Source organism: Yoonia sp. 208BN28-4 (genome assembly GCF_037543925.1).
GTDB lineage: Bacteria > Pseudomonadota > Alphaproteobacteria > Rhodobacterales > Rhodobacteraceae > Yoonia.
This window is the reverse complement of the sequence record NZ_JBBIFY010000001.1, coordinates 1-111433: the sequence shown is the minus strand read 5'-3', so window position 1 is coordinate 111433 and position 111433 is coordinate 1. Positions and strand designations below refer to the sequence as shown.

Annotated in this window: 115 protein-coding genes, 1 tRNA gene and 1 riboswitch (1 of these 117 cut by a window edge); of the genes, 63 read left to right on the top strand and 53 right to left on the bottom strand. The window is 58.2% G+C overall.

All coding sequences use genetic code 11. The features are described from left to right. The 11 genes from V8J84_RS00580 to V8J84_RS00530 form a co-directional block, all read left to right on the top strand. On the top strand, positions 1-298 hold the 3' end of the coding sequence (locus tag V8J84_RS00580; RefSeq protein WP_339927560.1) for a Gfo/Idh/MocA family protein. Its footprint begins 752 nt before the window's first position; 298 of the gene's 1050 nt are visible here — the last part of the coding sequence; the start codon falls outside the window, past its left edge; it ends in the stop codon at positions 296-298. Between the two features lie 57 nt (positions 299-355). Further along, a complete protein-coding gene (locus tag V8J84_RS00575) occupies positions 356-2026 on the top strand; it encodes a glycosyltransferase family 4 protein (RefSeq protein ID WP_339927558.1) in 1671 nt (556 codons plus the stop codon). Between the two features lie 83 nt (positions 2027-2109). After that, positions 2110-2892 (top strand): hypothetical protein, encoded by a 783-nt coding sequence (locus tag V8J84_RS00570; protein ID WP_339927556.1) that lies wholly within the window; start codon positions 2110-2112, stop codon positions 2890-2892. Between the two features lie 9 nt (positions 2893-2901). After that, the gene (locus V8J84_RS00565) at positions 2902-4260 is read left to right on the top strand and encodes a tetratricopeptide repeat-containing glycosyltransferase family protein (RefSeq protein WP_339927554.1); all 1359 of its coding nucleotides are present in this window, start codon (positions 2902-2904) and stop codon (positions 4258-4260) included. Next, positions 4257-4658, top strand: coding sequence for a DUF6165 family protein (locus V8J84_RS00560; RefSeq protein ID WP_339927552.1), 402 nt, complete (start codon positions 4257-4259; stop codon positions 4656-4658). Before V8J84_RS00565 ends, V8J84_RS00560 begins: the two co-directional genes overlap by 4 nt. Beyond that, a complete protein-coding gene (locus tag V8J84_RS00555) occupies positions 4655-5422 on the top strand; it encodes an FkbM family methyltransferase (protein ID WP_339927550.1) in 768 nt (255 codons plus the stop codon). The genes V8J84_RS00560 and V8J84_RS00555 overlap by 4 nt, the downstream gene beginning before the upstream one ends. An 85-nt stretch (positions 5423-5507) precedes the next feature. Continuing rightward, positions 5508-6338, top strand: coding sequence for a flagellar motor protein MotB (locus tag V8J84_RS00550; protein ID WP_339927548.1), 831 nt, complete (start codon positions 5508-5510; stop codon positions 6336-6338). 102 nt (positions 6339-6440) lie between these two features. Further along, the gene (locus tag V8J84_RS00545; protein ID WP_339927546.1) at positions 6441-7736 is read left to right on the top strand and encodes a flagellar hook protein FlgE; all 1296 of its coding nucleotides are present in this window, start codon (positions 6441-6443) and stop codon (positions 7734-7736) included. 24 nt (positions 7737-7760) lie between these two features. Further along, the gene (gene flgK, locus V8J84_RS00540) at positions 7761-9188 is read left to right on the top strand and encodes a flagellar hook-associated protein FlgK (protein WP_339927545.1); all 1428 of its coding nucleotides are present in this window, start codon (positions 7761-7763) and stop codon (positions 9186-9188) included. A gap of 1 nt (position 9189) precedes the next feature. Then, positions 9190-10191 (top strand): flagellin, encoded by a 1002-nt coding sequence (locus V8J84_RS00535; protein ID WP_339927543.1) that lies wholly within the window; start codon positions 9190-9192, stop codon positions 10189-10191. A 38-nt stretch (positions 10192-10229) separates the two neighbouring features. Further along, the gene (locus V8J84_RS00530; protein WP_339929026.1) at positions 10230-11297 is read left to right on the top strand and encodes a flagellar basal body P-ring protein FlgI; all 1068 of its coding nucleotides are present in this window, start codon (positions 10230-10232) and stop codon (positions 11295-11297) included. A gap of 66 nt (positions 11298-11363) precedes the next feature. Here the strand turns inward: V8J84_RS00530 and fliP are convergent, their stop codons facing one another. From fliP to fliF, 4 genes are read right to left on the bottom strand one after another with little or no spacing between them, the layout of a single operon-like run. Then, positions 11364-12095, bottom strand: coding sequence for a flagellar type III secretion system pore protein FliP (gene fliP, locus V8J84_RS00525; RefSeq protein ID WP_445285947.1), 732 nt, complete (start codon positions 12093-12095; stop codon positions 11364-11366). Continuing rightward, positions 12088-12384 (bottom strand): FliM/FliN family flagellar motor switch protein, encoded by a 297-nt coding sequence (locus tag V8J84_RS00520; RefSeq protein WP_339927541.1) that lies wholly within the window; start codon positions 12382-12384, stop codon positions 12088-12090. The genes fliP and V8J84_RS00520 overlap by 8 nt, the downstream gene beginning before the upstream one ends. Beyond that, on the bottom strand, positions 12381-12947 hold the full coding sequence (locus tag V8J84_RS00515; protein ID WP_339927540.1) for a FliH/SctL family protein: 567 nt from the start codon (positions 12945-12947) through the stop codon (positions 12381-12383). Before V8J84_RS00515 ends, V8J84_RS00520 begins: the two co-directional genes overlap by 4 nt. Next, the gene (gene fliF / locus V8J84_RS00510; protein WP_339927539.1) at positions 12947-14539 is read right to left on the bottom strand and encodes a flagellar basal-body MS-ring/collar protein FliF; all 1593 of its coding nucleotides are present in this window, start codon (positions 14537-14539) and stop codon (positions 12947-12949) included. The genes V8J84_RS00515 and fliF overlap by 1 nt, the downstream gene beginning before the upstream one ends. Positions 14540-14646: 107 nt before the next feature. On the opposite strand from fliF, the gene V8J84_RS00505 reads away from it, so the two are divergent. The 9 genes from V8J84_RS00505 (at position 14647) to V8J84_RS00465 (ending at position 23618) form a co-directional block, all read left to right on the top strand. Continuing rightward, entirely contained in the window at positions 14647-15162 is a 516-nt protein-coding gene (locus tag V8J84_RS00505) for a flagellar basal body-associated FliL family protein (protein ID WP_339927538.1), read from the top strand. Positions 15163-15171: 9 nt separating this feature from the next. Beyond that, positions 15172-15528: a hypothetical protein gene (locus V8J84_RS00500; protein WP_339927537.1), complete on the top strand. Its 357-nt coding sequence runs from the start codon at positions 15172-15174 to the stop codon at positions 15526-15528. After that, positions 15528-16091, top strand: a complete 564-nt coding sequence (locus tag V8J84_RS00495) for a MotE family protein (protein WP_339927536.1) — start codon at positions 15528-15530, stop codon at positions 16089-16091. Before V8J84_RS00500 ends, V8J84_RS00495 begins: the two co-directional genes overlap by 1 nt. 77 nt (positions 16092-16168) lie before the next feature. Continuing rightward, entirely contained in the window at positions 16169-17038 is an 870-nt protein-coding gene (gene motA, locus V8J84_RS00490; RefSeq protein WP_339927535.1) for a flagellar motor stator protein MotA, read from the top strand. Next, a complete protein-coding gene (locus V8J84_RS00485; protein ID WP_339927534.1) occupies positions 17035-19185 on the top strand; it encodes a hypothetical protein in 2151 nt (716 codons plus the stop codon). Before motA ends, V8J84_RS00485 begins: the two co-directional genes overlap by 4 nt. A 119-nt stretch (positions 19186-19304) precedes the next feature. Then, positions 19305-21392 carry a flagellar biosynthesis protein FlhA gene (gene flhA, locus V8J84_RS00480; protein WP_339927533.1) on the top strand — a complete coding sequence of 696 codons (2088 nt, stop codon included), beginning with the start codon at positions 19305-19307 and terminating at the stop codon, positions 21390-21392. Continuing rightward, on the top strand, positions 21389-22171 hold the full coding sequence (locus V8J84_RS00475) for a flagellar biosynthetic protein FliR (RefSeq protein WP_339927532.1): 783 nt from the start codon (positions 21389-21391) through the stop codon (positions 22169-22171). The genes flhA and V8J84_RS00475 overlap by 4 nt, the downstream gene beginning before the upstream one ends. Continuing rightward, complete coding sequence (locus V8J84_RS00470; protein ID WP_339927531.1) at positions 22168-23244, top strand: EscU/YscU/HrcU family type III secretion system export apparatus switch protein; 1077 nt, start codon at positions 22168-22170, stop codon at positions 23242-23244. Before V8J84_RS00475 ends, V8J84_RS00470 begins: the two co-directional genes overlap by 4 nt. A 47-nt stretch (positions 23245-23291) precedes the next feature. Further along, on the top strand, positions 23292-23618 hold the full coding sequence (locus tag V8J84_RS00465; RefSeq protein WP_339927530.1) for a hypothetical protein: 327 nt from the start codon (positions 23292-23294) through the stop codon (positions 23616-23618). Here V8J84_RS00465 and V8J84_RS00460 read toward each other — a convergent pair. From V8J84_RS00460 to V8J84_RS00420, 9 genes are read right to left on the bottom strand one after another with little or no spacing between them, the layout of a single operon-like run. Next, a complete protein-coding gene (locus V8J84_RS00460; RefSeq protein WP_339927529.1) occupies positions 23615-24127 on the bottom strand; it encodes a flagellar basal body-associated FliL family protein in 513 nt (170 codons plus the stop codon). The genes V8J84_RS00465 and V8J84_RS00460 overlap by 4 nt on opposite strands. A 21-nt stretch (positions 24128-24148) precedes the next feature. Then, positions 24149-24883 carry a flagellar basal body L-ring protein FlgH gene (gene flgH, locus V8J84_RS00455; protein WP_339927528.1) on the bottom strand — a complete coding sequence of 245 codons (735 nt, stop codon included), beginning with the start codon at positions 24881-24883 and terminating at the stop codon, positions 24149-24151. Then, positions 24870-25286, bottom strand: coding sequence for a flagellar basal body P-ring formation chaperone FlgA (gene flgA / locus V8J84_RS00450; protein WP_339927527.1), 417 nt, complete (start codon positions 25284-25286; stop codon positions 24870-24872). Before flgA ends, flgH begins: the two co-directional genes overlap by 14 nt. Continuing rightward, on the bottom strand, positions 25283-26068 hold the full coding sequence (flgG, locus tag V8J84_RS00445; RefSeq protein WP_339927526.1) for a flagellar basal-body rod protein FlgG: 786 nt from the start codon (positions 26066-26068) through the stop codon (positions 25283-25285). The genes flgA and flgG overlap by 4 nt, the downstream gene beginning before the upstream one ends. Positions 26069-26080: 12 nt before the next feature. Further along, positions 26081-26797: a flagellar hook-basal body complex protein gene (locus V8J84_RS00440; protein ID WP_339927525.1), complete on the bottom strand. Its 717-nt coding sequence runs from the start codon at positions 26795-26797 to the stop codon at positions 26081-26083. After that, positions 26797-27066 carry a flagellar biosynthetic protein FliQ gene (locus V8J84_RS00435; protein WP_339927524.1) on the bottom strand — a complete coding sequence of 90 codons (270 nt, stop codon included), beginning with the start codon at positions 27064-27066 and terminating at the stop codon, positions 26797-26799. Before V8J84_RS00435 ends, V8J84_RS00440 begins: the two co-directional genes overlap by 1 nt. Positions 27067-27069: 3 nt before the next feature. Continuing rightward, positions 27070-27351, bottom strand: coding sequence for a flagellar hook-basal body complex protein FliE (gene fliE, locus V8J84_RS00430; RefSeq protein ID WP_339927523.1), 282 nt, complete (start codon positions 27349-27351; stop codon positions 27070-27072). 12 nt (positions 27352-27363) lie between these two features. Then, entirely contained in the window at positions 27364-27738 is a 375-nt protein-coding gene (flgC, locus tag V8J84_RS00425) for a flagellar basal body rod protein FlgC (protein ID WP_339927522.1), read from the bottom strand. 9 nt (positions 27739-27747) lie between these two features. After that, positions 27748-28125 (bottom strand): FlgB family protein, encoded by a 378-nt coding sequence (locus tag V8J84_RS00420; RefSeq protein WP_339927521.1) that lies wholly within the window; start codon positions 28123-28125, stop codon positions 27748-27750. An 83-nt stretch (positions 28126-28208) separates the two neighbouring features. Between V8J84_RS00420 and V8J84_RS00415 the strand changes: the two genes are divergently transcribed. Further along, positions 28209-29540 (top strand): FliI/YscN family ATPase, encoded by a 1332-nt coding sequence (locus V8J84_RS00415; RefSeq protein ID WP_339927520.1) that lies wholly within the window; start codon positions 28209-28211, stop codon positions 29538-29540. A 3-nt stretch (positions 29541-29543) separates the two neighbouring features. Here V8J84_RS00415 and V8J84_RS00410 read toward each other — a convergent pair whose 3' ends face one another. From V8J84_RS00410 to V8J84_RS00385, 6 genes are all read right to left on the bottom strand, one after another. Beyond that, entirely contained in the window at positions 29544-30356 is an 813-nt protein-coding gene (locus V8J84_RS00410) for a DUF1217 domain-containing protein (RefSeq protein WP_339927519.1), read from the bottom strand. Continuing rightward, positions 30353-30757 (bottom strand): flagellar biosynthesis repressor FlbT, encoded by a 405-nt coding sequence (gene flbT / locus V8J84_RS00405; RefSeq protein ID WP_339927517.1) that lies wholly within the window; start codon positions 30755-30757, stop codon positions 30353-30355. The genes V8J84_RS00410 and flbT overlap by 4 nt, the downstream gene beginning before the upstream one ends. Beyond that, a complete protein-coding gene (gene flaF, locus V8J84_RS00400; protein WP_339927516.1) occupies positions 30757-31131 on the bottom strand; it encodes a flagellar biosynthesis regulator FlaF in 375 nt (124 codons plus the stop codon). Before flaF ends, flbT begins: the two co-directional genes overlap by 1 nt. Positions 31132-31223: 92 nt before the next feature. Then, positions 31224-32489 carry a flagellin gene (locus V8J84_RS00395; RefSeq protein WP_339927514.1) on the bottom strand — a complete coding sequence of 422 codons (1266 nt, stop codon included), beginning with the start codon at positions 32487-32489 and terminating at the stop codon, positions 31224-31226. A gap of 206 nt (positions 32490-32695) precedes the next feature. Continuing rightward, positions 32696-33037 (bottom strand): hypothetical protein, encoded by a 342-nt coding sequence (locus V8J84_RS00390; protein ID WP_339927513.1) that lies wholly within the window; start codon positions 33035-33037, stop codon positions 32696-32698. After that, positions 33030-33314, bottom strand: coding sequence for a rod-binding protein (locus tag V8J84_RS00385; protein ID WP_445285946.1), 285 nt, complete (start codon positions 33312-33314; stop codon positions 33030-33032). Before V8J84_RS00385 ends, V8J84_RS00390 begins: the two co-directional genes overlap by 8 nt. A gap of 109 nt (positions 33315-33423) precedes the next feature. Here V8J84_RS00385 and V8J84_RS00380 point away from each other — a divergent pair, with 109 nt between their 5' ends. Beyond that, on the top strand, positions 33424-35256 hold the full coding sequence (locus V8J84_RS00380) for a flagellar hook-length control protein FliK (protein ID WP_339927511.1): 1833 nt from the start codon (positions 33424-33426) through the stop codon (positions 35254-35256). Between the two features lie 9 nt (positions 35257-35265). Further along, positions 35266-35931: a flagellar hook capping FlgD N-terminal domain-containing protein gene (locus V8J84_RS00375; protein ID WP_339927510.1), complete on the top strand. Its 666-nt coding sequence runs from the start codon at positions 35266-35268 to the stop codon at positions 35929-35931. 7 nt (positions 35932-35938) lie between these two features. Here the strand turns inward: V8J84_RS00375 and ubiB are convergent, their stop codons facing one another. Next, positions 35939-37468 (bottom strand): 2-polyprenylphenol 6-hydroxylase, encoded by a 1530-nt coding sequence (gene ubiB / locus V8J84_RS00370; RefSeq protein ID WP_339927509.1) that lies wholly within the window; start codon positions 37466-37468, stop codon positions 35939-35941. 1 nt (position 37469) lies between these two features. Then, positions 37470-38222 carry a bifunctional demethylmenaquinone methyltransferase/2-methoxy-6-polyprenyl-1,4-benzoquinol methylase UbiE gene (ubiE, locus tag V8J84_RS00365; protein ID WP_339927507.1) on the bottom strand — a complete coding sequence of 251 codons (753 nt, stop codon included), beginning with the start codon at positions 38220-38222 and terminating at the stop codon, positions 37470-37472. Positions 38223-38345: 123 nt separating this feature from the next. Here ubiE and mutM point away from each other — a divergent pair, with 123 nt between their 5' ends. From mutM to gyrB, 9 genes are all read left to right on the top strand, one after another. Next, positions 38346-39197, top strand: a complete 852-nt coding sequence (mutM, locus tag V8J84_RS00360; protein ID WP_339927506.1) for a bifunctional DNA-formamidopyrimidine glycosylase/DNA-(apurinic or apyrimidinic site) lyase — start codon at positions 38346-38348, stop codon at positions 39195-39197. Positions 39198-39260: 63 nt separating this feature from the next. Further along, positions 39261-40037, top strand: a complete 777-nt coding sequence (locus tag V8J84_RS00355; protein ID WP_339927505.1) for an enoyl-CoA hydratase — start codon at positions 39261-39263, stop codon at positions 40035-40037. A 168-nt stretch (positions 40038-40205) separates the two neighbouring features. Beyond that, a complete protein-coding gene (rpsT, locus tag V8J84_RS00350; RefSeq protein WP_339927504.1) occupies positions 40206-40469 on the top strand; it encodes a 30S ribosomal protein S20 in 264 nt (87 codons plus the stop codon). 580 nt (positions 40470-41049) lie between these two features. Continuing rightward, positions 41050-42396: a chromosomal replication initiator protein DnaA gene (gene dnaA / locus V8J84_RS00345; RefSeq protein WP_339927503.1), complete on the top strand. Its 1347-nt coding sequence runs from the start codon at positions 41050-41052 to the stop codon at positions 42394-42396. Positions 42397-42501: 105 nt separating this feature from the next. Beyond that, complete coding sequence (dnaN, locus tag V8J84_RS00340) at positions 42502-43620, top strand: DNA polymerase III subunit beta (protein WP_339927502.1); 1119 nt, start codon at positions 42502-42504, stop codon at positions 43618-43620. A gap of 88 nt (positions 43621-43708) precedes the next feature. Continuing rightward, positions 43709-44827, top strand: a complete 1119-nt coding sequence (recF, locus tag V8J84_RS00335; protein ID WP_339927500.1) for a DNA replication/repair protein RecF — start codon at positions 43709-43711, stop codon at positions 44825-44827. Next, a complete protein-coding gene (locus tag V8J84_RS00330) occupies positions 44824-45276 on the top strand; it encodes a VOC family protein (protein WP_445285945.1) in 453 nt (150 codons plus the stop codon). Before recF ends, V8J84_RS00330 begins: the two co-directional genes overlap by 4 nt. A 15-nt stretch (positions 45277-45291) precedes the next feature. Continuing rightward, positions 45292-45912, top strand: coding sequence for a LysE family translocator (locus V8J84_RS00325; RefSeq protein ID WP_339927499.1), 621 nt, complete (start codon positions 45292-45294; stop codon positions 45910-45912). 79 nt (positions 45913-45991) lie between these two features. After that, positions 45992-48409: a DNA topoisomerase (ATP-hydrolyzing) subunit B gene (gyrB, locus tag V8J84_RS00320; RefSeq protein ID WP_339927498.1), complete on the top strand. Its 2418-nt coding sequence runs from the start codon at positions 45992-45994 to the stop codon at positions 48407-48409. Here gyrB and V8J84_RS00315 read toward each other — a convergent pair. The 7 genes from V8J84_RS00315 to V8J84_RS00285 form a co-directional block, all read right to left on the bottom strand. Next, positions 48406-49233 (bottom strand): metal ABC transporter permease, encoded by an 828-nt coding sequence (locus V8J84_RS00315; protein ID WP_339927497.1) that lies wholly within the window; start codon positions 49231-49233, stop codon positions 48406-48408. The two genes, gyrB and V8J84_RS00315, sit on opposite strands and share 4 nt — an antisense overlap. Then, complete coding sequence (locus V8J84_RS00310; protein ID WP_339927496.1) at positions 49233-50081, bottom strand: metal ABC transporter permease; 849 nt, start codon at positions 50079-50081, stop codon at positions 49233-49235. The genes V8J84_RS00315 and V8J84_RS00310 overlap by 1 nt, the downstream gene beginning before the upstream one ends. Continuing rightward, positions 50078-50914, bottom strand: a complete 837-nt coding sequence (locus V8J84_RS00305; protein ID WP_339927495.1) for a manganese/iron ABC transporter ATP-binding protein — start codon at positions 50912-50914, stop codon at positions 50078-50080. The genes V8J84_RS00310 and V8J84_RS00305 overlap by 4 nt, the downstream gene beginning before the upstream one ends. Beyond that, positions 50907-51788, bottom strand: coding sequence for a metal ABC transporter substrate-binding protein (locus V8J84_RS00300; protein WP_339929018.1), 882 nt, complete (start codon positions 51786-51788; stop codon positions 50907-50909). Before V8J84_RS00300 ends, V8J84_RS00305 begins: the two co-directional genes overlap by 8 nt. A 96-nt stretch (positions 51789-51884) precedes the next feature. Continuing rightward, complete coding sequence (locus V8J84_RS00295) at positions 51885-52922, bottom strand: AbrB family transcriptional regulator (protein WP_339927493.1); 1038 nt, start codon at positions 52920-52922, stop codon at positions 51885-51887. Positions 52923-52925: 3 nt separating this feature from the next. Next, entirely contained in the window at positions 52926-53831 is a 906-nt protein-coding gene (trhO, locus tag V8J84_RS00290; protein WP_339927491.1) for an oxygen-dependent tRNA uridine(34) hydroxylase TrhO, read from the bottom strand. Between the two features lie 91 nt (positions 53832-53922). Then, positions 53923-55179, bottom strand: coding sequence for an Hsp70 family protein (locus tag V8J84_RS00285; protein WP_339927490.1), 1257 nt, complete (start codon positions 55177-55179; stop codon positions 53923-53925). A gap of 119 nt (positions 55180-55298) precedes the next feature. Between V8J84_RS00285 and pncA the strand changes: the two genes are divergently transcribed. From pncA to V8J84_RS00260, 5 genes are read left to right on the top strand one after another with little or no spacing between them, the layout of a single operon-like run. After that, positions 55299-55889, top strand: a complete 591-nt coding sequence (gene pncA / locus V8J84_RS00280; RefSeq protein ID WP_339927488.1) for a bifunctional nicotinamidase/pyrazinamidase — start codon at positions 55299-55301, stop codon at positions 55887-55889. Positions 55890-55945: 56 nt separating this feature from the next. Further along, positions 55946-56395, top strand: coding sequence for a hypothetical protein (locus V8J84_RS00275; protein ID WP_339927486.1), 450 nt, complete (start codon positions 55946-55948; stop codon positions 56393-56395). Then, the gene (locus V8J84_RS00270) at positions 56395-56967 is read left to right on the top strand and encodes a hypothetical protein (RefSeq protein WP_339927484.1); all 573 of its coding nucleotides are present in this window, start codon (positions 56395-56397) and stop codon (positions 56965-56967) included. The genes V8J84_RS00275 and V8J84_RS00270 overlap by 1 nt, the downstream gene beginning before the upstream one ends. Then, positions 56964-57518 carry an SCO family protein gene (locus tag V8J84_RS00265; protein WP_339927482.1) on the top strand — a complete coding sequence of 185 codons (555 nt, stop codon included), beginning with the start codon at positions 56964-56966 and terminating at the stop codon, positions 57516-57518. Before V8J84_RS00270 ends, V8J84_RS00265 begins: the two co-directional genes overlap by 4 nt. Further along, positions 57518-57973 carry a rhodanese-like domain-containing protein gene (locus V8J84_RS00260; protein WP_339927480.1) on the top strand — a complete coding sequence of 152 codons (456 nt, stop codon included), beginning with the start codon at positions 57518-57520 and terminating at the stop codon, positions 57971-57973. The genes V8J84_RS00265 and V8J84_RS00260 overlap by 1 nt, the downstream gene beginning before the upstream one ends. Here the strand turns inward: V8J84_RS00260 and mdoH are convergent, their stop codons facing one another. The 8 genes from mdoH to V8J84_RS00220 all read right to left on the bottom strand — a co-directional run bounded on the left by mdoH (position 57974) and on the right by V8J84_RS00220 (position 68341). Next, a complete protein-coding gene (gene mdoH / locus V8J84_RS00255; RefSeq protein ID WP_339927478.1) occupies positions 57974-59875 on the bottom strand; it encodes a glucans biosynthesis glucosyltransferase MdoH in 1902 nt (633 codons plus the stop codon). Next, positions 59863-61374 (bottom strand): glucan biosynthesis protein, encoded by a 1512-nt coding sequence (locus V8J84_RS00250; RefSeq protein ID WP_339927476.1) that lies wholly within the window; start codon positions 61372-61374, stop codon positions 59863-59865. Before V8J84_RS00250 ends, mdoH begins: the two co-directional genes overlap by 13 nt. Beyond that, complete coding sequence (locus V8J84_RS00245; protein WP_339927474.1) at positions 61371-62564, bottom strand: OpgC family protein; 1194 nt, start codon at positions 62562-62564, stop codon at positions 61371-61373. Before V8J84_RS00245 ends, V8J84_RS00250 begins: the two co-directional genes overlap by 4 nt. Before the next feature lie 29 nt (positions 62565-62593). Continuing rightward, positions 62594-63967 (bottom strand): tetratricopeptide repeat protein, encoded by a 1374-nt coding sequence (locus V8J84_RS00240; protein ID WP_339927472.1) that lies wholly within the window; start codon positions 63965-63967, stop codon positions 62594-62596. 140 nt (positions 63968-64107) lie between these two features. Then, positions 64108-65307 carry a CaiB/BaiF CoA transferase family protein gene (locus tag V8J84_RS00235; RefSeq protein ID WP_339927470.1) on the bottom strand — a complete coding sequence of 400 codons (1200 nt, stop codon included), beginning with the start codon at positions 65305-65307 and terminating at the stop codon, positions 64108-64110. Continuing rightward, complete coding sequence (locus tag V8J84_RS00230; protein WP_339927469.1) at positions 65291-66901, bottom strand: thiamine pyrophosphate-binding protein; 1611 nt, start codon at positions 66899-66901, stop codon at positions 65291-65293. Before V8J84_RS00230 ends, V8J84_RS00235 begins: the two co-directional genes overlap by 17 nt. Positions 66902-66932: 31 nt before the next feature. Continuing rightward, the gene (locus V8J84_RS00225; RefSeq protein ID WP_339927468.1) at positions 66933-67397 is read right to left on the bottom strand and encodes a DUF302 domain-containing protein; all 465 of its coding nucleotides are present in this window, start codon (positions 67395-67397) and stop codon (positions 66933-66935) included. Positions 67398-67486: 89 nt separating this feature from the next. Next, on the bottom strand, positions 67487-68341 hold the full coding sequence (locus V8J84_RS00220) for a DMT family transporter (protein ID WP_339927466.1): 855 nt from the start codon (positions 68339-68341) through the stop codon (positions 67487-67489). Positions 68342-68443: 102 nt separating this feature from the next. On the opposite strand from V8J84_RS00220, the gene V8J84_RS00215 reads away from it, so the two are divergent. The 3 genes from V8J84_RS00215 (at position 68444) to V8J84_RS00205 (ending at position 71262) form a co-directional block, all read left to right on the top strand. Next, positions 68444-68905 (top strand): tellurite resistance TerB family protein, encoded by a 462-nt coding sequence (locus tag V8J84_RS00215; protein WP_339927464.1) that lies wholly within the window; start codon positions 68444-68446, stop codon positions 68903-68905. A 9-nt stretch (positions 68906-68914) separates the two neighbouring features. After that, positions 68915-70207 carry a nicotinate phosphoribosyltransferase gene (gene pncB, locus V8J84_RS00210; RefSeq protein ID WP_339927462.1) on the top strand — a complete coding sequence of 431 codons (1293 nt, stop codon included), beginning with the start codon at positions 68915-68917 and terminating at the stop codon, positions 70205-70207. Positions 70208-70500: 293 nt separating this feature from the next. Beyond that, positions 70501-71262 carry a hypothetical protein gene (locus V8J84_RS00205; protein WP_339927460.1) on the top strand — a complete coding sequence of 254 codons (762 nt, stop codon included), beginning with the start codon at positions 70501-70503 and terminating at the stop codon, positions 71260-71262. A 132-nt stretch (positions 71263-71394) separates the two neighbouring features. Here V8J84_RS00205 and V8J84_RS00200 read toward each other — a convergent pair whose 3' ends face one another. The 7 genes from V8J84_RS00200 to V8J84_RS00170 form a co-directional block, all read right to left on the bottom strand. Then, positions 71395-71565, bottom strand: coding sequence for a nicotinate phosphoribosyltransferase (locus tag V8J84_RS00200; RefSeq protein ID WP_339927458.1), 171 nt, complete (start codon positions 71563-71565; stop codon positions 71395-71397). A gap of 54 nt (positions 71566-71619) precedes the next feature. After that, positions 71620-72033, bottom strand: coding sequence for an alternative ribosome rescue aminoacyl-tRNA hydrolase ArfB (gene arfB, locus V8J84_RS00195; protein WP_339927457.1), 414 nt, complete (start codon positions 72031-72033; stop codon positions 71620-71622). 368 nt (positions 72034-72401) lie between these two features. Further along, a complete protein-coding gene (locus V8J84_RS00190; RefSeq protein WP_339927455.1) occupies positions 72402-73043 on the bottom strand; it encodes a queuosine precursor transporter in 642 nt (213 codons plus the stop codon). 88 nt (positions 73044-73131) lie between these two features. Further along, positions 73132-73986, bottom strand: coding sequence for an esterase-like activity of phytase family protein (locus V8J84_RS00185; RefSeq protein ID WP_339927453.1), 855 nt, complete (start codon positions 73984-73986; stop codon positions 73132-73134). Continuing rightward, the gene (gene mepA / locus V8J84_RS00180) at positions 73987-74901 is read right to left on the bottom strand and encodes a penicillin-insensitive murein endopeptidase (RefSeq protein WP_339927451.1); all 915 of its coding nucleotides are present in this window, start codon (positions 74899-74901) and stop codon (positions 73987-73989) included. After that, positions 74898-76268, bottom strand: coding sequence for an MFS transporter (locus V8J84_RS00175; protein ID WP_339927450.1), 1371 nt, complete (start codon positions 76266-76268; stop codon positions 74898-74900). The genes mepA and V8J84_RS00175 overlap by 4 nt, the downstream gene beginning before the upstream one ends. Before the next feature lie 71 nt (positions 76269-76339). Then, positions 76340-76891, bottom strand: a complete 552-nt coding sequence (locus tag V8J84_RS00170; RefSeq protein ID WP_339927448.1) for an acyl-CoA thioesterase — start codon at positions 76889-76891, stop codon at positions 76340-76342. 180 nt (positions 76892-77071) lie between these two features. Here V8J84_RS00170 and V8J84_RS00165 point away from each other — a divergent pair, with 180 nt between their 5' ends. The 3 genes from V8J84_RS00165 to fdhF all read left to right on the top strand — a co-directional run bounded on the left by V8J84_RS00165 (position 77072) and on the right by fdhF (position 80741). Further along, positions 77072-77497 carry a VOC family protein gene (locus V8J84_RS00165; RefSeq protein WP_339929016.1) on the top strand — a complete coding sequence of 142 codons (426 nt, stop codon included), beginning with the start codon at positions 77072-77074 and terminating at the stop codon, positions 77495-77497. A gap of 68 nt (positions 77498-77565) precedes the next feature. Further along, a complete protein-coding gene (locus V8J84_RS00160; RefSeq protein ID WP_339927446.1) occupies positions 77566-77853 on the top strand; it encodes a YggT family protein in 288 nt (95 codons plus the stop codon). A 125-nt stretch (positions 77854-77978) separates the two neighbouring features. Beyond that, a complete protein-coding gene (gene fdhF / locus V8J84_RS00155) occupies positions 77979-80741 on the top strand; it encodes a formate dehydrogenase subunit alpha (protein WP_339927445.1) in 2763 nt (920 codons plus the stop codon). A gap of 20 nt (positions 80742-80761) precedes the next feature. On the opposite strand, the gene V8J84_RS00150 is transcribed toward fdhF, so the two are convergent. After that, entirely contained in the window at positions 80762-80989 is a 228-nt protein-coding gene (locus V8J84_RS00150) for a hypothetical protein (RefSeq protein WP_339927444.1), read from the bottom strand. Between V8J84_RS00150 and V8J84_RS00145 the strand changes: the two genes are divergently transcribed. The 5 genes from V8J84_RS00145 to V8J84_RS00125 all read left to right on the top strand — a co-directional run bounded on the left by V8J84_RS00145 (position 80988) and on the right by V8J84_RS00125 (position 86420). Next, on the top strand, positions 80988-81824 hold the full coding sequence (locus V8J84_RS00145; RefSeq protein WP_339927443.1) for a DUF481 domain-containing protein: 837 nt from the start codon (positions 80988-80990) through the stop codon (positions 81822-81824). The genes V8J84_RS00150 and V8J84_RS00145 overlap by 2 nt on opposite strands. Positions 81825-82053: 229 nt before the next feature. Beyond that, entirely contained in the window at positions 82054-84006 is a 1953-nt protein-coding gene (locus tag V8J84_RS00140; protein ID WP_339927442.1) for an AMP-binding protein, read from the top strand. Between the two features lie 82 nt (positions 84007-84088). After that, positions 84089-84907 (top strand): ABC transporter ATP-binding protein, encoded by an 819-nt coding sequence (locus tag V8J84_RS00135; RefSeq protein WP_339927441.1) that lies wholly within the window; start codon positions 84089-84091, stop codon positions 84905-84907. Beyond that, positions 84900-85391: a hypothetical protein gene (locus tag V8J84_RS00130; protein WP_339927439.1), complete on the top strand. Its 492-nt coding sequence runs from the start codon at positions 84900-84902 to the stop codon at positions 85389-85391. Before V8J84_RS00135 ends, V8J84_RS00130 begins: the two co-directional genes overlap by 8 nt. Before the next feature lie 33 nt (positions 85392-85424). Further along, positions 85425-86420 (top strand): branched-chain amino acid ABC transporter permease, encoded by a 996-nt coding sequence (locus V8J84_RS00125; protein ID WP_339927437.1) that lies wholly within the window; start codon positions 85425-85427, stop codon positions 86418-86420. Positions 86421-86432: 12 nt separating this feature from the next. On the opposite strand, the gene V8J84_RS00120 is transcribed toward V8J84_RS00125, so the two are convergent. Next, positions 86433-87086: a hypothetical protein gene (locus V8J84_RS00120; RefSeq protein ID WP_339927435.1), complete on the bottom strand. Its 654-nt coding sequence runs from the start codon at positions 87084-87086 to the stop codon at positions 86433-86435. Positions 87087-87176: 90 nt separating this feature from the next. On the opposite strand from V8J84_RS00120, the gene V8J84_RS00115 reads away from it, so the two are divergent. The 5 genes from V8J84_RS00115 (at position 87177) to V8J84_RS00095 (ending at position 93474) form a co-directional block, all read left to right on the top strand. Next, positions 87177-88253, top strand: a complete 1077-nt coding sequence (locus V8J84_RS00115; RefSeq protein WP_339927433.1) for a branched-chain amino acid ABC transporter permease — start codon at positions 87177-87179, stop codon at positions 88251-88253. Between the two features lie 75 nt (positions 88254-88328). After that, a complete protein-coding gene (locus tag V8J84_RS00110) occupies positions 88329-89612 on the top strand; it encodes an ABC transporter substrate-binding protein (protein ID WP_339927431.1) in 1284 nt (427 codons plus the stop codon). A 75-nt stretch (positions 89613-89687) separates the two neighbouring features. Continuing rightward, a complete protein-coding gene (locus V8J84_RS00105; RefSeq protein ID WP_339927429.1) occupies positions 89688-90509 on the top strand; it encodes an ABC transporter ATP-binding protein in 822 nt (273 codons plus the stop codon). A 92-nt stretch (positions 90510-90601) separates the two neighbouring features. Next, positions 90602-91804 carry a phenylacetate--CoA ligase family protein gene (locus V8J84_RS00100; RefSeq protein WP_339927427.1) on the top strand — a complete coding sequence of 401 codons (1203 nt, stop codon included), beginning with the start codon at positions 90602-90604 and terminating at the stop codon, positions 91802-91804. 41 nt (positions 91805-91845) lie between these two features. Beyond that, positions 91846-93474, top strand: a complete 1629-nt coding sequence (locus V8J84_RS00095; protein ID WP_339927425.1) for a peptidoglycan-binding domain-containing protein — start codon at positions 91846-91848, stop codon at positions 93472-93474. A 74-nt stretch (positions 93475-93548) separates the two neighbouring features. Here V8J84_RS00095 and V8J84_RS00090 read toward each other — a convergent pair whose 3' ends face one another. Next, positions 93549-94808 carry an ABC transporter substrate-binding protein gene (locus V8J84_RS00090; protein ID WP_339927423.1) on the bottom strand — a complete coding sequence of 420 codons (1260 nt, stop codon included), beginning with the start codon at positions 94806-94808 and terminating at the stop codon, positions 93549-93551. A 301-nt stretch (positions 94809-95109) separates the two neighbouring features. Between V8J84_RS00090 and V8J84_RS00085 the strand changes: the two genes are divergently transcribed. After that, positions 95110-95913 carry a hypothetical protein gene (locus tag V8J84_RS00085; protein WP_339927421.1) on the top strand — a complete coding sequence of 268 codons (804 nt, stop codon included), beginning with the start codon at positions 95110-95112 and terminating at the stop codon, positions 95911-95913. Between the two features lie 75 nt (positions 95914-95988). Here the strand turns inward: V8J84_RS00085 and ykgO are convergent, their stop codons facing one another. Continuing rightward, a complete protein-coding gene (ykgO, locus tag V8J84_RS00080; RefSeq protein WP_010141322.1) occupies positions 95989-96114 on the bottom strand; it encodes a type B 50S ribosomal protein L36 in 126 nt (41 codons plus the stop codon). 78 nt (positions 96115-96192) lie between these two features. Then, positions 96193-96267 (bottom strand) — tRNA-Val (locus tag V8J84_RS00075). Between the two features lie 173 nt (positions 96268-96440). Here V8J84_RS00075 and V8J84_RS00070 point away from each other — a divergent pair. Next, positions 96441-97304: an N-formylglutamate amidohydrolase gene (locus V8J84_RS00070; RefSeq protein ID WP_339927420.1), complete on the top strand. Its 864-nt coding sequence runs from the start codon at positions 96441-96443 to the stop codon at positions 97302-97304. 1 nt (position 97305) lies between these two features. On the opposite strand, the gene V8J84_RS00065 is transcribed toward V8J84_RS00070, so the two are convergent. Beyond that, positions 97306-98826, bottom strand: a complete 1521-nt coding sequence (locus V8J84_RS00065; protein WP_339927418.1) for an ABC-F family ATP-binding cassette domain-containing protein — start codon at positions 98824-98826, stop codon at positions 97306-97308. Between the two features lie 210 nt (positions 98827-99036). Continuing rightward, complete coding sequence (locus V8J84_RS00060) at positions 99037-100290, bottom strand: DNA polymerase IV (RefSeq protein ID WP_339927417.1); 1254 nt, start codon at positions 100288-100290, stop codon at positions 99037-99039. A 52-nt stretch (positions 100291-100342) separates the two neighbouring features. Between V8J84_RS00060 and V8J84_RS00055 the strand changes: the two genes are divergently transcribed. From V8J84_RS00055 to V8J84_RS00040, 4 genes are all read left to right on the top strand, one after another. Next, on the top strand, positions 100343-100768 hold the full coding sequence (locus V8J84_RS00055) for an NUDIX hydrolase (protein WP_339927415.1): 426 nt from the start codon (positions 100343-100345) through the stop codon (positions 100766-100768). Positions 100769-100818: 50 nt separating this feature from the next. Further along, positions 100819-100904: riboswitch (glycine riboswitch) on the top strand. Positions 100905-101031: 127 nt separating this feature from the next. Beyond that, on the top strand, positions 101032-102282 hold the full coding sequence (locus V8J84_RS00050) for a D-amino acid dehydrogenase (protein WP_339927414.1): 1251 nt from the start codon (positions 101032-101034) through the stop codon (positions 102280-102282). 43 nt (positions 102283-102325) lie between these two features. After that, complete coding sequence (locus tag V8J84_RS00045; RefSeq protein ID WP_339927412.1) at positions 102326-103219, top strand: SPFH domain-containing protein; 894 nt, start codon at positions 102326-102328, stop codon at positions 103217-103219. Then, positions 103219-103494, top strand: coding sequence for an NfeD family protein (locus V8J84_RS00040; RefSeq protein WP_339927411.1), 276 nt, complete (start codon positions 103219-103221; stop codon positions 103492-103494). The genes V8J84_RS00045 and V8J84_RS00040 overlap by 1 nt, the downstream gene beginning before the upstream one ends. Before the next feature lie 131 nt (positions 103495-103625). Here the strand turns inward: V8J84_RS00040 and V8J84_RS00035 are convergent, their stop codons facing one another. Both V8J84_RS00035 and pyrF read right to left on the bottom strand, forming a co-directional pair. Beyond that, positions 103626-103838 carry an orotidine 5'-phosphate decarboxylase gene (locus V8J84_RS00035; RefSeq protein WP_339927409.1) on the bottom strand — a complete coding sequence of 71 codons (213 nt, stop codon included), beginning with the start codon at positions 103836-103838 and terminating at the stop codon, positions 103626-103628. 385 nt (positions 103839-104223) lie between these two features. Beyond that, the gene (gene pyrF / locus V8J84_RS00030; RefSeq protein ID WP_339927407.1) at positions 104224-104919 is read right to left on the bottom strand and encodes an orotidine-5'-phosphate decarboxylase; all 696 of its coding nucleotides are present in this window, start codon (positions 104917-104919) and stop codon (positions 104224-104226) included. A 144-nt stretch (positions 104920-105063) separates the two neighbouring features. On the opposite strand from pyrF, the gene V8J84_RS00025 reads away from it, so the two are divergent. Next, a complete protein-coding gene (locus tag V8J84_RS00025) occupies positions 105064-105360 on the top strand; it encodes a hypothetical protein (RefSeq protein ID WP_339927406.1) in 297 nt (98 codons plus the stop codon). A 494-nt stretch (positions 105361-105854) separates the two neighbouring features. Beyond that, positions 105855-108467 (top strand): ATP-dependent chaperone ClpB, encoded by a 2613-nt coding sequence (clpB, locus tag V8J84_RS00020; protein ID WP_339927405.1) that lies wholly within the window; start codon positions 105855-105857, stop codon positions 108465-108467. 75 nt (positions 108468-108542) lie between these two features. Here clpB and V8J84_RS00015 read toward each other — a convergent pair whose 3' ends face one another. Further along, complete coding sequence (locus V8J84_RS00015) at positions 108543-109016, bottom strand: fasciclin domain-containing protein (protein WP_339927404.1); 474 nt, start codon at positions 109014-109016, stop codon at positions 108543-108545. 384 nt (positions 109017-109400) lie between these two features. Between V8J84_RS00015 and msrP the strand changes: the two genes are divergently transcribed. Continuing rightward, the gene (msrP, locus tag V8J84_RS00010; RefSeq protein ID WP_339927403.1) at positions 109401-110312 is read left to right on the top strand and encodes a protein-methionine-sulfoxide reductase catalytic subunit MsrP; all 912 of its coding nucleotides are present in this window, start codon (positions 109401-109403) and stop codon (positions 110310-110312) included. Between the two features lie 27 nt (positions 110313-110339). Further along, positions 110340-110951, top strand: a complete 612-nt coding sequence (gene msrQ, locus V8J84_RS00005) for a protein-methionine-sulfoxide reductase heme-binding subunit MsrQ (protein WP_339927402.1) — start codon at positions 110340-110342, stop codon at positions 110949-110951. Positions 110952-111433 lie beyond the last annotated feature (482 nt).

The following is a 111433-nucleotide window of genomic DNA, read 5'->3' as shown; positions in this document are numbered from 1 at the left end:
GGCATCCGGGCATTTCAACGATTTGCATCTGCGAATCTACGGTGATCGCGGCGGGCTAGAGGTCAGTTCCGTGAATTTGGAAACACGGCTGCGGGCGTCTATCGGTGACGATATGCTGGTGCCGCGGTGGGTAGATGTGCCGACACCTGAGGTGCAGGATAATTTTGCGGCCTTCATCGCCGCGATCAAATCGGGGAGTGCCGCGAAACCGGATTTTGCCCGTGGCGCGATTTTGCAGCGTGTTCTTGATCTGGCTGTCGCCTCAGATGCGCAACAGGCACAGGATCTTTGCGTCTGACGCCTTGTGCGAAAGGGTTTTGCCCGCCACTCTGTCGCAAATATCCGTGGATGACAGATGACCTCGAAACTTGCGATTTTCTTTCACAGCGACGCGGTTGAAGGCGATGGCAAAGATCTTGTCGGGCGCAGATCGTCAGGGAAGTCGTTTCTAAAGGGGTTTCTGGAACATTCAACGCATGATCCGGTGCGGGCTTTTGTCAGCAGCCCCGATGCATCCGAAGGGTTTGAACAGGCGGCACGGGCCTGTGGTGAACGGCGCGGTTTGCAGGTGTCGTCGCTGCGCAGCGAAAAGGATTGGACCGATGCAGGCGCAATCGTTTTTCCCGGTCCCGGTTATCTGGATGCCACGTGGCGGCGTCAGCATTTTGACCCGACCGCCTGTTCGCTGATTGGTATTACGCACACCGTGTCCACGCGGCGTGTGATGACCGGATTGCACAACTTGCTGTTGGAACCGGTTGAGCCTTGGGACGCGATTATTTGCACATCCCGCGCCGTGCAAAGCGTGGTCGAGCGGCAGATGGGCCTGAGTGTGGAATTCATCAAACAGCGCTTTGGCGCGACACGGGTGACTGTCCCGCAACTGCCCGTAATACCGCTTGGGATTAACGCCGAGGATTTCCGCCACTCACCGCGTGCGCGTGCCGCGATGCGCAAGACGTACGATGCGCCTGACGATGCTGTTGTTGTCATGACAATGGGACGCCTGACCGTCGTGGAAAAGGCCAACCCCGTGCCGCTGTTCCTTGCACTGGAAGAGGTCGCGCAGAAAACAGGCAAGCCGGTGCATTTGTGGATGGTCGGTTGGGCATCGCGTCAATCCGAAATGACATTGCACAAAGACGGCAGCCGGTTGTGTCCATCGGTCAAGGTCAGCTTTATCGACGGGCGTGACCCGCAGGTCCGGCGCGATATCTGGTCTGGTGCGGATATCTTCACGCTTCCGGTGGATAACATTCAGGAAACATTCGGCCTTGTGCCGGTCGAGGCGATGGCGGCAGGTCTGCCGGTTGTTATGCCCGATTGGAACGGTTTTCGGGATACGGTGGTCGATGGCACCACCGGATTTTTGATCCCGACCGCGATGCCTGCACCTGGATCGGATGCGGGTGCACGGCTTGCAAGGCGCTTTGCGGCCGGAACGGATGGATACCTCAGTCATCTGTCGATTGTGCAGCAACAGACCCAAATCGACATGCGCCGCTATGTGGCAGCATTGGCCGATCTGGTCGCTAACCCAGATTTGCGCAAAACAATGGGACAAGCAGGTCATGACCATGTGTCGGCGAAATTTGATTGGTCAAAGATCATCCCGCAATATCAGGCGCTGGCCGATGATCTGGCCAAGATGCGTACATCCGCCAAGGTCACGTCGCCACGGTTTGCCAGCGGGCCAATAAATCCGCTCGAAGTTGATCCGTTTGATCTTTACGCAGGCTACCCGACAGGCACTGTGGATGCAGACACGCTTGTTACACCACGCGCGCAGCTTCACGCACCAAAGCTGGCGGAACTGGATCAGGTCAACGGCCGCAAGCTCTACAAACGCAAGATGATGCCGGATGCCAAGGTCATCGCGGTATCGGCATGGCTGGCCGAAAACGGGCCGGCAACGGTTGCAGATATCGGACAGGGGACCGGAATCAACAGCGCGGTTGTGACCGCATCCGTGCTTTTTCTAGCAAAATATGACTTTGTCGCGTTGACTGTGTTAAAGCCAAACTAACGCCGCATTTTTTACGTATGCGAAACAATTGAAGACATAGCCAAGAGAACCGCATCAGGCGGGCGGGGTAAAAAGGGATCAGGATGCAGCTTTCCGTTCATTTTGAAAACACGCAAGGCACAGACGCCACATCGGGTCCGGTCAAGGTGGGCTGGTTTTTGAACCAGCAAAAAGCGGGCATTGTCTATTACCCCCCCGAACGGGTGCGGTCCGCTGATATGAACAAAACCCACGCCAAATCCGCATCGCGGTGTCCGGCGGTGATCAATCTGGAAAGCCGCTATTTCGCCGTGCGCTGCCCGTTTGATCTGCACCTGCAATTTGGGCGCGACAAAGACGGCAAACCCGCCCTGCGCAATCTGAACGGTGAGGCAAGCGGTATCAGGGGCAACAAGCTGCGCGAAAAGCTCCATATCGCGAGCGAAAACGAATGGCGCTATCCCGGTGTGCCGACCATCCAACTAAGCCTGCCATACGTGTTTATCGCGGATGAGCCGGTTTACATGTCGCAAATCTCGCCCTTCATGCATCACCCCCGTGACCCGCTGCCCGGCACGATTTTTGGCGGGCGGTTCCCGATCAACGTGTGGCCGCGTCCGCTGATGTGGGCGTTTGAATGGCACGACACGGACAAGCCGCTGAAGGTGCGGCGCGGCGACCCGCTATTTTATGTGACGTTCGAGACGATGCCGCAGGACAGGTCTGTCGTCATGGTCGAGGCCGAGGTGACCAAGGATCTTGATGACTATATGGAGCTGATTTCGGGCGCGGTGAACTACGTCAACCAGACATTTTCACTGTTCGAAGCAGCAGAGGCGCGCCGCCCGCCCAAGCTATTGTCGCCGGTCAAGCGCGGTGCGGACTAGGGCGCGGCGATGCAACCATCCTTGAAAGACCTGCGCGCAACAGCGCTGCGGCTGCAACAGGCTGGCAAGCTGACCGAGGCGTTGCCAGCCTATTCGGGCTATCTGAATGCTGCGCCGCGCGATGCGACAATGTGGTCGAACCTTGGTGCCTTGCATCGTGCCGCAGGACGCCATCGGCAGGCGTTGCGTGCGCATCGGCGTGCGGTGGCCATCGCGCCGGATATCGTGTCCTATAAAAACAATCTGGCCAACGTGCTGTCCGATATCGGCCGCTATGACGAAAGCATCGCGGTGCGGCAGGATATTCTGTCGACCAATCCTGATGATTTGAACCACAAGGCGATGATTGGTCGCTGCCTGCGCGGAAAGGGCGATTATCATGCCGCGATAGACTACCTGCAGGCTGCAATCGCGGATCATCCCGAAGATACCGAACTGCGGATGCAACTGTCCTTCGCACAGCTTGGGGCAGGGGACTACGCAACCGCGTTTGAGACCTACCGCGTCAGATGGGAAGCGGGTGAGTTGAAACCCCGCGATGTCCCGTTTCCGGAATGGACGGGCGAACCGCTGGACGGCAAAACGGTGTTGGTCATGCCGGAGCAGGGGTTCGGGGACGCGGTTCTATTCTCACGGTTTGTCAAAACGCTGAAGACTACGGGCGCAACTGTACTGGTCATGGCCGAAAAGCCTTTGTTGCAGCTTTTCGAAGGTCTGGAGGGTGCCGATTGGGTCGGCTTACAGCTGTCCAAATCTGCGCCTGTCGATTTCTGGATCAATATGATGGATCTGGCGGCGCTGCATTTTGCAGATAGCAACGATGTGCCCGTGCCGACCAAACTGACAATCCCCGACGCGTCCCGCGACCGTGCGCGCGCGATCATCAAACCTTACCCTGATGTGTTCAAGATTGGCGTCATCTGGACCGGCTCGGCCACCTATAAGGGCAACGCCTTCAGATCCTTCAGCCACACCGATTTCCTGCCTCTGACCGACATCGCGGGCGTGCAGCTTTTCTCGCTTTATAAGGGACCGTTTCTGGACGCGTTCGAGGCTGACGGATCGTCGGCCTTTATGGTGGATGCAGGACGGACCGAAACCGGATTTGCCGATTGCGCCGCCATGATGGAGGAAATGGACCTGATCATCACCTCCGACACCGCAACAGCGCATATCGCCGGATCACTGGGCGTGCCGACATGGACCGTGCTGCACTGGGATGCGTTCTGGGTCTGGCGGCATGAAGGCGACACAACACAATGGTATCCGGGCATGCGTCTTTTCAGGCAAAAGACGCCGCTGATCTGGGACGGCGTGATGCAAGAGGTGCAAGACGCCCTGCTGACCAAGATGAAAGAACATGTATGAATGACATCCTGACACCCATCGCCCCCGGTGAGCTGATCGACAAGCTGACAATTCTGCGGCTCAAGACCGAAAACATCTCGGACCCCGCCAAGCTGGCCAATGTGCGCCATGAACAGGACGTGTTGCAAAAGGTCGCTGACGCTGCAATCCCGCCATCGGATGACCTGACACGCCTGTGGGCAGAGCTCTACCGGATCAATGGCGACCTTTGGGTGATCGAGGATGACATCCGTAAATGTGAAGGGCGCAACGACTTTGGCCCCGCGTTTATCGCACTTGCCCGCGCGGTCTACGTCACCAATGATGAACGCGCATCGGTCAAAAAGCAGATCAACCTGCTGCTTGGGTCCGATCTGATCGAAGAAAAATCCTACTACAGCCCGAAAGACACCGCATGAGCCAGGAATCACTGATCAACGCCGCACGGCAGGAACTGATTGCGGCGCATGATGCGCTGGTCAAGGAACTGGCAGGCGATAAAACCCGCAAGCGGGGCGCGCTGAACCGTCAGGTCCACGAGGTGCGCCAGATGCTGGACCGCCGCTATACCTATGCATCGCAAGCGGGACAGGACGTGGTGGTTGATCGCGTGTTCGATCGCAAGCGCGGTGGTACGTTTGTCGACGTGGGCGGCTATGACGGTGTGACCGGTTCAAACAGCATCTTCTTTGAACAATGGCGCGGGTGGACCGGGGTGTTGGTCGAACCTGTCGCCCAACATCTGGAGCACGCCATGACGGTCCGGCGCTGCCCGTGTCTGGGCTATGCCGTGGCCCCGACAGATGGCGAGGCCGAGTTTATCGCCGTTACCAAGGGTTTTACTCAAATGAGCGGTTTATCAGATAGCTACGATCCCAAGATGCTGGAACGCGTTCGCGCCGATCCGCGTCACGCGGAAACGGTTCTGAAAGTGCCGACAAAAACGCTTTCGTCAATTTTGAATGAAGCGGGGATCGTGCATCCCGATTTTGTATCGCTAGATATTGAAGGCGGTGAACTATCTGTTCTGGAAGGATTTAATTTCCTCGATCACCGCGTAGGCGCTTGGGCGATTGAAAACAATTCCGGCACACCCGACATTGCCAAGCTGATGAATAGCCAAGGATATGAATTGATCGAATTGTGCGGACCTGACGAGATTTACATCCGTAGAAATCACTGAAAACTCTCATCAATTTCCACCTTTAAGACCCTCTTCACGGGCTGCTTCATAAGCCTCGTGAAAAGGTTCAAAGAGGTGTCAGAACATGAGCGCGCAGACAAATGCCCCGATCATCATCAAACGCAAAAAGGTCATCGCTGGCGGTGGCCACCACGGCGGCGCGTGGAAGGTCGCTTATGCGGACTTTGTGACCGCGATGATGGCGTTCTTTATGCTGATGTGGCTTTTGAACGCGACAACTGAACAGCAGCGCAAAGGGATCGCCGACTACTTTTCCCCAACCGTTCCGGTGTTTCGTGTGTCAGGCGGCGGCGATGATATGTTTGGCGGCGATAGCGTGTTTACCCAACAGAACATGTCCCAGACAGGTCAGGGCGCCAGCGCGATGCAAGCGGGCCGCGCGGCTGGCATCGGCCAAAACCCCGAAGATGCCGCCGCCGAGGCAGCCTTTGTCGCAGCCGTCAATGATATCGAGGATGAACTGCTGGGGCGCGGCGGCGAAAGCGCGCTGTCCGAACAGGCCCTGCGTCACATCATCACCCGCGTGACCGACGAGGGTTTGATTATCGAGATTTTCGATCTCCCCGGCGCGACACTGTTCGAAGACGGCAGCGACACGCCAAATCCGGTCACCCAAGAGATCGCCACCATGCTGGCCGAGGTGCTGCAACTTGTCGAAAACCCACTCGCCGTTAGCGGCTATATCGCGGCGCTTCCCGTTGTTGTGCGTGAAAATACCGCATGGGACCTGTCGATGAGCCGCGCCATCCGGATGCGCATGATGCTCGAAAGCGGTGGGTATAATCCACAGGATATTCAGCGCATTACGGGATTTGCAGACCGCGTGCCTGCGGCCTCTGATCCAGCAGCAATCCGCAACAACCGCATCGAAATCACGGTTCTGCGCACGCCATAAAACAGTTTGCGAGGTTTCGTTGCGGCGTTAGCGGCACGTTAAGTCATCGGGTCTAAGGATGGGGCAAATGAATTGCCCTATCCCGTGCAGAAAGGCCCTAATATGACCATTTCCTCTTCGCTGAACGCCAGTGTGGCCGGCCTCGCGTCAAACGCGACCCGATTGGCCAGCATCTCTGACAACATCGCGAACTCAGCGACGTATGGCTATAAACGCGCCGTGACAGACTTTCATTCGATGGTCATTTCCTCGGGGCGCGGGACTTATTCAGCAGGGGGGGTGCGTACGACCAATACCCGCCTGATTGACCAGCGCGGGTCACTGGTCGCCACCGGAAATGCCACGGATTTGGCCGTGCGCGGGCGCGGCATGCTGCCCGTCACGCCAGAGGCATCGGTGGCCAATGGCGAAAATCCGATGTTACTGACAACCACCGGTTCTTTCCGCCCCGATGAACAGGGCTTCTTGCGCAGCCCCGCTGGCCTGATCCTGATGGGTTGGCCTGCAACGGTTGATGGTGCGGTGCCCACCTTCCCGCGCGACGCTGTCGATGGGCTGGAGCCGATCAAAATCAATTCCAACCAGTTCGCAGGAGAGGCAACAACCCGCGTTGATCTTGCCGTGAACCTGCCAGCCACTTCGACAGAGGCGGCATCGATCACAGGTGCCGAAACCCTGTCGATTGAATATTTCGACAACCTTGGCAAATCTGCCAATCTTGAGATTAATTTCACACCCACCGTTCCCGCAACCGGCGCGTCCAATGAATGGACAATGACAGTTGCAGACAGCGCATCAGGCGGTGCTGTGGTTGGTGAATACACGCTGACATTCGATGACACGCGCGGCGGTGGTGGAACGCTTCTTGCTGTGGCTGACGTGTCCGGCGGCCCCTATGACGCGGCAACGGGCACATTCTCGGTTAATGTGGCTGGCGGTCCGATGGATATCACCATCGGCACACCCGGGACATCTACGGGGCTGACCCAACTTTCGGATGCCTTCGCACCGGTTGCGATCTCCAAAAACGGCACGCCCGTTGGCAGCCTGACCTCCATCGAGGTTGATCCCAATGGGTTCGTCCGCGCCTCATTTGATATCGGGATCAATCGGGTGCTTTATCAAATTCCACTCGTAGATGTGTCACACGTCAACGGACTGGAGTCGCTCGATCAGCAGACCTATCGCGTAACCCCAAACAGCGGGTCGTTCTTCCTATGGGATGCCAGCGACGGCCCGACCGGTGACATCGTGGGCTTCGCCCGCGAGGAATCCACGACGGATGTGGCCGGTGAACTGACCCAGCTGATCCAGACCCAACGTGCCTATTCATCCAATGCCAAGGTCATTCAGACCGTCGATGAAATGCTGCAGGAAACCACCAATATCAAACGCTAACGCGCTATTGAAAGGGCCTGACAGATGAGCATCACAAGCGCGCTGAACAATGCTGCAAGTGGTTTGACCGCAAACGCGCGAATGGCCGAAACAGTGTCGTCAAACCTCGCGAATGCGCTGACAGACGGTTACGCCAAACGCAACGTAGCCCTGTCTGCACAGCAAGTAACAGGCGGCGTACGGATCGATGGCATCGTCCGCCAGACAGACCGTGGCTTGACTGGCGACAGACGACTTGCCGATGCGGCGCTTGGCGGCGGTCAGCGCAGTGCAAATGCGATGCAAGCCCTGAGCCGGGTCTTCGGGGACATTGGCGCCCCTGACAGCCTGCCGGGCCGATTAGCAGCATTGGAACAGTCTCTCCTCAGCGCATCGGCTGACCCCGCTTCCGAGACGCGGCTGACGGCCGTTATCAATCGACTGAAAGATGTGACAGGCACGATGAAGATCCAATCGGACGCCATCCAATCACAGCGCGTTCAGGCAGATGCGTCGATTGCCCGCGATGTAAACGACTTGAACACCGCGCTGGAACAGGTCGAAAAACTGAACGGTGATATCCTGCGTCTGCGCGGCTCCGGTTTGGATACATCCAACGCACAAGACGCGCGGCAACAGGCGATTGACCGCGTGGCGTCACTTGTTCCGATCCGCGAGCTGGACCGCGCTAATGGTCAAGTCGCCCTGATCACCACTTCGGGGCAAACCCTGATCGACGGCAAAGCTGCAAACTTTGATTTTCAGGCAACGCCTGTCATCACTGCTGACATGACACTGGCCTCTGGCGCATTGTCCGGCATATCGATGAACGGACGTCCGCTTGACCCTGCCGATGGCGTTGGCCGTTTGGCAGGTGGTGCTTTGGCCGCGTCATTTGCTCTACGGGACACGACCCTGACTGCGATGCAAACCGATCTTGACGCGATTGCTGCCGATTTGATCACACGGTTTGCCGATCCTGCGGTTGACCCGACATTAGTACCGGGAGCGCCGGGCCTGATCACAGATCGCGGCGCTGCGCTGGCCGCGACCCCGCTGGAAGGCCTCGCAGGCCGATTGCAGATCAACCCGAACGTTGATCCATCCAAAGGTGGCGACGTATCGCGCTTGCGCGACGGTGTGGATGCTGCTGCCGTCGGACCTGTTGGTCGCAACACGCAGATCAACGCATGGGTTGATGCATTGCGCCAGATCACCCCAATCGCTGGCACGTCAGCTGCGGGCCTTGCATCGCGGTTCGAAGAGGGATTTAGCCGCGCTCGACTAGACACTGAAGCTGACACTGCTTTCGCCACGGCCCGATGGGAAACCTTGCGTACTGCCGAACTCTCTCTCGGTGTCGATACCGATCAGGAATTGCAGCAACTCCTTGTGATCGAACAGGCCTATGCGGCGAATGCAAAAGTCATCCAGACGGTTGATTTCATGATCCAGCGATTGATGGAGATTTAAAATGATAACGACCGGTATTGGGGACGGCATGCGCCAGTTTCAACTGTCGCGGCAGACCACATCGCTCAAGTCTGATCTGGGCCGACTGAGCCAAGAGCTCAGCACCGGACAGGTCGCGGATCGCGCCGCCGCTGCCGATGGCAGAACCGCCCAAATCAGCGGAATCGAACACAGCTTGGCGATTCTGAAAAGCTTTGAGCAAACGACGCGCGAAACAGGCCAGTTGCTCGGAACGGTTCAAAGCACCCTTTCTTCTATTGATGACCAACGCGGCCAGCTTGCGCAGGACCTCATTGTCATGACCCGCGATAGCCCCGCTTTCCAGATTGATCAGGCCGCGGACAACGCAGCAGATACATTCGAGAGTATTCTTTCCCGCCTCAATATAAGAAGCGGGGACCGCAGCGTATTTTCCGGCGCTGCCGTCGATCAGCCAGCGGTGACGGATGCAGTCACGATTATCGCGGCACTGCAAACAGCGGTTGCGGGCGATACCACGGCGGCGGAAATGACCGCATCAATAGCCGCATGGTTTGATGATCCGGCAGGATATCAGTCCATCGGTTATACAGGCGATGATGGGCCATCGGTGACCAGAGACTTATCAGCGACCGACACGATAAATCTCGATTTTCGTGCAGATACCGTCGAGTTGAAACATCTTCTCAAAGCGGCAGCAACCGCTGCGATGGCGGATGCGCTACCCGGACTAAGCCGAACGGTGAAGGCGGAACTTCTGGCAGAGGGGGGTATCGCACTGCAAGGCGCGGCTTCCGACATCGCCCAGTTACAAGGGCGGGTTGGCTATGCCGAAGCGACGGTGGAAAGGGTCACGGTGACACAGACCGCAGAATTGACCACGCTGACAGCGGCAAAAAGTGATTATGTAACGGCCGACCCATTTGAAACCGCCACACGATTGCAAGCATTGCAGGTTCAGTTGGAAACGCATTACGCGCTTACATCACGCCTGTCGCGCCTCAATCTCACGGCTTACTTATGATCGGGCGTGGCATTCTGACAGCGGCGGCAATCGCGTTGATGGCTCCCTCAGGTTTATCAGCGGCGCCAATCCGTTTGAAGGATCTGGTGGAATTTGACGGCGTGCGCGCGAATGATCTGGTCGGCTACGGACTTGTTGTCGGATTGAACGGCACGGGCGACGGGTTGCGCAATGCGCCGTTTACAGAAGAAATAATGACCAACATACTTGAACGCCTCGGCGTCAATGTCACTGGAGAGCAGTTCCGCCCTAAAAACGTGGCTGCAGTCCTCGTGACAGCAAGCCTTCCTCCGTTCGCGCGGGCGGGCAGCCCGATGGATGTTACCGTGTCGGCAATTGGCGACGCCAGCAGTTTGCTTGGCGGCACCTTGATTATGACCCCGTTGAATGCTGCTGATGGTGATATTTACGCAGTTGCCCAAGGCACGATTATTGCCGGCGGTGTAACAGCTGCGGGCGATGCAGCAACTGTAACGCAAGGTGTTCCAACAGCAGGCGTTATCCCATCCGGTGCTACGATTGAGCGGGAAATAGACTTTGATTTTTCCAGTCTTACCACTCTTCGGCTTGCCTTGCGTACGCCGGACTTCACCACTGCCGGCCGGATCGAAAGTGCAATCAACAGCCATTTTGGTAGCCACGTTGCGCTGATGATGGATGCTGGCACCGTTGAGCTCGATATCGCGGCCACTCACATGCAATCGCCTGCGCACGCGCTTGGGCGGATCGAAAATATTATGGTAGAGCCTGAACGCCGCGCCCGTGTAGTCGTCGATCAGCGATCTGGAACGATTGTTATGGGTGATGATGTACGTATCAGTCGTGTCGCGGTCAGTCAGGGCAACCTGACACTTCGGATCGAAGAAGCACCGCTTGTTTCGCAAGCAAATCCGTTTGCACCGGGTGAAACAATCGTCGTGCCGCGCACAGCAGCGGCGATCACCGACGAGCCGGGGATTGGCCTTGCTGAAGTTCGGGAGGGAACCTCGCTAAGTGAGGTCATTGCTGGCCTGAATGCTCTGGGTGTCGCACCGCGTGATATGATCGATATTCTAAAAAGCATCAAAGCGAGCGGCGCGCTGCATGCCGAGTTTATCGTGCGCTAGACGGATAACGCCGTTTTCAAAAATTTTGTCAGCCAATGAGGCGGTAAAAATGCTGCAGATAACGGACTAGCCGTAGCTGCCTACAAGGCTTGCAGCGATTAGCGCCCAGCCATCGGCAACGACAAAAAAAGCCAGCTTGAAGGGCAACGATACAATTGCGGGCGGAACCATCATCATACCCATCGACATCAGGATCGCCGCAACCACCAGGTCAATTATCAGAAATGGAAGAAAGATCAGAAATCCGACCTGAAATGCCCGCTCCATTTCGCTAAGCATAAAAGACGGCACGATTGTCGAAAGCGGCGCATCAATAATTGCCGTTTGCTGGGGTATATCAGGGCGCAAGGTAGCCAAGGTTTCGAATGTATCGGGCGCGATTCGGCGTTCCATGAAGTCCCGCAAAGGGGCCATGACCGCATTGAAACCCTCTTCGATCTCCATCGTGCCCGCCATCAAGGGCTGTACGCCCGAAACCCAGCTTTCGGTGAAAACCGGCTCCATGACGAAGTAGGTCAGAAATAGTGCCAGACTGACCATCAGCATATTTGGTGGCGATTGCTGTAATCCAATCGCTTGCCGCAAGATTGCCAAGACCGTCACGATAAATGGAAAACAGGTGACCATAATTGCGATGCCGGGCACAAGACTTAGAACCGTGACAAGGATCAGCAGTTGCACCGTACGTGTGGCAAGCGTGCCATCGTCGCCAAGACTGAAATTCAGGTCTTGCGCAGTCGCAGGTCCCGCGAAAATTGCAAAGGCAAAGCCTAGGCTTGCGAGGACGATCTTAAACAAGATCAGCCTTTTGCAACATGACTTCGGTCAAACGCACGGCAAGGGCGCCGGATTCTCCGGTTTCGTCTTCCTCCAACTCGCCCCGCGCTATAAGTTTTTCACCGATGTAAATCTCAACGGGATCGGAGATCCTACGGTCGAGAGGTAAGACCGCATTTTCGCTCATCTCGAGCAAATCCCGTACCAGCGGCCGCGCCTTGCCAACAGTCACGGTAATTTCAATCGGGATATTCTCAAGCAAACTTGGACGCGATTGGGTCAATTGCGGATCTTGTGAGAGGTCGGTCATGATGACTGCCTTTTCTGATATGTGGTGAGGTTGTCGAAGACGGCCGAGATCTGCACCAGAGCCAGATCAAGATCAAGGTGCGTTTCCCTGTGCGGACCAGAGACCAAGGCCGCATGAGATGTCATCGTCGGATCGCCAACGAAAGTGATGAAATTCTCGGCATGATCGCCGAGCGAGGCCTTGATGGCATCCAATTGGTCCTTCGGAACACAGATCGTCATCGGTGCTTTTGCATCTTGCGCGATCGCGGCGTTGATCAAATCGAGCAGCTGGCTGCGTAGACTTGTGGTCAGCACAGCGGGCAAAATTCTGTGCATCAGGGTTTCGCAAAGCGACGTCATTTGCGCCGTCACATGCGCTTGCGCCTCTGCAAAACCAAATGACATATCGGCGATTTCTTGCACTAAGGTCGCCTTTAACAAGTCCTGTTCGTTTAGGATCTCTTGTTTGGCCGCAGCCTCTCCAGCCGCAAATCCATCCTTGTAGAGCGGTGTATTCGTTGGATCGCTGCGGTGACCCGGGGAAGGTGACCGCGTGTCAAAGTCTTCGAGATTGATCAGCATTATGTCCTCTCTTCTGTGACGGGGTCTTCAATCCAGTCTTGAAGAATTTGGATGGTTTCAGCTTCGCGCTCTGCAATTTTCTGACGCAGACGACCGACCGGATCAGCAGGTTCGGCGTCTTCGATGGCTGCGGCCGCAACACCGGGTTGCTGCGAAACTGGTCCCTGTAATGAAATGGGCGTGCTTGAGCCTGCGATTGCGCCTTCAATGACGTCAGGCGGCGGCAAGGCAACGCTGGCTTTCGGTGTCAAAATGGGTCGAACAACGAACAGGCCCAGTATCAGCGCAACAATCGCAAGGGCGGCAATTTGGGCGAGTTGCATCACATTGTAAGCGGGGGGCGCATCAAGAATTCCGGCCGCCGGCGCGCCTTCAACCGGCTCAAACGCCATAGATTGCAGTGTGATTTCATCACCGCGCGCCTCATCAATGCCGACGGCGGCGGCGACCAATGCGGTCAGTGCTTCCAGCTCTGGATCGTCGCGGGCGACGGTTGTCACTGTCCCGTCTGCGGCAGTTTCGGTCAATTCATTGACCAAAACGGCGACCGTCAAGCGTTTGACCGCGCCCGGATCGCGACGAATCTCGCGTTGTGTTTCAGAGATTTCGTAGTTCGTCAGGGACCGCGTTTCGCTGTTTTCGTTCTGGGCCGAACCTGCATCCGCACCCGCGTCACCATCAGGAAGGTTGGAGGCGACGGTGACATCGCCACCGCGGCTATCCTCCGATTTTCCAGTGCTTTCCTGAACATCCGTTGAAATCGCAACACGGCTGTCGGGATTAATGATTCGTTCCGAAATGATCTCGCTGTCAGTCACTGTATCGACTGAAACCTCGACCAATGCATTGCCAGCGCCAACCCGTGCGGCAAGAATTCTTTGGGCACGCAGGCGTAACACCTCGGCCAACTCCGAACCGCCAGGTTGGGCGGCAGCGCCTTGGTCGCCCGATAACAGATTTCCATCGTCGCCAATGATGGCAACATCACTGGGCGACAGGCCGGACACGGCACCGGCCACGAGATATTGCATCGCGTTGATTTGCTGGGCGGACAGGACGCCGCCACTGGCCTGAAGTGAGACGGACGCCGTTGTCGCCTGATCGCGCTGGAACGGGCGGCCAATGGGGGCCGAGATATGCACACGCGCTGACCTGATCTGCCGGCTGGCCATGATCGTGCGGGCCAATTCCCCTTCTTTTGCACGCCAATATGCCGCGTCGAACATTTGTGACGTCGTGCCGAATCCGGTCAGCGTATCGAGCAATTCATAACCCTGACCGCCACTTGCCGGTAATCCTTCACGCGCGAGTACAAGGCGCAGATTATCGCGTTGCGCCGAATCGACATATATCGCACCGCCGCGCACGTCATATGGAACGCCCTGCTGTTCCAGCGTGGCTATGACATCGCCTGCGGGTCCTGCCTCTAACCCACCGAAAAGAAGCGCATAATCAGGTTGGTTGATGCTCCTGACCATGAAGATGACAACCGCAATGATTGCCGCACCTGCCAGCAGGGCAACCATTCGCCGCCCGTTATCAAGCGCATTCCATCCGGCCAAAGCATTTTGCAATTCAGGTTCTCCCTTCACGTCCGACCCTTCTGGCTCGTGAATTGCTTTTGACTGATCAGACTTAACAATCAGTTAGGGCTTTGCGGGTTATTTGAAGTTCATCGCAATTTGGGAGAACCCGAAAGATGACGACCACCGCTGATCCGGACGAAGCGCCGCCGAAAAAGTCGAAATTGCCGTTATTGCTCGGGCTTGTGCTTGCCATTTTGGGTGGCGCAGGCGGGTATTTTGCTGTGGCGATGGGCCTGCTGACCTTTGGTGGTGCTGCTGCGACTGATGACGATTATGGCGGGGGCGATGCGGCTTCTGATTATGCCGCAGATGGATCCGATACTCAGGCCAGCCTTGCGTTTGTGGCGCTTGATCCGCTCCTGATTTCGATTCCTTCTGATACCGGACGCAGCTTTTTGAGATTTGCAGCCCAGCTAGAGGTGCGACCCGAATACATGGCCGAGGTCGAGAACCTGAAACCTCGGATTGTCGATGTGCTGAACGGGTATCTGCGTGCCGTTGATATCGCGGAGTTGGAAGATCCGACCGCCTTAGTACGGCTGCGTGCGCAGATGTTGCGCAGGCTGCAAATCGTCGCGGGTGAAGGGCGCATTCGCGATTTGCTGATCATGGAATTTGTACTGAATTGAGGATGTAAAATGGCATTTATCGCGGATATTCTTTTAGTTGCCGGTGCTTTGGGTGCCGGATTTTATTGCCATGTCCTGTCGTCACGTTTGCGGCGCTTTACCGATTTGGAAAAGGGCGTCGGTGGCGCTGTTGCGGTTTTGTCGGCGCAGGTCGACGACCTTGCAACCACGCTGGCCCAATCGCGCCAGGCTGCTGATGGACCACTGCGCGATTTACGTCAGGCAACCGATCGGGCAGAGGGGGCGAGCCGGCAGATTGAGCTTCTTTTGGCGTCTTTGCATGACTTACCGCCGACCCAGACTAAACAGGAGCCGCTCAATCCATTTTTCGTGCGCCGTCCTGCTGAACAGGCTGACCGGGCATGATGCCGCGTCGCAAAAACGGGCGCGGCACCCTGCATATTATTGGCGGGCTTTTAGTGGCATCGGCCATGGTGCGCGGTATTGCGACTGGCACGCCAGTTGTCGCGCAGGATCAGCTATCGCAGGAGCCTGTGGTGACGCAAACGGAGGCAGCGACATCTGCGCCGGATGCCCTGCTTGCAGCGTTGCAAGACCGTGAAAAGCGCCTGATCGCACGTGAGAATCAGGTCGCGGATCGTATTCAAGCGATCCGGTTGGCGGAAACTGAGATCGCCGAACAGTTGACCGCCTTGCAGGACGCTGAAACAGCCCTTCGGGAAACGCTCGCATTGGCTGAAACCGCCGCGTCAGATGATCTTGCGCGTCTTGCGACCGTCTATGAAAATATGAAGCCGCGCGACGCTGCAAATCTCTTTGCCGAGATGACACCCAACTTTGCCGCCGGATTTTTGGGGCTGATGGACCCGACATCGGCTGCCGCCATCATGACAGAACTGGAACCTGCAGTCGCACACACGTTCAGCGTGATGCTTGCGGGCAGGAATGCAGATGTTCCGACCGAATGATCGCAATTTCTTAACCGCTTTAGCGGCATAACCGGAATTGTCGCACTGGGCGACATGATCTCAGGATAGGTTGATTTATGGTTGGTCTGATCGGCATCGCCATTGTTTTTGTTATGGTTTTCGGCGGCTACCTTTTGGCTGGCGGCAAGATGGGGATCATCCTCAAATCGCTGCCGTTTGAAATGATCATGATCGGCGGTGCCGCTCTTGGCGCGTTTGTCATCAGCAACGATATGTCCGGCATCAAACATACCGTGAAAGACATCAAAAAGGTCTTTAAGGGGCCGCATTGGCGCAAATCCGACTATCAGGATTTGTTGTGTCTTCTCTTCGAATTGATCCGAATTGCCCGCGCCAATCCGGTTGCTTTGGAAGAACATATTGAGGGTCCAGAGGACTCATCTGTTTTTGCCAAATACCCGCGCATTCTTGCGGACAAAGAGGCGGTGGCGCTGATTTGCGACACCATGCGATCGGCGACGATGAATTATGATGACCCCCATCAGGTTGAGGAAGTTCTCGAAAAACGCATTGAGGCGACGCATCACCACAACATGCACTCGACCCATGCATTGCAAACGATTGCCGATGGTCTGCCCGCGCTTGGGATTGTCGCCGCGGTTCTTGGTGTGATCAAAACCATGGGCTCCATTGACCAACCGCCCGAGGTGCTTGGCAAACTGATCGGCGGTGCGTTGGTGGGAACGTTTTTGGGCGTGTTCTTGGCCTATGGCGTTGTTGGACCGTTCTCGGCCAAGGTGAAAGGCGTGATCGAGGCCGACTCCCATTTTCATCAGCTTATCCGCGAGGTCTTAATCGCAAATCTGCACCGCCACGCGCCAAACATCTGCATTGAAGTGGGTCGCCAGAATACCCCAACGCACAATCGGCCCAGTTTTGGTGATTTGGAAGAGGCACTTCAAACGCTCAAGCAAGACGCGGCATGATACGCTTCCTTTTCCTTGTGTGGGTTTGCGTTCCGACTGTGGCTTTTGCGCAGGTAACAGTGAGGACCGGCGATCATCCCACGTTCAGCCGCATCGTTCTGACTTTCCCCGAAGGCTCATCGTGGTCGCTGGACACTGGAACAAATAGCGCAATTATTGCCTTCACTGATGTATCGAATGTCGATCTGGAAGGTTTTTTTGATCGCATTTCGCGGGATCGCGTTCTGGATGCGCAGACAAGCGGCGCTTCGGTCACTCTTGATCTAGCTTGCAGATGTGACGTGACCGCCTTTCTGTGGCGACCGGATAAGTTAGTGGTCGACGTTTCTGACGCAGCCGATGATGCTGAAGCTCAGACACAGGATGAGTCAACAGACTTGGCGCTTGCGCCACTTCCGCTCTTTCTGCCAGTCGAACCGCAAGACAACGTTGGCTTTTTTCAGGGAAATCTGGCGGATGCGACCGCTCCTGCCAGTGATGTCGTAAAATCAGAAGACACGGATTCTGCGCAGATAGTCGCAGGACTGCGCGAAAAAATCCTTGATGATCTCGCAACTGTGGCATCGCAGGGCATAATTGCTTCGCCCGAACACGAACTAATTGATGACGCTGAAGGCGTACCTAATAGGCAAGCCGTGTCTGACTTTCAGGTTCCGGGCCTGCAAATCCGGTCAGGATCAGATGAGCGCAGAACCGGTGACAGCGAAGCCGAACAGGTGCCTGCGTATTGTCTGACAGAAGACTGGTACGCCGTCGCTGACTGGGGAAACGAAGATCCCTTTTCCGAACAGATTGCAGCGCGTCGCCTAGCTCTTGTCGCCGATCTTGACGGTAGTCGTAAGCCAGATGTTGATGCGCTAGCGCGAACTTATTTGTTTTTTGGATTCGGACGCGAGGCAATGCAAACACTCGCATCTGACGGATATCGCGATCAGGCCCGCATCGCGATCCGCGCTATCGCACAAGTGATCGATGAAGAACTTGTCGAAATGCCGATGATGGATGAATTGACGACTTGCAAAACAGATATCGCGCTTTGGGCCTTCTTGGCCGGCGGTCGTTCGGAAATGATTGATCCGACCAGCATTTTGGGTGCGTTTCGGGCGCTTCCGTCAGGACTCCGAACGCATCTTGGCCCGCGGTTGTCCCAGGCGTTTCTTGACGCCGGACTGGTAGAGGCTGCAGGGCTTTCGCTACAGTCCGGAAACCCGATGCAGGAAAATACAGTTGCAGGTTCGCTGGCCGAAATTGAGGTTTTGGCAAATGAACCAGTGCCAGACAGTAATTTGATCGCGGACCAAATTGATGCACTTTCAAGCGAACCAGCGAGGCTATCTCCTGAAACGCTCCTTTCGCTAATGCAGTCAAATCGTAGAAACGGTTTCGCTCCTGATTTAGCCCTTATGGACCTTGCCGCCGGCATGCGTTTTGAGATGCAAGGGACTCCCTTGGAAGCCTTGCTCGCCGCTGAAGAAGCGCTGAGTGCCGCGATATCCGGTGATCTTGATCGCGCGGTTGATGTGCGTATGGCGATAGAAGAGTTGCCGATCGATTATCTGGCGCTTGATAACGATATCGCTCGCAACGCGTTGGAACTTGGAAATGATGTCGCGTTTTTGGAGTTTGTATCTGAAGACCGTTCAAATATTGATGATGCATCGGTCCAAAATGCTCTTGCCGCTCGGTTACTACGGATCGGATTTGCCGACTTTGCCACGCGTTATATCGCGCCGCCTGCGCGCGGGCCTGACATGATGGAAAGACGATACCTCAGGGCGCAGGCAGCATTAGAATTAGAGCAGTTTGATCGGATTGATGCAATCTTGGCTGGCATGACAACCGAGCGCGCAACTGCAATCCGGGCTGCGCGTGATGCGCGGCTTGCTGGTTACAATTCAGAACCTGTCGATGAGAATGAAGCCGCGCAAACCGCGTGGCGCGATGGCAATTGGCAGGAGCTTTCCGCGAGCGACGATCCGCTCTTCGCGACTGCGGCGGATCTGCAATTTACCGACACCGCCCAAGCGACGGCAAATCTGGACGCGTCTCTCTCAACGGCCAACCAGGTACTCGAAGACACCTCCGCGCTACGTGAGTTTATCGGCGATCTGTCGACAAGATACACTACTCCCGAGGACAGCTTTTGACCCTTTCTTAATAGGTCAAATGCTAGGCTTAAGGCATCGAAGACGCCAACTGCAACTTGTTGCAGATTCGGAGCGTCCTGAGCGCAAGAAGTGCGTTCTTCATAAGATTTGGTAGCAGAATGCAAAACCGATTGAGCGCGATTTTTCAGCCGACCATTTTGCTGGCATTGGCATTAATGGCAATCATCGTGATGATGATACTTCCAGTTCCAGCCTGGCTTCTGGATATTGGATTGGCGGGATCGTTTGCTTTAGCGATCCTGATGTTTACGGTCACGCTCTTCATTGATCGACCTCTCGACTTTTCCGCCTTTCCGACTGTTTTGCTCGCATCTTTGATGCTGCGACTATCGCTCAACGTGTCGTCAACAAAACTGATTATCGGCGAAGGTCACACGGGCACAGACGCAGCGGGCAACGTCATTGAGGGGTTTGCGAACTTCATTATGGGCGGGAATGTTGTCCTTGGGCTGGTAATTTTCTGTGTCCTATTGATCGTTAATTTTGTCGTCATCAACAAAGGTGCAACACGCATGGCGGAGGTCGGTGCCCGCTTTGCTCTCGATGCGATGCCCGGCAAACAGCTTGCCATCGATAGTGACGTTGCTGCCGGCGCAATCAATCACATTGAAGCCAAAGACCGCCGGTCGCTCGAGCAGGCGGAAACGACGTTCTTCGGATCGCTTGATGGTGCTTCCAAATTCGTAAAGGGTGACGCGATTGCGGGGCTTTTGATTACTGTCCTGAATTTGGTTGTCGGCCTGATCATTGGTTTGATGGTGCACGACATGCCTGCCGGTCAAGCCTTTGAAACATATACCATCCTTACTGTTGGTGACGGTCTAGTTTCACAAATTCCTGCTGTCATCATTTCAATCGCATCGGCGCTCTTGCTGGCCCGGGGTGGGGCAAGCGGTCCGACTGATATTGCGCTTGCCGAACAGCTTGGTCGCCACCCCGCAGCGATGGCCACCGTCGCTGTGCTCATGGCGCTTTTTGCGATCGTGCCTGGACTTCCCGCTGTGCCGTTTTTGGTTGGCGCCGGCGTGTTGGGAGCGTTCTCATTCACGATGTGGCAACGCGCGCAACTGAAGGCTGCCGCCGCAGAAAATCAGCTTTCACCAGAAATTGCATCGCCCGCCGCTGACCGGATGGGCGACATGCTGGACCTTGATGATATCCATCTCGAATTTGCGCCTGACCTTGTCGAAATGGTGCTTGATCCCGGAACAGGACTCGATGCGCGCATTGCCAATATGCGCAATCATGTCGCCACGACGTTTGGCGTCTTGCTGCCGGAAATCCGGTTGACCGATAACGCGGCGCTTTCCGATGGAACGTATGTCGTGCGTGTCCATGGAGTTGAACAGGCTTCCGATCAGCTGCAACCCAATCGCGTCTTGGCGCTTTTGGCCGCTCCCGAAAGCGGTGATGGCGCAACGGATGTTGTGAACGAACCGGTTTATGGCGCGCCAGCCAGATGGATCAGTCCGCAAATGCATGAAGATGCAGTGCTATCTGGCGCTACGGTGGTCCAACCGGCCGAGGTTCTGGCCACGCATCTTCTTGAAATCGTCAAAAGAAATTTTGCGCGATTGCTCACTTATAAGGCATTGCGGCAGCGGTTGGATGAAATGTCGAACCTGTCTGATCCCGATCGCGCAGAGGCGAACCGGAAACTTTTGGAAGAGCTTATCCCGGACAAGGTTCCTGTTGATGTGCTTCTATCGGTGCTGCGACTTCTGCTCGAGGAACGCGTATCGATCAGAAACCTCCCCTTGATCTTGGAGGCCACGGCCGAGGCCCGCCAGCATTTCAAATCTGTCGAGGGTATTGTCGAACATGTTCGCCAACGCATGGGGTTTCAATTGGTTGCTGACTTGCGGCGCGACGATGGCACCATCCCCCTGATACAGCTTGCACCCGAATGGGAGGACACGTTCATCGCGTATGAAGTTCAGGCGGATCGCGGTGGGCACGATGTTGCGCTGCCGCCGGACAACTTCAATCAGTTGGCTGACGGATTGTCGGAAAAGCTCGCGCAGGCTGCTGACAACGGCACCTACGCCGCGGTTGTCACGTCGATGCGGCGGCGCAGATTCCTCAAGACCGTTATGCTGGCCAAAGGATTGCTTAATCCCGTCCTATCGTTTGAAGAAATTGGCATCGATGCTCGGCCAGCGCTTGTCGGTCTTGTGGCTGCATGACCAACGATCTGTCTTTAATTATCATGCAATCGCAAGATTGGCTTTGGTCTGTCTTTGTCGTTTTCATCAGAACCGGGGCCATCGTATCTGTTGCGCCCTTGTTTGGTGAACAAAGCATTCCGGTGCGCGTAAAACTCGGCGTGGCAATCGCATTCACCCTGATCGCGACGCCGGCCGTGGCGCCCAATGTTTCTCTCAATGATATCAATCTGCCAAATGCTGTTCAGTTTTTAGCACCCGAAATCCTAACTGGTTTGTTTTTCGGCATCGTTTTACGGTTTTTTGTTTTTTCCTTGCAAATTGCGGGTTCTATGGCGGCGCAGGCCACGTCGCTTGCTCAAATCTTTGGCGGCAGCGCTGGTGTGGATCCACAGCCTGCGATTGGACATTTGCTTGTGATCGCTGGCCTCGCACTTGCGGCAATCATGGGTCTTCATACACTGCTCGCGGCTTACATCATCAATAGCTATGCCATTGTTCCAGTGGGCATTTTGATCGCTTCCGAGACTGTGATTTCACTTGGCGTGGCAGAAGTCGGGCGTGTCTTTGCGCTCGGGTTTTGTCTGGCAGCACCGTTTCTTGTCGCATCGCTTATCTATAACGTCACGCTGGGCATTATTAATAAGGCGATGCCGCAATTGATGGTATCTTTCGTTGGCGCGCCGGCGATCACGGCAGGTGCGATGTTGCTTCTGGTGCTGAGCGCGCCATTGATGCTGGCGACATGGTTTGAAGCGTTGAGCTTTTTCTTGGCATCACCATTTGGACCAACTCGATGAGCGGTGAAAACGCGGAAGACGATAAGCAGTTCGATCCGACGCCCAAAAAGTTGGAAGATGCGCGACGCAAAGGGGAAGTCGTCAAATCAACTGATCTGATGACGGCCGCATCCTACGCCGGATTTATAGCGATTGCGTGGTTTCTTGGAGCGGGATCACTGATATCGGTCGGTGGCACTTTGTCTGACCCGCTGCGTCAGGCAGCAACTTTATCGCAGGTGATGTTTGACGGCGGGCCTGCGCCGATTTTCGGTGTCATCATCATCGCGATCATGCGCGACGTAGCCCCTTGGTTTCTGGCCCCGGCAGTAGCGGTTCTTTTGTGCATTATCGCTAAGCGTAGCTTTGCCGTCGCGCCTTCGAAGCTACAACCGAAACTCAATCGCATTTCGCTTATTAGCGGTGCGAAGAACAAGTTCGGGCGCCAGGGCTTTTTCGAATTTGCCAAAAGCGCGATAAAACTCACGATCTATTCTTGCATCCTTGGTATATTTCTGGTCGCACAGAGTGAAACAATTATTGCGGTTATTCAGCAATCCCCGCAGCGCGTTGCGATTTTATTGGTCGAATTGGTGTTACGACTTTTGGTAATTGTTTTGTGCGTCGCAACGGCATTAGGGATGATCGATTATGTCTGGCAAGCAGCGGAACACAAACGCAAGAACCGCATGTCTCGCAAAGAAATCATGGACGAAATGAAAAACGCCGAAGGCGATCCAATGATGAAACAGTCGCGCCGACAAAAAGCGATGTCATTGGCAAACAACAAGATGCTGACCGAAGTTCCGAAAGCCGATGTAGTCATTGTCAATCCGACCCATTTTGCCGTCGCGTTGCGGTGGGATCCCGGAACCGACGTCGCACCGGTATGCATAGCAAAAGGCGTTGACGAGATTGCGGCGCGGATCAGGGAGGTCGCGGCGGAAAATACAATCCCGATTTATAGTGATCCTCCGACAGCCCGCGCATTATATGCCGAGGTGGACTTGGATCAGCCAATCCTGCCCGTGCATTTTCAAGCCGTCGCTGCGGCCATCAGATTTGCCGAGGCGATGAGGTCAAAGGCAAGATGACACCTCGAAAGCTGAAACAACTTGAACGCATGCACCAAGTTACACAGATGGCCCTTTCCGTAGAGCAGACCAAGATGAATGCGATTGATCAGCGCATGATACGGCTAAACAGTTTGCTCCAATCGCTCGACAGTGACTTTCGCAATTCTGTTGCCAGTGGTCCCGCATCGGTGGCGGGTGCGGATCAGCGTTGGCGGCAATGGGCCTATGATCGCCGGATGGTTTTGAATACGGAAATTGCCCAAGTGCGTGCGTTGAAGGCCGCACAACTATCGGCTGTACGAACGGCGTTTGGCCGGAACGAGGCGACGCGCCAGCTAATGATCAAGACCACGACCGCGTTAAAGACAAAGATCGCGAGGATGTCTGACTAGACGTCTTGGCGCACGATATCGAGGATCAGGACATCGCTGATTTTATCGCCTGCGGCGCGTTTAGCGCTGGCAAGAAGTTCGCGGCGCAAGATCCGCATGTTTGATGACGAAGTGAAATTGCCTTCAAACCCGCCTGTGTTGGCGTGATCAAACATAACTTGCAGAAAGCCATCACGAAGCCGTGGCTCAAGTGCGAATGCCGCTTCGACCCCGCCTTCGGGCACCTCAAGACTGATCGACATCGCGATGAGGCCAGATACCTCACCATTGCTCACAAGCGGGACGACAAATTGGTTGGCGAGTTTTGCGAATTCATTGCCTTCCGCATTTGCAGGTACGGCCTCGGCGGCAGCATCATCAGCGTCTGGCGGCAGGATTTTCGCATCATCGCAGGTGCAGGTCAGCGACCCTTCTTCGACGTCGTCAGCAGGTTTCAGAAAAATCCCAGCGCCAACGCCGGATCCGATGCCAAGGATGAGCAATATGATCGGCAAGAGAAGGGTCTTCATATTGATCTCCGGATTTTCGAATTAGAATGGCAGAATAGACTCAAGAGCTTGCTGTCCGTAGCGTGGCTGCTGCACATCCGTAATCTGGCCCCGCCCGCCATATGAAATCCGTGCAGATGCGATTTTGTCGTAAGTGATTTCATTCTGGCGGGTGATATCTTCGGGTCGGACATAGCCCGACACGTTCAGCTCGCGCAGCTCAAAATTCACCCGGACTTCCTGATTGCCAGAGATTGAGAGCACGCCATTCGGCAGCACATCAATGATCGTCGCGGCGATCCGTAGCGTTAGCTTTTCGTTGCGCCGGACAGATCCGGTGCCATTGGCGTCACTCTGGGAATTCAACTGCACTGCGCTCGCAAGCGATGCGCCATCGGGCAAGCGATTGTCGATCCGCTGTGGAAGACCGAACAGCTGCGGGACACCAAGTTGCTGTGATCCTGAACGGGAACGGTCAGTTGAATTTGAAATCTCGGCCTCGTCATCAATCTCGATGACAACGGTCATAATGTCACCGCGCTGCATTGCGCGACGGTCACCCAGCAATGACCCGCGATCGCGCGTCCAAAGCGACGCGGCCTGCAATCCGCTTGGCGCCACGGCATTGACTGGATCAGGCTGCGTATATGTGGCGAATGCCGCGCGACCTGTTGTCGCTTCGGGCGGGGTGAACGGCGGTGGTTGACCGATAGGTGTGCTGCTGCAGGCCGTTATCAGCAGGGCTGCGCAGACGATGGCGAATTTACTGAGAAACATAAGCCGCTCCATCTGCGCCGATGCGCGCGCTAACTGTGCTGCGCGACGCGATATTCATGACCCTGATCAGCTCACCAGCCCCGGCGCGGTCTAATGCGCGACCCTCAGTGGCGATCACTAGGCCGCCACGGTTGTAGATCAGCGAAAGGATCTGATTGCGTTCAACAATGGCAGGCGCCCCCACATCGGTAAGCCGGATTGGTCGCCCGGCGAACAGTGCGATGCGGGCCTCTTTTCCGATGATTTGCGACGGGTCTGACACCCCACCGGGCATTGCGCCGTCGCGCAACGCAATATCGCCAGCGCTGATCAATGTTTGGGCCGGCAGAGTTCGCACTGGCACGACCATGTCTGCGAAACCGCTGCTAGCGAGGCCAATCAGGATGAGGGCCAATCTGATCATCGGACTTGCACCATTGCGCCAAGCATCTGGTCTGCGGCGGATATCACCTTGGAATTCAATTCGTATCCGCGTTGCGCCTCGATCAGGTCAGTGACTTCCCGCACGGGATCGACAGAGCTGTCCTCAAGATATCCTTGGCGCAGCAGCCCAAGACCGTCTTGCCCAGGGGTCGTGACGTTGGACGGGCCGGACGCCGCGGTTTCCAGGAATAGATTCGATCCGATCGCCTCGAGCCCTTTGGGATTGGTAAACCCGGCGATGGTGAATTGCCCCAATAGCTGCGGTTGCACCTGATCGTTGAAGTAACCGTAAACTTCGCCTTCGGCATTGATCGAGATTGAGCGCGTGTCGTCGGGAATGGTGATATCGGGAACAACCGGATAGCCATCGGACGTGACGATCAGCCCGTCGCCTGTGCGCTTTAGTCCACCGTCACGGGTATAGGCCGCGTTTCCGTTTGGCAGCGTGACTTCGAGATAGCCAAGCCCCTCAATCGCGACGTCAAGATCACCGCGCGTCTGGGCCAGCGACCCCTGTTCCAGAAGCATCGAAACAGCGGTGGCGCGTACACCCAGACCAAGCTGCACGCCGGTGGGAAGCACTGTGCCGTCAGCGGCGTTAATCGTGCCGGGGCGGGCAAGCTGTTGATAATGCAGGTCCGCAAATTCGGCGCGGCGCGCGTTGTAGCCTGTGGTATTCATATTGGCGAGGTTGTTGGAAATCACCTCGACCCGCATTTGCTGTGCGGTCATGCCCGCAGCGGCGATTTTTAAGGCACGCATATATCGTCTCCTTTACCGGCCCATGGCCTGAATGACGCCGCGAATACGCTCGTCTTCTTTTTGCAGAAAATTCTGGCCCAGCTCGTAGGCGCGCTGCACTTCAATCATGCGCGCGATCTGGAGAGTTGGGTTCACGTTCGACGCCTCCAGAAAACCTTGCAGCATCCGCCCGTCCGGCACGGGGCCAAAGCCGTCCGGTGCGGCGAACATTGTGCCGCCCTCGCGGATCATTCCATTGATATCATTCGGTACGACAAGGCCGATTTGCCCGATGGGCTGACCTGCTACACTGATGGTGCCGTCGGATGAAATTGCAACCATGCCAAGCCCTTGTGGAATGAAAACGGGTGCGCCACCTGCATCCAGAACTGGGTGCCCGTCGGCAGTTACAAGGTCGCCATTCTGGCTCGTTGTGAACGCACCGGCGCGGGTCAATCTTTCCCCTTCGGGTGTCTGGATCAGGAAGAACCCATCACCCTCAATCGCAAGGTCGAAGGGGCTGCCGGTCTGGTCGATGGTGCCCTGCAGCATGACCGTGTCGCGCACGCGGCCAGTGGCCATTGAAAGTGAGGCGTGATCAGCGCCCAGATTGTTCACATGTTCGGAAAAAATCATCCCCTCGGCGCGAAAGCCGGTGGTGTTGGCGTTTGCAATATTGTTGGCCACCAATCGCAGTTCGTTCATCAGACCGGACTGGCGTGTCAGGGTGGCGTAAGTTGCATTATCCATCAAAAACCTCCGGCAATAAGCGGCACCAGCGTTGCCTTGAAAAACGAAACAAGCGTTTCCGACATGAAGTTCATCGTGATCCAGAACACGCCGATAATGGCGGCCAGTTTCGGGACGAATGTCAGCGTCATTTCCTGAATTGAGGTCAGCGCCTGAAACAACCCCACAACCAAGCCCGAGATCAGGGCGACCGACAGGATCGGGATGGAAATGACAAACGCGACCCAAAGACCTTGGCGCATCGTGTCGTAGAATAATGCTTCATCCATGGATCAGACCGGCATCCGCAGGATTTCCTGATACGCCTCGACGACGCGGTCACGCACGGTCACGGCGGTCTGAACTGCCAGTTCTGTCTGGGCTAAGGCTTGCACCAGCGTGTGTGGATCCGACCCGGTTGTCATTGCGTCCATCGCGTTGGCCTCGCTCTGGCGCAGGGTGTCCATGAACGAATTGGCCGCCCCGAATGCGGCCTGTCCAGCGCCTGTTTCGGGTGCAATGGCGGATTTGCCTGCCGCGTAGTTCTGCGCGACAAGTGAATTGCGAATATCCATTCTAGATGTTCCTTAATTTCTGAGCAGTTCCATAAGTGACTGAGACATCTGTCTGACCTGATCGAACATTTTCAGATTTGCCTCGTAGCTGCGCTGCGCCTCGCGGGCATCGGCAATTTCGACCAGAAGATTGACGTTTGAGCCGTCGTAAAATCCCGCCTCGTCCGCGAGCGGATGAGAGGGTTCGAAAATGCGTGACAGATTGGTCTGATCAAGGCTGACACGTCCGGTTTCGACACGCCCCAGCACGTCTTGAAACGCGACTGTCTTGCGCCGGTATCCGGGCGTATCGGCGTTGGCGATATTTTCTGACAAGTGCCGCAAACGGCTTGCCTGCGCTTTCATCCCGCTGGATGAAACGCTGATCGCATCTGAAAAATCTGTCATTGCGGCCCCTTATCTACGGATGGTCGTGCGCAGCACGGTCATGGTGTGTTTATAAATTGCCAGCGCGCGGGAATGTTCGCGGCTGGCATCCACTGCCGAAAGCATCTCGTCCTCGACAGAAACGCTATTCCCGTTGGGCGACATTTCGGTCTGGGCCACTTGTGCTGTGGCGGTGGAGGCGCCGGAGGGTGCTGTCAGTGCGTGAAGAGGCCGTGTCGCGCGCATCTGCGGTGCGGCCTGATAGCTTTCCGAAAACCTGGCCATATGCATTGCCTGAAAGCCCGGCGTATCTGCATTCGCTACGTTTCGGGCAACGACAGCCTGCCGCGCACCAGCGTGCTGCGCCATTTTGCCTGCCGTTTCAAAAATCGCCAACGATTGATACATGCGGAATTCTTCCTCAGTCCGTTTCAACCAATGCTTAAGGCTGATTCCTTAAAAAGAAGTTGTTTCAACTTGGGGGATTCACAATGAATGGCGATTTAATTGCGCAGATGTCGCGGGCGCTGGACCAGATTCAACCGCAAAGACCTGTTGGCCGCATTGATGAAATTGCTGCGGGCACATGCCGGATTGCCGGGCTTGCAGGGCAGGTCGCGCTTGGTGACCGGATAGCGATGATCGGTCAGGGTGGCGGGGGCGAAATCGTCAGGCTCACGCGTGAACATGCATATATGATGGCCGATGGCGCCACGACCGGATTGAAGGCAGGCGACCCGGTTGCATTGATGCGGCAAACGGAATTTGCACCGCACGAAAGCTGGATTGGTCGCGTGATTGATCCTGACGGGGAACCGCTTGATGGTCGCCCGATCCTGCCAGGTTTTGCCGGGCAGCCGGTGCAAAACAGGCCGCCCGCGGCGCGACGACGCAAGCCTCTGGGTGCAAGGCTTGAGACTGGATTGGCGGTCTTTAATACTTTGTTGCCACTTGTTCACGGGCAACGGATCGGTCTTTTTGCGGGGTCGGGGGTTGGTAAATCCACTTTGCTGGCAGACCTTGCGCGTGGTGTTGCTGCCGATGTCATCGTGATTGCTTTGGTCGGCGAACGGGGTCGAGAGGTGCGCCATTTTGTCGAAGATGTGCTTGGTGCCGAAGGCATGAAGCGTGCAGTTGTCGTCGCCGCAACTTCGGATCAGGCGCCGCATGTTCGGCGGCGGTGTGCGTGGGCTGCGATGGCCGTCGCCGAACATTTTCGCGATGCAGGGCGCAGCGTCATGTTGTTTGTCGATTCCGTTACTCGCTTTTGCGAGGCCCATCGCGAGGTTGCAGTCGCTGGAGGTGAGACCGCGGCATTGCGTGGCTTTCCGGCTTCAACTGGTCCGGCGGTAGCGTCATTATGCGAACGTGCGGGTCCTGGAGTGGACGGGACAGGCGACATCACGGCGGTCTTTTCGGTTCTCGTCGCCGGATCGGATATGGAAGAGCCGGTCGCCGACATGCTTCGCGGCGTGCTTGACGGGCATATTGTACTGGATCGCGCGATTGCAGAAAGGGGCCGTTTTCCGGCCATTGACTTGCTTCGGTCGGTGTCACGCTCTTTGCCGGTTGCGGCGAATGCAGCTGAGAACGCGGCGATTTCCCAGTGCCGCAAATTGCTTGGCGATTATGAAAAGGCCGAGATGATGATCCAGGCAGGTCTTTACGAAAAGGGGACCGATCCGGCCATTGATGCTGCGATCGCATGTGAGCCTGCACTTGACCGCTTTATGTCTGTCAAAGACCAACGGGGAACAAACGCCCATTTTGCGGTACTACGTCAGGCGCTGGCAGCGGCGGAAACGTCGCGTGCAAGCGGTTAAGCTTTATGCGCCAAGTGGCACCAGCGTGCTGGACTGTAGTAAGGATAACGCAATGTTCCCGCTGCTGGTGGCTGAGGTGCTTGCAGCTTCCGATCTGACCAAGAACAAGCGGATCAAATCCTCTTGCGTGTCGGGATCGTTGAAATCAGCAAGGCTTTCGGTGCCAAAGGTTGCGGCGGCGCGGCGCTGAAACACCTCCAGCTGCTGGTCAAGATCGATGCTGGCGATTTGGGGTGGTAGGCCAAGCGCGATCTGGAAAACTTGCCTGAGCGGCTGATTGCCCATCATGGAAAACCATTGTGCGTTTTCGCTTCGCGAACCGCTTACGATATCATCTAGCGCTGTTTCGAGGTTGAGTGCGAGGCGCAGATCATTGTTTTGTTCGCCAACTGCGCGTTCAAACTGCTTGGCCTCGAATTTTTGCACGATATCTTCGGCCAGTGTTGGCGCAGTTGTTAAGGGCAGACCAAAATCGCCAAATCCAAAGGCCTGCGAAAACGCGGCATAGCGATTGTCCGCAAGGCGATTGGCCAGCGCATCGTCGGCGGTTGTGCCGTCTTCCAAGATCTTTTGAATGAAAAACTTGTTGTTGATATCGTCGTCCAAACCGAATGCGCCAAGTGCCACTTCCAGCAGGCGGCGATCTGCAACAAGATCTTCTGCCTTTAAAATCTCGCCAATATTTTCGCGAAAATAGTCGGTCGCGCGCACGACCGTTGTGCTGGCCTCGAATGCGGCTTGCTGGCCTTCCAAGGTGCGCTGGAGAAAGCGCCAACCCGTGTAGCCTGCCAAAGGAACAACGGGCTGGAATGTCATATCGGATAGGCCTGCATTAATCGTGCTTCACGCGGCAGGAGCGCGCGAAGCGATTTTAGTACGCGGTAAAAATCTTGGTGATGTGCTGCGTTGGTTGCGGTAGTCAGATGCGCCCGGCTATCGTCATCCCTCAACACCTGCGAAAGACTTTCGATGCCCTGCATAATTTGATGGGTGGCATCCGGAATAGACACATCTCCCGACAGAACAAGCTGGGCAATGTAGCACACCCGTTTGACTGGCGTATTCGCGTCATCAGGGCGGATCGCATCGCGTAGACGAAGGATATTCGTATTGGGGGTCAGGATCGAAACGCGGCTGCGGCGGTCGCCGTTTTCAATCACTGCACCGTTGATCAGGACACGTTCTTGCGGGTTAAGTTTCAGAACCAACCCCGACATCAGCCAGCCTCGGACTGGTTGAGGCCGCGCAAGATAGCTGTGTTGATATCAACTAGCGTCGCTGCACTGACGCCATTCTGCAGAACATTTTGGGTGTAGGTGTGGGTAAACTGTGCAAGCGCGAAAAGCTGGGCCCGCAAAGTATCCGGCAGACCATTGTCTTCGTCAGCCAGATCGATAGCTAGGGTTAGCCACATTTGCCTATTATCGTGCAAGGCGGCGACGAGCTGCGGGAAATTTTCGGCGCGGTTGGCATCGGCCTTGCGCAAGCGCGCTGTGATCTGTGCGATCAGCTGCGCTTCTACAGCGCGATGTGATTTGAGAGGGAATTGGGTTGGTGCGTAGGCCTTTTGGGCAAGTTCGATAGCGTTCACGGGTGATCCTTCCGGGACGGAGTAGAACGTAAAGCGGTTTTACCGCCGTTGATCGCATAGGGACGCCAGTTAACCGGCGCCCCTGATTTGCTTTACCGGAACAGCGACAGAATCGACTGAGGTGCCTGATTTGCGATCGACAAGGACTGAACGCCAAGCTGCTGTTGCACCTGAAGTGCCTGCAGTCGAGCTGATGCCTCTTCCATGTTTGCGTCGACCAGTGAGCCGATGCCAGACTTCAGGCTGTCGGACAAAGAGGTGACAAAGTCGTTCTGGATGGAAATCCGACCTTCGACCGAGCCAAAGGACGCGGCAGCATCGATTGACTTGGAAATCAGGCTTTCGAAAGCCCCGAGAGAGGCCTTTGCGCCGTCTAGGGTCGATACATCGACCTTTCCAAGAAGCTCAAGCCCGCCTCCAACGCTGCCTTCAGTCGTCACCGCGATTGCAGATGTGATGGACGCGCCAGTGTCGTTGGCAATCGACAGCGCGGCACCGTCGCGCGTAACCTCAAGACCTGTCACACCATCGGACGTGATCTGGAATTGGAAGGAAGCTTCCAACGCTTTGGCAATATCAGTTACCGTATCACCATCCCGGGCCACGTAAGTTACGTTGGCCGAGAGGCCGAACGGTGCGCCCGTGATGCTGTAACTGTCACCGGCCAGAACTGCGTTACCTTCACGTGCAGCAAGGGCCGCGTCACCCGCAACGGTCAGCGTGCCAACCGCGCCATCGGCGATAGCACCTGCGCCCGCAAGCGCGGTGCCTGCCGTGATGTCGGTGCCCGCGCCAACGGTGCCAGCATTCAGACCAAGGTCTTGCTTGCCCGCGCCGATGGTAGAAGATGCGACATTCTGGTTTGCATCGCGATCCAGAGATGACAGCACGTTCACAGTGCCGGACCCAGCGTTTGCGATGATTGCATCAAGATCGCCGCCGGTTTCGGTGTTGGACAGCAGGTTCAGACCGTTAAACTGTGCAGCACCTGTGATGCTGGTGATCTGGTCGCGCAGCGCGCTAAGATCTGTTTGCAGCTTGTCCGCGTCAAAGTTCTCTTCGTTTGCTGCAATGATCTTGCCTTTAATATCGTTCAGCAGATCGGTAATTTTCTCGGCACCGTTGCGTGCCACGGCGACAGTCGATTCGCCAAGCGACAGGCTTTCAGAGATTGCCTTGAAACCCTTCACATCGGATTCCATCACTTTTGAGATGGACCAGACAGCCGCGTTGTCTTTTGCGCTGCCAACGGCTTTACCGGTCGAGATCATCGACTGTGTTTTGGACAGGTCGGAGTTGATGGATTTCAGTGTTTGCAGCGCGACCATCGCGCTGTTGTTTGTCAGAATACTGGACATGTGTTTGCCTTCATTGTGCGGTGCATTTTGCGCCAGATTTTCATTGGACCGATCTGTGACCAGACCGTGTGGGAACGTCATTCTGACTGCGAACTTTCAGCCGCGAGGGTGAAAGCAACCGTTCTGGCATGTGTGGGTTATGGCGGACTAATTCCTAAGCTTTGTTTAAGGCCCCAAGGTTTTTCGCTATCCCATTTCAAATTTTTTCAGGCCTTGCGCTCAAAAGCAGGACGACAATTGGCAATCCGGTCAGTGCGCCCGTTGTGATGGTAGACAGTCAGGCCATCACGCACGTTTGTTAGTTCCTTCAGACGTGTCTGTGCGCTTGCGATACCCTTCATTGCTGCGGCCAACAGCGTTTGATTGTCCTGCAATCGGCCCAAGTGCCGAGCAAGATCATTAGCTGGTAATTTGGATGTTTCGATCTGCGAAATTAGATTCTCTTTTGCCACTGACAGAGCAAGGACAGCCTCAAAATCACCAAGCAGGATCGCCTGTCGTTCCGCTGTTAGAAGCGTCGTAACATCTTCCTCCCAAACCTCAGGCATTTTGCCGTGCTTTCATGGCTTCAAAGAGTGATTCTGCCAATCCTATCCCTCCGGTTCGGGCCAGTTCCTTCGCATGCGCGTCCCTTAAAAAGGACGAAAAGTGATCCTCTCCCGCACCGCCGCCAAACTCTCCACGGCTTTCCCCGAATCCCGCGGACTTCAGCATTTCTGACAGGAATGTCGCCTCAAGCTGCACTGCGGCCTGTCGCAATTTCATGTCGGATCCATCGATTGTGATGGTCGCGGCGTGCAACGGGGTGACGGGGATCACTGTCATATTGATACTTTCGAATTCTTCGTGTCCGTCGCTTATGCAGGTCAGCGGTAAACAATCGGTAAGCAATTTGGCGTAAATTCATTTTTGTTTTGAACGACAAAGGTTCGCCATGTCCCTTACGCCATTGATCCAGATGCCCGATTCGGGAGTGTCGCACGCAAAGCTGTCCGGCGCGGCCAGTCATTACGGCGAGGATGGAGATATCGGCTTCAGCATTGTTCTCGCAGGCCAGCTTGCTTTCGAGACGCGAGACCCGAACCTGGTGCCGGATGGTGATGTACTTGAAGATGCGCCCGCTTCTGACGATGAACTTACCGCCGAAGGAATGGATGAAGGATCTAGTGCTGCGGCGGAGCAGGGTGCGAGGATAAGCTCTGAGCCGGATCATGGCGATTTTCAGATTAGAACCAATGTTTCTCCACCGATTGAGGCGATGCCAATAAGCGATGGGTCGCAGCAATTGGCGACGCACTCACGGGTTTCAGACACGACTGGTATAGCGCAGACACAAGCGCCCAAATCCATCGAAAATACAGGGTCCGAAGCACCGCCCCAACCCCTCAATGCTAGCGACAAAGATGGATTGGTCAAACCGCGTAACAGTGTTGCCGCTTTCATGTTTGAGAGACGGCTAGAGGCAGGTCCCAGCGCTCCGCAGCCGCCAGAAGATTTCCGCTCGCAGGTGGTATCGTCAGACCTCCGGCAGGATAGGGTGCAGAGCGAACCCGTCATCATGGACACTGCTAAAATGATGTACGCGATTGAAACTAATCGCAGGCCATTCGCGAGCATCGAAGAAAATCAGCCAGATGCCTCTAAACCTCAATCTGCATCGCGCGTCGTCACCACCGTCTTGGAACAACCGATCACATCGCCGCACGTTCCTCACGTCGTTGCCGCCGCGTCCCAGAATATTGATCCGGTACAAAGCGCTGCCTCGCAGCGGCCTGTCTTGTCTGAACCTCATTCGCGGCCTGTTATGCGTGAAATGGAAAGAGCCAGTCTTTCCGCGAATCGACAGTTAGCCTCAGACGTTTTGGGGAAGGCAACATCTGCGCAACAAGGAGTGCGTCAGACGAGCGGGCAGGCCACCCATCGTAACCATACGGTGCAGGCTGCAGCGCCGAAAACAGCACAAGTGGTAGCTGCTCCCGAGGCGGCACCAATTCAGCTACCGGCAAAGGAAAGTGTGACCACGCCCCCGCAGTTCGCGTTGCAGACGGCTCCCGCCAGTTCCTTGCAAGCCATGGCTGTTGGCAATCCTGATCGACTGATAGTTTCGACAGGATCGGACAAGCATTCCTATGTCGTATCAGATCAAAATTCACCTAAATCGGCTAGTAGCTTACTCCCGCAGAACGCTCCGCATTTGCCTGGTGCCGCAAGCGCGCCGACAGCATTCGCGAAAGCGCCGATCACTCCCGCTTTACCCGCGATATCAAGCGACCCGTTTAGGGCTGAGTTCTTACAATCAGCGGAAATTCCGACCTCGTCACCAGCCACCTCCGCCAATACAGAGCGAATTGCATCAGTCGCGCCGCAATCATTCGCACAATCCGACCACGCGCGGCAGATTGCGCAACAGGTTGCGGCTACGATCACACCTCTTAAGGAGGGGGTGACCGAGGTAACGCTCAGACCCGAAGAATTGGGGCGGGTCGCGCTGCGGTTGACCAGTGGGGACGGGGTGATGAACCTTGTCGTTACGGCCGAACGCCCTGAAACGGCGGACCTGATGCGTCGGCATATCGATCTGCTATCGCAAGAGTTTCGCGCCTTGGGCTACGCAGACCTGAATTTCAGTTTCGGCGGCGATGGCCACACGCCTGCACACAACGATGCATCAAATACAGCGGGCACCGACGCGGTTGATGACGCCGCCGACGCGGACGCACCCGGCCAAGTCACGCATGCCACAACCGGCCTTGATTTGCGTCTTTAAGGAATAAAAATGGAAATCACACAGACCCCACCTGCATTCGCTGGAACACCTTTACCCGAAGCGGAAACGGCGTCAGCGATTACATCCGACTTTGACACCTTTCTGCGCATGTTGACGGTCCAGATGCAAAATCAGGACCCGCTTAATCCGATTGAGTCGTCCGACTACGCAGTTCAGTTGGCCACGTTTTCGGGCGTCGAACAGCAGGTTCAAACGAACGATTTACTTCGCAATCTTGCCTCGCAAATGGGCGCGTCAGGCCTGACAGATTTTGCAAGTTGGGTCGGTAAAGAGGTGCGCGCGCCATCTGGTATCGCCTTTGACGGTACGCCGGTCCCGTTGACCCCAACCATCGCCAGTGGCGCGACGACTGCCGAAATTATTGTGCGTGATACCAGTGGTAACGAGGTGCAGCGCCAACCGATTGATATCAATGCGCAGTCTGTCGATTGGGCAGGCGTGACTGCTGACGGCTATCCGTTGCCCGCAGGCACCTACCAGTTCGCCACGGTGTCATATAATGCGGATGGAATTCTGTCGGAAGATCCAATTTCGAGCTACGCTGAAGTGACCGAGGTGCGCACAGGTCCCAACGGGGCAGAGCTTGTTTTGCAAGGTGGCGTAGTAATTCCTGCTGCTGCGGCGACTGCTTTGCGGCCTATCCCGACCGACTAATGCCGCATCAAATCGCTTGCACAATCCAGATCAGCGCGCCCATGCCAACGGCACCAAGCGCCATCCACGAAAGACGCGCCCGCAAGCGTTGCGGCTTAGGTGCGGGGGCCGGGTTCGTTTGCCGGATCAAGGCCGCTTGCGCCAATTCCGGCAATCGCGGACCAAAGCGAGACAGCACAATCGCGGTCTTGAACAAGTCACGCGCAAGCGCCTTCGGACCGATACTGTCCGAAATATATGCCTCAACCACAGGCCGCGCATCTTCCCAGATATTCATATGGGGATTCATCGATCGCGCGACGCCTTCAACCACAACCATCGTGCGCTGCAGCAGGATCAGCTCCGTGCGGGTTTCCATGCCGAAGCGTTCGGTCACCTCAAACAGGTACGACAGCAACCGCGCCATCGAAATGCGAGTCGCATCCATTCCAAAAATCGGTTCGCCGACAGCGCGCAGGGCGCGGGCAAATTCATCAACGTCGCGGTCGGGAGGCACATAGCCCGCTTCAAAATGCACCTCGGCCACGCGCTGGTAGTCGCGGCGGATGAAGCCGAAAAGAATTTCCGCATAAACGCGCCGCGTATAGCTATCGATCCGCCCCATGATGCCAAAGTCATAAGCGATCAGGTCACCGTTTGGCGCAACCTTCAGATTTCCCTGATGCATATCGCCATGAAAATAACCGTCCCGCAGGGCATGGTTAAGAAACAGCTGTAATACACGCGTCGACAGAATGCGCCTGTCGTGACCCGCAGCATCAAGTGCGTCATTGTCGCCTGCATTCACGCCTTCGGCCCAATCAAGCGTCATCACGCGGCGGCCTGACAGATGCCAGCGCACGCGGGGCACTTGAAATCCGGTATCGTTCTTTGTGTTATCGGCAAATTCGGATGCGGCGGAGGATTCCAGTCGCAAGTCCAATTCGCCCATCACCACCCCTTCAAAATGAGTGATCACGTCCATTGGGCGCAAGCGGCGGGACGAGGGCGACAGCACTTCAACGGCGCGTGCGGCAAAGTAGAATGCGTCGATATCCTTGCGAAACGCGCGTTCAATTCCGGGGCGCAGGACTTTGACCGCAACCGCCGTGCCGTCTTCCATCAGGTGCGCTTTGTGGACCTGGGCGAGCGACGCGGCCGCGACTGGCTCTGAAAAGCTCGAAAATACCGTGTTCACGTCCACGCCCAATTCGCGTTTGAACTCAGCGCGGGCCTCTTCGATTGAAAAGGGCGGCAGTTTGTCCTGCAAAACGCGAAGTTGCACAGCCATGTCATCGCCGACCACATCGGGGCGCGTCGACAGGATCTGCCCAAATTTGATATAGGCCGGACCCAGCGCTGTCAGCGCGCGCGGCACGGGCGGCATTGCCGTATCACCCTTGTAGCCCAGCCATTGAAACGGCCAGACGATTGTGCGGAACACGCCGCGCAGCAAAGGCGGTGCTTCCAGCGCGTCCAGGACCACCTTCATCGCGCCGGTGCGTTCAAACGTAGCACCGGTGCGGATCAGCCGGATGATGTTGTGCGGCCCGCGCATGTCAGAGCTTCCAACCGGAATGCAGGGCCGCCACACCCATCGTCATATTGCGGTATTTTGCATTCTCAAAACCGGCGGCACGGACCATCGACAGGAACGTATCCTGATCGGGGAATTTGCGGATCGATTCCACAAGGTATTGATAACTCTCGCTATCGTTGGCGATCAGTTTGCCCATGCGCGGGATCACGTTGAACGAATAGGCGTCATAGGCCGCCTGCATCATCGGGTTGGGCAGTTGGCTGAACTCCAGCACCATCAAGCGCCCGCCGGGGCGCAGTACGCGATAGGCCTCGGCCAGCGCATCTTGCGGGCGGGTCACGTTCCGGATGCCAAAGCTGATGGTGTAGACGTCAAAGGTGTTGTCCTCGAACGGCAGCGCCATCGCGTCGCCCACGACCCAATCAAGGCTGTCGGACATGGATGCCGCTTCGGCGCGTTTGCGTCCCTCGACCAGCATCGGTTCGGTCAGGTCCAGCACGGTGGCGTGGCCCGATCCCGCGCGCTTCAGGAAACGGAACGAGATATCGCCGGTGCCGCCGGCGACGTCGAGCAGCTTTTGACCGGGGCGCGGGGCAAGCCAATCCATCATCGCGTCTTTCCAGATGCGGTGGATACCGCCCGACATCACGTCGTTCATAATGTCGTATTTGCTGGCAACCGATGAAAACACGCCCTGCACGCGGCCTGCTTTTTCGTTCTCCGGCACGGTTTCAAAGCCAAAGTGTGTGGTGGTCTTGTTGTCGTCGGTCATCGTATTTCGCCCGAAAATTCTATCGCCACAGGCCTATACCCGCACCGTTCAAGACACAAATGGCATTGTGTCGCGTGGTGACAAGCCTATCTGTCAGGCAACGCAACACGAAAAGGCGCTCTTATGCCCGAACTACCAGAGGTCGAAACGGTCCGCCGCGGGCTTGCCCCCGTGATGGAGGGGGCCGTGATTGCGCGCGCGGAGGTGAACCGCCCCGATCTGCGTTGGCCCTTTCCCGATGACATGGCCGCACGGTTGGAAGGGCAGCAGGTGGAACGGCTAAGGCGGCGCTCAAAGTATATTCTGGCCGACCTGTCAGGCGGCGAAAGCCTGCTGATCCATTTGGGCATGTCGGGGCGGATGCTGATCTCTGGTCATACGGTGGGTGACTTCTTTCACGACCATCCCGCACCCGCCAAACACGATCACGTTGTGCTGCACATGGGCAATGGCGCGCGGATCACGTTCAACGATGCGCGGCGCTTTGGCGCGATGGACCTGATGAATACGGTGAATGAGACCGATCACTGGTTGATCCGGTCCCTTGGACCCGAGCCGCTGGGTAACGCCTTTGATGAAGACTACCTGATCCAGCAACTCAAAGGGCGCAACACGCCGATCAAAACCGCATTATTGGATCAGAGAATCGTTTCGGGCCTCGGCAATATCTACGTGTGCGAGGTGCTGTTCCGTGCCGGCATCCATCCCGCGCGTAAGGCCGGGCGGATCAGTGCGGCGCGTGTTGCGACCCTTGTCCCGTTGATCCGGCAGGTGCTGACAGAGGCGATTGACGCAGGTGGTTCATCGCTGCGCGACTTCCGGCAAGCGGATGGCGAGTTGGGCTATTTCCAGCATGTCTTTCAGGTCTACGATCAAGAGGATCAGCCCTGCGCGACACCGGGTTGTGACAAGACGATCAAACGCATCGTGCAGTCGGGGCGCTCCAGCTTCTTCTGTCCGCAATGCCAAAGATAACTTGAAAGCCGCGCGCCATCAGGTCATCACATTGGTCTGACATGCGGCAAAGGGACCAATCACATGGCCTATGAAACCATCATCGTGGATGTATCGGACTACGTGGCGACGATAACGCTGAACCGGCCAGACGCGCTGAATGCCCTGAACCAGAAATTGTTGGGCGAATTGTGCGCAGCTTTGGAAGAGGCAGATGCGAGCGACAAGGTGCGCTGCATCGTGGTCACGGGTTCGGAAAAGGCGTTTGCGGCAGGGGCCGACATCACCGAAATGGCCGAGCAAAGCTTTGTCGATATGTTCAACAGCCGGTTTTTTGGCCCCGAGATGGACAAGATCAATGGCACCCGCAAACCGATCATCGCCGCCGTGGCAGGCTATGCGCTGGGCGGCGGTTGCGAGCTTGCGATGATGTGCGACTTTATCATTGCCGCCGAAACCGCGAAATTCGGTCAGCCCGAGATCAACCTTGGCGTCATCGCCGGCATGGGCGGATCGCAGCGTCTGACTCGCTTTGTCGGGAAGTCGAAGTCGATGGACATGCACCTGACGGGGCGGTTCATGGACGCCGAAGAGGCAGAGCGCTCCGGTCTGGTGTCCCGCGTCGTGCCCGCCAAAAAGCTGCTGGACGAGGCGCGCAACGCCGCTGAAAAGATCGCTGAAAAGTCGCAGATCGCCACGATGGCGGTCAAGGATGTGGTTAACCAGTCCTATGAAACGACGATGGCCGCAGGCATCGCCTATGAGCGGCGGATGTTTCAGGCCCTCTTTGCAACCGATGACCAGTCCGAAGGTATGGCTGCGTTTTCGGAAAAGCGTGACGCACAGTTCCGCGACAAATAACGCGCGTTTGAGGCTTTTCTTTTTGGGCGCGTCGGCCTATACGCCGCGTCAGACATGCGTGTGAGGTCCGCTTTGACCAGAATCAGCCGGTAACAAACCCGGTCGGGCCTTTGACGCTATATATTTTTAATGTGCCCGACACGGGCCTTGATACGGACGAGACACAACATGGCAAATACTCCACAGTCGAAGAAGCGCGCCCGCCAGAACGAAGCCCGCTTTGCAGTCAACAAAATGCGCCGCTCGCGCATCCGCACGCACCTGCGCGCTGTTGAAGAAGCAATCGCAAGCGGTGACAAGGATGCAGCAGCAGCAGCACTGAAGGCGGCACAGCCTGAATTGATGCGCGGTGTGACCAAAGGCGTCTACCACAAGAACACAGCCGCACGGAAAATGTCGCGTCTGGCATCGCGGGTCAAAGCCATCGGCTGACCTTGGGGCAGGTGGTGCATTTCCGCCGCTCATTGTTTGATTTGTGAAAGCGCGCCCCACGGGGCGCGCTTTTCAGTTTTTGACGATCTTTGTGATTTTTTAAGTTGTTTCAAAGCCTCCGGAGATTCTTTTCGGGCAGGGTCAGAGTCAAGCGTGTTGTTGTGTTGAACCGGTCGCTTCCACCTTGCTAGGTTGTCCATGCGATTCACATCGTTCCGGGGGGACATGACGGGAATGCGCGAAGGATGAACATGGCCGCATAGGTCTTATTTCTTTGTGTTTCCGCATGCAAACAGGGCTGCTCGGCTGGCGCAGATGCGCCGCTGCCATTCAGTTGTTTGTGTCAGTATCGGGTTGGTCACTGCTCCAATCCGCGTGCGCGTTTTGTCCGGCTTTTGACCGGTTTGTGAGAGGCACGGAAACCCGTGACCGACCACAGATTGGTATATTGGCAAGTGTGGCCGAGGGGGCCTGTCCATTGGACAGATCGGCCATCTTTTGTCCGGCGCGATGTGATCACACGAGCGAGAGGTGTGGGGCCTCTTTTGGGACAGATTTTGGTGGATCGGGCTGAGGTAATATGACGGACGGATTATGGGCGCAGGTGTTGGGTGAATTGCGGGGGGCTGTCGGCAAGAACAGCTACTCAAGCTGGATCGAACCCCTGCGACTGGCAGAGCTAGACGGCGGGGTAGCCACCTTCGACGTTCCCACGACTTTCATCGGCAACTACGTCGATCAAAACTTCGGTGATCTGATTAAGCATCATCTGGCCAAGGCAGGCTCTAACGCGCAGCGTCTGCGTTTTGTCGTTCCAGCCAAGACACAGGCCGCGCCCGCTCCAAAACCCAAAGCCGCCAAACCGGCCCCTGTGACCAATCCCGCGATCAGTGGCTCGCCGCTGGATGCGCGCTTTACCTTTGACAGCTTTGTCGTCGGCAAACCCAATGAACTGGCCCATGCCGCCGCACGTCGTGTGGCCGAAGGCGGGCCTGTCACGTTTAACCCGCTGTTTCTTTATGGTGGCGTCGGTCTGGGCAAAACCCACCTGATGCACGCCATCGCCCACGAGCTTCAAACGCGTTCGCCAGAGCTGAACGTGCTGTATCTGTCGGCTGAGCAGTTCATGTACCGCTTCATCACCGCGCTGCGCGACCGCAAGATGATGGACTTCAAATCGCTGTTCCGGTCGGTTGATGTGCTGATGGTCGATGATGTCCAGTTCATCGGCGGCAAGGACAGCACGCAGGAAGAATTCTTTCACACCTTCAATGCGCTGGTCGATGCCGGCAAGCAGATCGTGATTTCTGCCGACCGCGCACCGGGCGAGATCAAGGATCTGGAAGAGCGGATCAAATCCCGCATGCAATGTGGTCTGGTCGTTGACCTGCACCCGACAGATTACGAACTGCGCCTTGGTATCATGCAGACCAAGATGGAAGGCCAGATGAAGCTCTATCCGGACCTTCAGGTCGCACCAGGCGTGCTGGAATTTCTTGCGCATCGCATCACAACCAACGTCCGCGTGCTTGAAGGCGCTTTGACCCGCCTTTTTGCTTTTGCATCGCTTGTCGGGCGTACCATCAGCCTTGAACTGACGCAGGATTGTCTGTCCGACGTGCTCAAGGCATCGGATCGCAAGGTCACGGTTGAGGAAATCCAGCGCAAAGTGGCCGAGCACTACAACATTCGTTTGTCGGACATGATTGGTCCCAAGCGCGTGCGCGTGCTGGCGCGGCCCCGTCAGATGGCGATGTATCTGGCCAAACATATGACAAGCCGGTCGCTGCCGGAAATTGGCCGTCGCTTTGGCGGGCGTGACCACACAACGGTGATGCATGGCGTCCGCAAGATCGAAGAGTTGAAGGCAACAGACAGCCAGATCGCCGATGATCTTGAACTGCTGCGCCGCGCCTTGCGCGAGTGATTTGCCAAACCTGCGGCCCGTCTGGGCACCAGACCTAAAAATAACTTGTAAGGGACGTGAAAACAGGTAGTTTTCACGTCCCAACTGACTTCGGAGCACGGATAAATGAAATTCAGTATTGAACGCGCAAGCCTGCTTAAGGCCGTGGCTCAGGCGCAATCCGTGGTCGAACGCCGCAACACGATCCCGATCCTTGCAAACGTGCTGATCGAGGCACAGGGCGATGACGTGCAGTTCCGCGCAACCGATCTGGATATCGAGGTCGTTGACCGTGCGGATGCCAAGGTTGACCGCGCCGGTGCCACAACCGTGTCAGCTGTCACGTTGAACGAAATTGTCCGCAAACTACCCGACGGCGCATTGGTCACCCTGACCGAAGACGGCGCATCCGGTCGCCTGACAATCGAGGCGGGGCGGTCAAACTTCTCGCTCGCGACCCTGCCCAAAGAAGATTTTCCGGTCATGGCGTCGTCTGAATACGCCGCGAACTTTTCGGCCAAAGCGCCGGATTTGCGCCGCCTGTTCGATAAATCAAAGTTCGCAATCTCGACCGAAGAAACCCGTTACTACCTGAACGGTGTGTATATGCACGTGGCCGACAGCGATGGTGGCAAGGTGCTGCGCTGCGTGGCGACAGACGGTCACCGTTTGGCCCGTATTGATGCGGACCTGCCTGACGGGGCCGCCGACATGGCGGGCGTGATCGTGCCCCGCAAAACCGTGGGCGAGCTGCGCAAGCTGCTGGACGATGACGATATGCAGATCGCGGTGTCCGTGTCCGAGACAAAGATCCGTTTCGCCACGCCCGATATCACGCTGACGTCCAAGGTCATCGACGGCACGTTCCCCGATTACACACGCGTCATCCCGCAGGGCAACACCCGCAAATTGGAAGTGGACGCCGCCGAATTCGCCAAGGCCGTGGACCGTGTGGCCACCGTGTCATCCGAACGTTCGCGTGCGGTCAAACTGGCATTGGACGAAGACCGCCTGATCCTGTCCGTCAACGCGCCCGACAGCGGTGCGGCGGAAGAAGAGCTTGCCGTGGCCTATGGCGACGAGCGGCTGGAGATCGGGTTCAACGCGAAATATCTGCTGGAAATCGCCAGTCAGGTGGACCGCGAAAATGCGGTGTTCATGTTCAACTCGTCCGGCGACCCGACCCTGATGCGCGAAGGCAATGATACTTCCGCGATCTATGTCGTGATGCCGATGCGTGTGTGAGCCGGACCATCTCTGAAACAGACATTGCAGGCACATCCTGCGACGGTCCTTGCGCGCGGGCTTTATGCCAATGCCTGAGGGTTGCCCGATGACCCGGCTTGCCCTGTCGCATCTCACGCTATCACATTTTCGCAGCCACAAACGCGCTGTGCTTGAGGTCGATCCACGGCCCATCGCAATCTATGGCAGCAACGGCGCTGGCAAGACCAACCTGCTCGAGGCGGTATCGCTTTTGTCGCCCGGACGCGGGTTACGTCGTGCGGCGACCGATGATCTGATCCGCAGGCCGGAGGCACTAGGCTGGAAGGTTTCGGCGACCCTGCAATCCCTGCATCAAACGCACGAGGTCGCCACGCAAGCCGAACCCGGCGCATCGCGTCAGGTGCGCATCGATGACAAATCGGCGACGCAGGTGGCGCTCGGGCGGATCGGGCGCGTGCTGTGGCTCGTCCCGTCTATGGACCGGCTCTGGATCGAAGGCGCGGACGGGCGGCGCCGCTTTCTGGACCGCGCCACGCTCAGTTTTGAGCCGATCCACGCTGACGCGGTGCTATCGTATGAAAAGGCGATGCGCGAACGCAATCGCCTGCTCAAGGATATGGTCCGCGATGCCCATTGGTATGCAGCACTTGAACGGCAAATGGCTGATGCTGGTGCGAAAATACACGCCAACAGGCAGGCCGCTGTTATGGCGCTGAACACCGCGCAAGAGGCCGCGCAAACGGCCTTTCCAACCGCCGCGCTGACCTTGGTTCAGGCCGATCCGCCCTTGCCGGACCCTGATGATCCATCGTGCCTGCTGGATGCTTTTGCGCAAAACCGCGGGCGCGATATGGCCGCAGGTCGAACATTGATTGGTCCGCACAGGTCGGACTTGCAGGCCGTTTATGCGGCCAAGGGCGTTGCCGCGAAGGACTGTTCGACTGGTGAACAAAAGGCGCTATTGATCAGCCTGATCCTTGCCAACGGGCGGGCGCTGGCCCGCGATTTTGGCGCGCCGCCGATCCTTTTGCTGGATGAGGTGGCAGCCCACCTTGACGCGGGCCGCCGCGCGGCACTTTATGACGAGATATGCGCGCTGGGCGCACAGGCGTGGATGACAGGCACGGGGCCGGAATTGTTCGGCGAACTGGACAGCCGCGCGCAATACGTCGAAGTCAGCGATGAAGAAGGCCGATCAACGGTGCAACAAAAGGAAAAGCCATGACAGACCTGCCGGTTCAGCGCGTCAGTGTGATCACTTTGGGCGTCGCCGATCTGGCGGTGTCGCGTAAATTCTACGGCGATATGGGCTGGGTGCCGCGTGACGAGGTGCCCGGAAAGGTCATCTTTTACCAGATCGCCGGCAGTGTCTTTGGGCTATTCCCGCATGATGAACTTGCCAAGGATCAGGGCCGCGAAGGCGCGACACTTGGCACTGGGGCGATCACGCTGGCCCATAATCACCGGTCCGAGGCCGAAGTTGACGCTGCTTACACCAAGGCCATTGCAGCCGGTGCAACAGCCTTGAAAGCGCCGGAAAAGACGTTCTGGGGCGGCTACGCAGGGTATTACGCCGATCCCGACGGTCACCCGTGGGAGGTGGCGTTCAATCCGTTCTGGGATCTTGACGATGAAGGTCGCCAAATCCTGCCGGACCCTACCGAAACGGCGTAAGACGCGGACCAGACCATGACAATCTCAATCGCTGACCTGTTGCTTTACGCTGGTGCCCTTCTGGTGCTGTTCCTGACGCCGGGGCCCGTCTGGGTCGCGCTTGTTGCGCGCACGTTGTCGGGTGGGTTTCAGGCCGCGTGGCCGCTGGCTTTGGGCGTTGTCGTGGGGGACGTGCTTTGGCCGCTGCTGGCCATCCTGGGTGTCTCGTGGATCGTGTCGGTCTATGCCGATTTCATGCTTGTTCTCAAATGGATAGCGGTGCTGACCTTTATCCTGATGGGCGTGGCGGTCATCCGGTCGGCGGACAAAACCATCGCCTCTGACAGCCGCCTGACACGGCCCGGCATGTGGGCGGCATTTCTGGCAGGGCTGGCCGTGATCCTTGGCAATCCCAAGGCTGTTTTGTTCTACATGGGGATGTTGCCGGGCTTCTTTGACCTGACGATCCTGACATGGATCGACATCGCCGCGATCTGCTTTTTGTCGTTTCTGGTGCCCCTGATCGGCAACCTTGTACTGGCCGCCTCCATTGGACGTGCGCGGGCGCTTTTGACATCTCCAACGGCGTTACGACGCACCAATCTTACAGCCGGTTTTCTACTGATCGGCGTGGGGCTGATTATCCCCTTCACCTGACACAAAATATAGGGGTTTCGCCGTGACAAGTGCTGCAAAAACGCATATATTTTGCGGGTAAAGCAGCGGGAAAAACGCCATGTCAGAAGAGCAGCCGAACAACGCCGAATATGGCGCCGATTCTATCAAGGTTTTGAAGGGCTTAGACGCTGTTCGCAAGCGTCCGGGCATGTATATCGGCGACACCGACGACGGCTCTGGTCTGCACCACATGGTCTACGAGGCCGTGGACAACGGCATTGACGAGGCTTTGGCCGGACACGCGGACCACGTCAGCGTGAAAATCCACGCCGATAATTCGGTTTCTGTGGGTGATAACGGGCGCGGTATCCCCGTCGACATGCACAAGGAAGAGGGCATCTCGGCGGCCGAGGTCATCATGACCCAACTGCACGCTGGCGGTAAGTTCGACAGCAACTCCTACAAGGTCTCGGGCGGTCTGCACGGCGTCGGCATCTCGGTGGTGAACGCGCTGTCCGACTGGCTGGAACTGCGCATCTGGCGCAACGACAAGGAACACTACTGTCGGTTTGAAGACAGTGTCACTACCAAGTCGCTTGAGGTGGTTGGCCCCGCAAATGGCCGCAAAGGCACCGAGGTGCGTTTTCTGGCGTCGACAGAGACATTCTCGAACCTCGATTACTCCTTTGACACGCTGGAAAAACGTTTGCGCGAACTGGCGTTCCTGAACTCCGGCGTGCGGATCATTCTGGAAGACGAACGCCCCGCAGAGCCGCTGCGCACAGAGCTGTTCTATGAAGGCGGCGTAAAAGAATTTGTGAAATACATTGACCGGTCCAAGACCGCCGTGATGCCCGAACCGATCTACGTGATCGGCGAAAAGGATGACATCGGGGTCGAGGTCGCGATGTGGTGGAACGACAGCTACAACGAAATGGTGCTGCCGTTTACCAACAACATCCCGCAGCGCGATGGCGGCACGCATATGGCGGGCTTCCGCGGTGCGTTGACCCGCACGATCAACGCCTACGCGCAGTCGTCGGGCATCGCGAAAAAGGAAAAGGTCAGCTTTACGGGTGACGACGCCCGCGAAGGTCTGACCTGCGTGCTGTCTGTCAAAGTGCCGGACCCCAAATTCTCGTCCCAGACCAAGGACAAGCTGGTTTCGTCCGAGGTGCGCCCAGCGGTGGAATCGCTTGTCGGAGAAAAGCTGTCGGAGTGGTTTGAGGAAAACCCGAACGAAGCACGCATGATCGTGTCCAAAATCGTTGAGGCCGCACTGGCCCGCGAGGCGGCCCGCAAAGCCCGCGAATTGACCCGTCGCAAGAACCCGATGGATGTGAACTTCCTTGCTGGAAAGTTGAAGGATTGTTCCGAAAAAGACCCATCCAAAACCGAAGTCTTCCTCGTCGAGGGTGATAGCGCCGGTGGGTCTGCCCAAACGGGTCGTGATCGTCAGACGCAGGCCATCCTGCCGCTGAAAGGTAAAATCCTGAACGTCGAACGCGCCCGTTTTGACCGGATGCTGGGTAGCCAAGAGATCGGCAACCTTGTCATGGCGCTTGGCACCGGCATTGGCCGCGATGAATTCGACATCAGCAAGCTGCGCTACCACAAGGTTGTCATCATGACGGACGCCGACGTGGACGGCGCGCACATCCGCACGCTGTTGCTGACGTTCTTCTTCCGCCAGATGCCCGAACTGATCGAAGGCGGCTACCTCTACATCGCGCAGCCGCCGCTTTACAAAGTGTCGCGCGGCAAATCCGAGGTCTACCTCAAGGATCAGGCCGAGATGGAAAGCTACCTGATCGATCAGGGTATCGACGGTGCGATGCTGCGGCAGGGCAACGGTGAGGAGATCACGGGCAACGACCTGCGCCGCATTGTGGAAGAGGCAAGACAGCTCAAGCGCGTGCTTGACGCTTTCCCAACCCACTACCCGCGTCACATTCTGGAGCAGGCTGCGATTGCCGGTGCATTTGTTCAAGGCGCCGTGGACCGCGATTTGCAGGGCGTGGCCGACAAGGTCGCCGCACGTCTGGACCTGATCGCGCTGGAATGGGAACGCGGCTGGGCTGGTCGCATCACACAAGACAAGGGTATCCGCCTTGCGCGCATCCTGCGCGGTGTGGAAGAAGTCCGCACGCTGGACGGTCAGATGCTTCGTTCAGGTGAGGCGCGCCGCTCTGGCAGCTTCACCCAGTCGCTGCAAGACGTCTACGGCCTTCCAGCCACGCTGAACCGCAAGGATCGCAGCCAGATCATCCACGGCCCACTTGATCTGCTGAACGCGATCCTGACCGAGGGTGAGAAAGGCCTGTCGCTGCAACGCTACAAAGGTCTGGGCGAAATGAACCCCGATCAGCTTTGGGAAACCACGCTGGACCCTGACGCACGCACGCTGTTGCAAGTCAAGGTCGAGGATCTGGCCGAGGCTGATGATCTGTTCACCAAGCTGATGGGCGATGTGGTTGAACCGCGCCGCGAGTTTATCCAGACCAACGCGCTGTCGGTCGAAAACCTCGACTTCTAAGCCTTGGCAGATGCGGCGCGGGTGATCATCACGCGCCGCACGAATGCCACTACGAAGATTGCTGTTAGGACCAACACGATTGTTGGTGCAGGTGCGCTGTCGATGAAAAAGCTGATGTAGGCCCCTGTCAGCATGGACGCCGTGCAGACCAGCACCGCAATGACCAGCATCCAGCCAAAGCTGCGCACAAGTAAAAACGCAATCGCACCCGGTGTGATCAGCAGCGCCACCGCAAGAATAAGCCCGACGGACGACAGTGTGGCCACGATGGTCAGCGACAGAATTGTCAACAATCCATAGTGCAGCCACGATGTGCGCAGACCCGATGCCTGTGCTTGCGCCGGATCAAAGGCTTGCAGCAAGAAATCACGCCACTTCACGATCAGCACGGCACATGACCCAAGCGCAATGATGCCAGCGGTCCAAAGATCGCCCGAGCCAACACCCAGCATATTGCCGAACAGGATATGGTCCAGATGCATGTCGCTGGGAAACGCGGTGAACAGAATGATCCCCAAAGCGAACATGCCCGAAAACACGACACCCATCACCGTGTCCTCTTTCACGCGGCTGTTGGTGGACAGATAGCCCGTCAGCAGCGCGCAGGTCATGCCCGCGCCAAACGCCCCGATCAAAAGCGGAATGCCAGCAATATAAGCCAGCACCACGCCCGGCAGGATCGCGTGCGCGACTGCATCGCCCATCAGCGCCCATCCTTTGAGCACCAGAAAGCATGACAAAAGCGCCGTGGGCGGCCCCACGATCAACGCAATCAGGAATGCGTTTTGCATAAACGGGAATTGAAAGGGCAGCAGCCAGTCCATCACAGCACCTCCGCCGCGCGACGCCGCGCCGCGAGCAATCCGTGTGTGGGGGCAAAGATGAACGCAAGCAGGAAGATCGCCGTTTGAACCGCGACAATCACACCGCCTGTCGCCCCGTTCAGGAAGAAGCTGGCGTAAGCCCCGACGAAACTCGTCACCGTCCCGATTGCCACGGACAGGATCAAAAGCCGCTCGAACCGGTCACACAACAAATACGCCGTGGCCCCGGGTGTGACGACCAGCGCAATTACCAGAAACGCGCCCACGGTCTGCATCGCTGCCACAACGCTGGCGGAAAGCAGGATGAAAAACACCGCCTTGAGGATATCTGGCCGAAGCCCAATCGCGCGCGCATGATCTTCGTCGAAAAAGACGACCATCAGGTCTTTCCACTTCAACAGCAGCACTGACAGTGACACGACGCCGATGATGACCAGTTGCAAAGTGTCCGACGGCGTGATCGCAAGGATATTGCCCATCGTGATCGTTTGCACACTGACCGCGATAGGGTTCAGCGATACCATGAACAGGCCAAGCCCGAAGAACGATGTAAAGATGATCCCGATGATGACATCGGTTTTCAGTCCTGACCGTCCGGTCAGAAACAACATCGCGCCAGCAGCCAACCCGCCTGACAGGAACGCGCCCAAGGCAAAGGGCAGGCCCAGCAGATAAGCACCCGCGACACCCGGAACGACTGCGTGGGACAAAGCGTCACCAATCAGCGACCATCCCTTCAACATCAAATAAGCAGACAAAAACGCGCATAAACCGCCTACAAGGGCGGATACCCACATCGCATTAGTCATATATCCATAGCTGAACGGCAGCAAAAGCGTGTCTATCATTCGGGTTTGTCCCCGTAGATCACGAAGGGGCGCTCGTCGTCGGTGATAATGCTCACCTCGCGGGTGTCGTCATCATCGTGCAGATCATCGCCGCCCAGTGTGAAGTGTCGCAGCACGCCGCCAAAGGCCTCTTCCAGATTGTCGCGCGTAAACACATCCTCGGTCAGCCCGTAGGCTGTGACGGTGCCTTTCACCAAAACGGTGCGGTCGCAAAACTCGGGGACAGAGCCAAGATTGTGGGTCGAAACCAGCATCACCCGCCCTTCGTCGCGCAACTCGCGCAAGAGCGCGACGATCTGGTCCTCGGTTTTCACATCAACGCCGGTGAACGGTTCGTCCAGCAGGATAACTTGTCCGTCTTGAGCCAGTGAACGGGCCAGAAAGACGCGTTTGCGTTGGCCGCCGGATAATTCACCAATCTGGCGGTGGCGGTAGTCGCGCATGTTCACGCGGCCCAAGGCCGTATCGACAGCCGCGTGATCTGCGGCGGACGGGCGGCGCAAAAAGCCCATGTGGCCATAGCGGCCCATCATCACCACGTCCTCGACCAGCACGGGAAAGGCCCAGTCGACCTCTTCCGATTGCGGCACATAGGCCACAAGGTTTTCGCGCATGGCATCTTTCACGCTGCGCCCCATCAATGTGATTGTGCCTTTGGCTGCCGGCACAAATCCCATGATCGCCTTGAAAAGCGTCGATTTGCCCGCGCCGTTTACACCGACCAAGGCCGTGACCGTCCCGCGCGGAATTTCAAACGATGCGTCGCGCAAGGCCGTGTGGCCGTTGCGATACGTGACAGTCACGTCGTGCGCGGCAATGCCGGTTTCATTCATCTGCTGTCAAACCCGCTGCCACAGTTTCGGTCGTCACGCGCAGCAGGTCCAGATAGGTCGGCACAGGGCCATCTGCGGTGCTCAGGCTATCGACATAAAGCACACCGCCATAGTCGGCCCCTGTTTCACGCGCCACCTGTTCGGCGGGTGCGGTGTTTACCGTGCTTTCACAAAAGACCACTGGAATGTCGTTGTCGCGCACCCCGTCGATGACCGCACGCACCTGCTGCGGTGTGCCGGTCTGGTCCGCGTTCATCGGCCACAAATACAGCTCTGTCATACCCAGATCGCGGGCCAGATAGCTGAACGCACCTTCGCAGGTAACCAGCCAACGGTCCTCTTCAGGGATCGCCATGATCTGGGCGCGCAGGGGATCAAGTGTTGCATTAATCTGCGCCTTATAGGCCTCGGCGTTGGCCGCATAGATCGCGGCGTTATCGGGGTCCGCATCCGACAGCGCATCGCGGATATTGTCGACGTAGATCATCGCAGCATCCGCGCCGATCCACGCGTGCGGATTGGCTTTGCCCTCGTAAGAACCGCTGGCGATGGATATCGGGTCAATGCCGTCTGACAGAGTGGCCGACGGCACGTCGCCAAGATTGCCGAGGAACTGTTCAAACCATAATTCGAGGTTCAACCCGTTCCACAAGATCAGGTCCGCGTCAGCCGCCCGCACGATGTCTTGCGGCGTTGGGGCATAGCCGTGGATTTCGGCACCCGGCTTGGTCACCGACACCACATCGGCGGCATCACCGGCGACGTTTTGCGCCATATCGGCCAGAACCGTGAATGTAGTGACCACCTTCAGCCGATCCTCCGCCATGGCGGGCAGCGGCAAAAGCAGAAGGGTGGCGATCAGGCAGGCGCGCATGGGGGCAATGTCCTCTTGGCAAAGTCCAGTGATGTAGATGCGACCCATTCGCAACTGTCAAGCCGCTTGCGAATGGTTCTCAAATGCAGATAGGTGTCATCTGCTGCGCGTCAACCGGAACAGGAGAGGCGCAATCGCGATCACAAGCGTGATGCGGATCAGATGCAGCACGGAAACATAGGTCACGTCCTGATCCATCGCCAGCGTCAGCAACGCCATCTCTGTCAGGCCACCGGGGGAATAGGCCAGAAACGCCTGGCTCAGCGACATGCCACTGATCGCAACGATGACCAGCGCAAACAAGACCGCAAAGATTAACATGCCGACCGATGCGACAACGGCAAGTGAAAGATCGCGTGCGATATCTGTGGCTTTTACCCCCACAAAGCGCGACCCGATCACGGTGCCAATCACGATCTGGGCTGTGATGATCATAATGGTCGGTGGCGACACGATCACCCATTCAGCAATGTGTGCGACGGCGCTCAGGATCATGGGGCCAAATACCGGTGCCGCAGGCAGGCGGAGCCATCGGCCCAGATAAACGCCCGCGACTGCGCAAAAGCCAAGAATGGCGTAGTCGCTGATGCTCAGATCATCCAGTGCCACCCATCCGGCGGTGCCTGTGCTGTTCACGCCCAGAAACAGCCCAAAGAAAAGGACGACAAACAAGATGACAATCAAGACACGGGCCGCATGCGCCAGCGCAATCCGTTTTTCGTCGCCGCCTGCCTCGCCGCCCATGATCAGCATTTCATTCAGTCCGCCGGGCATCGCGGCGTAAAATGCGGTCACTGGATCGTATCCGCCGATCTTACGATAGGCCGCATACGACGTGCCCGCCGCGCACATCAGAAAGACGGGGAGCAAAACCAGCGTGGGTATCCAGCCCGTCAGTTGCGCGAACAACGCCACCGTCACCGATGACCCCAGCATCACACCGATCACGGGGATCACGATGGGCCGCATTCTGTCCGGTCCCTTGATCGGCAGACCCAGCATCGCGGCAAGCGTGTTGCCGATCATCGGCCCCAGCATCCACGGCAGCGGCAGGCCCGCAAGGAAGCCGCCCACGCCAAAGATCAGGCTAATCGTCAGGGCCAGCAAAACTTGGCGATGGCCCGAAGCAGTCATGGATTACAATCCGCCAACGTGTTTTTCGCCACGCGCGCGGGCCAGTTGCACCTGCTTTTGCCGTTCGCGGAAACGGGCTTTGTCGGCTTCTGTCGTCTCGTCAACGCAGTGATGACAGGCAACGCCTTCCTCAAACGCGGGGTTGGTGCGGTCAGCGGGCAGGATCGGGCGGCGACAGGCGTGGCACAATTCGTGCGGTCCTTCGCGCAGCCCGTGGCCTACGCTGACCCGCCCGTCAAACACGAAGCATTCGCCGTCCCACGTGCTTTGCTCCTGGGGCACCTCTTCGAGATATTTCAGGATACCACCTTTGAGATGATACACCTCGTCAACACCTTGCCCCATCAGGTAATTCGTAGACTTTTCGCAGCGGATACCGCCGGTGCAGAACATCGCGATCTTCTTGTTGTGAAAGCGGTCTTTGTTCGCCTCCCACCACGCGGGAAACTCGCCAAAGGATTTGGTCTGCGGATCAATCGCGCCGTCAAAGGTGCCGATGGCGACTTCATAGTCATTACGGGTGTCAATTACGGCTACATCGGGGCTGTTGATCAGCGCGTTCCAGTCGGCGGGGTCAACATAGTGTCCGGTGCCCGCCATCGGATCGACATCAGGCTGGCCCATCGTGACGATCTCTTTCTTCAGACGGACTTTCATTCGGTTGAACGGCATCTCGCTGGCGGTGCTTTCCTTGTGCTCCAGATCAGCGCAGCCGGGCAGAGCGTGCAGATGCGCGAGCACCGCGTCAATCCCGCTACGGGTTCCGGCAACCGTGCCGTTCACGCCTTCGCGCGCCAGCAACAGCGTGCCGCCGATCCCGTGGGTCTGACACAGTCCCAAAAGCGGTTCGCGCAAGGCGGCAGGGTCTTCAAAGCGGGTGAAGTGATAGAGGGCTGCAACGATATACATGTCGGATCATTTACGCCTGCCGAAGGTTATCGGCAAGAGGATGGTCGACTGACCTTACCCGTGGGTAAGGTTTTCCTTTGTTAACAGTATATTAATGCTTGGCATCAGCTCGGTCAGCGGCAATCGCGAGACCGTCGGCCACGGCCGTAAACGCCTCGGCCTGTTCCAAGCGGGCCTGCGGAAACAGATCGGCCATCGCGTCGCGGACCACGTGAATCAGGCTCGACCCGCCCACAAAAACCACGGTGCCGATCTGATCGGCAGTGACCTGCGCCCGCGTCAGTGTCTCAGTGGCACAGGTTTTGATTTTGGCCGCATGATCGGCCAATCCATCACGCAGATCGTCTTGTGTCAGATGCGCCCAAAGCCCGCTTTCCAGTACGCGCAGGTCAATGCCTGCTTCTGTTGCGTCGGGCTTGTTGATCTGGATTTTGCCAGCCTCAACCGCAAAGGCCAGATCGTGACCCAGTTCAAGTTCCAACACATCAGCCAGCCGTTTGAACGGTGCAGGATCGACCCCGCGCTTGGCAAAAATCGCCGCCGTGCGCCGCGTGTCGCCGTTGTAAAGGAACGGGATTTTCTCCCAGCTCGCCAGATCGTTAAAGATCGCATTGGGTGCTGTGTAGGTGCCTGCCCCCATGTCGTTTCGGATCGTGCCGCCACGGCCCAGCAAGGGCATGACATGCGCAATCGAGATGGATCTATCAAAGTCGGTGCCGCCAACGCGCACACCGTGGCTGGCGATAATGCGTGTCTCATCACCCTTGCGTTCAAACACGGAAAAGTCGGACGTGCCGCCGCCGATGTCCACGATCAGACCCAGCTTGCCGTGTTGCAGACCACCTGCGGCCAATGCGGCGGCTTCGGGCTCAAAGAGGAAATCAACGCTTTCAAACCCTGCGATGCCATAGGCCTCTTGCAGGTCCAGCAAGGCTTGCGCGTCGCGGGCGTGATCCGTCGAATGAAAATGCACGGGGCGGCCCGACACCGCGTGGCGAAATGTCAGACCTGTGCCAGCTTCGGCCCGTTCGCGGACGGCCCGCAGGAACCGCGCCACCACTTCGATCAGGGTTAGCGTCTCATAGGCCACCTGCCGTTTTTCCCGCATCAGGGGTGTGCCCAGCACGGACTTGAGCGCGCGCATAAACCGCCCCTCGCGTCCGTCAATCAGCGCCGCATTTGCAACCGATCCATAGCTGGTCACCTTGCGCTGCGTGTCGAAAAACACCGACGTCGGCAGGGTTTTCTGACCGGGTTCCACCTCGATCAGATAGGGCTTACCGTTCACCAGCAGCCCCGCTGCGGTGTTGGACGTGCCGAAATCTATGCCAAGCGTTTGCGGGGTCATCGCCGCCTCCTGATGCGAAGGCGCTCGCGATAAGCGACACACGTGCGCAAAGCAACCCGCCGGCGTGACATTCCCGCAGGCATCGCTCAAAATGCCTGCAACAGTGAAAGGACACCCCCATGAAAGCCCTTATCGTCATCGACGTTCAAAACGATTTCTGCCCCGGTGGCGCCTTGGCCGTGAACGGTGGCGACCAGATCGTTGCGGGGATCAATGCCATGATGCCCAAGTTCGAGGCCGTGATCCTGACGCAGGACTGGCATCCGGCAGGACATTCGTCGTTTGCGTCCAGCCATGACGCCGCGCCCATGTCGGTGATTGATATGCCCTATGGCCCGCAGGTTCTATGGCCTGACCACTGTATTCAAGGCAGCGATGGGGCCGCGTTTCATACAGGGCTGAATACCCATGCCGCCGATACGATTGTGCGCAAGGGCTACAACCCTGCCATCGATAGCTACTCCGCCTTCTTTGAGAACGATCACACCACGCCCACAGGCCTGCACGGCTATCTGCAAACGCGGGGGATCAATGATCTGACGCTGGTCGGCCTCGCCACGGATTTCTGCGTGAATTACTCTGCGATTGATGCGGCCCAGCTTGGCTATAACGTGACTGTTCAGCTTGATCTGACGCGCGGGATTGATCTGGACGGATCACTTGCCACGGCCAAGACAGCGATGGAGAAGGCGGGCGTCACCCTTTCGTGACTTGCCGCAAACGCCCCCATTGCGCCTATAGTGGGTGCAAATGAGGGGGACCAATCATGCGACCAATGACATTCGCGCTGGGCTTGGCGGTGCTGACCTCGCCGGCCTATGCCACCGAAGGCGAACGGATCACCGTAACCGGTGAGATTATCGACACATGGTGCTATTTCTCTGGCGTGATGGGCGGGCCTGACGCGGTTGTCGGATCGGCGCACCACACCTGCGCGCTGTGGTGTTCGGCGGGTGGCATTCCCGTGGGCCTTCTGGCCGAGGATGGCACGGTTTATATGGTTCTCAAGATCGAAGGTGACGCTGGCAGCGCGGGTGGCACAACGCAGTTGAAACTGGCGTCCCACACGGTCGAGGCCGATGGCATGCTCTACCAGCGTGACGGGTTGAATTATTTGGTCGTGGAAAGCGTGGTCAGCGATCTGGACATCACCAACAACAATGCCGCTGACTACGGCCCGATCCCGCCGTTTGCCGTGCCAGAGGGGGATCGCTGATGTTTCGTTCACTTGCTTTGCTGGCGTTGATCGCCAGCCCCGCCGATGCACAAGATATCGACTTTGAAACCGGGTCAGAGGCGCGCAGCTGGAACCTCTATGCCGAATATCCCGCCACGTTCGAGGCGACGGTGGTGGATATCCTGTGCGAACTGACAGGCGATTGTGTTGATAACTGCGGCGATGGTGCCCGCCAGTTGGGCCTGTTGCGCACCGTCGATGATGTGCTGGTTTTTCCCAACAAAAACAGCCAGCCCGCCTTTACCGGTGCCGCGCAGGAACTGTTGCCGTACTGCGGGCAACTGGTCGATGTGGACGGGCTGGAGCTTTATGACGACGACCTTGGCGCGTTCAACATCTACCTTGTCCAAAAAATCCGCGCCGCTGGCACCGAGGAATGGACCACGGCCAATAGTTGGACCAAAGACTGGGCCGAGGCCAATCCCGATGCCGCAGGATCTGGCCCGTGGTTCCGCCGCGATCCGCGCGTGCTGGCTGAAATCGCAGAGGAAGGCTATTTCGGCTTGGGGCTTGAGGCAGACGAAGAGATCAAGGCAGACCTCTGGCCATGATCCGCGCAGCATTTTCGATGTGTCTGGCCACGCCTGCCGTTGCCGAGACGCCTGCGTTCCTACAGGCGGTTGGCGGCGACTTTGCCCTGACCGATCAAACAGGTGCCACCCGCACGCAAGCCAGCCCCGACGGCACAGCGCAACTGCTGTTCTTTGGTTACGCAAACTGCAAGCAAATCTGCTCGTCCGTGTTGCCGCAAATGGCCGATGTAGTTGACGATCTGGCCCGCGACGGCGTGGCCGTGACACCGATGATGATCACAGTGGACGAGACGGTGGATACCGTCGCAACCCTTGGTCCAGCCTTGCGGGAATACCATCCCGATTTCGTGGGCTTGACCGGATCGCAAACCGAATTGCAGGTCGCCTATGATGCCTTCCAGATCGAAAAAGAACATCTGTTTGACGATCCCGAATACGGGCCTGTCTATGCGCACGGCAGTTTCTTGTATCTGATGGATAGCGCGGGTGCCGTGCTGACAATCATTCCGCCCGTTTTGACGGATGATGAGATCACAACGATCATCGCCAATTATGTGGAGCCTGCCTGATGCGCCGCCGCACGATGCTATTGGGTGTGCTGGCCGTTGGTGCCGCAGGCTTTGTCGCGGCTGACGGGCAAAACCTGTTTTACGCCGCCATCACCGAGGATTTTCCCGGTGGTGTGCTGACTGTGCAAGAGGCGCATAGCAAGGCCGTTGCTGGTGATATCACGCTGGTTGATATCCGCCGCCCTGATGAATGGGCCTCAACCGGATCGGGTGAAGGGGCGCACCGCGTTGACCTGCGCCGCGACGATTTCACGGATGCTATCGCCGCCCTTGTCGATGGCAATCGTGACGCGCCCATCGCGCTGATCTGTGCGCGTGGCGTGCGCTCGGCGCGGGAAAGCAATCGCCTGCAAGAGGCGGGTTTTACTAATATCATTGACGTGCCCGAAGGGATGTTGGGATCGCGTGCAGGGCCGGGCTGGATCGACAGCGGGCTGCCTTTGGTGCGGGGCTAATTACTCGGCGGCGATGCGTTCAGGGCTGGCCAGTAGGGCCGCAAACCGTTCCCGCTCGCGCATCGCGTCGCGGATAATCGCGGGCGTGTTCAGGTGCTCCGGCGTGCCCATCTGCCGTCCTTTCCAACCGCGTGATCCAAGGTTCACACCTGACAGCGCCGATAGCGGCACCGCCAGCGTCAAGCTTGCGGCAATCGGCAAAAGCCAGAGCGTCACTAGCCCCATCACCATGCCAACAGTCATTGCAAGACCGATTACCGTTTCAACGCTGTGAAATTTCATCATGGTCAACAAGCTATAGCGCCCGCCGCTGCGTTGTTGCGGCGACCATTTCTCTTGCACGCCAATGGCGCTGCGCATGACGGCAATCGACTGCTGCACCATCAGCACAGGTGCATAGGCAATCGACAGTGCAATTTCGGCCAGCAAGGACGCCGCGAACTGCCCCACGCCGCCCACGTCTGCCATGCGGATCCCCGCGCGGCGGGCGGCAAAGGCCCCCATGATCTTGGGCGCCAGCAGCATCGCGTACATGAAGGCGAGGATCGACAGCGCGTTGCCCGTCGTCATCTCGGGCCAGCTGACCTGCGGATCAAAGCCAGCGAAATAGACCAGCGCGTTCGTCTGCTCTCCGTTGCCGATCAGCGCCCAGACCAGCAGGAGCGCGAACCACGCGGGCGACATCAGATAGCCCATCGCGCCCGATACCAGATGAAAGCGCGAGACGGCGTGAAACCCGCGCGACCGCAGCAGGCCAAGGTGTTGCAGGTTGCCCTGACACCAGCGCCTGTCGCGCAGCACGTAATCAATCAGCGTTTGCGGCACCTCTTCATAGCTGCCCTCGATTTGGGGTAGGAACCGCACGGACCAGCCCGCGCGGCGCAGCAAGCCAGCCTCGACGAAATCGTGGCTGAGGATCAAGCGCCCTTGATCCGATTTGGCACCACGACGCGACCGCATGCGGGGCAGGCCGGCACAGGCTGCAAAGGCGTTTGCGCGGATAATCGCGTTATGCCCCCAGTAGTTACCCTCTCGGTCTGTCCATTGCGCCAGACCTTCGGCCAAGGCATGGCCATAGATACGGTTGGAAAACTGCTGCACGCGGCCAAAGATCGACTGTGCACCAAAAAGCGTCGGAAAGGATTGGATCAGGCCCGCGGACGGATCACGCGCCAGTGCATCGGTCAGCGCCACAATGGCACGCCCGCTCATCAAACTGTCGGCGTCCAGCACCAGCATCGCATCATTCGCACCACCCCAGCGTTCAACCCAATCGGCCAGATTGCCGACCTTGCGATCCGTGTTGTCCGCGCGTCTGCGATAATACACCTGCGCGCCTGCGGGGAAGTTAGCGGCCAGATCGCCGTAGGCCCGCCACTCTTGCGCTGCGATGGCGTCGTCACGGGTATCTGACAGGATAAACAAGGCGAAGCGATGCGGCGTATCTTCGGCATCAAGTGCCGCCAGCATCGCGGCGGCGTTGCCAAAAACATCCACCGGATTTTCATTATAGACGGGGACAAGCAGCGCCACGTCCATCGGCGCGACAGGCCCGCCCGCGTCCTTGGGACGCGACAGGTAGAGCGTGGCGATCCCCATCACAGCCGTGCTCACCGACAGGGCGATCCAGAAAAATGTGAAGGCGATCAGGCCGATCACGACCCCTTCAAAGGCCGAAAACCCGTCCATCGCGAACCAGTCTGTGAAGGCCGCGATCAGAGCCAATGTGGCAGTCACCGCAGGCAGGAACGTGGCATAGCGCCAGATACGTGTCGTGCTGCGCGCCCGCGCCAAAGGGGCTTTATCGCCCGCATAGTCCTGATCCAGCGCCTGAATAGGGCGGGACAGCGGCGCCACAGGTGGCATCGCGCTGGGCATCTGGGCTTGGGTTACGCCGTCCATCTGTAAAGCCAGACCTCACTGATGGGGGTGTCATCGACGAAAAGCTGGGCGCGCAGTTCAACACTGGTGGCGTCCTCTGGCAGCAGCGAAAAGGCAAAGCGGATACCACCGGTGCCCGGATTGCGTTGCAGGATGCCACCCGACACGGTGCCGGCACTGCCAGTGACAACGGTTTGCACGGTAATCAGATCATCAGGGATCGCAGGGTGATCGGCAAAATCAATCGCGCAGACCGTCTTGATCTGGTCAAACCCTTTGCCAATGCGCGTGTTGGTGACGTGTGTCACGTCAGGCAGGCCATCGGGGTTATCACCCCATGCCATATGATAGGTGAAACGGTGTTCGCTGCCTGTCATCAGGGCCGCGCGGGGCCGCCAATAGGCCACGATGTTGTCGTAGATTTCCTTGTCGGCAGGAATTTCGATCAATTCTACAGCACCAGCGCCCCAGCCTTCGTGCGGGGTGATCCACAGCGACGGGCGCGCCTCGTAATGCGCCTCAAGATCGGCGTAAGCCTCGGCCTTCCGGTCGCGCTGCATCAGGCCAAAGCCGCGCGGGTTCTCATCGCCAAACGCGCTGACCTCGACCCCTTTGGGGTTGGCAAGGGGCCGCCAGATCCGTTCGTTGTTTCCGTTCCAGATCAGCAACCCTTCGCTGTCATGCACGGCAGGGCGGAAATCATCGAAACGGTGGCGGTTCGTTTCGTCGAAAAAGAACATGGACGTCAGCGGCGCAATCCCCACATGGGTCAGGTCCACGCGCGGGAACACGGTCATCTCGACCTCGACCTGCGTGGTGTCACCGGGCGTGATTGCAAAGCGGTAAGCACCGGTTGAGGACGGCCCATCCAGCAGCGCATGCACGATGAAGGTGGTGGCGTCGGGGGCGGGGGCCTCGATCCAGAACTTGGTGAAGTCGGGGAATTCCTCACCGCCCGGATCGGCAGTGCGCAGGGCAAGGCCGCGGGCGGACAAGCCATAGGTTTGCCCATTTGCGATGGCGCGGAAATAGGACGCGCCTTGGAATACCATGAACTCTTCGAAGATCTCAGGGCTATTCAGCCCCGCGCGCAGGCGGAAGCCGGAGTATCCCATCCGGTCATCGACAGGCAGATCAGGAAACTGATCGGTTTTGTCGAACAGATCAAAATCATAGCCAAGGGTCTTGGCGGTGCCATCCTCAACGATGTTGATTTGCACAGGGCGCGGCACATAAAGGCCCGCTGTGAACAGATCGACCTTCACCGGCTTGTCTTCATCCACCCAGATCGCGTTGCGGGCGTCGAACCAGATGTGACCAAATTCGTCATAGGTCAGGTTCAGCCACTCTTCGGGGATCAGCGGGACAGGTGTGTAGTCGGCCTGCGCCAGCGCGCGCGCCTCTTCCAGCACCATGTCGGGCGAAAAGGGCATTTCCGCCGCGATCAGGCGGGTCTGCGCAAAGGCAGGGGCGGCGATGCTGGCACCAAGGCCAGCCAGAAGGGCGCGACGTGAAATCATCCGGTTGCAGACTTTCTCCAGGGTTGGCCTTTGAACCAGGCCGCAGTGTAGGCGCAGACGATCAACAGCGCGAATCCAATGAGGTTCACGGCGACAACTGTCCAAGTATCGCGCCCGATCTGGTCCATCGTAAAGCCCGACAGGCGGGCAAGCGCCATCGAGAACACAAACACGGCAAGGGATTGCTGACCGACTTTCGTGATCATCGCGACGATATTCTGCCAGACGCGGCCAATGGTATTGCGCCCCTGCGGCAGCAGCCGGTGCCCGCCGTCACCTGCGATGACATAGGCCAGATAGGCGAGACCCAGAAAATGCACGTAGCGCAGGATGCCAAAGTCGCTCTTTGTAATCCACATACGGTTGTCGGTGCGCCACTGGTTTGTGCCGTCAAAGCCCAATTCGCGTGCACCGACGTTGGACAAGGGGATGTTGCCCAGCACGATCACCAGCGCGAGGATCGTTAGCGCCCAGTTGACCGGCGGGCGGGGCAGCCACCCGCGCACGAAAGCGAAGCCGGTGAAGAAAATCAGTTGCCACGCGAACGGATTGAAGAACCACGCACGCTCCGACCACGGCTCTGCGGGGAGGGAGATCGCGATGCGGTCAATCCCAAGTGTCGCAAGGATATCCTCTTGCGCCAGAAACCAGATGCCGATGCAGGCGATGATGGCAAGGATCGGATCAACCCGTGCCAGCGCCATCACCAGCGGCATCATCAGCAGGATGCCGATATACATGGGCAGGATATCGAAATAGTTGGGCACGTAGGTCAGTGTGAGCAGCCCCACAATCTGTGGGCCGGGGTCACTACGGAAACGGCCAAGGTTCAGCTGGCCGATGTAGTCCGTTTCAAAATCGCCAGCCATGTTGATAGCAAACAGCATCGCGACGATGAACATGAACAGACAGATGTGCGCCCAATAAACCTGCCAGCAGCGAAACAGCACCCGCGCCGTGCCAAGCAACCATCCGCGCCTGTCATAGCTGCCGCCAAATGCAATCGCCGATGCCATGCCGGAGCAGAATACAAAAATCTCGGTCGCGTCGGAAAAGCCGAAGCGGGCAGGAATCCAGCTTGTAAAGAAATTGCCCGGCGTGTGTGCGCACAGGATGATGAACATCGCGATCCCGCGATAGAAATCGAGCCTTGGGTCGCGGACGCGCTGGGATGGGCTGGCAGCAAGCATATAAGGTATTCCGTCTGGTCTGCGACGGCTTATTGCGCGGGGATGCCAGCGGCGCAAGCGGCGGCGCGGCCTTGATCAATCAGGTGGCGGCGTGCAGCGGCATAGCCGTCTTCACGACCTGCACGCAACGCTGTGCGCTGGGCCAAAATCGCTTCGGCCTCGTCCAGAAATCCGGCGCGGATCCCGCTGTCGATGGTCAGGCGTTCAAACACATCGCGCTGGGCGTGACTGCCGCCCGCGTTTTGCATCGCAGTGCGGGCGTTGGACAGGTTGATGAATGCCTTGTCAAACTCCGCCTCGCCGAAGGCCTCCAGCCCCGCAGCGGCAGACAGGCCAGGGTGTTTCATCGCTTTTTGCACATTGGTCTTGTTGGTTTGTGCGTCGCGGTGCAGGCGGCCCATCATTTGCGTGATCGCCGCGTCGCGATTGTCGCCCACAAGTGCCAGCATGTAATGCAGATCGGCAAAGATCAGGCAGCCATCTTCGGTCCGGTTTGCGCTCAGATCGGCAAGCTCCTCCCAACGGTGGCCTACGTCAACGCCGTCCAGCTCAAGCCGTGACAACAGCGAGGTTGCGTTGGAAATGTCGCGATAATCATCGGTTTTGTCGGCGCGAATTTCGCGGTCATACAGATCAAGCACCACGTCCTGCTGCCCCAGATCAAGGTGCATCAGCGCCTTGTGCCACCAGACGTGATAACGGAAATTGTTGCAATGCGCCCAAGCGTTTTCGCGCCCCGTCAGCCATTTGATCCCGCCAGCGGCATCGGCTGTCATATCGTGGACATGGGCCACTGCGTGCAGGCCCCAGGCATCATCAGGGGCGATCAACATGCCCTCGCGACCCACAGATTGGGCGCGGGCGTAATCGCCTGTTTCTTCTAGCGCAAAAGCATAGCAGCCCATCAGGTATCCGCGGGCGGCGTGGTCTGGCGCGTAGGCGGGCATCACCCGCTCGATCATTGCGCGCATCCCTGCGCTGTCACCCAGCACAAAGCGGGTCGCGTGATCCAGTTTCATCGCCAGCGCATCCGTGGGATCGGCGGCAAGAACAGCCTCAAAATGGCTCAGCGCGCTGCGGGGATTGCCATCCAGCCAATGACCCAGCGCATCGACAAAATGCTGTTCGCGGGCGCAGATCGGTGTCGCAGCGGCGCTGGATTTAGCAGTGGCAAAGGCCTCTTGCGCCGTGGCCAGCAATTCGCGGCGGCCCAGCAGCACGTAGAACATGCCTTTGACCGCGTGGCCCAGCGCAAAGTCAGGCGCTGCCGTCAGCGCCGCGCCCAAGTGTTCGGGGGTGGCAGCACTGTGGGCCAGAAACGCCATCTGGCATTTGTTCCAGCTGTCCAACGCGGCCGGATCGGTCAGGGTGGTCGGCTGGGCAAAAATGTCTTGCATGGTCATAGCGTAGCGTCCTTTGGCACGGGCGGGCTGTGTCACCCGGTCGCCTTCGACATACCTACGAATCGCGGCTTTGCCTTGTCACAGGTCCGTGATTGACGCGCCTGTCAGGTATGTTTCAGTTTGGCTTTTTATACCTGATTTCAGGGCTTTGACCGCAGACGGGCCAGCACATCGGCGGTGTCCTGCCCAAAGCGCGGCGGCGCATGACGATAGGTCACCGGCGTCTTTGACAGCTTCAGCGGATTACCGATGACGCGGACATGGCCGTCTGCCACATCATCACGCGGGATCGTGGCGATCATATCGCGGGCGGCCACCTGATCAGAGCCGAACACCTGATCGAGCGTCTGCACCGGCCCCACCGGCACCTTTACCGCCTCAAGTCCCGCGATGATGGAGTCCATCGGGTGCGCGGCCAGCAGCGGGACAAGCTGTGCGATCAAAGCGTCACGGTTTTCAAGTCTTGCCGGGTTCGTGGCAAAACGGGGGTCAGTCGCAAGTTCATCCGCGCCCAGAAACCCGCAGAACCGTGCAAACTGGCTGTCGTTGCCAACGGCCACGATCACATGCCCATCGGCACAGGCAAACACCTGATACGGCACGATATTCGGGTGCCCGTTACCGCGCCGTTTCGGCTTGGCACCTGTTGTCAGGTGGCTCACGCCTTCGTTGATCAGCCATGCGATCTGGCTGTCGACAAGGGCGATGTCGATATGCTGGCCTTCACCGGTTTTATCGCGGTGGCGCAGGGCGGCAAGGATGCCGACGGTCGCGTACATGCCACACATCACATCCGCGATGCCCACGCCGGTTTTCATCGGCTCGCCGTCCGGCTCTCCGGTCAGGGACATGATCCCGCCATAGCCTTGGGCCATCAGATCGTAGCCCGGTTTCGCGCTGTTGGGGCCGGTCTGCCCGTAGCCCGAGATCGACGCGTAAACCAGCGATGGATCAGCGGCCAGCATGGTGTCCGCGTCCAGCCCGTATTTGGCCAACCCACCGGGTTTGAAGTTCTCGATCATCACGTCACACTGTGCCGCAAGGGCGCGGATCGTGTCCTGTCCCTCGGCTGTGGTGATGTCGACGGCGACGGATAATTTATTGCGGTTGGCGCACATGAAATAGGCGGAAAGATCGGTTTGTATGCCGTCTGTGTCTGCGATGAACGGCGGCCCCCAAGTGCGGGTATCGTCGCCGCCTGTGCCGGGGTTTTCGATCTTGATGACCTCTGCCCCCAGATCGCCTAGCAGCTGCGTGCAGGTTGGCCCCGCCAGAATGCGGCTTAGGTCCAGCACGCGCAGTCCGTCCAATGCGCCCGCCATATCAGATACGCCCGTCATAGGACTGCCGGTCAATCACGGCGGCAATCAGGGTGAAAGTGTCGGCCTTTTGCGCATCGGCAAGCGCGGCTGTCAGGTCGTTACGCGACGTGACAGTGGCGCCGTTGCCCCCAAAGGCGCGGGCGATCGCGGCATAGTCGTGGCCCATGAAATCAACGCCGCTGTTATCCATCTGGCGCTGGCGCTGTTTCAGCTCGATCAGGGCGAGGGATTGGTCAACGAACACCACGAAGATGGCGTTGTGGCCCTGCTCTGCCGCTGTGGATAACTCCCCCGCAACCATGAGGAAGCCCGCGTCGCCTGAAAAGCTGACGACCGTGCGGTCAGGTGCTGCGATTTTCGCGCCAATCGCCAGCGGAACAGCGCAACCCATCGTGCAAAGGCCCGACGATTGCAGCAGCGTGCGCGGGGCGTCGCAGGTCCACATTTGCGACAACAGGATCCGGTGCGCGCCGCTATCTACGGTAGCAATCGCGTCAGCGGGCAGGGCGTCGCGGCAGGCGGCGATCACGCCGGATGGGCCCCAGACATCATCCTGCGGGAAGGCTTTGGAAAGCAAGTTTTTCGTCTGTGCGGGCTCGTCGCCCACCCATGTTTTGCGCGGCGCTGCGGTAGAAAACGCATCCAGCGTGGCGCCGGTATCGGCGATAAAGCTGAGCGTCGCCTGATGCATAAAGTGGTGGTTCGGGGCCGCGGTGATGTCGATCACGTTCACCTCTGCAGCGTCCCAGATATTCTGCCAACCGGGGCGCATTTCGATGGGGTCATAGCCTGCGCAGATCACCAGATCGGCCTTGCGGATCAGCGGCAGCAGATGGGTATCAGCCAGCGGTGACAACCCCGCGCCACCAAGGGAAAGTGGGTAGCTTTCGGGGATCACACCCTTGGCCTTGTAGGTGGTAATGACAGGCACGTTGTAGCGTTCGGCAAAAGCCTGCACCTGCGCAGCGGCATCATCTTTCAGCACATCCAGCCCGACGATCATCACGGGCCTATCTGCCTGCGCGATCCAGCTTTGGGCCGTCGCAAGATCGTCACCTGCAGGAACCACAGGGCTCGCCACCGCGCGGCGTGCCGGTGCGGGGGCGGCTGGTGCATCGGCGACAGAGATCGGCACGTCGATATGCACGGGGCCGGATCGACCTTCGGTTGCGATGCCCAGCGCCTTTTCCACGATGATGCCAGCGGCCTTGGCATCCAGCGTGAACGTGGCTTTCGTGATCGGGGCGAAAACGGCGCGATGATCCAGCACTTGGTGGGTGTAGCTTTGCGCATCATGCGCATCGACGCAGCCTGTCAGCACAATCAGCGGCACGCGGTCCTGCTCGGCGTTTGCGACGACGTTCACACCGTTCATCGCACCCGGCCCGACGGTGGCAACCATAATCGCGGGGGCGCTATCCATATGATGCGCCCCTTCGGCCATAAAGCCGGCGGCGTTTTCGTGCCGTGTCAGGATAAACTTGATTCCCGCCTTTTCCAGCGCGTCGATTAGCGTCAGCACCTCTCCACCGGGCATGCCAAAAGCGTGGCGACATCCGGCATCATAAAGGCGGCGGGCCAGAACATCGGCGGCGCGAAGGGCTTCGGTCATCTTGGTATCCTAAATTCCGGTCAGGTCAGGGTTAGCGTGCCGCTTCGGCAATCGCCAGAAAAATGGCATCCAGTTCGGCAGCAGCAGCGGCCAGATCATCGCCACCTTCGGTCATGTAGGGCGCAAAGACAAAGCTGGGCGTTTTGTAGGACAGCGCTGCAGCACCTGCATCGTCCTCTGTCAGATAAAGCCGGATGGGGGCCTCGATCATCGCGGCGGTGGACAGGTTCAGGATACGCACGGCAAAGACGTTGTTGAAAACGCCCATGACGCGATTGTTGGGGATGGTGATGCCGCGGTTGGTGGCGGCACCTGTTGGGCCTGCTTGCGTCACCACGGCCATGCCGTTTGCACGCACGGCGGCGCGCGTATCTTCAAGCAGCACATCAAAGGGCTTGTCACTTTGCATGACGACCCAACCGTCGCGGGGCTGAATGGATTGGGCGGCGGCCATCGCGCCCCAGATCATCAGGGCTATCGTCAGGAGAATGCGCATCTGGTGTCCTTATGGCTTTGGCGCGGACCATCGCCGCAAAGCCCTGTGCGGTAAACTCACGTTTGCGCCAAAAGTGTTACCGGATGCCCCTAGCGGCCACGCCCGGCGAACCAGACCGATGCCACACCAGCCACAGCAATCACGACCAGCCCGATCAGGCTTAGCCCATCGGGAAAGTCGCCAAACACAACCAATCCCAACACCATTGCCACCAAAAGCTGGCTGTAGATCAGCGGCGCGATGACACCGGCGGGTGTGGTGCGGCTGACGTTCACCAGAATGAAGTTACCGCCCGCAGAACCAAGTGCCGAAATAGCCAGCAATCCTGCCACAGCCCATGTCAGCGGTGGCAGGCTGCCCAACGCCATTGGCGCAAGGATCACCGCACCGATGGCCAGTTGCGAGAATAACAAAAACCGTGGTCTGTAATCGCCTGCCAGCCAGCGCGTTGTGACAAGATAGGACCCGTGCAAACAGCCCGCCAAGACGGCAAAACCCATGCCTGCTGTCATCCCGAACCCCGGCTTCACGACCAATAGCACGCCCGCAAAGCTGACCATCAACAGCGCCGTGCGGGCAAACGAAATCCGTTCTCCTAGCACCAGTGCTGACAGGAAGTAGGCCACGACCGGCCCGATAAAGAACCCGCCAAAGACGTTCGCCATAGGCTCTGTCTTGAGCGCGGTGAGGATGCAGGCAATCGCAACTGAAATGAGCGCCGCCCGCAGAATGACAGGCCAGCGGATCAGCATCGGCATCTCGGCCCGTTGCAATCCGCAAAACGGCGCGATGACGACCACGGCCACGGAAAACCGCGCCCATGCCACGAAATAAGCACTGAAGCCTTGGCCTGTCAGCACCTTGCCCGCAGCGTCACCGCCTACGATGCAAGTCATTGCCAACACAACAAGGCCGATCAGGGATGTGGGGTATTTCTGCTGCATTGTGCAAGCGTTACGCGTGCCGCCTTTGCTTAGCAAGCCAAAGGGGTGGCGTGTGCGGGGCGGTCTGCGTAAGCTGCTGCAAAACAAACAGGAAGTCAGGCTATGTTTGAAGGTATCCTTTCGCTTTTTCGTGGCACGGCCACTCCGTCAGAAACCCCGCTGCCGCCAGCGGACGTGCAGCACGCGCTGGGCGCTTTGCTGATCCGCGCCGCCAAGGCCGATCACGCCTATCTGTTCGAAGAGATCGACCAGATCGATGATGTGCTTGCCGCGCGCTATGACTTGAACCCGGTCGAGGCCGCCAAACTGCGCGCATCTTGTGAAAAACTGGAAGAGGCAATGCCGGACACCGCCGAATTGGCGGGCATCCTGCACGACGCCATTGACCCCGTTGAACGCGAAGCCACCGTGGCCGCCATGTGGTCTGTCGTTTTCGCCGACGGGATCGAGGAGGAGGAGGAAGACAAACTGCTCCACGAGGTCGAGGCGATCCTTGGTGTATCTCCCGACGTGAGCAAACGGCTCCACGATCAGGCGATGAACGCGCGGCAACGCGGCAGCTAGGATAAGATCATGGTCGATATCGCCACACGCGTCTGGAACCACAAATGGAAGATCGACCCTATCGTGCGGTCGCTGATCGACACGGATTTCTACAAGCTGCTCATGTGCCAGTCGGTGTTCCGCAACAAGCCGGACACGCAGGTCACCTTCAGCCTGATCAACCGATCCAAACACGTCCGTCTTGCCGATCTGGTGGACGAGGGCGAATTGCGCGAGCAGCTCGACAACATCCGCTCCCTGTCGTTGTCGCGCGGCGAAAGCACGTGGATGCGCGGCAATACGTTCTACGGCAAGCGCCAGATGTTTTCGCCTGAGTTCATGGACTGGTTCGAAAACCTGCGCCTGCCGCCCTACCATCTGGAAAAACGCGACGGCCAGTATGAGCTGACGTTTGAGGGCACATGGCCCGAGGTGATGCTCTGGGAAATTCCCGCTTTGTCCACGATCATGGAACTCCGCGGCCGCGCCGTTCTGGGCGATATGGGCCGCTTTGAACTTCAGGTGCTTTATGCCCGCGCCATGACGAAACTCTGGGAAAAGGTCGAGAAACTTCGCGACGTGCCCGATCTGCGGCTTGCCGATTTCGGCACCCGCCGCCGTCATTCCTACCTCTGGCAGGACTGGTGCGTGCAGGCGCTGAAAGAGGGGTTGGGTGACAACTTCACAGGCACCTCCAACTGCCGCATCGCCATGATGCGCGAAATCGAAGCGATCGGCACCAACGCCCACGAACTGCCCATGGTCTACGCCGCCTTGGCCGAGGATGACGCCGCCCTGCGCCAGTCACCCTACGACGTGCTGTCCGACTGGCACGCCGAACACGACGGCAACCTGCGCATCATCCTGCCCGACACCTACGGCACCCCGCAATTTCTGGACGGCGCACCGGACTGGCTCGCGGGCTGGACAGGCATCCGCATCGATTCAGGCGACCCCGCGACGGGGGCCGAAAACGCGATCCGCTGGTGGGAAAGCCGTGGCGAAAACCCGCGCGAAAAGCTGGTGATCTTCTCGGACGGGCTGGACGTAGACAAGATCGTGACCCTGCAAAAGCAATTCGCAGGCCGCGTCCGCGTGTCCTTCGGCTGGGGCACAATGCTGACCAACGACTTCAAAGGCCTCGCCCCCGACGACGCCCTCGCCCCGTTCTCACTCGTCTGCAAAGCTGTCGAGGCCAACGGCAATCCCACCGTGAAACTCTCCGACAACCCCAACAAAGCCATGGGACCGGAGGCGGAAATTGAGCGGTATAAGCGGGTGTTCGGGGTCGGTGCGCAGGATCGGGTGGAGGTTGTGGTTTAGGTGTTGACCGCCACCGGACATTTTGCTTTTGCGCTGAAAATTGCTCTAGAGCCAAAATTCACAGATTCCGCCGCGTGGAGAAATGACTGCTCTGGGAGCCGGACAGCTCTCGTTGCATGGCGTGCTATCTAATCATAGCTTCACATTATTGGGAGTTTAGAAAAGCCTCAGCAATTTACTTGAAACACATCAGAGGTTTGACATGGGCGCCGCTTACGGCTGGGCTAACACTGAACGACATTGTCTTCCAGACCGAACCTTCCAATTTTAGACCAAGAGACAGAATAGTATCCATGGCTTTTGAACACTATCGGCATGCACTTCTAAACGCTCGAAACATTCGCGATTCACGCCTTCTGATCGGTACGGAAGGCGCTCTCGAAGTACGCTACGCTCCCTTCGACCACATCAACCCGACCGCTCAGCTTGTCATTCTGGGTATCACCCCAGGCGAGCAGCAAGCCAATGCAGCCATCCACGAAATGCAACGCGCCCTGAGTTTGGGTACTACGGACGCCGAAGCACTTTCTAGAGCTAAGAAGCATGCTTCCTTCTCTGGCCCCATGCGGATCAACCTATTAAAAATGCTGGACCTCATAGGCGTCAACAAAGCGCTAGATATCCCGACTTGCGCCACGCTTTGGGGCCAACATATCGGACTCGTACAGTTTGCGTCCGCTCTACGCTATCCCGTTTTTATGGAAGGCAAAAATTACACAGGGTCGTCTCCAAAGATGACCACGTCTCCCATGCTTCGTGAGCAGTTGATGAGTTTTACTGCTCAAGAGCTTGCAATCCTTCCAAACGCGCTTGTGCTACCGCTAGGCCCAGCCGCGACAGATGCGTGCCGGTATCTCGCGAAACTGGGCTCTATCGACCCGTCTCGTATTGTAAAAGGAGTGCCACATCCCTCAGGCGCGAACGGCGAGCGCATCGCTTACTTTCTCGGACAAAAACACCGCGTCTCACTTTCCAATAAGACCAATCCAGATAAAATCGATGAGGGACGAGACGCCGCGCTCCAAACAGTCTCCAAATGGCGGCAGGCTGTCTAACGCGTATTTCTAATCTATTTGTCGGACAAGTCTCGTCCGATGAAACTGGACATTAGCGTAATTGCATAGAGCACTTCTCCAGCCGCATTGGTGACTTTTGGACTATTCAAAGCGAAGTTCAGTTTGCCGCCATCACTCCCCCTCCTCAATCCCCTCCACAATATCATCATCCGTCGCCTGCTCGACCTCGCCGCCCAGCACAAGCGCCAGCACAATCGCGATGAAGCCAATCGGGATCAGCGCGTAGAGCACGCTGCGCAGGTTAAAGCCGTTGGGTGGGGTTGGTTTGCTGGGGTCTGACATGGAGGTCTCCTTCATTATTCAACCAACCAACGCCGCACCTGCCGCCGCGTTCCCTTATTCCTCGACCTTCCCACGCAGTGCCTTCACTTCGCCGCGGACCTTCTTCTCTTTCAGCCGCCGTTTCACCGACCCGTAGGTGGGCCGCGTCGGGCGCCGTCGTTTAGGCACCTCGACGGCTTTGCGGATCAGTTCCACCAGCCGCTCGCGCGCGATGTCGCGGTTGCGGGCTTGCGAGCGGGTCTCTTGCACAAACAGCACCACCGCGCCGTCCTTGGTCCACTTTTGCCCCGCCAGCCGCCGCAGCCGCGTCTTCACAGGCGCGGGCAGATTGGGCGAGCGTTCGGCCTCGAACCGCAGTTCCACTGCCGTCGACACCTTATTCACGTTCTGCCCACCGGGGCCGGAAGACCGCGTGAACTGTTCGGTGACTTCCCAGTACTCGATTGTGATCTGGTCGTTCACTTTCATCGCCAGCCTCGCATCATTTTGCCAAAAATACTCGCCCGCCGCAGGCGTCCCGCACTGTCAAACGCGGTGTGCGTCCGGTGCACGCGCTGTGCACGCAAATCATACGGCCCAAATCGCAAAGAAAAAGGGCCACCCCGACGAATGGGATGGCCCTTTCCTGAATTAGCGGAGGTGGGTCGGTTAGGATCACCACCTTGGTTTGGTCTTAGCCAAAGATTGCCTTAGCCAAGCGTCCCCCAAGTTGTCCCGACACACTTCTCCAATACCTCATGATGCACTGGATCACCTCCTTTCAAAATGTTTCGCCTGAAACAGAGGTTGTCATACATCTGGTATATTTCAAGTAAAAATATACCGTCGGTGGGATTTTACGCCGCGGCGCGGGAATAGCGCTGCACAATCAGGCGGAACGGCACCAGTGCCAGCAGCGCGATGCCCAGCTTCACGCCCCAGTCAGCGACGGCCAGTGTCACCCAAAGCGGCACAAGTGGGCCTGTGTTCAGGAACGGCACCGCGTCCTGCGCCCAGATGATCTCTTCGGTGGCAGATGCGCTGAAGCCGTTGAAGACGCTGGCAAAAGCAATCGAGAAAAAGATCGCCGTATCCACAGTCGACCCGATCAGCGTGCTGGCCAGTGGTGCTTTCCACCATGATCCGTCGCGCAGGCGGTTGAACACGGCCACGTCCAGCAATTGTGCCACGCCAAAGGCAACGGCAGATCCGATAGCGATACGCACGGCCACGGCGGGATATGTGAAACCGTCGCCCTCCAGCATGATCTGGCTCCCGATCAGCGAGCAGATGATCCCGGTCACAAGGCCAGCGAGCACGACCTTGCGGGCGGTGGCAGCGCCATAAAGGCGGTTCATGATATCGGTGACCAGAAAGGCGAGGGGGTAGGTAAACGCCCCCCATGTCAGCAATCCGTCAAGGATGAGGAATTGCACAAGAATATTCGAGGCGACCACAATAGCGGCCATGGCGAGAACGCCGGGAAGGATGCGTGTCATTGGTAAATGTTCCGTTTTGACAAGGGTGCGGCACTTGGCCCCCGATCCGTTCGGGGACGCGGATCTTTAGGCGGGGCGGACTGCCCCGTCAACCGCCTAGACGGAACTCGATGATCTGTGTTTGCAGCAGAAAATGATAGTTATCGTCCGAGATCATCGTCACACGTACATCGCCATTGGCATCCGTCCAGACGCTGATCCCTTCCAGATTGCCAAAGGTTTTGCGCGGCGGCAGAACGATTTCGGCCCGCGCGGTGTCCAGATTGACGCGGCGCACCTGATTGCGAAAACTGATGCCGGTGAAGTCGCGCTCAAGAATATAGAGCCAGCCATCCGGCCCGAAGTCAGCCCCCACAGCAAGGAAAGACCCGTCGCGCGGCAGGCGCATCGCGATCGACCACGCGCCATCAACAAAGCGATAGATCGGGAACGGGCGATCATAGCGGCCCGTGCGTTCGGGAAGCGTGTACAGCGCACCAGACTGATCAATGGCCAATGCCTCAAGACTGCTGTTATTCTGCATGGTCTGGAAATCAGGATGGGCGGGCAGGGGGCGCTCTGTTGCGGTCACGCTGTCAAAAGCGCTGACGCGGTGCGCGCCTTCAAACGCGACATAGATCGTGCCGTGGGGCGCGATGGCCAGCCCCTCACTGTCCTTCGCGGCGCGGCCTTCGGCGGCGTTTGGCAGGACGTCTATGCTTGTGGTTCCGGCGGCCTGCACATCAACAATCCGCCCGCTGTCATCGCGCACCAGCGATCCGCTGACGAAAAGCCCACGATCAGACAGCGCAAGAAAATCCGCGCCATTGTCTGCCACTTCGATGGCGGACAGGCCGCCAATATCGGGGTCGTCTGGCACCCATGTAAATTGCTCAAGCGCGGGCGCGGCAACCGCCTGCGGCGCGCAGGTCAGCAGCAAGGCTGCCACGATCTGACGGTGCATTTAGTTGGCGTTCAGCACGCTCAGGCATTGGCCCGGCAATTGCGCCATCGTGACCGGTCCGCGTGGCGGACGTGGCGTGGCGTTGGGGTCCGGTGGCGGCGGGTTCAAAATGTTGTTCACCCACTGCTGCGCATCGGCGCAGCCGTCACCCGCCGGCGGCGCTGGCTGGTCTTCACAGCCCACAGCACCGGGGGGGCAATTCAGCCGGACGTGGAAATGGTAGTGATGCCCGTACCAAGGCCGGATCTTGTTCAGCCAGCTGCGATCACCCGTGGCGTTGTTACACATCGCAACTTTTGCGCCCGGAAAAACGAAGATGCGTGCGACACGCGGGTCTGATGCGGCGGCACGCAACACGGCCTCGTGCTGGGGTGTCCAGCTGCTGTTTGTGAAGGCACCGGCACGGCGACGCATGGAGATCGACGAGATATTCTCGCGCTCCTGCCGCGACAGGTTCAGACGATCGGGTGGCAGCATCCAGATATCGGCATCAAGCCCGACCTGATGGCTGGCATGGCCTGTCAGCATCGGACCACCGCGCGGCTGGCTGAGGTCACCGACATAAAGCCCTTCCCAACCGGGCAGGGTCGCGGCAAAGCGCGACAGGTCCTGCACATAGTCAATCAGTTCCGGCTGGCCCCAGTTGCGATTACGGCTCAAGCGCATGGCCTGCCATGTCGGGCCCGTTTCGGGCAGTTGCACAGCACCGGCCTGACAGCCCCGCGAATAGAAACCCAAAGGCTCGGACGATTGCGGTGATGGCGTCGGGATATTGCCGAACAACTGCTTTGCCACCCGCGTGTCACCGCTATTGGACTGCGTTGAAATCGCTGCCTGTGTGACTGTCGCGTCATCATCACCGCCACAGGCGGCGAGGGCTGCAATTGAAAGGGCGATCAGGATATTGCGGATCATACTGCTGGCTCTCCGTCTTTGTTGACCCACCTTAGCATCACAAGACCCAAAATAAAGAGGAAGATCACCGGCAGGAAGCCAAGCTGCACATTGCCTGTCAGATAGGTGAAAAGCAGGATCAGCGCAGGAGCCAGAAACGCGGTTGCCTTGCCGGACAAGGCAAACAGACCGAACGCCTCGGTCGGGCGGTCGGGGTCGGTGTGGCGCACCATCATCGAGCGTGACGCGGCATAAAGCGCACCGCCCGCGCCACCGATCACAACGCCGCAGCCAAAGAAAATCAGGTCGGGAAACATCGAATTTGCGTCAATCGGCAGCCCGAAGAACTGCGTGCGCGACATGCCAACGATGATCGTGCAGACCAGCATCAGCATCCAGATGCAAAAGATAATGACAGGCTTCGGCCCCAGCCGCGCGTCAAACCGCCCTCCAACGTAGGTAAAGATCGCCGCCGTGATCACGCTGATGATGCCAAAGACGCCCAGCCACAGCGTCTCCCAGCCCAGCACCAGAACGGCATATGTGCCACCGAACGCATAAAGCGCATTCAGCGCGTCGCGGTAGAACATGCCGCCGATCAGGAACGATGCCGTGCTGCGGCGGCGGGCCACGTTGCGCAGGGTGGTTTTCAGGTCATTCCAGACCTTTGACATGGGCGGAACGCTGCCTTTGTCGGCGGGATTGTCATGCACCCACAAAAAGAACGGTATCATGAAGATCGCAAACCAGATCGCCATAAGCGGCCCCACAGCGCGTGTGCCTTCGCGGTTCGCAGGGTCCAGCCCGAACAGCGGATCAAGCCCGATCAGCGTTTTGCCCGTGGTCGCATCTTCGGCCAGAAACACCAGCATCAGGATCAGCGACACCAGCCCGCCCCAATAGCCAAATGACGCGCCGGAGCCTGAAATCCGGCCAACCTCCTCGTCGGTGCCCAATGACGGCAGATAGGCGTTGATGAAGTTCAGCGCGCTTTCTGCGGCGACAAAGCCCACGTAGAAAAGCAGCAGGAAGATGAACAGGTTGCTGCTGTCCGGCGTCATGTACCACAGCGACCATGCGCCGATGATGTAGACGATGGAAAAGCCTACGATCCATGGCTTTTTGCGGCCAGTATTGTCGGCAAAAGCCCCTAGAAACGGCGCGGTAAAGGCGATCACAAGGCCGGCAATGGTCTGACCCATGGCCCAGACGCTTTGCGCTTGAGCATTGGCAGCTTCGCCTTCCAGACCGGTGCCAAGGTAGTAGTTGGAGGCCACGACTGCAAAGTAGGGACCAAAGATGAACGTCAGGCCAAGCGTGTAATAGGGCTGTGCCGCCCAGTCGAACGCCATCCATCCCCAGATGCGCTTTTTCGCGTCAGTTGCCATTGCTGTCCCCTTTGTCCCGTCGCGATAAGACACTGACGCTGGGGCAGATGGCAAGTGATGCTTTCGTGACGCTAGGTCTTGTCCCAACCCTCGGGCAATTCCGGCGGCCAAGGGCGCGTGGCGTCCGCGTCAATCCAGTTCTGTGTCCAGTCGGGCAGCACAGGTTTTTCGCCCTCATAGCCGATGTAATCAAACAGGCGGCGCGGGCGCACGATGCCGTTGTGATCGGTGATCGCAGAGCGGTAGAGCGCCTGTGCCGCGCATTCGTCACCGATCCAGATCGACTGGTCGAGATAGAAAAACTTGTCGTCCCAGCCAACGGCACGGCTGACCATCTTGAATTTGACAAACGGCCTGATCCGCTTGCGGTAGCGCACAGACACGCCAGCCATGGTCAGACCCCATTTGTTGGCCCTCAGCGCGGACAGCAGCCCGACCCGCCGCGCCAATACCGTGCGGCCCAGATCAAGGATCGTCAGGATGCGGCCGTTGTTCATTTCGAAAAAGACATCGATATCCTGCGGCCAGCAGCGGTGATGCGACACGTGCACGCCAAGCACCGGCAGGTCTGAAGCCTTGCGGTGAAGAATGAACTCTTTGGCCATGCGAACGAAGGGGAACATGCGGGCGGCTCCTGATAGATACTGACAAAAGACTGGTGGCGGTTGACGCGAACGTCAACTTTAACCTCGGGGCAACGTGACGGTGCCAAACAGGCGTCGCTGACAGTTAGGGCTGTTCAAACCGGAATGCGATGCCAAGATGCCAAACAACCGGACAGCGTTGCGAAAAGGATCACGCCCATCATTGCCTATGTCACAGTCGGGGCCGACGATATCGCCCGCGCCAAGCAGTTCTATTGCGCGCTCCTGCCTGCCTTGGGCTACGGGCTGGAGGAAGGGCCGGAGGGGCTGAGCTTTGCTTTACCCGTGGCCGCTGGGCAAACGGAAATCCTGCCGGATTTCTACGTAAAACCGACCTTCAACGGTCAGCCCGCAACGGCTGGCAATGGTGCGATGACGGCGTTTGAAGCGCACAATCAGGCACAGGTGCGGCGCTTGCATGCGGCGGCTTTGGCCGCAGGTGGCACCGACGAAGGACAACCGGGCTTCCGCCCTGATTACGGGCCGCGCTTTTTCGTGGGATACCTGCGCGATCCGCAGGGCAACAAGATCGCGCTTTATTCAAGCCACCCGGATGATCCGCTGCGGGATGATAGTCCAGAATAAGCGCCCGCACTTGCCCCCTTGCCGCAGACTGCTTAGATCAGCGTCACACCAGACAAAAGGCCACGCCCATGCAATCCATCTTTGAAATCCTGATGCTGCTGATCAGCGTGGCGCGTTTCTTTATCTTTGCGCATTTCATCATGTCTTGGCTGATTAGTTTTCAGGTGCTCAACATCCGTCAGCCGATTGTGGCGCAGATCTGGTATGGCCTGCAACGTATCCTTGAGCCGGTCTATCGCCCGATCCGCAACATTCTGCCCGACATGGGCGGGATCGACCTGACGCCGATTGTGGCCCTTTTGGGGCTTGAGGTGATCCGCATCGTGTTGATCAACAACGCGGCTGCTTTCTACTAAATCGGAACAGGCGTTTCGGATCAGAAACGCCGCTTGGCGCAAATCTGGTCTTGGTGGTCGCAGGTGGCCTTCCGCGCATGGGTGCCGGATCGCTATGATGTGGCAACAACCGCGCGAGGATTCCCATGTCTGACATCACCTTTACCCTTGATGGTAAGACCGTCACTGCCAAATCCGGCCAGACGATCTGGGAAGTGGCGAACGGTCAGGGCCTTGTGATCCCGCATCTGTGTCACAAGCCGCAGCCGGGTTATCGGTCTGACGGCAACTGCCGCGCGTGCATGGTCGCCGTGGAAGGGGAGCGGAACCTGATTGCGTCCTGCATCCGTGAACCGTCCGAGGGGATGGTGGTGACGACAGATCAACCGCGCGAAGTGCAGGCGCGTAAAATGGTGATCGAGATGCTTGTCGCCGACCAGCCCGAGCAAGACGTCGCGCACGATAAGTCATCGCATCTTTGGGATATGGCCGCGCAGCAAGGCGTTGCGACCAGCCGCTTTCCAAAGTTGAAGCCGGATCATGTTCCGCTGCTCGACGACAGCCATGTTGCGATGTCGGTGAACCTTGATGCCTGCATCCAGTGTGGCCTGTGCGTGCGGGCTTGCCGCGAAGTGCAGGTGAATGACGTGATCGGCATGGCGGGGCGCGGGCACAACGCCTACCCAGTGTTCGATTTTGACGATCCGATGGGGGCATCATCCTGCGTGGCCTGCGGCGAATGTGTGCAGGCCTGCCCGACAGGTGCGTTGCTGCCCGCGACCGTCACGGACGAAAACCAGATGGGCGACACGGGCGATTATGACGAAGAGATCGAAAGTGTCTGCCCGTTCTGCGGCGTCGGCTGTCAGGTGTCGCTGAAGGTCAAGGACAACAAGGTGAAGTTCGTCGAGGGCATCAATGGCCCCGCGAACGAGGGCCGCTTGTGCGTGAAAGGCCGGTTCGGCTTTGATTATATCCACCACGACCACCGCCTGACGAAACCGCTCATCCGCCGTGAAGGTGCACCCAAGGGCCTGAACGTCGATCCTGGCAACTGGCAGGACACGTTCCGCGAGGCGACGTGGGACGAGGCACTGGATTTCGCTGCCAAGGGGATGCGCGACGCGGGCGGCAAGAAGGTTGCCGGTTTCGGGTCCGCGAAATGCACGAATGAAGAGGCGTATCTGTTCCAGAAGATGATCCGTCAGGGTTTTGGCCACAACAACGTCGATCACTGCACGCGGCTTTGCCATGCGTCATCCGTGTCGGCGCTGCTGGAAAACGTGGGTTCTGGTGCCGTGTCTGCCACGTTTAACGAGATCGAGAATGCGGACGTGGCCATCGTCATCGGGGCCAATCCGGTCGAGAACCACCCAGTTGCCGCCACCTATTTCAAGCAGTTCGCCAAGCGTGGCGGCAAGCTCATTGTGATGGATCCGCGTGGCGTGGGGCTGAAGAAATTCGCGTCCCACATGCTGCAATTCCGCCCCGGCGCGGATGTGTCGATGCTCAACGCAATCATGCACGTGATCGTGGAAGAAGAGCTTTACGATCGTCAGTATATCGAAGCCTACACCGAAAACTGGGAAGCCGAGAAAGCGCACCTCAAGGATTTCTCGCCCGAGAAGATGTCCGGTATCTGCGGTATCGAACCCGACGTGCTGCGCGACGTGGCGCGAACCTTTGCGGGCGCTAACGCGGCGATGATTTTCTGGGGCATGGGCGTGTCGCAACACATCCACGGCACCGATAATTCGCGCTGCCTGATCTCGCTTGCGTTGATGACGGGGCAGGTGGGCCGCTCTGGCGCTGGCCTGCACCCCTTGCGTGGTCAGAACAACGTGCAAGGTGCGTCTGACGCGGGCCTGATCCCGATGTTCCTGCCCGATTATCAGGCGGTGGGCGACGACGGCGTGCGCTCCGCCTTTAACGAGGTGTGGGAGAGCGACAGCATCGACCCGCAAAAGGGCCTGACCGTCACCGAAATTCTGGATGCTGTGCATGATGGCGATATCACGTCGATGTATATTCTTGGCGAAAACCCCGCCATGTCCGACCCCGATGTGGAACACGCGAGGGATGCGCTGGCCAAGTTGGACCATCTGGTCGTTCAGGACATTTTTATCACCGAAACGGCCAACTACGCCGACGTGATCCTGCCCGCCTCTGCCTTTGCAGAAAAGAACGGCACGGTGACCAACACCAACCGGCAGGTGCAAATGGGGCGGCAGGCCGTCACGCCACCGGGCGAGGCAAAGGAAGACTGGTGGATCGAGGTGGAACTGGCCAAACGGCTTGGCCTTGGCTGGACCTACACCCACCCGTCCGAGGTTTTTGCAGAGATGACGCAGGTGATGAAGTCGCTGAACAACATCACATGGGATCGCTTGGAGAGCGAGAACGTGGTGACCTATCCATCGCTTTCGCCCACAGATCCCGGCCAGCCGATTGTGTTTCAGGATGGTTTTCCCCGCGAAGGTGGTCGCGCCAAATTTACGCCTGCCAGCGTGATTGCGCCGGATGAAACACCGGATGCCGAATACCCGATGATCCTGACCACGGGGCGGCAGCTTGAGCACTGGCACACGGGCTCGATGACCCGCCGGTCCAAAGTGCTGGACGCGGTCGAGCCTGAGGCGAACTGTTCGCTGCATCCGTCTACCCTGCGCAAGCTGGGGGTTGAACCGGGCGGGATGCTGCGCCTGACCACGCGGCGCGGGTCGATCACGATCATGGCGCGGGCGGATCGCGCCGTGGCCCCTGACATGGTGTTCCTGCCTTTTGCCTATGTCGAGGCCGCGGCAAACATCCTGACGAACCCCGCCGTAGACCCTTATGGCAAGATTCCAGAGTTCAAATTCTCTGCCGTGAAGGTCGAGCGGGCCGAGGATGCGATTGCGGCCGAATAAAATGGGTGGCGGACGGCCGCTTACAAGGGGTGGTTCGAAGAAATAAATCGCCACGCGATGGAACGATTCCGATATGCGAAAAACCCCTTATTTTCGGGGGTTTTGATCGGCCAAAACCCGCCATATGCGTGATAAATATCGCGGATATTTTTCGTCGCGTTTTCCCCCTGAGCAAAGGGCAAAATCAGACCTAAATCCAGTTTCAACGCAGCGCTTATGCTGCGCTTTGAGATAAGGATCTCTGCCATGAATACGACTACTCTTGTAATGTCCGCCGCTCTTGCTTCTTTGATCGCAGGCGCTGCATCCGCACAAACAACTGCTTTTGCAAACGATGGCGCAACAGCACAGGCCGTTGACGATCTGGAAGAGCAGATCGCAGACGACCGTGACCGCGATATCGGCAGCTTTGGCAACGAAGGCCGCACCGTTGGATCATACGGTTCGGTTGCGATGCGCGCGTCGTCCACATCCAACGATGGCGACACAAACGCTGATGTCGGCATTGGCCTGCGTTACGGCACATACGACGGCGTGAACGGCTTTGACGTGACCGCCAGCTTCAAATACGGCCAGACCAATGGCACCGAGACCGAGAACCAGCTTCTGGCCGGTGTCGACTATCGTCGTGACTTTTCCGACGCGTTCTTTGGCTACGGTAAGGTTGAGGCATCGTTTGACCGTCTGACAACAACTGTCGGCGAATACGAGCAGGACGTTTTTGTTGGTGCGGGTCTGGGCTACCGGATTTTCAACACCGACGATCTGCAGTGGTCGATTCAGGCAGGCCCCGGCTACCGGATTGCAGAGGTTGTTGGCGGTGACACCGTGAACGAAGCTGCGGCATCTGTGTCCAACAACGTCTATTACAGCCTGTCCGATGTGGCCTACATCACCAACGACACCGACGTGATCTATTCGGAGTTTGCGACAACCGTGACCAACGAACTGGCCGTGAACGTGGCGCTGAGCGACACACTTTCGCTGCGCACAAGCTATGCCACCAAATACAACGACCAGACAGACGACGCATTCTCGGATGCTGAAAACACCTTTGGCGCATCGGTCGTTTACAACTTCTAAAAACTGACCCTCTCAGCGGATTGCATTCCCACTGATCGGCAGCAAGGCGGCACCCCAACCGGGTGCCGCCTTTTCGCGTTTTTATGGGCGGTGATGAATTAAATGAACAAGCGTTCAAAAAAATCCGTTGACGGATCGGGGTGGCGCGCCTCACTATGAAAGCAACAACTGGATCGCGGGGAGGCGATTCAGACTGTGTCGGCCATTGGTCGGGTGGGAGGAGCACATCATGTCAGCGTCAAACGGCGATGCCATTTCGATACCGCACCTGTTGGCGCGCAACGTCGCGCAACACGGGAACAAAGCCGCCTATCGCGAAAAGGAATTCGGGATCTGGCAAAGCTGGACCTGGGCGCAGGCCGCGCAAGAGATTGACGCGCTCGCGCTGGGTTTCCTGACACTGGGCGCTGCCGAGGGCGACCACATCGCGATTATCGGGCGCAACCGCCCCGCGCTGTATTGGGCGATGGTGGCCGCGCAGAAATGCGGCTGCGTGCCGGTTCCGCTTTATCAGGATGCCGCCGCCGAAGAGATCGCCTATGCGCTGGATCACTGCGGCGCGCGCTTTGCCATTGCCGAGGATCAAGAGCAGGTCGATAAAATCGCAGACGTGCGTGAGGGTCTGACGGGGCTGGAGCACATTGTTTATTTGGACGGGCGCGGTTTGCGCAAATACGATCACGCTGCGATGACGTCTTTTGCCGATGTGCAGGCGGCTGGCCATAAATCCGGCCTTGAGGCCGAGATGAAGGCGCGGACTGACGCGCTGACCTATGACAGCAAATGCGTAATGCTCTATACCTCTGGCACGACAGGGCGGCCCAAGGGTGTTGTTTTGTCGAACCGCAATGTGATCGAGACATCCAAAAATTCAGCCGAGTTCGACAGCCTGCGCGCTGGCGATGAGGTGCTGGCCTATCTGCCGATGGCTTGGGTTGGCGATTTCATCTTTTCCATCGGCCAGGCCATGTGGACGGGTTTCTGCGTGAACTGTCCTGAAAGCGCCGACACGATGCAGACCGACCTGCGCGAGATTGGCCCGACCTATTACTTTGCCCCGCCGCGCGTGTTCGAGACACAGCTGACGCAAGTAATGATCCGCATGGAAGACGCGGGCCGCTTCAAGAAATGGCTTTTTGATCGTGCGATGGCCCTGGCGAAACGTGTCGGCCCCGCGATGCTGGACGGCAAGGACGTGTCCGGCATGGACAAGCTGAAATATCGCTTGGCCGATTGGCTGGTGATCGGGCCGCTGAAGAATACGCTTGGCCTCAGCCGCGTGCGTGTGGGCTATACTGCAGGCGAGGCAATCGGGCCGGAGATTTTCGATTTTTATCGTGCGCTAGGCATCAACCTCAAACAGCTTTACGGCCAGACCGAGGCGACCGTATTCATCACACAGCAGCCGGATGGCGAAGTGCGGTCAGACACTGTGGGCGTGCCATCCCCCGGCGTGGAAATCCGCATCGCGGATAATGGCGAGGTGTTCTACCGCAGTCCGGGCGTGTTCGAGGAATACTACAAAAACGCCGAAAGCACGGCCTCGACCAAGGATGCCGAAGGCTGGGTCGCCACGGGTGACGCGGGCTTTATCGAGGAAGACACGGGCCATTTGCGTATCATCGACCGCGCCAAGGATGTGGGCAAAATGGCGGACGGATCGCTGTTCGCGCCCAAGTATGTCGAGAACAAACTGAAGTTTTATCCCAACATCCTAGAGGCCGTGGTGTTTGGTGCCGACCGTGACCGCTGTGTCGCTTTCATCAACATCGACCTGACCGCCGTGGGCAACTGGGCGGAGCGCAACAACATCGCCTATTCGTCCTATCAGGAACTGTCGCAGCATCCGCAGGTGCTTCAGACCATTCAGGAACATGTGTCGGAGGTGAACCGGTCAGTCGCGGATGATCCGATGCTCGCGGGCTGCCAGGTGCACCGTTTCCTTGTGCTGCATAAGGAACTGGACGCGGATGATGGCGAGATGACCCGCACGCGCAAGGTGCGCCGCAAGATCGTGGGCGAGAAATTCGATGATTTGATCGGGGCGCTTTATAGCGATGCCTCTGAAATCTATACCGAAACCGAAGTGACCTATGAAGACGGGCGCAAGGGCAAGATCAAGGCGACGCTGGATTTGCGCGATGCGGACGTGGTGCCGGTAGAAACGAAGGTGGCGGCATGACGGTGAGACGCGCGCGTGCCGCGACGCCCCTCCCGCCATCCCACGAGATGAGTATTTTTGGCAAAATGATGCAGAGGATCGCATGAAGGATACGGTTGAGCCTTATGTGACCGAGGACGGGCGCAAGATCGGCGGCACGCTGATGGACATGCGCGGGATCACCCTGCGTTTTGGCGGGGTCGAGGCGATCAAGGATATCTCTTTTGATATCCGTGAGGGAGAGATCCGTGCGATCATCGGGCCGAACGGTGCCGGTAAATCATCAATGCTAAACGTCATTTCGGGGTTCTATAACCCGCAGGAGGGCGAGGTCTGGTTTCGCGGCAAAAAGCGCCCCCCGATGAAGCCGTATCAGGTGGCGCGGCAAGGCGTGGCGCGCACCTTCCAGAATATTGCGCTGTTCGAGGGCATGTCTGTGCTCGACAACGTGATGACGGGGCGGTTGGGCCACATGAAAGCAGGTATGCTGAGCCAGATGATCTGGGCGGGCAAGGCCGAGCGCGAAGAAACCGAGAACCGCGAGGCGGTTGAGCGCGTGATTGATTTTCTGGAAATTCAGGCGATCCGCAAGACGCCGGTGGGGCGGCTGCCGTATGGTTTAAAGAAGCGTGTCGAACTGGCCCGTGCGTTGGCAGCAGAGCCAAAGTTGTTGCTTCTGGACGAGCCGATGGCGGGGATGAATGTCGAGGAAAAAGAGGACATGAGCCGCTTTATTCTGGATGTGAACGACGAGTTTGGCACGACGATTGCGCTGATTGAGCACGATATGGGCGTGGTGATGGATATCTCGGACCGCGTGGTCGTGATGGATTATGGGCGCAAGATTGGCGACGGCACACCGGCAGAAGTGCGCGGCAATCAGGAAGTGATCGATGCCTATCTGGGGGTGGCCCATGATTAGGCTGATCGCCATTTGTGTTGCGTTATTCCCGATGGGGGCAGCGGCGCAGACACTGACGGATCATCTGAACAGGTGTCTGTCGGAAGTCGCGCTGTTTGACGGCTTTGTGCAGCAGTTTGGATCAGATGGCGCTTTGCCGGACGACAGCTTTTTTGTCGTGCCGGAGGCTGGCGCAAATGAGGTGGGATTGACCTACCTGCCTGCTGACACGGCCAACGGGATCATGAATCGCGCCGAGTGTTACGTCGTCGCGATGGCTAGCGACGAGGCGACGTTCGACGAGATTTACGCGTTTCGCGACGTTCTGTTTGAAACATACGGGCCGGCCAAGCCGATCTCACCCGGTGAGACACAAAAGCTGGTTGAGGCCTATTGCCTGAACAGCGGTGTGCCCGTCATTTTTTCGTTCGGCCAACCAACTGGTCGCGGCCCGTATGAGGCCATTTTCTTTGTAGGCGATGCGGGGGAAGATCACGAATGCTGAACGCAGTGCAACACTCCCAAACGAGGGTAATCCATGTCAGCTGATTTTCTGTATGGGATCGAAGTCGTTATCAACGGCCTGATGGCAGGCGTGCTTTATGCGCTGGTCGCCTTGGGGTTTGTGTTGATCTTCAAGGCGTCGGGTATCTTCAACTATGCGCAGGGCGTGATGGCGCTGTTTGCGGCGCTGACGCTGGTGGGGATCATGGAAGGGCAGGTGCCGTTTGCGCATCTGATCAACGCGATTTTCGGCACGGAAGTCCACCATTTCGGATGGGAGGTTCCGGCGCTGCTGGCGATTGCCTTCACATTGGTGATCATGATCGCCTTTGCGTGGATGGTGCAGTATTTCGTGTTCAGGCATCTGGTCGGGCAGGAACCGATCATCCTCTTTATGGCGACCATCGGTCTGGCCTATTTCCTTGAAGGCGTCGGCGATCTCATGTGGGGGTCCGACATCAAGACGCTGAACCTTGGCCTGCCGCAGGGCGGATCGCTCTGGATCGAGGATATGACGGCGGGCCTTGGTGGCGACGATTTCTACGGGTTCTTTATCGATAAGCTGGACATGGTAGCGACGGTTGTGGCGATTGTGCTTGTCACGGCGCTGATCGCCTTTGCCCAATACACCAAGCAGGGCCGCGCGATGCGGGCTGTGGCGGATGACCACCAAGCGGCGTTGTCTGTCGGTATCTCGCTGAACTTTATCTGGGTGCTGGTGTGGTCGCTGGCGGGCCTTGTGGCCCTGGTCGCAGGCGTCATGTGGGGTGCGAAATCAGGGGTGCAATTCTCGTTGTCGCTGATTGCGCTCAAGGCACTGCCGGTCTTGATGCTGGGCGGCTTTACGTCGATCCCCGGTGCGATTGTCGGTGGGCTTATTATCGGCGTGGGCGAGAAGCTGTTTGAATACATCATCGGCCCAATGGTGGGCGGTGCGACCGAAAACTGGTTTGCCTATGTGCTGGCGCTGCTGTTTCTGGTGTTCCGCCCGCAAGGATTGTTCGGGGAGAAGATCATTGAACGGGTTTAGCGGCGGCGCGCGCTATTCCGTCGATGTGAAAGTGGGATTTGGCGAAGGATGCACACCCAGCTGTTCGGCCAATGACTTTTTCGGAGCAGGCTCGCTGATGAGCGTGGACGTGGCAAACAGTCCGACGTTCAGCGCAAGAAGTGCGGCGGTGACGATGGCGAATGTTCGGTTTGGCGCGAAGCTGCCCTCGATGATGGCGCGGCCTGCGGTGAATTCGCGTTCGGTTACTGCGCCCGTGTCGCGCAGGTATCGCAGCGCGGCAAGCTCGTCCTTTGGGGTGTCGCTGCGCGGCGGCACATCATCGGCAAGGTCGAGATACACCGCGCGCCGGAACCAGTGCCATATCCTGCGCAACTGGCTTTCGTCTGATCCCATGCCGACACGATCCATGACCTGTGAAATGCGCAGGCCTATGGCGGTCAAAATCAAAAGGCCAAGCAGCATCATCTGGCTGAAACCAGCCGTGTTCACCGCGATTGCCAACACACCTATGTTCAAAGCGGCAAATGCAATCAGCCACTTGATAACCGATGGCACACCCTTGGGCGGCATAAGCAAAAGCGCGCGTTTGTCGGCGGCATATGTTGCGGCCCCAATCCGCTTGGCCGCACGCTGTTCAAACAGGACGGTCAGTCGCTCGGTCAGCTGTTCGGTGGCTTGTGGCATGCGCATTCCAAATCTCGGTGTGCTGCAAACGATGGCACCACAAACAGGCGCAGGTATGACGAAAACAGCGCATGAAAAAGGAATGATCTGATGTTCTACCGCGAGGCAGGTGATTTCAAAACGTCCTATGCCGAGGACAGCCAGACGTTTCCAATCAAGTTTGACCGCTGGCGGTTCTGGGCGGTGTTGGCGGTGGCTTATCTGGTCATTCCGTTTGTGATTAACGACTACTGGGCGAATGCGATCTTTGTGCCGTTTCTGATTTACGCGATTGCGGCGATCGGGTTGAATATTCTGACGGGGTATTGCGGGCAGGTGTCGCTGGGCACGGGCGGTTTCATGGCCGTGGGGGCTTACGCCTGCTACAAACTGATGACGGCGTTTCCTGATGTGAGCATCGTGATCCATGTGCTGCTGGCGGGTGGGATCACGGCAGCGGTGGGGGCGGCTTTTGGCCTGCCCAGCTTGCGGATCAAGGGGTTCTATCTGGCTGTGGCGACATTGGCCGCGCAGTTCTTCCTTGTCTGGCTCTTCAATAAAGTCAGCTGGTTCTACAATTACTCCGCATCCGGCCAGATCAACGCGCCAGAGCGGTTTGTCTTTGGCCAAGCTGTGACGGGGCCGAATACAGCGGCTTGGGCGCAGTATATGATCTGCCTTGTGTTCGTGACCTTCTGCGCGATCATCGCGCGAAACCTGACGCGCGGATCTGTCGGGCGCAAATGGATGGCCATTCGCGACATGGACATCGCGGCAGAGATCATCGGTGTGAACCCGCTGCGTGCGAAACTGAGTGCCTTTGCCGTGTCGTCGTTCTTTATCGGCATCTCGGGTGCGCTGTTCTTTGCGGTCTATCTGGGCGCTGTCGAAGTGGGCGAGGCGTTCGGCATTCAGAAATCGTTCCTTGTGCTGTTCATGATTATCATCGGCGGCTTGGGCTCCATCTTTGGCAGCTTCGCGGGGGCCGCTTTCCTTGTGCTCTTGCCTGTGGCGCTTAAGGTGTTGGGCGTGGACGTGCTGGGCTGGCCGACGGATCTGGTGGCGCACCTTCAGCTTGTGATCGTCGGCGCGTTGATCATGTTCTTCCTGATCAAGGAACCACATGGCCTCGCGCAGCTTTGGCGGCTGGCGAAAGAGAAATTACGGCTTTGGCCGTTTCCATATTGAGGCGGGACAACCTGCCCTGATGCCGGACAATCCGGCAAAGCAATGATCGGTATAACCAATGGGAGGAATTCACCGATGAAGATGAAGACACTGGCAGCCATGGCCCTTGCGGGTTCAGTGGCAGCAGGACCGGCGCTGGCCGATCTTGTCATCCCCGACCTGAGCTATCGCACCGGCCCGTATGCGGCGGGCGGCACACCGTTTTCGGATGGTTATCAGGACTACTTCAACCTGCTGAACGCCCGCGATGGCGGCATCGGCGGCGAAGCCGTCCGGATCGTGGAATGCGAAACCGGCTATAACACCGAGAAGGGTGTGGAGTGCTACGAGAGCACGAAGGGCGAAGGCGCGCTGATCTATCAACCGCTGTCCACTGGTATCACGTATCAGTTGATCCCCAAGGCGACGGCTGACGAAATCCCGATCCACACGATGGGCTATGGCCGGACATCCGCCGCCAATGGCGAAGTGTTCAACTGGGTATTCAACTACCCTGCGAACTACTGGGATGCGGCATCCGTGGCTGTGAACTACCTGCTGGACGAAAACGTTGGATCGCTTGATGGCAAATCCATCGCGCTGGTCTACCACAACTCTGCCTACGGCAAAGAACCGATCCGCACGCTGGAAGAGCTGTCCGCAATGCACGGGTTCGATCTGACTCAGATCGCCGTTGACCACCCCGGTCAGGAGCAGAAATCGCAGTGGCTGCAAATCCGCCGCGAGCGTCCTGACTATGTCCTGATGTGGGGCTGGGGCGTGATGAACCAGGTTGCGGTTCAGGAAGCGGCTAACATCGGTTTCCCGATGGAAAACTTCATCGGCAACTGGTGGGCCGGTGCCGAGCATGACGTAGGTCCTGCGGGTGACGCGGCCAACGGCTACAAGTCGCTGAACATGAACCCGATCCGTGATTACCCAGTGCTGGACGAAATCCGCGAGATGGTTGTGGATGCTGGCAATGCTGCTGGTGACGGATCCAACGTGGGTTCGGTGCTCTACGTGCGTGGCATGTATGCCGCGATGCTGGCCGCCGAAGCGATTGCCACGGCGCAGGAAATTCACGGCGTTGCTGACGTGACACCTGCCATGGTCCGCGACGGTATGGAGGCGCTGGATATCACAGCCGCCCGCATGACCGAGCTGGGGATGGAAGGCATCGGGCCAGAGTTCGCAGTATCCTGTCAGGATCACGGCGGTTCGGGCCTTGGTATCGTGCAGCAGTGGAATGCGTCGACAGGCACATTCGATCCGCTGACCGATTTCATCGCACCCGATGACAGCGTGATCGCGCCACTTGTGGCCGAGGATTCGGCTGCGTTTGCGGCTGAGAACAACATCGAGGCGGGCTGCCTCTAAGACATTTCGGGCGGCCCCTCGGCGGGCCGCCCGATTTTTTAAGTATTTTTGGCAAAATGATGCAAAGGCCGCGCGATGCTGGATGACGCACAGACCGAGACCCTTCTTGAGGTCAACAACATCGAAGTGATCTACAATCACGTAATCCTTGTGTTGAAGGGCGTGTCGCTGACCGTGCCAAAGGGTGGTATCACGGCGCTGCTGGGTGGTAATGGCGCGGGCAAGACCACCACGCTGAAAGCGATTTCCAACCTGCTGCATTCCGAACGTGGGGAGGTGACCAAAGGGTCGATCCTGTATCGTGGCGACCGTGTGCAAGACAGCTCGCCGTCCGATCTGGTGAAGCGGGGCGTTATTCAGGTCATGGAAGGCCGACACTGTTTCGAGCACCTGACCATCGAAGAGAACCTGATGACGGGCGCCTATACGCGCACGCAAGGGGCCAAGGCTGTCGCTGCTGATCTTGAGATGGTCTATGACTATTTCCCGCGGCTGCGTGAGCGGCGAAAATCTCAGGCGGGTTATACATCGGGTGGTGAGCAGCAGATGTGCGCCATTGGCCGCGCGTTGATGTCGCGCCCCGAGACCATTTTGCTGGACGAGCCGTCGATGGGACTGGCCCCGCAGCTGGTCGAAGAGATTTTCACGATTGTGAAGAACCTGAACGAAAAGGAAGGCGTGTCTTTCCTGCTGGCCGAGCAGAACACCAACGTCGCCCTGCGGTTTGCCCACCACGGGTATATCCTCGAAAGCGGGCGCGTTGTGATGGAAGGCCCTGCCCAAGAACTGCGCGAGAACCCTGACGTGAAAGAGTTCTACCTTGGTATGTCGGACGAAGGTCGCAAATCGTTTCGTGACGTGCGCAGCTACCGACGGCGCAAGCGCTGGCTGGCTTAACAGGCCGGTTATTGAATAACAAAAACCCGTCCGCCTAGCGTTTCCCTGTCAGGCCCGCCAGTGTGGGGGTGGACCTGATAACGGAGACTGCAATGACCACTTTTTACAACGATCTGGAGACCCGCAGCCAAGCGGATCGGGAGACCGCGCAGCTTGCGGCGCTATTAGGGCAGATCAAAATCGTGGACGCAGCAGAGCAGTCTTGCCTGACAGGTGGCGACAGGGTTCAGTCTTTCGACGACCTGCGCCACCTGCCAGTGCTGCGCAAATCCGACCTTGTGAAATGGCAGACCGAGACCCCGCCCTTTGGTGGCATCCCCGTCAGCAATATCACCCATGTGTTCCAATCCCCCGGTCCGATCTATGAACCGGGCGGGAGCAGCACCGACTGGTGGCGATTTGCGCGCTTTCTGACGGCCTGTGGCATTGGTCAGGGCGATATTGTGCAGAACTGTTTCGGCTACCACCTGACGCCGGCTGGCACGATGTTTGAAAACGGCGCGCGGGCCGTGGGGGCCACGGTGCTGCCGGCGGGCACGGGCCAGACAGAGCTACAGGTGCAGGCCGCAGCGGCCATCGGTTGCACCGCCTACGCAGGCACGCCGGATTATCTGAAGGTCATTCTGGAAAAGGCGGATGCCATGGGTGTCAGCCTCAAAATAACAAAGGCGGCAGTGTCGGGCGGGGCGCTGTTCCCGCAGCTGCGCCAGTTCTACGCGGATCGCGGGATCACATGTTTGCAAGCCTATGCCACCGCCGATCTGGGTAATATCGCCTACGAGACGACCCCCGGCGAAGGATTGATCGTTGATGAAGGCGTGATCGTCGAGATCGTGACACCTGGCACAGGTGACCCCGTGCCTGATGGTGACGTGGGTGAGGTTGTTGTGACATCGCTGAACCCTGACTACCCGCTGATCCGCTTTGCCACCGGTGATCTGAGCGCCGTGCTGGTGGGTCAAAGCCCGTGCGGCCGCACCAATATGCGGATCAAGGGCTGGATGGGTCGCGCGGATCAGACCACCAAGATCAAAGGCATGTTTGTGCGCCCTGAACAGGTGGCGACACTTGTCAGCAGGATTGACGGGGCGACGCGCGCGCGGGTGATCGCAGATCGGGATGGCGATAGCGACACGATGACTGTGCAGGTCGAAGGTACATCACTGGACGAGGGCGCAATCAGCACCGCCGTTCAGGACGTTTTGAAACTGAAAGGGACTGTCATGTGTTGTGATGACGGGACGTTGCCCCGCGATGGTATCGTTATCGAGGATCGACGTACCTACGACACCTGAATGGCCCGCCGAGACGGGCATCGCACGAAAGGATTGACGCCATGAGACAGATCACCCTGATGGCCATGATTGCGGCGGGGCCCGCGTGGGCGGACGAGGCGTTGGTGCTTGGCAACGCCCGCTATGTGGAGCTGGATCAGCTTGTCGGCGCAGACGCCATTGATGCGCCTGTCGATGCGCTTGCGGCGGCGGGCTTTGATGTCACCCAATCGACAAATGCAACGGGCAGCGGTCTGCGCGACGCCGTGCAAGGCTTTGCGGCTGGGTCGGGTGACAGCGATAGGCTTGTCGCGGCGCTGATGGGGCAATTCGCAACCGACGGCGATCGCACGTGGTTCTTGCCCGTTGATACCGGCGGCCCTTCGCTTTTTGCGCTTGAAGGTGCCGTGTCGCTGGAAAGCGTTTTGCAGGTCATGGTCGGGCCGCAGGGACAATCCGTGCTGGCCTTGGGATACGACGCGGCAGAAAATGCAGCCTATGACACCTATCTGCGCGAAGGCGTTGGAACTTTGACAATCCCGCAGGGCGTGACGGTTGTGACGGGTGATCCGTCTGATATCGCGGATTTTGTGCAGGCTGCGGCGGCGCCAGGCGCTGATCTGATGGCGCTGGTGCAGGATGATCGCGGGCTGCGTGTGCAAGGCTATGCGCCAGAGCAGTTGGTGCTTGTGGCTGCACAGACGCAAACCGCCGATCCGCCTGCGGATGATCCCATTGTTGACCCCAGTGCAGAGCAAGCCTTGTGGGATGGTGCCCGTGCGCTGGATACGCTCGACGCCTACCGCAACTATCTGACGCGCTATCCGCAAGGGCAATTCGCAAGCGAGGCACAGGACTTGATCGCCGAGATTGAAACCGAGCCAAACCGCCCTGCGCGTCTGGCCGAAGAGGCGCTGGACCTGACACGCGCGCAACGGCGCGAGGTGCAGCAGAACCTGACAGTGCTGAATTTCGATCCACGCGGGATCGACGGGATTTTCGGCGCCGGATCGCGTAGCGCCATCCTGAACTGGCAACAGCAGAATGGGTACGCCCAGACCACATTCCTGACCGCTGAACAGATCACCCGGCTTGATGCGCAGGCCGCACGGCGTACGGCCGAACTGGAGGCTGAACGCGAACGCGCGCGGCAGGAAGAGCTGCGCCTTGATCGGGCCTATTGGGATGAAACCGGTGCGCAGGGCGATGCGCCGGGTTTGCGGGCCTATCTGGCGCGGTATCCCAATGGCACCTATGCGTCCCAAGCGCAGGATCTGTTGAATGCGATGGCCGAGACAGCCCGTGCGCAGGACAATGCCGCGTGGGCCGCCGCTCAAGAGGCTAACACGCAAGACAGCTATGCAGCCTACCTTGAGGCATACCCCGAAGGGATCAACGCCAGCGCCGCGCGTGCCGAAATCAGGGCGCTGCAATCGCCCGCTGATGTGGCCGAGGAAACAGCACGCGAGCAAGCGCTTGGCCTGAATGCCATCACGCTGCGGCTGGTCGAGGCCCGCTTGGGGCAGATCGGGCTGGATCCGGGAAACGTCGACGGCACGTTTGATGCGCAAACCCGCGAGGCGATTGCCAGTTTCCAGCAAAATCGGTCGCTGGACGCGACAGGGTATCTGGACGAGGTCACAGTGGCGCGGCTTCTGGCGGAAGGTATCCAGTCGCTGGCCGATCAATAACCAGACTATAAGACTAAAAAAGCCCCCGCCGGATGTGTCCGGCGGGGGCTTTGCTTTGTTAGGGTTATCCCGTCTTAGCGGGCGGGCACGTAGCGTTCGAACAGCAAGCGGCCAAAGTTCGATGTGCTGTCGTTGATGTCGCCGACGCCCACGACATAGGTGCCGATATTCACACGCGCGGCGACAAGGCTGTTCAGGCTGTTGCCATAGTCATCGTTCTGCGCAACCTCGCGGCCTAGATCGTCATAGACGATGATCCACGGATCACCTGCATCACCAGCCGAGATCGCCTCAATGATCATCAGGCCGGGCTCGTCGATGTTGACCGAATACCACGTGACCTGCGTCATGATCTGCGCGTCCTGACGCAAGCGGCTGCCCAGCGTGCCAAGGTCGGTGACGGGAACAGAGCCATCCAGCGGCGGCGCAGCTTCACCGCGATCATAGAGCGATGCCAAAGCGGCGTTCGCGTCATATTCAGACAGGCCAAGCGTGATTGGCAGGGATGTATCGTTCAACGCGGTCACAGAGATGCAATAGTCGCCTGCGGGCAGCGGGCTTTGCTGATCAAGACGCGAATTCAGACCATCATAGTCGTCGTTCTCGCCAAGATAGTTTTCCGCACCGTCATAAAGCGTGACCACCGGATCAGCGTCTTCGTTCTCGGCTGTAATCGACACCGCCATCGGGCTGTCGAGCGTGAACAGATAGAACCCGTTTTCATCGACCGAGCGTGTGTCGCTAAAGCCTGCACGGATTGCATCGTTGTTGCCGACGACAATGCCGTTGGAACAGTTACCGCTTTCGTTCAGCGGCACATCAACCGTATCGGTTGGTTCCACCTGCGGCTGCGGTGTTTCGATGCCGCCAACGCCCTCTGTCAGTGCTTCGTGGCTAGTCAGGCCGATGCGCACAAAGGCGGTCATTGGCGCGCCGTCATAGCTTTGCATGGCCATGCAATAGGTGCCGGGCTCCAGCATCATTTCGCCGCGTGCGGCCCCGTTGCCGCCGCTGTCATCGTCAGACAGGATGATGTTGCCGCTGTCGTCGATCAGGTCGATTAGCGGGTCACCCGCGCCACGCCCTTCGGCCTCCACACGGACTTCGGATGGTGCGGACACGGTAAAGAGCGAGACATATTCGTTGCCGCCCAAGACCAGCGCCATTTGTTCCTGATAGCCGCCAGCGGTCGCAATATCTGACGCGCCCTCGCTGCCACCGATCCACTGGCCGCCATCGCCTGCGCCGCCACAAAGGTTCTGGGCCATCGCCGGTGCAGCAAGCCCCAGCATTGCCGTCGCAAGCGCGACCGACTTCAATTGAATGACTGCCATGTGAAAATACCCCTCACTATTGGTTTCGTGTTCAAGATGGCCACAGCCTAGTCCGAACGCCTTTGCGGTGACCAGAGGTAAGGTGGCCAAGGTCAGGAAAACCCCCAGCGGACAGGTCAGGGGTGTCAGGAAAACCCGACTCGGTGATTTGCGCGCTTTGTGTTACGTTTCGGGTGTTAGACATGCGGTTGCTGCCAATTACCGGCCCGAGGCTTCTGCATCTTTTATCAAAAGTTTTTTCGCGTTTCCCCCATCAGGGGCCGGATCGATTTTTCATGCGATTTTAGAAGGAACTGTACAGATGATGACTTTGAAAACAGCTATTCCGTCGTGTTTTGGACTTGGGCTTTTGGCCGCCTGCGGTGGATCAACAGCCGATGCGCCCATCATGCTTGCGCCTGCAACCTTTGTCGAAGGTGGCACGCCGACGGCCTATAATACAGGGGCAGGCACGCTGACCCTGAACGGCGCTGCCGTCACCGATCCGCGTAACACCGCACGGATCACCAATGGCGAGGCGCAGGTTTTCGAGAGCGGCGCACCCGTCCATTATACAGCGATCGCCCAGAACGGTGATGTCTTTGCCGTGGCAACGGCTGCCGATGGCGGGAGCAACTTGCGCGGTTTCGAATTCGGGCGCTTGGGAGATGCCGAATTGCCGACCACCATGAACGCGACCTATAGCGGCGCATATGCCGGTATGTTTATGGATGATGGTACGCCAGGCGATCAAAACGTGTTTCGGGTGATGGATGGTGATGTTGCGCTGACAGTCGGTTTTGAAGATATGACGCTATCGGGCTCCATCACGGATCGTGAGATTCTTGATATCGACGGAACTGCGGCCCCCGCCGTGGAGACGCTGGCAGATATCCAGATCTCGAATGGCATGATCGCCGATAATGGAACGTTCTCTGCCATGGCAACCGGCGGCGAACGGACCTACGGAAGTGGAACGTATATCTACCAATCCGGACAGGTCGATGGAACATTTGGTGGTGAAACTGGCGACGCGGTCGCTGGGGTTCTGACCCTTCAGTATAACAACCCGATTTCGGACAACCCCTACCGCGAGATTGGTGCCTTTACGGGGTCGCAGGATTAACCCGACATCCTTCGTCCCAAAGAAAAAGGGTCGCGCCTTACGGTGCGACCCTTCAAACTTGCTACTTGCAGCGGTTTAGCCCTGACGGGCCTTGAACCGGCGTTGCGTCTTGTTGATCACATAGACGCGGCCCTTACGGCGCACGACGCGGCAATCGCGATGACGCTGCTTGAGCGAGCGGAGGGAGTTGCGAACTTTCATGTGTTCGGTCCTTCTTGTCGCGGCGCGGCGATGCGCCTTGGGTTGCAGTGACGCAGCGTGATGCTGCGCGTGAAATCATGGTGGACGATACTGGGATCGAACCAGTGACCCCTTCGATGTCAACGAAGTGCTCTACCGCTGAGCTAATCATCCATTACTTTCAACGACTTACCTTGCGCCCTATAACGAAACAGGACGCGGGCGAACCGCGTCAGGTGTGGGGCGTATAAAAGGAGTCGGAGAGGGGATCAAGAGGTTTTGAGACTGTTCCAAGGTCTTTTGGCAAAAGCTTTTTCTGCGCTACATAATGCTGTATTGGAGACATCATGACCAGCAAGGCCTTTCAACTCGATCTACCTGCGCAGCGCACGACAAGTGTTGTTTTCGCCTCTCCGCATTCGGGGCGGGCCTATCCGCGCGCGTTTTTGCGCAAGGCGGTTCTGGATGAAACCGCGATCCGGTCGTCCGAGGATGCCTTTGTCGATCAGCTATTTGATACTGCAAGCGAACAGGGAGCGCCATTTCTTAAGGCGCTGGCGCCGCGTGCGTTCATTGATCTGAACCGCGGCCCAGAAGAGCTTGACCCCGCCCTGATCGAAGGGGTGCGGCGCATGTCGCACAATCCGCGTGTGGCCAGCGGTTTGGGTGTAATCCCGCGCGTTGTTGCCAATGGGCGTGCGATCTACCGTGGCAAGCTGACCTTGGCGGAGGCGCACGGGCGGTTGTCCGACTACTGGCGCCCCTATCATGACCAGTTGCAAACACTGCTTGATCAAAGCCAGAACAGCTTTGGCGAGGCGATCCTGATCGATTGCCATTCGATGCCGCACGAGGCGTTGGAAAACGTCGGCCCGCCGGGGTCAGCGCGGCCCAATATCGTGCTGGGTGACAGGTTTGGCGCTGCCGGTGCCGCGTCGCTGGTCGAACGGATCGAGGCCGCTTTTGCCTCTGCCGGCTTCCGCGTGGCCCGCAATATGCCCTTTGCAGGGGCCTATATCACGCAACACTATGGCCGCCCGTCCCGCAGGCAGCACGCCATTCAGGTCGAAATTGACCGTGCGCTTTACATGGACGAACGGTCGCTTGAGCCCAACGACCAGTTTGATGATTTCAAGGTCCGTCTGAATGCCGTGATCGCCGAGATCGCAGCCATTGGCCGCGACACCGGACAGCGGGTCGCCGCGGAATAGCCTAGTCGCCGCCTGCCAGTTCGCTGGCAAAGAACGGCTCTGGATCATCAATTTCGATCAATCGCTTCCGATCCACCAGCCAGAACCGGTTTGCAACCGCCCGCACAAAGCTACGATCGTGGCTGACCAGCAGGCAGGACGCGCCATGGGCCACAAGCTCATCCTCCAATGCCTCTTGCCCATCGATATCCAGATGGTTTGTCGGCTCGTCCAGCAGATAGAAATTGGGATGGGTCAGCCGGAGCGCTAGCATCGCCAGTCGCGCTTTCTGACCGCCCGATAGTTTCGCCAGTGGGGTATCTTGCATCGCAATCGTCATACCGGCACCCGCCAGCAGCCCGCGCGCGCGTTGATCGCCCACGTCAAACTGATGGGTGACCGTCTGCATCGGCGTTTGGGCAGGATCAAGCTGCGACAGCGCCTGATCAGAATAACCCAGCACCACTGACGGCGTATGGGTGATCGCGCTCTCTCCGCCGGTCAGGGCGTGATGCACCATACGCACTAGCTGCGTCTTGCCCGCACCATTACGCCCCAGCAAAAGCACGCGGTCGCCACGGCTGATCCATTTTTGCCCTGTCCGATACAGATCGCGCCCGTCCGGCGTTTGCACCTGCACATCATCCAGTGTCACAAGCGCCTTGGCGTGCGTGCCAGAGTTGCCCAGCTTGATATCGCCTGCACCGCGCTCTTTGTAGCCTGGTCTGGCAGCGGCCTCCATCGCCTCGGCGCGGTCCGACAGCTGCTTGGTCTTTTTCACCAACAGGTCAGAGCCGGAGTTGATGCCGATGTTTTTCAGCTTCGCCGCCTGTTTGCGCAACTGCTGGGCCTGCCGCATCTCATTGGTAAAGCGGCGTTTGTCGGCGGCGTCTGCCTCGTCCAGCGCGTCACGGGCGGGCGTGTAGGGCAGGGCAAAATCGCGGCTCGTCTCTTGGCGCAGGAACAGCGTGCGTGTTGTCGCCTCGTCCAGAAAGGCGCGGTCGTGGCTGGTCAGGATCACCGCCACATCGCGCGGCAGGCGCGCCAGCCATTTTTGCAGCAGGCCGATGCGCGTCAGATCGAGGTGGTTCGTCGGCTCGTCCAGCATCAGCACGTCAGGCTCGGACACCCAAGCCGCGGCCAGCATCGCGGTGCGCTGCCATCCGCCAGACAATTCGGACAAGGGGCGTTGATGTAGCTCAACCGGTACGGCCAGATCGTCCAGCACCACGTCCACCCGCCAGCTTTCGAAATCCTGCTGATCAGGCGGCAGGGCAGTCAGCACCAGATCATATAGCGTTTTGCCCAAATCAGCGTCTGGCACATGCTGGCGCACATGGCCCACGCGCAGGCCGCGGGCCGTGGTGATATCGCCGGTGGTCGGATCAAGACTGCCGTCGATGCAGGACAGAAGCGTTGATTTGCCAACGCCGTTGGCTGCAACAAGGCCAAGCCTGTCGCCCTTGTTCAGCGTCAGATCAAGGCCGGTGAAAAGCGGGCTGCCAAGCGTGACGCCCAGATTGCGAAGATTGAGAAGTGTCATGTTGATGTGGTCCGATAGAAGGGGTGCGGTGCACGCAGGCACCGTTACGGGCAGACCATGGGCAAATTGTAAGGCCCGTTATCCGCCCTGCAAACGCATCTGCAGGGCTGCACGGGGACCATGCTGAAGGCGGCGAGTGATCGTCATATCAGCACTGGTCCTCCTTTTGTTGATGGCGTTGGTTGAAGCCACGATAGGCGGCGGACCAGTTTATCGCAAGGCGCGGCCCTTGATGATTGCGGCATCGCCGAATTTAGCGCGGATCTTGTCGGCGGCGGCTTCGGCCTTGGCGCGTTTGCCTGCATCGGGGTCCAGCAGGTCGCCTTCGCGGTCGGCATCGCTGGCGGGGGCCAATTGCGAAATGCCGACGCCCAGCAGGCGGAACGGTCCGCGATCAGCGACCTGTTCAAACAGCCCCCGCGCAGTGCGATAGATCGTGTCGGCCATTTGCGTGGGGTGGCGCAGGCTTTGGCGTTTACTGACCAGTTTGAAGTCGGATGTTTTCAGTTTCAGCGTCACCACAAGCCCGGCTTTATCCTTGGCCTTGGCGCGGGCCGACACCTTTTCGGCCATGCGCCACAAGTGCCCGTCAAGGATATCAGGATCGGCTGTGTCATCGTGAAACGTCGTTTCGTTCGACAAGCCTTTCACAGGCGTATTGGATGAAATCCTCCGCCCGTCCTCGCCCCGTGCCAGCGAATACAGTCGCTCTCCCATGCCGCCAAAGCGATCATGCAGGTCGCGCCTGTCCCAGCGCAGAAGATCGTCAAACGTGCGGATGCCAGCCTTGGACAGATTTTCTTGCGCGACGGCCCCGATGCCCCAGATCAGCCGCACGGGTTTAGGGCGCAGGAACTCCGTTGTCTCCTCAGCACCAATGATTGAGAAGCCGCGGGGTTTTTGCAGGTCTGATGCGACCTTGGCGAGAAATTTGTTGTGCGACAAACCGATTGAGCCTGTCAGCCCGACCTCGTCTTTCATCCGCTTGATCAGCCGCGCCAGCATCACCGCAGGCGGCGCGCCGTGCAGGCGGGCGGTGCCGGTCATGTCCATAAATGCCTCGTCCAATGACAGCGGTTCGACCACCGGTGTCAGATCGTCCATCATCGCACGGATCGCGCGCGATGCTTCGACGTAGGCGTCAAAGCGGGGCTTCACGACCACCGCATCGGGACAAAGTTTCAGCGCCTGAAACATGGGCATCGCTGATTTCACGCCCTTGATGCGCGCCACGTAGCACGCGGTTGAGACTACCCCGCGCCTGCCGCCGCCGATGATCACCGGTTTGTCGGCCAGTTCGGGATTGTCGCGCTTTTCGACCGAGGCATAAAATGCGTCGCAATCCATATGCGCGATGGTCAGGTCAAATAATTCGGGGTGCGCCAAGGTGCGCGGACTGCGGCACGCGGGGCATCGTGCGCCACTTTCAAACGTGGTCAGACAGTCTCGGCATAAGGCGGGCATAGACCTTAGATAAAGGCTGTGCCGCGCTGCCACAATGGCTATGCTGCGTCATATGGAGCGCCCTTTTCTTGGATCACATGCGGCCCTGTTTGTGGGTGAAAAGCTGCTGGTCATCCTGCGCGATGATATTCCCACGATCCCGAGCCCGAATTGCTGGGACTTTCCCGGCGGCACGGCTGATGCTGGCGAAACGCCGTTTGAAACCCTGCAACGCGAGGTCCGCGAGGAGGTGAGCCTGCACCTGCCTGAAAGCGCGCTGATCTGGCAAAAATACTATCGGTCGGTCAATCAGCCTGATCATTTCAACTGGTTCTATGTGGCGCGGTTACCCGCAACCGTGCATCCTGAAATCGCATTAGGTGACGAAGGGCAGCGATGGGATCTGATGACGCCAGACGCGTTTTTATCGCTTGAAAACGTAGTGCCTTCTTTCCCGCCGCGCTTGCGCGATTGGATGGCTGGCGTTGCGGCGGATTGACGCAAAATTGTATTGCCTGAATGACGGGTTTCCGATACGAAACCCGCATAACACGCCCACCGGGAGAGACCGGAGATTCGGCGCCGAAGGAGCAACCGCCCCGGTCACTCTCAGGCAAAAGGACCGGTGATGCGTGCAACACGCCGAAGAGAGGCCTTGGATGGTCCACCGCAGGAGCAAGCCCGCACAATCGGGTGAATCTCTCAGGTAAACAGACGGCGGGGGCAGCGGCGCGGAATGCGTCCAATGGTTAAGGAATGACCATGCCTCATATTGCGATCCTTGGTGCCGGTATCACTGGTGTCACCACAGCCTACGCCCTTCATTCACGCGGTTTTGACGTTACGGTTTACGACCGTCAGCGCTATGCCGCGATGGAAACCAGCTTTGCCAATGGCGGGCAGTTGTCTGCGTCCAATGCCGAGGTCTGGAACCAGTGGTCCACCGTGATCAAAGGCATTAAATGGATGATGCAGGGCGATGCGCCCCTGTCGGTGAACCCGCGCCCCGCATGGCACAAGATCAGCTGGATGGCAGAGTTTCTGGCCAATATTCCCAACTACAAAGCCAACACCATAAAAACCGCTGGCATGGCTGTTACAGCGCGCGCGGGTCTGGCGGAAATGGCCGAACGATCTGGTGTGGATTTCGATTTCAGCCCTGCCGGTATCCTGCATTTTTACGAGACACAAAAAGACCTGAAACATGCGCGCATGGTCAATGGCCTGCTGACCCAAGGTGGGCTGGACCGGCGCGAGCTGTCCGTGGACGAGGTGATGGCGAAAGAGCCGAACCTGCGCGGCGATATTGTCGGCGGGTTCTGGACCCAAAGCGATAGCACTGGCGACATTCACAAGTTCACCAACGGTCTGGCCAAATGGCTGGAGCGTCAGGGCGTCACGTTCCGTCTGGGCAAGCCTGTCACCGACCTGCACGTGCGCGAAGACGGCGTGCATGTGGAATGTGGGGATGATGCGAAATTTGACGGGATCGTCGTGTCGGCTGGTGTCGCCAGTCGCAAGTTCGCGCACCGTCTGGGCGACCGCGTGAATATCTATCCGGTCAAAGGCTATTCGATCACAGTTAATCTGGATGATGAGGCCAGTCAGGCCCACGCACCGATGGTGTCGCTGCTGGATGACAAAGCCAAAATCGTCACCTCTCGCTTGGGCAAAAACCGCCTGCGCGTGGCTGGCACGGCAGAGTTCAACGGCGAAAACCGCGATATTCTGGACCGCCGCGTGCGCCCGCTGACCAAATGGGTCGAAACACATTTTCCAGAGGTGTCGACGGAAAACTGTGTGCCCTGGGCCGGACTGCGCCCGATGATGCCAAACATGATGCCGCGTGTGGGGCAGGGCAAAAACGACCGCGTGTTCTACAATACAGGGCACGGCCATCTTGGCTGGACGCTCAGCCCGGCCACGGCTGATGCAGTTGCGGCCACGGTCCTTGCGCGGTTCAAAAGCAATAGCCTTGGTGCCGGACAGAGCACGACATTGCGGCCAGCCTAGCCTGCGCCTATATAAGTGCTGATTTCATAAAAAGGTGTCAGCAATGGATTTTGAGCAGGTGTTTGCGGATTTTGTCGGTCCAAATCTGGTTTATCTGTTGCTGGCGCTCTTTATCGTCATCTGTATTCTTGCAGGTGTCCGCATCGTGCCGCAGTCGGAAAAGTATGTGGTCGAACGGCTGGGCCGTCTGCGGTCGGTGCTGGGGCCAGGCATCAACTTTATCGTGCCGTTTCTGGACCGCGTGCGGCACAAGGTATCGGTGCTTGAACGGCAGTTGCCCAGCATGGCGCAAGACGCGATCACGTCTGACAACGTATTGGTGCAGGTCGAAACCTCTGTGTTCTATCGCATTATCGAGCCTGAAAAGACGGTTTACCGTATCCGCGACGTGGATGCCGCAATTTCGACGACGGTGGCAGGCATTGTCCGGTCAGAGATTGGCCGAATGGAGCTGGATCAGGTGCAGGCGAACCGCTCCCGTCTGATCGAGGCTGTGCGCGAACAGGTTGCCCAGCAGGTAGATGACTGGGGAATCGAAGTCACCCGCGCGGAAATTCTGGATGTGAACCTTGATGCCGCCACACGCGCCGCAATGCTGCAACAGCTGAACGCCGAACGTGCGCGTCGTGCGCAAGTGACCGAGGCCGAAGGCACAAAACGGTCGGTAGAGCTGAAGGCCGACGGTGATCTTTACGCCGCCGAGCAAGAGGCCAAGGCCCGCCGGATTGCCGCCGATGCGGAAGCCTATGCCACGCAGGTTGTGGCTGTCGCGATTGCCGAAAACGGGCTGGAGGCAGCGCAGTATCAGGTTGCTCTCAAGCAGGTCGAGGCGCTCAATGCGCTGGGCAATGGCACGGGCAGCCAGACGATTGTTGTGCCTGCCAACGCGCTTGAGGCCTTTGGCAATGCCTTCAACATGCTCAAGGGGAAATCATAATGCCGCTTTGGTCTGAATGGTGGGTCTGGATGTCGGCCGCCTTGGTGCTGGCCACAGCCGAGGTGATTATTCCGGGGTATATATTTCTGGGTTTCGCGATGGGCGCACTGACGATGGGTCTGCTGATCCTGATCGGGGTGACGGGTGCCTCGTTACCACTGACGCTTGTCATTTTTGCGGTATTGTCACTGCTGGCGTATCTGGGGCTGCGCTATTTCTTTGGGCTCAAGAATGGTCAGGTCACGATCTGGGATCGCGATATCAACGATAACTAAAGCCCGCATCGTCGCATCACCGCATAAAAAAACGGCCTGATTGAAATCAATCAGGCCGTTCCTTTGTCAGGGGGCGTTACGCATGTGTGTGGGGGGGGGACGGTGGCAACGACCGATCCTGACGGTAACCTTTAGATTTGTGACATCAGGTCCGCACCAGTGTCAGACATGCGCAGGGCGCGCTGTTTCAGACCTGCGCGCACTGCGGCCATATCCATATTGACAGGGCCGGTCACGTGGCAGGGGTAGCGGAAAGTTGTGCTGCCGCGCTGGATGTCGACACGGGCTTCAAACGCGCCGGACTGTGCATTGTAACGAACGTCACCAAGCTGAATATTTGTCATTTTATCTTCCTTTTCGTATCTTCCGCAGTGACTGCGGACCCGCCTAAAAGCGATCTTGCGTCGCCCTTCAGATTGAATGTGTTGCCGCAGTCGCGTGCGCTGCCGGAATGGTCCCCAGCGCCTTCTGCCGCATCTTTTTAGTCACGACACGCATGTCGAGATTGCGCGGTCCAAAAATCCAGCTTGGCACTGTTTTGGCATGGCTTGCCTCATCGACGTCAAGCGACGCCGAAAATGCATTTGCAAAACAGTTATAGCGCTGGGCCGTGATCCGCATTTGATGAACTCCGCGAGTGGTGTTTCATCTTGGTAACGCGCAATGCCTAAAAAAGTTTCAAGCGAAAGAATCGATTTGACACAGCCGGGTCGATTTTTTCTGGCGGTGCTAGTGGCTTGCAAGCTCTGCCTGAATGGCGCGGGCCGCTGCAGCAGGGTCTTCGGCCTGCCAGATCGGGCGCCCCACGACAACATGATCTGCGCCGTTGGCGATGGCCTTGGCAGGGGTCATAACCCGCTTTTGATCCCCAAGGGGCGCACCTGCCGGGCGTACACCCGGGGTCACGATCAGTTTGTCTTTCGCTTTGGGCAGGGCGCGGATCATTGCTGCCTCGTGCGGCGAGGCGATCATGCCATCAGCGCCCGCATCAAACGCCCGACCTGCGCGTTCTACCACCAGATCCTCAACCGATCCGTCCTTTATGCAGGCGTCATCCAGATCCGACCGGTCCAGCGATGTGAGGATCGATACGGCCAGAATTTTCATATCAGACCCGGACGCACCTTCGCGGGCGGCACGCACCACATGGGGGTCGCCGTGCACCGTCAGGAAATCCAGATCGAATTGCGCGATACCCCGCACCGCAGCCTCAACCGTGGCACCGATGTCGAACAGCTTCATATCCAGAAAAATGCGTTTGCCCTGCTCCTGCTTCAGCTCATTCGCCAAAGCCAGCCCGCCACCTGTCAACATGCCCAGACCGATCTTATAGAACGAGACCGCGTCACCGATGCGGGAGGTCAATTCAAGCCCCGCCACGACGTTCGGGACATCAAGCGCAACGATCAAACGGTCATCGGACATGGGGGAAGGCTCCTTTATATGTGACTGTGCCGCCGGAAGTGGCCTGTTCACGGATCGAGGTCAATGGCGGCCTGCGGCATTATTGCACGGGAACAGACGGCGGCGCACAGGGGTTATCGGGGGGAACCGTGAAAGGAAATCGTTATGACAGACCATTCAGAGACCCAGACAACCTCAGGCAATCCGGCCACCAAAATTGCCATCCTTGCTGTAGCAGCCATCGCCGTGATCGGCGTGGCCATTGCTGTGACAGATGATCCGAGCGAGCCGAATGTCGCCCCCGGACCAGAAGTGCAAGTGAATGAAACCGGCACCGTGCCTGCGGACACATCCGATACAGAAGCCGCAGCCCAGATGGAATTCAGCGGCAATGCCGTCAGCCCCGCAGATACCGACATTTATACCGAGACAACCAACGATGGCACCTTGCCAGACGGTTGATGCCCGCCGTTGAAGGCTGAAAATACAAAAGGCGCAGTCTGTTGGGGCAGACTGCGCCTTTGCTTTTGTGGCCCGCGAAGGCCACGCTAGTTCCTACGGCTTCTGGGGAAGTGAACCGCCGGAATTCTCATCTCGGGTTTGAACAAGCGGCAAAGCGTCATCACCCGCTCGCAAGGCCCGCACCATTGTGGGGCTCAGCGGGAAAAGCCGGTTTGTGGAATGCAAACCACTGGTTTCGACTGCATGCGTCATTCTGATACCTCTTGTAACGGGCTCTTTATGGCGGGGCCGCGACGGGATGTGTCGGGGAAACTGGGCTGAAATCTCCCCACATGGGTCAGGATTGCTGACTTGGCGGTCATGACCTACAAAAAAGCACTGTGGCCTTCTTGCATCACACGAAATTGCCCCCATTTTGATGATGAGGCCCGATCAGGGATGTGCCGCACAGGTGGGCATCCAGCCAAACGGGCGCTTATCAAAGGAGAAGACCCATGGACCTTAACAAGTTCACCGAGAGGTCGCGCGGCTTTGTTCAGGCTGCCCAGACCATTGCGATGCGCGAAGGCCACCAGCGCCTGTCGCCCGAACACATTCTAAAAGCCCTGATGGACGACCCCGAGGGGCTGGCCGCCAACCTGATCACCGCATCCGGTGGTGATGCTGCGCGTGTCGTCAAAGCCGCCGATGAGGCTGTCGCGAAAATCCCGCAGGTCAGTGGCGATGCGGGACAGATTTATCTGGATAGCAACACGGGCAAGGTGCTGGCCGAGGCCGAGAAAATCGCCCAGAAAGCGGGCGACAGCTTTGTGCCTGTGGAACGCCTTTTGATGGCGCTGGTCATGGTGAAGTCCAAGGCCAAGGACGCGCTTGATGCGGGTCTGGTGACGGCCAAGGGGCTGAACGCCGCGATCAATGATCTGCGCAAGGGGCGGACAGCTGACAGTGCGTCGGCTGAAGATGGCTATGACGCGCTGAACAAATATGCCCGCGACCTGACCGAGGCTGCGCGTGAAGGCAAGATCGACCCGATCATTGGCCGCGACGAGGAAATCCGCCGTGCCATGCAGGTGTTGTCGCGCCGCACGAAGAATAACCCTGTACTCATTGGTGAGCCGGGCGTGGGTAAAACTGCGATTGCCGAGGGCCTTGCCCTGCGGATCGTGAATGGTGACGTGCCCGAAAGCCTGCGCAACAAGCGGCTGATGTCGCTCGATATGGGCGCGCTAATTGCTGGCGCGAAATACCGTGGCGAGTTTGAGGAGCGGTTGAAGTCGGTTCTGAAAGATATCGAAACGGCGGCGGGTGAGGTGATCCTGTTCATCGACGAAATGCACACGCTTGTCGGCGCTGGCGCGTCCGAAGGCGCGATGGATGCGGCCAACCTGATCAAGCCTGCGCTGGCGCGGGGTGAGTTGCACTGTATCGGTGCGACGACGCTGAACGAATACCGCAAGTATGTGGAGAAAGACGCGGCCCTTGCGCGGCGTTTCCAATCGCTGTTGGTGGAAGAGCCGACTGTTGAAGACACGATCAGCATTCTGCGCGGCATTAAAGAGAAGTACGAGTTGCACCACGGTATCCGCATTTCGGATAGCGCGCTGGTTGCGGCGTCGACACTCTCGCACCGCTATATCACCGACCGTTTCCTGCCCGACAAGGCGATTGACCTTGTGGACGAGGCGGCGTCGCGGTTGCGGATGGAAGTGGACAGCAAGCCGGAAGAACTGGACGCGCTGGATCGCCAGATTTTGCAATTGCAGATCGAAGCGATGGCGCTGGGCAAGGAAGACGATGCCGCGTCCGCTGACCGTCTGGAAAAGCTGGAAAAGGAACTGGCCGACCTGCAGGACCGCGCGTCCGAGATGACCGCGAAATGGCAGGCCGAACGTGACAAGCTGGAAGGCACCCGCGAGGTGAAGGAACAGCTGGACCGCGCTCGTGCCGATCTGGATATCGCCAAGCGCGAAGGTAATCTGGCCAAGGCCGGAGAGCTGTCCTACGGCGTCATCCCCGATCTGGAGCGCAAGCTGGCGCAGGCCGAGGAAGCCGAAGACCTGATGGTCGAAGAAGCCGTGCGCCCCGAGCAGATCGCCGCCGTGCTGGAACGCTGGACGGGTATCCCGACGTCCAAGATGCTGGAAGGCGAGCGTGACAAGCTGCTGCGCATGGAAGACGAGCTTGGTCGCCGCGTGATCGGTCAGAAACCTGCTGTGCGTGCCGTGGCCAACGCCGTGCGCCGTGCGCGTGCCGGTCTAAACGACGAGAACCGCCCGCTTGGGTCGTTCCTGTTCCTTGGACCAACCGGCGTGGGTAAAACCGAGCTGACGAAGGCCGTGGCCGAATACCTCTTTGACGATGACAGCGCGATGGTGCGCATCGATATGTCGGAGTTCATGGAGAAACACGCGGTGGCCCGTCTGATCGGTGCCCCTCCGGGCTATGTCGGCTATGACGAAGGCGGCGTGCTGACCGAAGCTGTGCGGCGACGTCCGTATCAGGTTGTCCTGTTCGACGAGGTCGAGAAGGCGCACCCTGATGTGTTCAACGTGCTGTTGCAGGTTCTAGATGACGGTATGCTGACCGATGGTCAGGGCCGCACTGTGGACTTCAAGCAGACGCTGATCATCCTGACGTCGAACCTTGGGGCGCAGGCGCTGAGCCAATTGCCCGATGGCGCGGATGCGGGTGATGCGAAGCGTGGTGTCATGGAAGCTGTGCGTGCACACTTCCGGCCCGAGTTCCTGAACCGTCTGGACGAGACGATCATCTTTGACCGTCTGGCCCGCGATGACATGGCTGGCATCGTTGAAATCCAGCTTGGTCGTCTGGCGAAACGTCTGGCAAGCCGCAACATCGCGCTTGATCTGGACGATGGCGCGCTGAAGTGGTTGGCCGACGAAGGCTATGACCCTGTGTTTGGTGCGCGTCCGCTCAAGCGGGTGATCCAGCGGGCCTTGCAGGATCAACTGGCCGAGATGATTTTGGCTGGCGACGTGCTGGACGGTGCGACCGTATCGGTCAGCGCCGGACCAGATGGTCTGATCGTGGGTGACCGTGTGTCAGGGTCGCAACGACCCAAGCCAGATGATGCGGTTGTGCACTAAGCACTGCCGAACGCTCACTACAAAACCAAAAAAGGCCCGGCGTAATGCCGGGCCTTTGACGTTGGTCAGATCGTCTTATTCTGGGATCAGGACCGTGTCGATGACGTGGATCACGCCGTTGGATGTCTCGATGTCGGCGGCTGTCACTGTTGCTGGGCCGACCAGTACGTTGTCACCGATTGCGACTGCGATATCACGACCTTCGACCGTGGTGGCCATCATGCCGTCTGTCAGATCGGACGACATCACTTTGCCCGGTACGACGTGGTACAGCAGGATTTGTGTCAGCGCGTCTGTGTCTTCCAGCAGACCTTCGACGGTGCCCTCTGGCAGTGCGGCAAACGCCTCATCTGTTGGTGCGAACACGGTAAACGGGCCTTCGCCTTTCAGCGTGTCGACCAGACCGGCGGCCTCAACGGCTGCGACCAATGTGGTGAATGTGCCGGCTTCAACGGCTGTGTCCACGATATCTTTGGAGTGACCATCAGCGAACGCGGATGTTGCGAAAGTTGCGACTGCGGCGGTGGCCATGAATGTACGACGTAGCATTGTAGTCTCCTATCAGTTTCAAAAGCATGCCCTCGTTGGCATTGTAGGTGTTACTGATGAAAAGCCGGATCGGTTCACAGGGGGTTTTCGCCGACCCGATTTGACGAAACGGATTGCCCGCCTAAGCTGCGGCCTTTGTCGATTTCAATTCACGATTTTGTTAAAAAAGACTTTTGATCCAAGGCGCTAGGCCCGCATGATTGCCTCATTTTTGGGTAGATAATCAGCGCCAATTTGCCCTTTGATCCACCAAGGCCATCGCTTTGCACGACGCCTTATCGATGCGGTTATTTCAATCAATGGCGTGAACGTGAGAAACCAAACCTGTTATTTAGGCGTATATACTTACAGATAGACAAAGACGCACAACGAAGGATTGCCCCAATGGCCCACCGCTGGACGAACGACCTGACCCTTGCCGACGCGACCCCCAAGGCCGCTTTTTTGAACCGCAGACAGATTTTGGCGGGCACGGCAGGGCTGGGCGCAATCGGTCTTGTCGGGGCTGGCGGTGCGGCGCACGCGCAAGACGCGCTGGAGCCGAACACCTTTGAAGAGATCACCAGCTACAACAACTACTATGAGTTTGGCACTGGCAAAGGCGATCCGGCTGACAATGCTGACAAGCTTGAGATCACGCCATGGTCGGTGAAGGTTGACGGTATGGTCGACAATCCCGGCGACTATACACCAGAGGAGTTGCTGGGCGGGCTGACGGTCGAGGATCGCATCTACCGCTTCCGCTGTGTCGAGGCGTGGTCGATGGTGATCCCGTGGAACGGTATTGAGCTGGCCGATATCCTGAACCGCGTGGGCGTGCAGGATGGGGCCAAGTACGTGGCCTTTGAAACAGTGGTCCAGCCCGAGAACATGATCGGCGTGCAGCGGCGCGTCTTGGACTTTCCTTATGTAGAGGGCCTGCGACTGGACGAGGCGATGCACCCGCTGACCCTGATGGCCACCGGTATCTATGGAGAGCCGATGCCAAAGCAGAACGGTGCGCCAATGCGTCTGGTTGTGCCGTGGAAGTACGGCTTCAAGTCAATCAAGTCGATCGTCCGCATCACCCTGACCGACGAGGAGCCGCCCACCAGCTGGAACAACGCCAATGCGCGCGAATACGGCTTCTATAGTAATGTGAACCCGACAGTGGATCACCCGCGCTGGTCGCAAGCGTCCGAACGCCTGATCGGCGGCGGTCTGTTCAACAGCCGTCAGGATACGCTGATGTTCAACGGCTACGAAGATGAAGTCGCCAGCCTTTACGAAGGCATGGACCTGTCCCAGAACTTCTAGGGTCCACCGGCCAAAGGACAGCCCATCATGATTGCCAATACGCTTAACACCGGTCTGCGCAAAATTCCGGCATGGACTATATACATAGTTGGTGCCGCATGGGCCGCTTGGCAGTTCTGGTTGGCTGTTAATCAGCAAGGCAAGTATCTGGTCGAGCCGATCAACGCGCTTGAGCGTGAATACGGCGAGATTGCCCTGATCCTGCTTGTGGTCGGTCTGACCGTGACACCGCTGCGCAAATGGGCGGGGATCAATCTGCTGAAGTTCCGCCGCGCGATTGGTGTCACGGCCTTCTTCTTTGTGCTCGCTCATTTCTTGGTCTGGGCGCTGCTTGATGTGCAGACACTGGCGCGCGTCTGGGAAGAGATCGTGAAGCGTCCTTATGTAACCGTTGGCATGGCGTCTTTCCTGATGCTGCTTCCGCTGGCGATCACATCCAACAATGCAATGGTCCGCAAGCTTGGCGCTGCCAGCTGGCGCAAGCTGCATCTGCTGACTTACCCCGCCGCTGTGCTGGGAGCCGTCCACTATCTGTGGCTGGTCAAAGGCTTCCAGTTGGAGCCTATCATCTACCTCGTCATCATTCTGGGTCTGCTGGGGTTGCGCCGTTCTTGGAGGCGAAAGGCCGCAACGGCCTAGCCACGACGTTTGATTCCCGGGAATCGCGCGAAACACGCATCCTGATTCCTGCGATTCCGCGAAAATGCGCCGCGATTCACCAGCAAGTTGCGCGACCGGCAGGGCGATGCATGGCTGTGAAACTAGATATGGTGGGCAGTGCACCAACAGGGCGCAACTATCTTGCAATCTGCCGTAAGGTCCGCGAAATTTTTGCACCTTAACATACCGTTTTCACGGCTATTTTCGGGTTTTTCGAAAAAAATGAACTTTCCCGAAAAAAGGGGTTGCGGGTCTGAGCCACTAACCGTAGAACGCCCCTCACCGGAGCAGCGGACACGCAGTAACGGGGCAGCGGACGGATCGAAGCGGAGACGCGAAGGACCTGAAGTTGGATAAGAATTCAGAGGTATTTCAGGCGGGGCGCGCCAGAGTTTAGGGCGCATCTGGTTTGTTTTTGTCTCTACGCTTTTTGACATTGATGATATCTGAAGAGATATGTG

What these genes read in the sequence shown, in the direction of transcription:
- V8J84_RS00575 (WP_339927558.1), top strand. Translation starts at nt 356, where the DNA reads ATGACCTCGAAACTTGCGATTTTCTTTCACAGCGACGCGGTTGAAGGC.
- V8J84_RS00570 (WP_339927556.1), top strand. Translation starts at nt 2,110, where the DNA reads ATGCAGCTTTCCGTTCATTTTGAAAACACGCAAGGCACAGACGCCACA.
- V8J84_RS00565 (WP_339927554.1), top strand. Translation starts at nt 2,902, where the DNA reads ATGCAACCATCCTTGAAAGACCTGCGCGCAACAGCGCTGCGGCTGCAA.
- V8J84_RS00560 (WP_339927552.1), top strand. Translation starts at nt 4,257, where the DNA reads ATGAATGACATCCTGACACCCATCGCCCCCGGTGAGCTGATCGACAAG.
- V8J84_RS00555 (WP_339927550.1), top strand. Translation starts at nt 4,655, where the DNA reads ATGAGCCAGGAATCACTGATCAACGCCGCACGGCAGGAACTGATTGCG.
- V8J84_RS00550 (WP_339927548.1), top strand. Translation starts at nt 5,508, where the DNA reads ATGAGCGCGCAGACAAATGCCCCGATCATCATCAAACGCAAAAAGGTC.
- V8J84_RS00545 (WP_339927546.1), top strand. Translation starts at nt 6,441, where the DNA reads ATGACCATTTCCTCTTCGCTGAACGCCAGTGTGGCCGGCCTCGCGTCA.
- flgK (WP_339927545.1), top strand. Translation starts at nt 7,761, where the DNA reads ATGAGCATCACAAGCGCGCTGAACAATGCTGCAAGTGGTTTGACCGCA.
- V8J84_RS00535 (WP_339927543.1), top strand. Translation starts at nt 9,190, where the DNA reads ATGATAACGACCGGTATTGGGGACGGCATGCGCCAGTTTCAACTGTCG.
- V8J84_RS00530 (WP_339929026.1), top strand. Translation starts at nt 10,230, where the DNA reads ATGGCTCCCTCAGGTTTATCAGCGGCGCCAATCCGTTTGAAGGATCTG.
- V8J84_RS00520 (WP_339927541.1), bottom strand. Translation starts at nt 12,384, where the DNA reads ATGACCGACCTCTCACAAGATCCGCAATTGACCCAATCGCGTCCAAGT.
- V8J84_RS00515 (WP_339927540.1), bottom strand. Translation starts at nt 12,947, where the DNA reads ATGCTGATCAATCTCGAAGACTTTGACACGCGGTCACCTTCCCCGGGT.
- V8J84_RS00505 (WP_339927538.1), top strand. Translation starts at nt 14,647, where the DNA reads ATGACGACCACCGCTGATCCGGACGAAGCGCCGCCGAAAAAGTCGAAA.
- V8J84_RS00500 (WP_339927537.1), top strand. Translation starts at nt 15,172, where the DNA reads ATGGCATTTATCGCGGATATTCTTTTAGTTGCCGGTGCTTTGGGTGCC.
- V8J84_RS00495 (WP_339927536.1), top strand. Translation starts at nt 15,528, where the DNA reads ATGCCGCGTCGCAAAAACGGGCGCGGCACCCTGCATATTATTGGCGGG.
- motA (WP_339927535.1), top strand. Translation starts at nt 16,169, where the DNA reads ATGGTTGGTCTGATCGGCATCGCCATTGTTTTTGTTATGGTTTTCGGC.
- V8J84_RS00485 (WP_339927534.1), top strand. Translation starts at nt 17,035, where the DNA reads ATGATACGCTTCCTTTTCCTTGTGTGGGTTTGCGTTCCGACTGTGGCT.
- flhA (WP_339927533.1), top strand. Translation starts at nt 19,305, where the DNA reads ATGCAAAACCGATTGAGCGCGATTTTTCAGCCGACCATTTTGCTGGCA.
- V8J84_RS00475 (WP_339927532.1), top strand. Translation starts at nt 21,389, where the DNA reads ATGACCAACGATCTGTCTTTAATTATCATGCAATCGCAAGATTGGCTT.
- V8J84_RS00470 (WP_339927531.1), top strand. Translation starts at nt 22,168, where the DNA reads ATGAGCGGTGAAAACGCGGAAGACGATAAGCAGTTCGATCCGACGCCC.
- V8J84_RS00465 (WP_339927530.1), top strand. Translation starts at nt 23,292, where the DNA reads ATGGCCCTTTCCGTAGAGCAGACCAAGATGAATGCGATTGATCAGCGC.
- V8J84_RS00460 (WP_339927529.1), bottom strand. Translation starts at nt 24,127, where the DNA reads ATGAAGACCCTTCTCTTGCCGATCATATTGCTCATCCTTGGCATCGGA.
- flgH (WP_339927528.1), bottom strand. Translation starts at nt 24,883, where the DNA reads ATGTTTCTCAGTAAATTCGCCATCGTCTGCGCAGCCCTGCTGATAACG.
- flgA (WP_339927527.1), bottom strand. Translation starts at nt 25,286, where the DNA reads ATGATCAGATTGGCCCTCATCCTGATTGGCCTCGCTAGCAGCGGTTTC.
- flgG (WP_339927526.1), bottom strand. Translation starts at nt 26,068, where the DNA reads ATGCGTGCCTTAAAAATCGCCGCTGCGGGCATGACCGCACAGCAAATG.
- V8J84_RS00440 (WP_339927525.1), bottom strand. Translation starts at nt 26,797, where the DNA reads ATGGATAATGCAACTTACGCCACCCTGACACGCCAGTCCGGTCTGATG.
- V8J84_RS00435 (WP_339927524.1), bottom strand. Translation starts at nt 27,066, where the DNA reads ATGGATGAAGCATTATTCTACGACACGATGCGCCAAGGTCTTTGGGTC.
- fliE (WP_339927523.1), bottom strand. Translation starts at nt 27,351, where the DNA reads ATGGATATTCGCAATTCACTTGTCGCGCAGAACTACGCGGCAGGCAAA.
- flgC (WP_339927522.1), bottom strand. Translation starts at nt 27,738, where the DNA reads ATGACAGATTTTTCAGATGCGATCAGCGTTTCATCCAGCGGGATGAAA.
- V8J84_RS00420 (WP_339927521.1), bottom strand. Translation starts at nt 28,125, where the DNA reads ATGTATCAATCGTTGGCGATTTTTGAAACGGCAGGCAAAATGGCGCAG.
- V8J84_RS00415 (WP_339927520.1), top strand. Translation starts at nt 28,209, where the DNA reads ATGAATGGCGATTTAATTGCGCAGATGTCGCGGGCGCTGGACCAGATT.
- V8J84_RS00410 (WP_339927519.1), bottom strand. Translation starts at nt 30,356, where the DNA reads ATGACATTCCAGCCCGTTGTTCCTTTGGCAGGCTACACGGGTTGGCGC.
- flbT (WP_339927517.1), bottom strand. Translation starts at nt 30,757, where the DNA reads ATGTCGGGGTTGGTTCTGAAACTTAACCCGCAAGAACGTGTCCTGATC.
- V8J84_RS00395 (WP_339927514.1), bottom strand. Translation starts at nt 32,489, where the DNA reads ATGTCCAGTATTCTGACAAACAACAGCGCGATGGTCGCGCTGCAAACA.
- V8J84_RS00390 (WP_339927513.1), bottom strand. Translation starts at nt 33,037, where the DNA reads ATGCCTGAGGTTTGGGAGGAAGATGTTACGACGCTTCTAACAGCGGAA.
- V8J84_RS00385 (WP_445285946.1), bottom strand. Translation starts at nt 33,314, where the DNA reads ATGACAGTGATCCCCGTCACCCCGTTGCACGCCGCGACCATCACAATC.
- V8J84_RS00380 (WP_339927511.1), top strand. Translation starts at nt 33,424, where the DNA reads ATGTCCCTTACGCCATTGATCCAGATGCCCGATTCGGGAGTGTCGCAC.
- V8J84_RS00375 (WP_339927510.1), top strand. Translation starts at nt 35,266, where the DNA reads ATGGAAATCACACAGACCCCACCTGCATTCGCTGGAACACCTTTACCC.
- ubiB (WP_339927509.1), bottom strand. Translation starts at nt 37,468, where the DNA reads ATGCGCGGGCCGCACAACATCATCCGGCTGATCCGCACCGGTGCTACG.
- ubiE (WP_339927507.1), bottom strand. Translation starts at nt 38,222, where the DNA reads ATGACCGACGACAACAAGACCACCACACACTTTGGCTTTGAAACCGTG.
- mutM (WP_339927506.1), top strand. Translation starts at nt 38,346, where the DNA reads ATGCCCGAACTACCAGAGGTCGAAACGGTCCGCCGCGGGCTTGCCCCC.
- V8J84_RS00355 (WP_339927505.1), top strand. Translation starts at nt 39,261, where the DNA reads ATGGCCTATGAAACCATCATCGTGGATGTATCGGACTACGTGGCGACG.
- rpsT (WP_339927504.1), top strand. Translation starts at nt 40,206, where the DNA reads ATGGCAAATACTCCACAGTCGAAGAAGCGCGCCCGCCAGAACGAAGCC.
- dnaA (WP_339927503.1), top strand. Translation starts at nt 41,050, where the DNA reads ATGACGGACGGATTATGGGCGCAGGTGTTGGGTGAATTGCGGGGGGCT.
- dnaN (WP_339927502.1), top strand. Translation starts at nt 42,502, where the DNA reads ATGAAATTCAGTATTGAACGCGCAAGCCTGCTTAAGGCCGTGGCTCAG.
- recF (WP_339927500.1), top strand. Translation starts at nt 43,709, where the DNA reads ATGACCCGGCTTGCCCTGTCGCATCTCACGCTATCACATTTTCGCAGC.
- V8J84_RS00330 (WP_445285945.1), top strand. Translation starts at nt 44,824, where the DNA reads ATGACAGACCTGCCGGTTCAGCGCGTCAGTGTGATCACTTTGGGCGTC.
- V8J84_RS00325 (WP_339927499.1), top strand. Translation starts at nt 45,292, where the DNA reads ATGACAATCTCAATCGCTGACCTGTTGCTTTACGCTGGTGCCCTTCTG.
- gyrB (WP_339927498.1), top strand. Translation starts at nt 45,992, where the DNA reads ATGTCAGAAGAGCAGCCGAACAACGCCGAATATGGCGCCGATTCTATC.
- V8J84_RS00315 (WP_339927497.1), bottom strand. Translation starts at nt 49,233, where the DNA reads ATGGACTGGCTGCTGCCCTTTCAATTCCCGTTTATGCAAAACGCATTC.
- V8J84_RS00310 (WP_339927496.1), bottom strand. Translation starts at nt 50,081, where the DNA reads ATGATAGACACGCTTTTGCTGCCGTTCAGCTATGGATATATGACTAAT.
- V8J84_RS00305 (WP_339927495.1), bottom strand. Translation starts at nt 50,914, where the DNA reads ATGAATGAAACCGGCATTGCCGCGCACGACGTGACTGTCACGTATCGC.
- V8J84_RS00300 (WP_339929018.1), bottom strand. Translation starts at nt 51,788, where the DNA reads ATGCGCGCCTGCCTGATCGCCACCCTTCTGCTTTTGCCGCTGCCCGCC.
- V8J84_RS00295 (WP_339927493.1), bottom strand. Translation starts at nt 52,922, where the DNA reads ATGACTGCTTCGGGCCATCGCCAAGTTTTGCTGGCCCTGACGATTAGC.
- trhO (WP_339927491.1), bottom strand. Translation starts at nt 53,831, where the DNA reads ATGTATATCGTTGCAGCCCTCTATCACTTCACCCGCTTTGAAGACCCT.
- V8J84_RS00285 (WP_339927490.1), bottom strand. Translation starts at nt 55,179, where the DNA reads ATGACCCCGCAAACGCTTGGCATAGATTTCGGCACGTCCAACACCGCA.
- pncA (WP_339927488.1), top strand. Translation starts at nt 55,299, where the DNA reads ATGAAAGCCCTTATCGTCATCGACGTTCAAAACGATTTCTGCCCCGGT.
- V8J84_RS00275 (WP_339927486.1), top strand. Translation starts at nt 55,946, where the DNA reads ATGCGACCAATGACATTCGCGCTGGGCTTGGCGGTGCTGACCTCGCCG.
- V8J84_RS00270 (WP_339927484.1), top strand. Translation starts at nt 56,395, where the DNA reads ATGTTTCGTTCACTTGCTTTGCTGGCGTTGATCGCCAGCCCCGCCGAT.
- V8J84_RS00265 (WP_339927482.1), top strand. Translation starts at nt 56,964, where the DNA reads ATGATCCGCGCAGCATTTTCGATGTGTCTGGCCACGCCTGCCGTTGCC.
- V8J84_RS00260 (WP_339927480.1), top strand. Translation starts at nt 57,518, where the DNA reads ATGCGCCGCCGCACGATGCTATTGGGTGTGCTGGCCGTTGGTGCCGCA.
- mdoH (WP_339927478.1), bottom strand. Translation starts at nt 59,875, where the DNA reads ATGGACGGCGTAACCCAAGCCCAGATGCCCAGCGCGATGCCACCTGTG.
- V8J84_RS00250 (WP_339927476.1), bottom strand. Translation starts at nt 61,374, where the DNA reads ATGATTTCACGTCGCGCCCTTCTGGCTGGCCTTGGTGCCAGCATCGCC.
- V8J84_RS00245 (WP_339927474.1), bottom strand. Translation starts at nt 62,564, where the DNA reads ATGCTTGCTGCCAGCCCATCCCAGCGCGTCCGCGACCCAAGGCTCGAT.
- V8J84_RS00240 (WP_339927472.1), bottom strand. Translation starts at nt 63,967, where the DNA reads ATGACCATGCAAGACATTTTTGCCCAGCCGACCACCCTGACCGATCCG.
- V8J84_RS00235 (WP_339927470.1), bottom strand. Translation starts at nt 65,307, where the DNA reads ATGACGGGCGTATCTGATATGGCGGGCGCATTGGACGGACTGCGCGTG.
- V8J84_RS00230 (WP_339927469.1), bottom strand. Translation starts at nt 66,901, where the DNA reads ATGACCGAAGCCCTTCGCGCCGCCGATGTTCTGGCCCGCCGCCTTTAT.
- V8J84_RS00225 (WP_339927468.1), bottom strand. Translation starts at nt 67,397, where the DNA reads ATGCGCATTCTCCTGACGATAGCCCTGATGATCTGGGGCGCGATGGCC.
- V8J84_RS00220 (WP_339927466.1), bottom strand. Translation starts at nt 68,341, where the DNA reads ATGCAGCAGAAATACCCCACATCCCTGATCGGCCTTGTTGTGTTGGCA.
- V8J84_RS00215 (WP_339927464.1), top strand. Translation starts at nt 68,444, where the DNA reads ATGTTTGAAGGTATCCTTTCGCTTTTTCGTGGCACGGCCACTCCGTCA.
- pncB (WP_339927462.1), top strand. Translation starts at nt 68,915, where the DNA reads ATGGTCGATATCGCCACACGCGTCTGGAACCACAAATGGAAGATCGAC.
- V8J84_RS00205 (WP_339927460.1), top strand. Translation starts at nt 70,501, where the DNA reads ATGGCTTTTGAACACTATCGGCATGCACTTCTAAACGCTCGAAACATT.
- V8J84_RS00200 (WP_339927458.1), bottom strand. Translation starts at nt 71,565, where the DNA reads ATGTCAGACCCCAGCAAACCAACCCCACCCAACGGCTTTAACCTGCGC.
- arfB (WP_339927457.1), bottom strand. Translation starts at nt 72,033, where the DNA reads ATGAAAGTGAACGACCAGATCACAATCGAGTACTGGGAAGTCACCGAA.
- V8J84_RS00190 (WP_339927455.1), bottom strand. Translation starts at nt 73,043, where the DNA reads ATGACACGCATCCTTCCCGGCGTTCTCGCCATGGCCGCTATTGTGGTC.
- V8J84_RS00185 (WP_339927453.1), bottom strand. Translation starts at nt 73,986, where the DNA reads ATGCACCGTCAGATCGTGGCAGCCTTGCTGCTGACCTGCGCGCCGCAG.
- mepA (WP_339927451.1), bottom strand. Translation starts at nt 74,901, where the DNA reads ATGATCCGCAATATCCTGATCGCCCTTTCAATTGCAGCCCTCGCCGCC.
- V8J84_RS00175 (WP_339927450.1), bottom strand. Translation starts at nt 76,268, where the DNA reads ATGGCAACTGACGCGAAAAAGCGCATCTGGGGATGGATGGCGTTCGAC.
- V8J84_RS00170 (WP_339927448.1), bottom strand. Translation starts at nt 76,891, where the DNA reads ATGTTCCCCTTCGTTCGCATGGCCAAAGAGTTCATTCTTCACCGCAAG.
- V8J84_RS00160 (WP_339927446.1), top strand. Translation starts at nt 77,566, where the DNA reads ATGCAATCCATCTTTGAAATCCTGATGCTGCTGATCAGCGTGGCGCGT.
- fdhF (WP_339927445.1), top strand. Translation starts at nt 77,979, where the DNA reads ATGTCTGACATCACCTTTACCCTTGATGGTAAGACCGTCACTGCCAAA.
- V8J84_RS00145 (WP_339927443.1), top strand. Translation starts at nt 80,988, where the DNA reads ATGAATACGACTACTCTTGTAATGTCCGCCGCTCTTGCTTCTTTGATC.
- V8J84_RS00150 (WP_339927444.1), bottom strand. Translation starts at nt 80,989, where the DNA reads ATGGCAGAGATCCTTATCTCAAAGCGCAGCATAAGCGCTGCGTTGAAA.
- V8J84_RS00140 (WP_339927442.1), top strand. Translation starts at nt 82,054, where the DNA reads ATGTCAGCGTCAAACGGCGATGCCATTTCGATACCGCACCTGTTGGCG.
- V8J84_RS00135 (WP_339927441.1), top strand. Translation starts at nt 84,089, where the DNA reads ATGAAGGATACGGTTGAGCCTTATGTGACCGAGGACGGGCGCAAGATC.
- V8J84_RS00130 (WP_339927439.1), top strand. Translation starts at nt 84,900, where the DNA reads ATGATTAGGCTGATCGCCATTTGTGTTGCGTTATTCCCGATGGGGGCA.
- V8J84_RS00125 (WP_339927437.1), top strand. Translation starts at nt 85,425, where the DNA reads ATGTCAGCTGATTTTCTGTATGGGATCGAAGTCGTTATCAACGGCCTG.
- V8J84_RS00120 (WP_339927435.1), bottom strand. Translation starts at nt 87,086, where the DNA reads ATGCCACAAGCCACCGAACAGCTGACCGAGCGACTGACCGTCCTGTTT.
- V8J84_RS00115 (WP_339927433.1), top strand. Translation starts at nt 87,177, where the DNA reads ATGTTCTACCGCGAGGCAGGTGATTTCAAAACGTCCTATGCCGAGGAC.
- V8J84_RS00110 (WP_339927431.1), top strand. Translation starts at nt 88,329, where the DNA reads ATGAAGATGAAGACACTGGCAGCCATGGCCCTTGCGGGTTCAGTGGCA.
- V8J84_RS00105 (WP_339927429.1), top strand. Translation starts at nt 89,688, where the DNA reads ATGCTGGATGACGCACAGACCGAGACCCTTCTTGAGGTCAACAACATC.
- V8J84_RS00100 (WP_339927427.1), top strand. Translation starts at nt 90,602, where the DNA reads ATGACCACTTTTTACAACGATCTGGAGACCCGCAGCCAAGCGGATCGG.
- V8J84_RS00095 (WP_339927425.1), top strand. Translation starts at nt 91,846, where the DNA reads ATGAGACAGATCACCCTGATGGCCATGATTGCGGCGGGGCCCGCGTGG.
- V8J84_RS00090 (WP_339927423.1), bottom strand. Translation starts at nt 94,808, where the DNA reads ATGGCAGTCATTCAATTGAAGTCGGTCGCGCTTGCGACGGCAATGCTG.
- V8J84_RS00085 (WP_339927421.1), top strand. Translation starts at nt 95,110, where the DNA reads ATGATGACTTTGAAAACAGCTATTCCGTCGTGTTTTGGACTTGGGCTT.
- ykgO (WP_010141322.1), bottom strand. Translation starts at nt 96,114, where the DNA reads ATGAAAGTTCGCAACTCCCTCCGCTCGCTCAAGCAGCGTCATCGCGAT.
- V8J84_RS00070 (WP_339927420.1), top strand. Translation starts at nt 96,441, where the DNA reads ATGACCAGCAAGGCCTTTCAACTCGATCTACCTGCGCAGCGCACGACA.
- V8J84_RS00065 (WP_339927418.1), bottom strand. Translation starts at nt 98,826, where the DNA reads ATGACACTTCTCAATCTTCGCAATCTGGGCGTCACGCTTGGCAGCCCG.
- V8J84_RS00060 (WP_339927417.1), bottom strand. Translation starts at nt 100,290, where the DNA reads ATGCCCGCCTTATGCCGAGACTGTCTGACCACGTTTGAAAGTGGCGCA.
- V8J84_RS00055 (WP_339927415.1), top strand. Translation starts at nt 100,343, where the DNA reads ATGGAGCGCCCTTTTCTTGGATCACATGCGGCCCTGTTTGTGGGTGAA.
- V8J84_RS00050 (WP_339927414.1), top strand. Translation starts at nt 101,032, where the DNA reads ATGCCTCATATTGCGATCCTTGGTGCCGGTATCACTGGTGTCACCACA.
- V8J84_RS00045 (WP_339927412.1), top strand. Translation starts at nt 102,326, where the DNA reads ATGGATTTTGAGCAGGTGTTTGCGGATTTTGTCGGTCCAAATCTGGTT.
- V8J84_RS00040 (WP_339927411.1), top strand. Translation starts at nt 103,219, where the DNA reads ATGCCGCTTTGGTCTGAATGGTGGGTCTGGATGTCGGCCGCCTTGGTG.
- V8J84_RS00035 (WP_339927409.1), bottom strand. Translation starts at nt 103,838, where the DNA reads ATGACAAATATTCAGCTTGGTGACGTTCGTTACAATGCACAGTCCGGC.
- pyrF (WP_339927407.1), bottom strand. Translation starts at nt 104,919, where the DNA reads ATGTCCGATGACCGTTTGATCGTTGCGCTTGATGTCCCGAACGTCGTG.
- V8J84_RS00025 (WP_339927406.1), top strand. Translation starts at nt 105,064, where the DNA reads ATGACAGACCATTCAGAGACCCAGACAACCTCAGGCAATCCGGCCACC.
- clpB (WP_339927405.1), top strand. Translation starts at nt 105,855, where the DNA reads ATGGACCTTAACAAGTTCACCGAGAGGTCGCGCGGCTTTGTTCAGGCT.
- V8J84_RS00015 (WP_339927404.1), bottom strand. Translation starts at nt 109,016, where the DNA reads ATGCTACGTCGTACATTCATGGCCACCGCCGCAGTCGCAACTTTCGCA.
- msrP (WP_339927403.1), top strand. Translation starts at nt 109,401, where the DNA reads ATGGCCCACCGCTGGACGAACGACCTGACCCTTGCCGACGCGACCCCC.
- msrQ (WP_339927402.1), top strand. Translation starts at nt 110,340, where the DNA reads ATGATTGCCAATACGCTTAACACCGGTCTGCGCAAAATTCCGGCATGG.